This is a genomic window from Agromyces selenitireducens (assembly GCF_052748465.2).
In genome coordinates, this window is the sequence record NZ_CM188259.1 from 506,900 (window position 1) to 621,150 (window position 114,251).

At 70.9% G+C, this 114,251-nt stretch carries 99 protein-coding genes (2 of these 99 running past the window's edge); 58 read left to right on the top strand and 41 right to left on the bottom strand.

Annotation, left to right across the window (positions count from 1 at the left end; genetic code table 11):
* A protein-coding gene (locus tag ACULK4_RS02410; protein WP_445964865.1) for an aspartate aminotransferase family protein crosses the window boundary here: on the bottom strand, window positions 1-1,241 show its 5' portion. It extends 211 nt beyond the left edge of the window; the window shows 1,241 of its 1,452 coding nt (coding positions 1-1,241); the start codon lies at window positions 1,239-1,241; its stop codon lies beyond the left edge, outside the window.
* Window positions 1,242-1,394: 153 nt separating this feature from the next.
* Window positions 1,395-2,933, bottom strand: coding sequence for a CoA-acylating methylmalonate-semialdehyde dehydrogenase (locus ACULK4_RS02415; protein ID WP_445964866.1), 1,539 nt, complete (start codon window positions 2,931-2,933; stop codon window positions 1,395-1,397).
* A 255-nt stretch (window positions 2,934-3,188) separates the two neighbouring features.
* On the opposite strand from ACULK4_RS02415, the gene ACULK4_RS02420 reads away from it, so the two are divergent.
* The 3 genes from ACULK4_RS02420 (at window position 3,189) to ACULK4_RS02430 (ending at window position 6,115) form a co-directional block, all read left to right on the top strand.
* Entirely contained in the window at window positions 3,189-4,805 is a 1,617-nt protein-coding gene (locus tag ACULK4_RS02420) for a PucR family transcriptional regulator (RefSeq protein WP_445964867.1), read from the top strand.
* A gap of 100 nt (window positions 4,806-4,905) precedes the next feature.
* A complete protein-coding gene (locus ACULK4_RS02425) occupies window positions 4,906-5,376 on the top strand; it encodes a VOC family protein (RefSeq protein ID WP_445964868.1) in 471 nt (156 codons plus the stop codon).
* A 13-nt stretch (window positions 5,377-5,389) separates the two neighbouring features.
* Window positions 5,390-6,115 (top strand): winged helix-turn-helix transcriptional regulator, encoded by a 726-nt coding sequence (locus ACULK4_RS02430; protein WP_445964869.1) that lies wholly within the window; start codon window positions 5,390-5,392, stop codon window positions 6,113-6,115.
* Between the two features lie 163 nt (window positions 6,116-6,278).
* On the opposite strand, the gene ACULK4_RS02435 is transcribed toward ACULK4_RS02430, so the two are convergent.
* The 3 genes from ACULK4_RS02435 to ACULK4_RS02445 all read right to left on the bottom strand — a co-directional run bounded on the left by ACULK4_RS02435 (window position 6,279) and on the right by ACULK4_RS02445 (window position 8,847).
* Window positions 6,279-6,833, bottom strand: a complete 555-nt coding sequence (locus ACULK4_RS02435) for an MOSC domain-containing protein (protein WP_445964870.1) — start codon at window positions 6,831-6,833, stop codon at window positions 6,279-6,281.
* A 191-nt stretch (window positions 6,834-7,024) separates the two neighbouring features.
* Window positions 7,025-7,402, bottom strand: coding sequence for a cupin domain-containing protein (locus ACULK4_RS02440; RefSeq protein WP_445964871.1), 378 nt, complete (start codon window positions 7,400-7,402; stop codon window positions 7,025-7,027).
* Window positions 7,399-8,847 carry an NAD(P)/FAD-dependent oxidoreductase gene (locus ACULK4_RS02445; RefSeq protein WP_445964872.1) on the bottom strand — a complete coding sequence of 483 codons (1,449 nt, stop codon included), beginning with the start codon at window positions 8,845-8,847 and terminating at the stop codon, window positions 7,399-7,401. The genes ACULK4_RS02440 and ACULK4_RS02445 overlap by 4 nt, the downstream gene beginning before the upstream one ends.
* 118 nt (window positions 8,848-8,965) lie before the next feature.
* Between ACULK4_RS02445 and ACULK4_RS02450 the strand changes: the two genes are divergently transcribed.
* A complete protein-coding gene (locus ACULK4_RS02450; RefSeq protein ID WP_445964873.1) occupies window positions 8,966-9,772 on the top strand; it encodes a glycoside hydrolase family 16 protein in 807 nt (268 codons plus the stop codon).
* 46 nt (window positions 9,773-9,818) lie between these two features.
* Here ACULK4_RS02450 and ACULK4_RS02455 read toward each other — a convergent pair whose 3' ends face one another.
* Window positions 9,819-10,943, bottom strand: coding sequence for a serine hydrolase domain-containing protein (locus ACULK4_RS02455; RefSeq protein WP_445964874.1), 1,125 nt, complete (start codon window positions 10,941-10,943; stop codon window positions 9,819-9,821).
* A 121-nt stretch (window positions 10,944-11,064) separates the two neighbouring features.
* Between ACULK4_RS02455 and ACULK4_RS02460 the strand changes: the two genes are divergently transcribed.
* Complete coding sequence (locus ACULK4_RS02460) at window positions 11,065-11,604, top strand: helix-turn-helix transcriptional regulator (RefSeq protein ID WP_445964875.1); 540 nt, start codon at window positions 11,065-11,067, stop codon at window positions 11,602-11,604.
* 54 nt (window positions 11,605-11,658) lie between these two features.
* Here ACULK4_RS02460 and ACULK4_RS02465 read toward each other — a convergent pair whose 3' ends face one another.
* Together ACULK4_RS02465 and ACULK4_RS02470 are read right to left on the bottom strand one after the other, a co-directional pair.
* Window positions 11,659-13,176 carry a helix-turn-helix domain-containing protein gene (locus ACULK4_RS02465; protein WP_445964876.1) on the bottom strand — a complete coding sequence of 506 codons (1,518 nt, stop codon included), beginning with the start codon at window positions 13,174-13,176 and terminating at the stop codon, window positions 11,659-11,661.
* A 176-nt stretch (window positions 13,177-13,352) separates the two neighbouring features.
* Window positions 13,353-13,697 (bottom strand): winged helix-turn-helix transcriptional regulator, encoded by a 345-nt coding sequence (locus ACULK4_RS02470; RefSeq protein ID WP_445964877.1) that lies wholly within the window; start codon window positions 13,695-13,697, stop codon window positions 13,353-13,355.
* A 209-nt stretch (window positions 13,698-13,906) separates the two neighbouring features.
* Between ACULK4_RS02470 and ACULK4_RS02475 the strand changes: the two genes are divergently transcribed.
* Window positions 13,907-14,497, top strand: a complete 591-nt coding sequence (locus tag ACULK4_RS02475) for an NAD-dependent epimerase/dehydratase family protein (RefSeq protein WP_445964878.1) — start codon at window positions 13,907-13,909, stop codon at window positions 14,495-14,497.
* Between the two features lie 54 nt (window positions 14,498-14,551).
* Window positions 14,552-14,770 carry a Rossmann-fold NAD(P)-binding domain-containing protein gene (locus ACULK4_RS02480; protein ID WP_445964879.1) on the top strand — a complete coding sequence of 73 codons (219 nt, stop codon included), beginning with the start codon at window positions 14,552-14,554 and terminating at the stop codon, window positions 14,768-14,770.
* A 44-nt stretch (window positions 14,771-14,814) separates the two neighbouring features.
* On the opposite strand, the gene ACULK4_RS02485 is transcribed toward ACULK4_RS02480, so the two are convergent.
* Window positions 14,815-15,774 (bottom strand): TIGR03557 family F420-dependent LLM class oxidoreductase, encoded by a 960-nt coding sequence (locus ACULK4_RS02485; RefSeq protein WP_445964880.1) that lies wholly within the window; start codon window positions 15,772-15,774, stop codon window positions 14,815-14,817.
* A gap of 279 nt (window positions 15,775-16,053) precedes the next feature.
* Here ACULK4_RS02485 and ACULK4_RS02490 point away from each other — a divergent pair, with 279 nt between their 5' ends.
* The 3 genes from ACULK4_RS02490 to ACULK4_RS02500 are packed head-to-tail and all read left to right on the top strand — an operon-like array spanning window position 16,054 to window position 17,896.
* Window positions 16,054-16,794, top strand: coding sequence for a hypothetical protein (locus tag ACULK4_RS02490; protein ID WP_445964881.1), 741 nt, complete (start codon window positions 16,054-16,056; stop codon window positions 16,792-16,794).
* A complete protein-coding gene (locus ACULK4_RS02495; protein WP_445964882.1) occupies window positions 16,794-17,279 on the top strand; it encodes a phage holin family protein in 486 nt (161 codons plus the stop codon). Before ACULK4_RS02490 ends, ACULK4_RS02495 begins: the two co-directional genes overlap by 1 nt.
* Window positions 17,276-17,896 (top strand): DUF3618 domain-containing protein, encoded by a 621-nt coding sequence (locus ACULK4_RS02500; RefSeq protein WP_445964883.1) that lies wholly within the window; start codon window positions 17,276-17,278, stop codon window positions 17,894-17,896. Before ACULK4_RS02495 ends, ACULK4_RS02500 begins: the two co-directional genes overlap by 4 nt.
* 91 nt (window positions 17,897-17,987) lie before the next feature.
* On the opposite strand, the gene ACULK4_RS02505 is transcribed toward ACULK4_RS02500, so the two are convergent.
* From ACULK4_RS02505 to ACULK4_RS02525, 5 genes are all read right to left on the bottom strand, one after another.
* Window positions 17,988-19,646 carry an amidohydrolase gene (locus ACULK4_RS02505; protein WP_445964884.1) on the bottom strand — a complete coding sequence of 553 codons (1,659 nt, stop codon included), beginning with the start codon at window positions 19,644-19,646 and terminating at the stop codon, window positions 17,988-17,990.
* Between the two features lie 114 nt (window positions 19,647-19,760).
* Window positions 19,761-20,696 (bottom strand): ABC transporter permease, encoded by a 936-nt coding sequence (locus ACULK4_RS02510; RefSeq protein ID WP_445964885.1) that lies wholly within the window; start codon window positions 20,694-20,696, stop codon window positions 19,761-19,763.
* The gene (locus ACULK4_RS02515; RefSeq protein WP_445964886.1) at window positions 20,693-21,586 is read right to left on the bottom strand and encodes an ABC transporter permease; all 894 of its coding nucleotides are present in this window, start codon (window positions 21,584-21,586) and stop codon (window positions 20,693-20,695) included. The genes ACULK4_RS02510 and ACULK4_RS02515 overlap by 4 nt, the downstream gene beginning before the upstream one ends.
* Window positions 21,579-22,766: a polyamine ABC transporter substrate-binding protein gene (locus ACULK4_RS02520; RefSeq protein ID WP_445964887.1), complete on the bottom strand. Its 1,188-nt coding sequence runs from the start codon at window positions 22,764-22,766 to the stop codon at window positions 21,579-21,581. Before ACULK4_RS02520 ends, ACULK4_RS02515 begins: the two co-directional genes overlap by 8 nt.
* An 82-nt stretch (window positions 22,767-22,848) precedes the next feature.
* Window positions 22,849-24,030 carry an ABC transporter ATP-binding protein gene (locus tag ACULK4_RS02525; RefSeq protein ID WP_445964888.1) on the bottom strand — a complete coding sequence of 394 codons (1,182 nt, stop codon included), beginning with the start codon at window positions 24,028-24,030 and terminating at the stop codon, window positions 22,849-22,851.
* 362 nt (window positions 24,031-24,392) lie between these two features.
* Here ACULK4_RS02525 and aceA point away from each other — a divergent pair, with 362 nt between their 5' ends.
* The 3 genes from aceA to ACULK4_RS02540 all read left to right on the top strand — a co-directional run bounded on the left by aceA (window position 24,393) and on the right by ACULK4_RS02540 (window position 28,112).
* On the top strand, window positions 24,393-25,715 hold the full coding sequence (aceA, locus tag ACULK4_RS02530; RefSeq protein WP_445964889.1) for an isocitrate lyase: 1,323 nt from the start codon (window positions 24,393-24,395) through the stop codon (window positions 25,713-25,715).
* Between the two features lie 35 nt (window positions 25,716-25,750).
* Entirely contained in the window at window positions 25,751-27,418 is a 1,668-nt protein-coding gene (gene aceB, locus ACULK4_RS02535) for a malate synthase A (RefSeq protein ID WP_445964890.1), read from the top strand.
* A 181-nt stretch (window positions 27,419-27,599) separates the two neighbouring features.
* The gene (locus ACULK4_RS02540; RefSeq protein WP_445964891.1) at window positions 27,600-28,112 is read left to right on the top strand and encodes a DUF421 domain-containing protein; all 513 of its coding nucleotides are present in this window, start codon (window positions 27,600-27,602) and stop codon (window positions 28,110-28,112) included.
* A 20-nt stretch (window positions 28,113-28,132) separates the two neighbouring features.
* Here the strand turns inward: ACULK4_RS02540 and ACULK4_RS02545 are convergent, their stop codons facing one another.
* The gene (locus ACULK4_RS02545; protein WP_445964892.1) at window positions 28,133-29,503 is read right to left on the bottom strand and encodes an ATP-binding protein; all 1,371 of its coding nucleotides are present in this window, start codon (window positions 29,501-29,503) and stop codon (window positions 28,133-28,135) included.
* Between the two features lie 47 nt (window positions 29,504-29,550).
* Between ACULK4_RS02545 and ACULK4_RS02550 the strand changes: the two genes are divergently transcribed.
* Window positions 29,551-30,186, top strand: a complete 636-nt coding sequence (locus ACULK4_RS02550; RefSeq protein ID WP_445964893.1) for a GNAT family N-acetyltransferase — start codon at window positions 29,551-29,553, stop codon at window positions 30,184-30,186.
* Here ACULK4_RS02550 and ACULK4_RS02555 read toward each other — a convergent pair.
* Window positions 30,170-31,555, bottom strand: coding sequence for a cryptochrome/photolyase family protein (locus tag ACULK4_RS02555; protein WP_445964894.1), 1,386 nt, complete (start codon window positions 31,553-31,555; stop codon window positions 30,170-30,172). The genes ACULK4_RS02550 and ACULK4_RS02555 overlap by 17 nt on opposite strands.
* Before the next feature lie 144 nt (window positions 31,556-31,699).
* Entirely contained in the window at window positions 31,700-32,674 is a 975-nt protein-coding gene (locus ACULK4_RS02560; protein WP_445964895.1) for an NADP-dependent oxidoreductase, read from the bottom strand.
* Window positions 32,675-32,756: 82 nt separating this feature from the next.
* Between ACULK4_RS02560 and ACULK4_RS02565 the strand changes: the two genes are divergently transcribed.
* Window positions 32,757-33,494 carry a Pr6Pr family membrane protein gene (locus ACULK4_RS02565; RefSeq protein WP_445964896.1) on the top strand — a complete coding sequence of 246 codons (738 nt, stop codon included), beginning with the start codon at window positions 32,757-32,759 and terminating at the stop codon, window positions 33,492-33,494.
* Here ACULK4_RS02565 and ACULK4_RS02570 read toward each other — a convergent pair.
* From ACULK4_RS02570 to ACULK4_RS02590, 5 genes are all read right to left on the bottom strand, one after another.
* Window positions 33,481-34,263, bottom strand: coding sequence for an alpha/beta fold hydrolase (locus ACULK4_RS02570; protein WP_445964897.1), 783 nt, complete (start codon window positions 34,261-34,263; stop codon window positions 33,481-33,483). The genes ACULK4_RS02565 and ACULK4_RS02570 overlap by 14 nt on opposite strands.
* Window positions 34,260-34,937, bottom strand: a complete 678-nt coding sequence (locus ACULK4_RS02575; RefSeq protein ID WP_445965189.1) for a YqaJ viral recombinase family protein — start codon at window positions 34,935-34,937, stop codon at window positions 34,260-34,262. Before ACULK4_RS02575 ends, ACULK4_RS02570 begins: the two co-directional genes overlap by 4 nt.
* Window positions 34,938-35,028: 91 nt before the next feature.
* A complete protein-coding gene (locus tag ACULK4_RS02580; protein WP_445964898.1) occupies window positions 35,029-36,264 on the bottom strand; it encodes an ROK family transcriptional regulator in 1,236 nt (411 codons plus the stop codon).
* 78 nt (window positions 36,265-36,342) lie between these two features.
* Window positions 36,343-37,395, bottom strand: a complete 1,053-nt coding sequence (locus ACULK4_RS02585) for an ABC transporter permease (protein ID WP_445964899.1) — start codon at window positions 37,393-37,395, stop codon at window positions 36,343-36,345.
* Entirely contained in the window at window positions 37,392-38,876 is a 1,485-nt protein-coding gene (locus ACULK4_RS02590) for a sugar ABC transporter ATP-binding protein (RefSeq protein ID WP_445964900.1), read from the bottom strand. Before ACULK4_RS02590 ends, ACULK4_RS02585 begins: the two co-directional genes overlap by 4 nt.
* 296 nt (window positions 38,877-39,172) lie before the next feature.
* On the opposite strand from ACULK4_RS02590, the gene ACULK4_RS02595 reads away from it, so the two are divergent.
* From ACULK4_RS02595 to ACULK4_RS02605, 3 genes are all read left to right on the top strand, one after another.
* Window positions 39,173-40,219 (top strand): substrate-binding domain-containing protein, encoded by a 1,047-nt coding sequence (locus ACULK4_RS02595; protein ID WP_445964901.1) that lies wholly within the window; start codon window positions 39,173-39,175, stop codon window positions 40,217-40,219.
* Window positions 40,220-40,294: 75 nt separating this feature from the next.
* The gene (locus ACULK4_RS02600; RefSeq protein WP_445964902.1) at window positions 40,295-41,488 is read left to right on the top strand and encodes a Gfo/Idh/MocA family protein; all 1,194 of its coding nucleotides are present in this window, start codon (window positions 40,295-40,297) and stop codon (window positions 41,486-41,488) included.
* A 62-nt stretch (window positions 41,489-41,550) separates the two neighbouring features.
* The gene (locus ACULK4_RS02605) at window positions 41,551-42,573 is read left to right on the top strand and encodes a sugar phosphate isomerase/epimerase family protein (protein WP_445964903.1); all 1,023 of its coding nucleotides are present in this window, start codon (window positions 41,551-41,553) and stop codon (window positions 42,571-42,573) included.
* A gap of 51 nt (window positions 42,574-42,624) precedes the next feature.
* Here ACULK4_RS02605 and ACULK4_RS02610 read toward each other — a convergent pair whose 3' ends face one another.
* The 3 genes from ACULK4_RS02610 to ACULK4_RS02620 all read right to left on the bottom strand — a co-directional run bounded on the left by ACULK4_RS02610 (window position 42,625) and on the right by ACULK4_RS02620 (window position 47,019).
* Complete coding sequence (locus tag ACULK4_RS02610) at window positions 42,625-44,682, bottom strand: cell wall-binding repeat-containing protein (RefSeq protein WP_445964904.1); 2,058 nt, start codon at window positions 44,680-44,682, stop codon at window positions 42,625-42,627.
* 123 nt (window positions 44,683-44,805) lie between these two features.
* Window positions 44,806-45,477 (bottom strand): ABC transporter ATP-binding protein, encoded by a 672-nt coding sequence (locus ACULK4_RS02615; RefSeq protein ID WP_445964905.1) that lies wholly within the window; start codon window positions 45,475-45,477, stop codon window positions 44,806-44,808.
* Window positions 45,478-45,534: 57 nt separating this feature from the next.
* Window positions 45,535-47,019: an ABC transporter permease gene (locus ACULK4_RS02620; RefSeq protein WP_445964906.1), complete on the bottom strand. Its 1,485-nt coding sequence runs from the start codon at window positions 47,017-47,019 to the stop codon at window positions 45,535-45,537.
* A 211-nt stretch (window positions 47,020-47,230) separates the two neighbouring features.
* Here ACULK4_RS02620 and ACULK4_RS02625 point away from each other — a divergent pair, with 211 nt between their 5' ends.
* Both ACULK4_RS02625 and ACULK4_RS02630 read left to right on the top strand, forming a co-directional pair.
* Window positions 47,231-47,983 carry a response regulator transcription factor gene (locus ACULK4_RS02625; protein WP_445964907.1) on the top strand — a complete coding sequence of 251 codons (753 nt, stop codon included), beginning with the start codon at window positions 47,231-47,233 and terminating at the stop codon, window positions 47,981-47,983.
* Complete coding sequence (locus ACULK4_RS02630) at window positions 47,980-49,572, top strand: sensor histidine kinase (protein WP_445964908.1); 1,593 nt, start codon at window positions 47,980-47,982, stop codon at window positions 49,570-49,572. Before ACULK4_RS02625 ends, ACULK4_RS02630 begins: the two co-directional genes overlap by 4 nt.
* Before the next feature lie 40 nt (window positions 49,573-49,612).
* Here ACULK4_RS02630 and ACULK4_RS02635 read toward each other — a convergent pair whose 3' ends face one another.
* Both ACULK4_RS02635 and ACULK4_RS02640 read right to left on the bottom strand, forming a co-directional pair.
* Window positions 49,613-50,104 (bottom strand): MarR family winged helix-turn-helix transcriptional regulator, encoded by a 492-nt coding sequence (locus ACULK4_RS02635; protein ID WP_445964909.1) that lies wholly within the window; start codon window positions 50,102-50,104, stop codon window positions 49,613-49,615.
* Between the two features lie 10 nt (window positions 50,105-50,114).
* The gene (locus ACULK4_RS02640; RefSeq protein WP_445965190.1) at window positions 50,115-51,812 is read right to left on the bottom strand and encodes an MDR family MFS transporter; all 1,698 of its coding nucleotides are present in this window, start codon (window positions 51,810-51,812) and stop codon (window positions 50,115-50,117) included.
* Window positions 51,813-52,209: 397 nt separating this feature from the next.
* Here ACULK4_RS02640 and rplJ point away from each other — a divergent pair, with 397 nt between their 5' ends.
* Window positions 52,210-52,725, top strand: coding sequence for a 50S ribosomal protein L10 (rplJ, locus tag ACULK4_RS02645; RefSeq protein ID WP_155842151.1), 516 nt, complete (start codon window positions 52,210-52,212; stop codon window positions 52,723-52,725).
* 50 nt (window positions 52,726-52,775) lie between these two features.
* Entirely contained in the window at window positions 52,776-53,165 is a 390-nt protein-coding gene (rplL, locus tag ACULK4_RS02650; protein ID WP_127792363.1) for a 50S ribosomal protein L7/L12, read from the top strand.
* 197 nt (window positions 53,166-53,362) lie between these two features.
* Here the strand turns inward: rplL and ACULK4_RS02655 are convergent, their stop codons facing one another.
* On the bottom strand, window positions 53,363-54,391 hold the full coding sequence (locus tag ACULK4_RS02655; RefSeq protein WP_445964910.1) for a LacI family DNA-binding transcriptional regulator: 1,029 nt from the start codon (window positions 54,389-54,391) through the stop codon (window positions 53,363-53,365).
* Window positions 54,392-54,595: 204 nt separating this feature from the next.
* Between ACULK4_RS02655 and ACULK4_RS02660 the strand changes: the two genes are divergently transcribed.
* From ACULK4_RS02660 to ACULK4_RS02675, 4 genes are all read left to right on the top strand, one after another.
* Window positions 54,596-55,933 carry an ABC transporter substrate-binding protein gene (locus tag ACULK4_RS02660; RefSeq protein ID WP_445964911.1) on the top strand — a complete coding sequence of 446 codons (1,338 nt, stop codon included), beginning with the start codon at window positions 54,596-54,598 and terminating at the stop codon, window positions 55,931-55,933.
* 93 nt (window positions 55,934-56,026) lie between these two features.
* Window positions 56,027-56,998 carry a carbohydrate ABC transporter permease gene (locus ACULK4_RS02665; RefSeq protein WP_445964912.1) on the top strand — a complete coding sequence of 324 codons (972 nt, stop codon included), beginning with the start codon at window positions 56,027-56,029 and terminating at the stop codon, window positions 56,996-56,998.
* Window positions 56,995-57,978, top strand: a complete 984-nt coding sequence (locus ACULK4_RS02670; protein WP_445964913.1) for a carbohydrate ABC transporter permease — start codon at window positions 56,995-56,997, stop codon at window positions 57,976-57,978. The genes ACULK4_RS02665 and ACULK4_RS02670 overlap by 4 nt, the downstream gene beginning before the upstream one ends.
* Window positions 57,979-58,133: 155 nt before the next feature.
* A complete protein-coding gene (locus tag ACULK4_RS02675; protein WP_445964914.1) occupies window positions 58,134-59,855 on the top strand; it encodes an alkaline phosphatase D family protein in 1,722 nt (573 codons plus the stop codon).
* On the opposite strand, the gene ACULK4_RS02680 is transcribed toward ACULK4_RS02675, so the two are convergent.
* Window positions 59,833-60,093, bottom strand: a complete 261-nt coding sequence (locus ACULK4_RS02680; RefSeq protein ID WP_445964915.1) for a hypothetical protein — start codon at window positions 60,091-60,093, stop codon at window positions 59,833-59,835. The genes ACULK4_RS02675 and ACULK4_RS02680 overlap by 23 nt on opposite strands.
* A 134-nt stretch (window positions 60,094-60,227) precedes the next feature.
* Here ACULK4_RS02680 and ACULK4_RS02685 point away from each other — a divergent pair, with 134 nt between their 5' ends.
* Window positions 60,228-62,165 (top strand): ABC transporter ATP-binding protein, encoded by a 1,938-nt coding sequence (locus ACULK4_RS02685; protein ID WP_445965191.1) that lies wholly within the window; start codon window positions 60,228-60,230, stop codon window positions 62,163-62,165.
* Window positions 62,166-62,273: 108 nt separating this feature from the next.
* Here ACULK4_RS02685 and ACULK4_RS02690 read toward each other — a convergent pair whose 3' ends face one another.
* Both ACULK4_RS02690 and ACULK4_RS02695 read right to left on the bottom strand, forming a co-directional pair.
* On the bottom strand, window positions 62,274-62,957 hold the full coding sequence (locus tag ACULK4_RS02690; protein WP_445964916.1) for a DUF305 domain-containing protein: 684 nt from the start codon (window positions 62,955-62,957) through the stop codon (window positions 62,274-62,276).
* On the bottom strand, window positions 62,954-63,625 hold the full coding sequence (locus ACULK4_RS02695) for a thioredoxin-like domain-containing protein (protein WP_445964917.1): 672 nt from the start codon (window positions 63,623-63,625) through the stop codon (window positions 62,954-62,956). Before ACULK4_RS02695 ends, ACULK4_RS02690 begins: the two co-directional genes overlap by 4 nt.
* Before the next feature lie 247 nt (window positions 63,626-63,872).
* Here ACULK4_RS02695 and ACULK4_RS02700 point away from each other — a divergent pair, with 247 nt between their 5' ends.
* The 13 genes from ACULK4_RS02700 (at window position 63,873) to ACULK4_RS02760 (ending at window position 80,971) form a co-directional block, all read left to right on the top strand.
* Entirely contained in the window at window positions 63,873-65,246 is a 1,374-nt protein-coding gene (locus ACULK4_RS02700) for a cystathionine beta-synthase (protein ID WP_445964918.1), read from the top strand.
* Between the two features lie 114 nt (window positions 65,247-65,360).
* Complete coding sequence (locus tag ACULK4_RS02705; protein ID WP_445964919.1) at window positions 65,361-66,557, top strand: cystathionine gamma-synthase; 1,197 nt, start codon at window positions 65,361-65,363, stop codon at window positions 66,555-66,557.
* A 152-nt stretch (window positions 66,558-66,709) separates the two neighbouring features.
* A complete protein-coding gene (locus ACULK4_RS02710) occupies window positions 66,710-68,026 on the top strand; it encodes an APC family permease (RefSeq protein ID WP_445964920.1) in 1,317 nt (438 codons plus the stop codon).
* An 85-nt stretch (window positions 68,027-68,111) separates the two neighbouring features.
* Window positions 68,112-68,942 carry an aldo/keto reductase gene (locus ACULK4_RS02715; protein ID WP_445964921.1) on the top strand — a complete coding sequence of 277 codons (831 nt, stop codon included), beginning with the start codon at window positions 68,112-68,114 and terminating at the stop codon, window positions 68,940-68,942.
* Between the two features lie 76 nt (window positions 68,943-69,018).
* Window positions 69,019-70,404: an MFS transporter gene (locus ACULK4_RS02720; RefSeq protein WP_445964922.1), complete on the top strand. Its 1,386-nt coding sequence runs from the start codon at window positions 69,019-69,021 to the stop codon at window positions 70,402-70,404.
* Between the two features lie 101 nt (window positions 70,405-70,505).
* Window positions 70,506-71,534: a LacI family DNA-binding transcriptional regulator gene (locus tag ACULK4_RS02725; RefSeq protein ID WP_445964923.1), complete on the top strand. Its 1,029-nt coding sequence runs from the start codon at window positions 70,506-70,508 to the stop codon at window positions 71,532-71,534.
* Window positions 71,535-71,707: 173 nt separating this feature from the next.
* Complete coding sequence (locus ACULK4_RS02730) at window positions 71,708-72,427, top strand: L-ribulose-5-phosphate 4-epimerase (RefSeq protein WP_445964924.1); 720 nt, start codon at window positions 71,708-71,710, stop codon at window positions 72,425-72,427.
* Between the two features lie 172 nt (window positions 72,428-72,599).
* Window positions 72,600-73,676, top strand: coding sequence for a multiple monosaccharide ABC transporter substrate-binding protein (chvE, locus tag ACULK4_RS02735; protein ID WP_445965192.1), 1,077 nt, complete (start codon window positions 72,600-72,602; stop codon window positions 73,674-73,676).
* A gap of 130 nt (window positions 73,677-73,806) precedes the next feature.
* Window positions 73,807-75,336, top strand: a complete 1,530-nt coding sequence (gene mmsA / locus ACULK4_RS02740; protein WP_445964925.1) for a multiple monosaccharide ABC transporter ATP-binding protein — start codon at window positions 73,807-73,809, stop codon at window positions 75,334-75,336.
* Window positions 75,337-75,369: 33 nt separating this feature from the next.
* On the top strand, window positions 75,370-76,614 hold the full coding sequence (gene mmsB / locus ACULK4_RS02745; protein WP_445964926.1) for a multiple monosaccharide ABC transporter permease: 1,245 nt from the start codon (window positions 75,370-75,372) through the stop codon (window positions 76,612-76,614).
* A gap of 118 nt (window positions 76,615-76,732) precedes the next feature.
* A complete protein-coding gene (locus ACULK4_RS02750) occupies window positions 76,733-78,331 on the top strand; it encodes a xylulokinase (protein ID WP_445964927.1) in 1,599 nt (532 codons plus the stop codon).
* 46 nt (window positions 78,332-78,377) lie between these two features.
* On the top strand, window positions 78,378-79,901 hold the full coding sequence (araA, locus tag ACULK4_RS02755; protein ID WP_445964928.1) for an L-arabinose isomerase: 1,524 nt from the start codon (window positions 78,378-78,380) through the stop codon (window positions 79,899-79,901).
* 11 nt (window positions 79,902-79,912) lie between these two features.
* The gene (locus tag ACULK4_RS02760) at window positions 79,913-80,971 is read left to right on the top strand and encodes a LacI family DNA-binding transcriptional regulator (RefSeq protein WP_445964929.1); all 1,059 of its coding nucleotides are present in this window, start codon (window positions 79,913-79,915) and stop codon (window positions 80,969-80,971) included.
* Window positions 80,972-81,453: 482 nt separating this feature from the next.
* Here the strand turns inward: ACULK4_RS02760 and ACULK4_RS02765 are convergent, their stop codons facing one another.
* The gene (locus tag ACULK4_RS02765) at window positions 81,454-81,834 is read right to left on the bottom strand and encodes a glyoxalase superfamily protein (RefSeq protein WP_445964930.1); all 381 of its coding nucleotides are present in this window, start codon (window positions 81,832-81,834) and stop codon (window positions 81,454-81,456) included.
* A gap of 486 nt (window positions 81,835-82,320) precedes the next feature.
* Between ACULK4_RS02765 and ACULK4_RS02770 the strand changes: the two genes are divergently transcribed.
* Window positions 82,321-82,911 (top strand): HhH-GPD-type base excision DNA repair protein, encoded by a 591-nt coding sequence (locus ACULK4_RS02770; RefSeq protein ID WP_445964931.1) that lies wholly within the window; start codon window positions 82,321-82,323, stop codon window positions 82,909-82,911.
* A 163-nt stretch (window positions 82,912-83,074) separates the two neighbouring features.
* Here ACULK4_RS02770 and ACULK4_RS02775 read toward each other — a convergent pair whose 3' ends face one another.
* Window positions 83,075-84,034 (bottom strand): NAD-dependent epimerase/dehydratase family protein, encoded by a 960-nt coding sequence (locus ACULK4_RS02775; protein ID WP_445964932.1) that lies wholly within the window; start codon window positions 84,032-84,034, stop codon window positions 83,075-83,077.
* 331 nt (window positions 84,035-84,365) lie between these two features.
* Between ACULK4_RS02775 and ACULK4_RS02780 the strand changes: the two genes are divergently transcribed.
* The 5 genes from ACULK4_RS02780 to ACULK4_RS02800 all read left to right on the top strand — a co-directional run bounded on the left by ACULK4_RS02780 (window position 84,366) and on the right by ACULK4_RS02800 (window position 90,480).
* Complete coding sequence (locus tag ACULK4_RS02780; protein WP_445964933.1) at window positions 84,366-85,346, top strand: ABC transporter substrate-binding protein; 981 nt, start codon at window positions 84,366-84,368, stop codon at window positions 85,344-85,346.
* 143 nt (window positions 85,347-85,489) lie between these two features.
* Complete coding sequence (locus ACULK4_RS02785) at window positions 85,490-87,187, top strand: sugar ABC transporter ATP-binding protein (RefSeq protein WP_445965193.1); 1,698 nt, start codon at window positions 85,490-85,492, stop codon at window positions 87,185-87,187.
* Window positions 87,184-88,227 (top strand): ABC transporter permease, encoded by a 1,044-nt coding sequence (locus ACULK4_RS02790; RefSeq protein ID WP_445964934.1) that lies wholly within the window; start codon window positions 87,184-87,186, stop codon window positions 88,225-88,227. The genes ACULK4_RS02785 and ACULK4_RS02790 overlap by 4 nt, the downstream gene beginning before the upstream one ends.
* On the top strand, window positions 88,224-89,309 hold the full coding sequence (gene yjfF, locus ACULK4_RS02795) for a galactofuranose ABC transporter, permease protein YjfF (RefSeq protein WP_445964935.1): 1,086 nt from the start codon (window positions 88,224-88,226) through the stop codon (window positions 89,307-89,309). Before ACULK4_RS02790 ends, yjfF begins: the two co-directional genes overlap by 4 nt.
* 121 nt (window positions 89,310-89,430) lie before the next feature.
* Entirely contained in the window at window positions 89,431-90,480 is a 1,050-nt protein-coding gene (locus ACULK4_RS02800; RefSeq protein ID WP_445964936.1) for a LacI family DNA-binding transcriptional regulator, read from the top strand.
* Window positions 90,481-90,508: 28 nt separating this feature from the next.
* On the opposite strand, the gene ACULK4_RS02805 is transcribed toward ACULK4_RS02800, so the two are convergent.
* Window positions 90,509-90,766, bottom strand: coding sequence for a dihydrofolate reductase family protein (locus tag ACULK4_RS02805; RefSeq protein ID WP_445965194.1), 258 nt, complete (start codon window positions 90,764-90,766; stop codon window positions 90,509-90,511).
* Between the two features lie 145 nt (window positions 90,767-90,911).
* Window positions 90,912-91,259, bottom strand: a complete 348-nt coding sequence (locus ACULK4_RS02810; RefSeq protein ID WP_445964937.1) for an ArsR/SmtB family transcription factor — start codon at window positions 91,257-91,259, stop codon at window positions 90,912-90,914.
* 159 nt (window positions 91,260-91,418) lie between these two features.
* Here ACULK4_RS02810 and ACULK4_RS02815 point away from each other — a divergent pair, with 159 nt between their 5' ends.
* Window positions 91,419-96,866, top strand: a complete 5,448-nt coding sequence (locus ACULK4_RS02815) for an alpha-L-arabinofuranosidase family protein (protein WP_445964938.1) — start codon at window positions 91,419-91,421, stop codon at window positions 96,864-96,866.
* A gap of 174 nt (window positions 96,867-97,040) precedes the next feature.
* On the opposite strand, the gene ACULK4_RS02820 is transcribed toward ACULK4_RS02815, so the two are convergent.
* The gene (locus ACULK4_RS02820) at window positions 97,041-97,862 is read right to left on the bottom strand and encodes an alpha/beta fold hydrolase (protein ID WP_445964939.1); all 822 of its coding nucleotides are present in this window, start codon (window positions 97,860-97,862) and stop codon (window positions 97,041-97,043) included.
* Between the two features lie 94 nt (window positions 97,863-97,956).
* Window positions 97,957-98,832, bottom strand: a complete 876-nt coding sequence (locus ACULK4_RS02825) for a hypothetical protein (protein WP_445964940.1) — start codon at window positions 98,830-98,832, stop codon at window positions 97,957-97,959.
* A gap of 471 nt (window positions 98,833-99,303) precedes the next feature.
* Here ACULK4_RS02825 and nrdH point away from each other — a divergent pair, with 471 nt between their 5' ends.
* Genes nrdH through nrdF form a run of 4 tightly spaced genes read left to right on the top strand, consistent with a single transcriptional unit; the run spans window position 99,304 to window position 103,225 of the window.
* A complete protein-coding gene (nrdH, locus tag ACULK4_RS02830) occupies window positions 99,304-99,537 on the top strand; it encodes a glutaredoxin-like protein NrdH (protein ID WP_445964941.1) in 234 nt (77 codons plus the stop codon).
* 52 nt (window positions 99,538-99,589) lie between these two features.
* Window positions 99,590-100,015, top strand: coding sequence for a class Ib ribonucleoside-diphosphate reductase assembly flavoprotein NrdI (gene nrdI / locus ACULK4_RS02835; protein WP_445964942.1), 426 nt, complete (start codon window positions 99,590-99,592; stop codon window positions 100,013-100,015).
* Window positions 100,016-100,050: 35 nt separating this feature from the next.
* Entirely contained in the window at window positions 100,051-102,156 is a 2,106-nt protein-coding gene (gene nrdE, locus ACULK4_RS02840) for a class 1b ribonucleoside-diphosphate reductase subunit alpha (RefSeq protein WP_445964943.1), read from the top strand.
* Window positions 102,157-102,205: 49 nt separating this feature from the next.
* Complete coding sequence (gene nrdF, locus ACULK4_RS02845) at window positions 102,206-103,225, top strand: class 1b ribonucleoside-diphosphate reductase subunit beta (protein ID WP_445964944.1); 1,020 nt, start codon at window positions 102,206-102,208, stop codon at window positions 103,223-103,225.
* Between the two features lie 544 nt (window positions 103,226-103,769).
* Here nrdF and ACULK4_RS02850 read toward each other — a convergent pair.
* Entirely contained in the window at window positions 103,770-104,360 is a 591-nt protein-coding gene (locus tag ACULK4_RS02850) for a hypothetical protein (RefSeq protein WP_445964945.1), read from the bottom strand.
* A gap of 548 nt (window positions 104,361-104,908) precedes the next feature.
* Here ACULK4_RS02850 and ACULK4_RS02855 point away from each other — a divergent pair.
* The 3 genes from ACULK4_RS02855 (at window position 104,909) to ACULK4_RS02865 (ending at window position 107,160) form a co-directional block, all read left to right on the top strand.
* The gene (locus tag ACULK4_RS02855; protein WP_445964946.1) at window positions 104,909-105,265 is read left to right on the top strand and encodes a YciI family protein; all 357 of its coding nucleotides are present in this window, start codon (window positions 104,909-104,911) and stop codon (window positions 105,263-105,265) included.
* 282 nt (window positions 105,266-105,547) lie between these two features.
* On the top strand, window positions 105,548-105,898 hold the full coding sequence (locus tag ACULK4_RS02860; RefSeq protein ID WP_445964947.1) for a YciI family protein: 351 nt from the start codon (window positions 105,548-105,550) through the stop codon (window positions 105,896-105,898).
* 14 nt (window positions 105,899-105,912) lie between these two features.
* A complete protein-coding gene (locus tag ACULK4_RS02865; RefSeq protein WP_445964948.1) occupies window positions 105,913-107,160 on the top strand; it encodes an RNA polymerase sigma factor in 1,248 nt (415 codons plus the stop codon).
* Window positions 107,161-107,335: 175 nt separating this feature from the next.
* Here the strand turns inward: ACULK4_RS02865 and ACULK4_RS02870 are convergent, their stop codons facing one another.
* The gene (locus ACULK4_RS02870) at window positions 107,336-107,749 is read right to left on the bottom strand and encodes a VOC family protein (protein ID WP_445964949.1); all 414 of its coding nucleotides are present in this window, start codon (window positions 107,747-107,749) and stop codon (window positions 107,336-107,338) included.
* Between the two features lie 57 nt (window positions 107,750-107,806).
* On the opposite strand from ACULK4_RS02870, the gene ACULK4_RS02875 reads away from it, so the two are divergent.
* Window positions 107,807-108,301, top strand: a complete 495-nt coding sequence (locus ACULK4_RS02875; protein WP_445964950.1) for a nucleoside deaminase — start codon at window positions 107,807-107,809, stop codon at window positions 108,299-108,301.
* On the opposite strand, the gene ACULK4_RS02880 is transcribed toward ACULK4_RS02875, so the two are convergent.
* Complete coding sequence (locus ACULK4_RS02880; protein WP_445964951.1) at window positions 108,298-109,659, bottom strand: helix-turn-helix domain-containing protein; 1,362 nt, start codon at window positions 109,657-109,659, stop codon at window positions 108,298-108,300. The genes ACULK4_RS02875 and ACULK4_RS02880 overlap by 4 nt on opposite strands.
* 91 nt (window positions 109,660-109,750) lie before the next feature.
* On the opposite strand from ACULK4_RS02880, the gene ACULK4_RS02885 reads away from it, so the two are divergent.
* Complete coding sequence (locus ACULK4_RS02885) at window positions 109,751-110,083, top strand: hypothetical protein (protein ID WP_445964952.1); 333 nt, start codon at window positions 109,751-109,753, stop codon at window positions 110,081-110,083.
* Window positions 110,084-110,137: 54 nt separating this feature from the next.
* Here the strand turns inward: ACULK4_RS02885 and ACULK4_RS02890 are convergent, their stop codons facing one another.
* Window positions 110,138-111,052: an Lrp/AsnC family transcriptional regulator gene (locus tag ACULK4_RS02890; protein ID WP_445964953.1), complete on the bottom strand. Its 915-nt coding sequence runs from the start codon at window positions 111,050-111,052 to the stop codon at window positions 110,138-110,140.
* A gap of 270 nt (window positions 111,053-111,322) precedes the next feature.
* Here ACULK4_RS02890 and ACULK4_RS02895 point away from each other — a divergent pair, with 270 nt between their 5' ends.
* Window positions 111,323-112,645: an MFS transporter gene (locus ACULK4_RS02895; protein WP_445964954.1), complete on the top strand. Its 1,323-nt coding sequence runs from the start codon at window positions 111,323-111,325 to the stop codon at window positions 112,643-112,645.
* Window positions 112,642-114,251, top strand: partial view of an amidohydrolase gene (locus tag ACULK4_RS02900; protein ID WP_445964955.1) — the 5' portion only. 61 nt of this gene lie beyond the right edge of the window; only the first 1,610 of its 1,671 coding nucleotides appear in the window; it begins with the start codon at window positions 112,642-112,644; the stop codon falls past the right edge of the window. The genes ACULK4_RS02895 and ACULK4_RS02900 overlap by 4 nt, the downstream gene beginning before the upstream one ends.

Below are 114,251 nucleotides of genomic sequence, written 5' to 3' on the forward strand. Positions count from 1 at the left end.
CGCGTCCCGCGGTCGCGGACGAGCTCGATCGCCCAGAACAGGCCGAGACCGCGCACCTCGCCGACCGACGGATGCCGCTCCGCCATCTCGCGCAGCCGCGGCTCGACGATGCGCGAGCCGAGGTCGCGTACGCGCTCGAGGATCCCGTCGCGCTCGAACACCTCGAACGTCGCCACGCCCGCTGCGCACGCGAGCGGGTGGCCCGAGTACGTCAGGCCGCCCGCGAACGCGACGGTGTCGAAGTGCGACGCGATCCGCTGCGAGATCACGACGCCGCCGAGCGGCACGTAGCCCGAGTTCACGCCCTTCGCGAACGTGATGAGGTCGGGCGTCACGCCGAAGTGGTTCACCGCGAACCACTCGCCGACGCGCCCGAAGCCGACCATGACCTCGTCGGCGATGTACACGATGCCGTGGCGGTCGCAGATCTCACGCACGCCCTGCAGGTAGCCGGGCGGCGGCACGAGCACGCCGTTGGTGCCGACGACGGTCTCGATGATGATCGCCGCGACCGTGTTCGCGCCCTCGAGCGTGATGACCTGCTCGAGGTGCGCGAGCGCGCGCTCGGTCTCCTGCTCGGGGCTGTCGGCGTGGAACGACGAGCGGTACGGGTACGGCCCGAGGAAGTGCACGACGCTGCCGTCGCTCGGCTCGTTCGCCCAGCGGCGGGGGTCGCCCGTGAGCGAGATCGCCGTCGCGGTGCCGCCGTGGTAGCTGCGGTACATCGACAGCACCTTGCGGCGGCCGGTGACGGCGCGCGCCATCCGCACCGCGTGCTCGTTGGCGTCGGCGCCGCCGTTCGTGAAGAACACCTTGTCGAGGTCGCCTGGCGCGACCTCGGCGATGCGCCGGGCGAGCTCGCCGCGCACGTCGTTCGCGAGTGCCGGCTGGATGGTCGCGAGGCGACCCGCCTGCTCCTGGATCGCTGCGACGAGGTCGGGGTGCTGGTGCCCGAGGTTGAGGTTCACGAGCTGGCTCGAGAAGTCGAGATAGGCGTTTCCGGCGTAGTCCCAGAAGGTCGAGCCCTCGCCCGCGGCGACGGGCAGCGGGTCGATGAGGGCCTGCGCGCTCCACGAGTGGAACACGTGGGCGCGGTCGTCGGCGCGCACCTGCGCCTCGGCGGCGACGTCGGGCAGCGGATGCCGCGTGCCGCGCCGGTCGACGTACGACGCGGTGCTCGCGGCATCCGTCGCCTCGGTCGCCGTCGCAGTGGCGGGTTCAGAATTCAGGAGGTCGGTCATCTCATCGGCTCCGTTCGGTCTCGGAATCCAGGAACGGCGGCGTTCATGCGCCCGGAGCGGCGACGGAAACGGCGCGCGACCAGGCTGGCCACCGAGCGTGTTCCTGAATTCCGCAGGGGGTTGCCGGGGTCCGCTCCTGAATTGTGGATGGGGTCAGTGGTTGCTCGGGAAGCCCAGGTTGATCTGCGACTCGCTCGGCTCGGGCCAGCGCGTCGTGACGACCTTGGAGCGGGTGTAGAAGTGCACCGACTCGGGGCCGTAGATGTGCGAGTCGCCGAACAGCGAGTCCTTCCAGCCGCCGAACGAGTAGGCGCCGATCGGCACGGGGATCGGCACGTTCACGCCGACCATGCCGACCTCGATGTCGAACTCGAACCGGCGTGCCGTGCTGCCGTCCCGCGTGAAGAGCGCCACGCCGTTCGCGAACCGGTTCGCGTTGATGAGCTCGACGGCCTCGTCGTACGTCTCGACGCGGACGACCGAGAGCACGGGTCCGAAGATCTCGTCCTCGTAGACCTTCATGCCGGGCTTCACGTGGTCGACGAGCGAGACGCCGACGAAGAAGCCGTCGTTGTCGAATGCCTGCTGCGTGCCGTCGACGACGACCGTCGCGCCCTCGGCCGCGGCGCCCGTGACGTACGAGGCGACCTTGTCGCGGTGCTCGCGCGTGATGAGCGGGCCCATCTCGCTGGCGGGGTCGGTGCCGTCGCCGATCTTCAGCGCGGCCATGCGCGAGCGCACCGCCTCGACGAGGTCGTCGGCGACGTCGCCCACGGCGACCAGCACGGAGACGGCCATGCAGCGCTCGCCGGCCGAGCCGTACGCGGCCGACACCGCGGCATCCGCTGCGCCCTCGAGGTCGGCGTCGGGCATGACGACCATGTGGTTCTTGGCCCCGCCGAGCGCCTGGACGCGCTTGCCGTTCGCGGACGCGCGCTGGTAGATCGAGCGGGCGATCGGCGTCGAGCCGACGAACGAGACGGCCTTCACGTCGGGGGAGTCGAGGATCGCGTCGACTGCGACCTTGTCGCCGTGCACGACGTTGAGCACGCCGTCGGGCAGGCCGGCCTCGCGGAAGAGCTTCGCGAGGAAGACCGACGCGCTCGGGTCCTTCTCGGAGGGCTTCAGCACGACCGTGTTGCCGAACGCGATGGCCGAGGCGACCATCCACAGCGGCACCATGACGGGGAAGTTGAACGGCGTGATCGCGCCCACGACGCCGACCGGCTGCTTGACCTGGTGCACGTCGACGCCGCGCGCGACCTGCTCGGAGCGCTCGCCCTTGAGGAGGTGCACGAGGCCCGCAGCGAACTCGATGTTCTCGATGCCCCGGCTGATCTCGCCCTTCGCGTCGGAGAGGACCTTGCCGTGCTCGTTCGTGAGGATCGCGGCCAGTTCGTCCTGCCGTTCGACGAGGAGGTGGCGGAGCTTGAAGAACACGTCGGCCCGCTTGATGAGGCCCGTCGCGCGCCAGCCCGGGAGGGCGGCCTTCGCGGCGGCGATCGCCTGCTCGACCTCGGCCGTCGAGGCGAACGCGACGCGGCGCGCGACCTCGCCCGTGGCCGGGTTGTAGATGGGGCCGGTGCGGTCGGCGCCGCCGACCTCCTGCCCGGCGATGAGGTGGCGGACGAGGGCGGTCGCGGGGGCGTCGACGGCCTCCGGGCCGGCGACGGTGTCCTGGACGAGGCTCATGGTGCTCCTTCTGGGTGGGTCGTGGTGCGGGTCGTGTCGACGGATGCCGCGGCATCCGTCACGGTCTGATCACTGTCGGCGCCGGGATCGGACAGATCGACCGGGCGCTGGTTAGGCTGGTGTCTCCCAGTTTTGCAGAGCAGGAGAGAGAAGCCGGTGCCAGAGCGTCGCGAACCCCGCCTGAATCGTACGGATCGTCCGGCTCGGCCGGAGGGGGCGTCGGCGAGCGCGGCGGGCGACGATGCCCTCCCCACTGTGGGCGAGATCCTCGCGCTCGACGCCGTCGCCGCGGGCGTGCCCGAGGTGCTCGTGGACGACGGGGCGCTCGACGCGCGTGTGCGCTGGGTGCACGTCTCCGACAGCGCCGGCGTCGCCCGGCTGCTGAACGGCGGCGAGCTGCTGCTGTCGACCGGGTCGGGCTGGCCCGCCGAGCCCGACGAGCTGCGCGCGTTCATCGCCGGACTCGTCGAGGTGGGCATCGCGGGACTCGTGCTCGAGCTCGGCGTGCACTACCGGTACGTGCCCGCGGTGATCGTCCGGGCTGCCGCCGACCACGGGCTCGCGCTCGCCGCCCTGCACCGCGAGGTCAAGTTCGTCGCCCTCACCGAAGCGGTGCACCGGCGCATCATCTCCGAGCAGACCACGGCGCTGCACGCACGCGACGAGGTGCGCGAGCGATTCACGGCGCTCGCGCTGCGCGGTGCGCCCGCCGACTACATCGTGCAGCAGCTCGCGCAGACCCTGGGCGCGCCGGTCGTGCTCGAGAACCTCGCGCACGAGGTCGTCGCGGCCGACCTCCCGCCCGACGCCGAGGAGGCGATGCTCGGCGGATGGCAGCTGCGCTCGCGCGACGCGCACCGTCGCGCCGGCTCCGCGGCCCGGTCGGCAGGCTCATCGGACGAATGGCTGATCGTGCCGGTGGAGGCGCGCGGCATCCGATGGGGGCACCTCGTCGCGCTGCCGGGCCCCGCGCATCCGGCCGGCCGCACGAGCGTGCTCGAGCAGGGCGCCATCGCGCTCGCGCTCGGCCGCCTCGCCGACGGCGACGACGACACCTGGGGGCGCATCGGGCGGCAGCGGCTGGTCGAGCACCTGCTCTCGGGGCGGTTCGCCGCGTCGGGCGGCGCGACGGCGCGGCTCGAGGCGGCCGGCCTGCCGGTCGCGGGCGCCGACCTGTACGGTCTCGTGCTGACCGGTCGCGTGGGCGGCGGCGGTGACGCGGATGCCGCGGCGCGGGCGCTCGTCGGGCGCGCACTCGAGGGTCGGCCGGAGGGCGGGGGCGCACCGGCATCCGCTCGGGTCGTGCTGCTGTCGCTGCCGGCCGGCACGCGGTTCGACGACGCGGCGGCGCGCGGGTTCGCGGCGGCGCTCGTCGGGTCCGGCGCAGGGTCGGGTCCGGCGTCCGGGGTGACGGATGCCGCGCCGACGTCGCTCGCGATCGGCTCGCGCGCCGGCGACCTCGACGGCCTCCTCGTGTCGGTGCAGGAGGCGATCGACCTCGCCGCCACGCCCCTGCCTCGGCAGGCGCGCGGGATCGTGGTGCGCCGCTCGGAGGACCGCCCGCTCGTGCGCCTCGTGACCGCGCTGCGCGACGACCACCGGCTGCAGGAGCTCGGCGAGCGCATGCTGGCGCCGCTCATCGAGTACGACCTCGCGCGCGGCGGCGACCTGCTGGACGTGCTCGGCGCGATGCTCGCGCACCCGGGCAACCGCACGGCCGCAGCGCAGGCCAGCCACCTGTCGCGGTCGGTGTTCTACCAACGGCTGGCGCTCATCGGCGACCTGCTCGACGCCGACCTCGACGACGGCGAGACGCTCACGGCGCTGCACCTCGCGCTGCTCGTCCGACGGGGCGGCGGCGGCGCGCGCTGAGGTTCGCCGCGGCATCCGTTACTTGCTATTGACAAGTGCACTTGCAAAGAGCAAGCTGGGCGCATCACACAACCACCCGCATCCGTCACTGGAGGACACCATGGCTGCGACCAACATCTTCGTGAACATCCCGACCACCGACCTCGACCGCTCCAAGGCGTTCTACGAGGCGCTCGGCTACCGCATCAACCCGAACTTCACCGACGAGAACGCCGCGTGCGTCGTGCTCGACGACAACGTGTACTTCATGGTGCTCACGCGTGAGTTCCTCGGCACGTTCACCGACAAGCAGATCATCGACCCGAAGACCCAGGCCCAGGTGGCCATCTCGCTCACCTGCGAGTCCCGTGAGGCGGTCGACGAGATGATGTCGACGGCGCTGGCGGCCGGCGGCAGCGAGCCGCGCGAGGCGCAGGACTACGGGTTCATGTACTCGCGCGACCTCGAGGACCCGGACGGCAACATCCTCGGCTACCTCTACATGGAGCCCGCCGCGGCCGAGATGGGCCCCGAGGCCTACATGGCCGAGCACGGGGCCGGGGCCGGCGCGTCCGGCGCCGCCTCGTCCTGACCGGGCCGAGCGCATGGCGACCCGCGCCGCCCGAGGCTTCGGCCAGTACGGCGGCGTCGCGCGGGCCCTCGAGCGGGTCGGGGAACGGTGGGCGCTGCTCATCGTCCGCGACCTGCTCGTCGGCCCGCGCCGCTACGGCGACCTGAAGGCCGGGCTCCCGCGCATCCCGACGAACATCCTGGCCGACCGGCTCAAGGAACTGCAGGAGGCCGGCGTCGTCCGTCGCGTCCCCACGGTGCGCGGCGGCTACGAGCTCACGGCGCTCGGGCGCGAGCTCGAGCCCGTCGTCGCCGCCCTCGAACGGTGGGGGTGGTCGCTGCTGGGCGAGCCGGCCGAGGGAGAGCAGTTGACGCGCGAGGCACTCGCCACCGCGTTGCGGGCGGCGTTCCGAGCGGATGCCGCGGCGGGGGCGCCGCCGACCGAGTACGTGCTCCACGTCGCCGAGGCATCCGTCGCGGCGGTCGTCGTCGGCGGCACGCTCGACGTCGTGCCGATCGGCCCGGGTGCGCTGCCGCAGCCGGCCCGTTCGGCGCCCGAGGCCGCCTTCGAGGCGAGCCTCGAGGTGGCGCTGGAGCCGGCGGAGTTCGCCGACCTGCTGGCCGGCCACCTGGAGGCCGCATCCGTACGGATCCTCGCGGGCGACCTGGAGTCGGTGGAGCGGTTCCGGCGGACGTTCCGCATCGAGCCCGTCGGGCCTCCGGATGCCGCGGACGCCGGCGCCGCGGTATCCGTCGCCTGATCGCGCCTCGGCCCGGCCGGCGCTGCGCGCGCCGGACCGGCTCAGCCCCGGCGGTTCACAGGAGATCCCTCGACCTGCAGGACGGATTCGCGGAATGCGCCTGCAGATCGCGGATCCTCCTGTCATCGGGACAGCGGGAGGCGGCGGCGGTGCCGGTGGCGGATCAGACGCGGGGCAGCGCCTCGTGCGGCTCGGCCGGGAGCTCGACGACGACCGCGTCGCCCGGGCGGATGACGCCGCCCTCGACGACCACCGCCATGACTCCGGCGCGGAGGCGCGTACCGCCGCGCTCGCGACGGATGAGCCGTCGCATGAGCCCCGGCTGGAAGCGGTCGAGCTGCACGCAGGGCGTGCGGAGGCCCGTGAGCTCGATCTCGGCCGAGTCGCCGAGTCGCAGGCGAGTGCCGCGAGGGAGCACGAGCAGGTCGATCCCCGTCGTCGTGACGTTCTCGCCGAGCTCGCCGGGTGCGACCTCGTGCCCCTCGACCGCGAGCTCGTCGAAGAGCTCGCGCTGGATGAGGTGCACCTGCCGCAGGTTCGGCTCGGTCCGCGTTCCGCGGAAACGGGAACGTCGCCGCACCGTCTCGCCCGCATGCGCGTCGCCCTCGATCCCGTGACCGGTCACCAGCACGATCTCGTCGCGGAGCGGCTTGGTGAACCGGTGGCGGTCGTCGCGCGCGACCGCGAACACCGCGGGGACCGGCCGCTCGGATCTCATCGATCCAGTATGCGGCCGCATGTGCGTCGTCCACCGCCTCGCGGGGCGGCTCCCGGTCGGCACCCCGTGTGCAGGAGAATCCGCGATCCACAGGACCGTTCCGCGGGGAGCGTCCTGTAGATCGTTCATTCTCCTGTGAACGGCAGATGGGCGTTCGGGCGTGTACGGCGTGCGGCGCGGAGCGCCGCGGCTCAGCCGGCGATGAAGAGCTTGCGCAGCGTCTCGGCGACCTTCCAGACCGTCTGCATGCCGGCGTCGAGCCGCACGATCGAGCCGGGGCGCAGCTCGATGGGCGGCAGCGCCGGGTCGACGAACTCGACGGTCGCGCGACCCGCGATCACGAGGAACACCTCGTCGACCTCGGTGTCGCGCATCGCGCCCGGTGTCATCTCCCAGACGCCGAGTTCGCCGGCCGCGTCCGCGCCCCCCGGTTCGTCGAGCGGCGCGTACCCCGTGGTCGGCGTGCCCGCGACGACCTGGTCGGCCGGCACCGGCTCGTGGTCGAGCGGCAGCGCCGCGGCATCCGTCACCGCACCCGCGACGAGCCGGGTGAGCGCGTCGCCGCTCACGAGTCGAACCCCAGCCCGAGCGCGTCGAGCGTCTTGAGCAGCAGGTTGCGCCGGCCGAGGTCGTGGTCGGCGCGGTCGAGCGACCAGCGCGTGAGGTTGATGCCGACGGATGCCGCGGGCTCTGGCGGGAACGGCAGCGGGCGGGTGCCCACCATCTTCAGGCGCGTGCGCTCGGTGTCGCGGCCGGCGAGCAGGTCGAGCATGGTCTCGGCCATGAAGCGCGTCGAGGCGACGCCGAGTCCCGTGAACCCCGACGCGTAGGCGACCCGGCCGTCGCGCGCGAGTCCGGTGAACGCCGTGAACTGCGTCGACGTGTCGATCGCGCCCGCCCACTTGTGGCTGAAGCGCAGGCCCTCGAGCTGCGGGTAGGTGGTGAAGAAGTGGCTCGCGAGGCGCTCGAAGCTCTCGGGTCGGTCCTCGTAGCGGTCGCGGATGCGGCCGCCCGCGTAGTAGATCGCGTCGTAGCCGCCGTACAGGATGCGGCCGTCGCGCGTCATCCGCGAGTAGTGGAACTGGTTGGCCATGTCGCCGACGCCCTGCCGGTTCGCCCAGCCGATCGCCGCCTGCTGCGCGGCCGTGAGCGGCTCGGTCATCAGCACGTAGTCGTACACGGGCACCGTCATGAGCCGGTTGCGCTTGAGGAGCGACGGGAAGACGTTGGTCGCGAGCACCGCGCGGGTCGCGTCGATGCGTCCGTGCTCGGTCACGAGCTGCACGGCGCCCGTCGACCCCGGGGTGTCGAGTCGCCTCACGGGGGAGTGCTCGAAGATCTCGACGCCCGCCTCCTCGGCGACGCGTGCGAGCTCGACGGCGAGCTTCGCCGGGTGCAGGATGGCGCTCGTGCGCGTGTTCCACACCGCGCCGAGGTAGGTGGGCGAGTCGACCTCGGCGCGCACCTGGTGCTCGTCGAGCAGCTTCACGGAGTCGTCGCCCCGGCTCGCGGCATCCGCTGCGGCCTCGTGCAGCCACTCGACCTGGTGCGGCTCGACCGCGACGTCGAGCGAGCCGTTGCGCTCGAACTCGAAGTCCATGCCGAACTCGGCCTCGGACGCCTCGATCGCGTCGAGGTTCGCGAGCCCGAGCCGGTCGAGCTCGTCGAGCTCGTCGGGCCAGCGGTTCAGGCCGTTCTCGCGGCCGTGGGTGAGGCTCGCCTCGCAGAACCCGCCGTTGCGCCCGGATGCCGCCCAGCCGATGCGCTTGGCCTCGACGAGCACGACGTGCAGGTCGGGGTTCGCGCGCTTGGCGAGCACGGCCGTCCACAGGCCCGTGTAGCCGCCGCCGACGATGGCGAGGTCGGCGGCGCGCACGCCCTCGAGGCGCGACCGGGCGGGCTTCGCCGCGTCGGGCAGGTCGTCGATCCAGAACACGGACTGCCTGGTGTCGGCGAGGCTGCGGTCGATGACGGATGCCGCGGGCCTGCGGCGTTCGAAGACGGTCGTTCCCATGGCGGGATCACTCCAAGTCGGTACGGATGCCACCATGATGCCTCATATTGGACGCGTGGACAACAGCGCCTGTGGATGATGCGTGCGAGTGTCGGAGGATTAAGCGAGGATCGACCGCATGCCCGCAGTGCCGCCCGCCCCGCCAGTGCCGCCGCCCGCTCCCGACCTGCTCGAATTCGACGCCGACCTCTCGGGGCCCGAGCTCGATCTCACCCAGTGGATCCCGCACTACCTGCCCCAGTGGTCCAGCCGAGAACGCACCCGCGCCCGCTACGACGTGGCCGACGGCGTGCTCCGCCTCCGGGTCGACGCCGACCAGCCGTCGTGGTCGGCCGAGTACGACGGCACCACGCAGGTCTCCAACCTGCAGACCGCCGTCCGCTCGGGCCCGGTCGGCTCGGAGGCCGGTCAGCACCCGTTCCGCGACGGCCTCGTGGTGCGCGAGGCGCAGGGCGACCGGCGCCTGTTCACGCCGCAGTTCGGCCGCGTCGAGATCGTCGCCGCGATCGACGGCATCGACGAGCACGCCATGGCCGCGCTGTGGATGATCGGCCTCGAGGAGGAGCCCGAGCAGTCCGCCGAGATCTGCGTGTTCGAGGTCTTCGGCCGCGACATCGCCGACGACGGCAGCGCGCTCGTCGGCATGGGCGTGCACCCGTTCCGCGACCCGACGATCACCGACGACTTCGAGCAGGTCCGGGTGCACGACGACGTGCGCGAACCCCACACCTACACCGTCGACTGGCGCCCCGACGAGGTCGTGTTCTCGATCGACGGGCTCGTGCGCAAGCGCGTCGCGCAGTCGCCGCAGTACCCCATGCAGCTCATGCTCGACGTGTTCGCGTTCCCGCCCGAGCCGCCCGCGACCGCGTCGTACCCGCAGTCGTTCGCCGTGCACGCGGTGCGGGGGTACCGCGCCGCGTGAGCGCGCGGGGCCGCGGCGGTCGCGGGACCGGCCGCCGCGGCATCCGTCACCGGCTCGCGCGATGCAGGGCGCACTCGATCTCGACGAGCGTGCGGAAGCTGCGGACCATCTCTCGCGTCGAGCCGAAGTTCATCGCGATCTCCGCGTCGTGCACCGGGTCGTGGAAGACGTGCGTGGCGAGGATGCCGATGTGACCGACCGGTCGCGGCATCCCGCGGAGGAACGGCGACAGCCCCTCGAACCGCACCTGCATCATGCCCGCGCCATAGCGGATGCCGGGGCGGAACCGGTTGCGCGGCTCGGCCAGGTACGCGAGGTGCTCCGGGCTGATGAGCCGGCCGTGGTGGAGCGCGTCGCTGAAGGCGAGGAGGTCCGGCGGGGTGCCCACCACCCCGCCGCCCGCCCAGTCGCAGCTCAGGCTGAGGTGGTCGCCGACCTCACGGCGACCGAGGCGGACGGGCGCGATGACGGTGCCGGATCGCCCGGCCGCGCCGGCCGCGCCGGCCGATTCCAGCGCCGGTCCGCCGTCGCGCGCGCACCGCGAGTGGAACATGAGCGAGCTGTCCTCCATGCCGACCGGGCCGAAGACGCGCTCGTGCAGCAGGTCGTGGAACGCGCGACCGGTCGCCTCCTCGAGCACGCGCCCGAGCAGGATGTACCCGGTATCGGAGTAGGCGAAGCGGGCGCCCGGCCGGCCGACGGGGCGCTGGCGCTCGCGGCTGAAGTCGAGCAGTTCGCGGGGAGTCCAGAACCGGTCGGGCTCGTCGAGGACGAGTTCGAGCATCGTCGGACCGCTCGTGACGGCGCCTTCGAAGTAGTCGGCGACGCCCGCGGTGTGGGTGAGCAGGTGGTGCACGGTGGCGCCGCCTGCGGCATCCGTCGACCCGGTCGTGTCGAACAGCCCGTCGAGCTCGTCGCGGGGGAGCAGCCGGCTGACCGGCGTCTCGGTCGAGAACGCGCCGGATGCCACGGCCTGCATGACGAGCGTGGCGGTGAACAGCTTGCCGACGCTCGCGGTGTGGAACCGGGTCTCGGGATCGCCGAAGCGGTAGTCGATTCCGAGACGAGGTGCCCTCACGGCGACCTGGGGAGGCCCGAGTTCGCGACGTCGCGAGGCGACCCGGTCGAGATGGCGATCGAGGCGCGTGGCGAAGTCGGTGGCGGCGGTCATCTGCGAGAATCCTCTCGTCCCGGATCGTGATATCACGAAGCGGGATATCACGAACAGGAATATAGTCGGTGGCGAGGCGAGCGGCAAGGGTCGCCCGCGCGACCTCGGAAGGGCGGATCGGATGGGTCACGTGATCCTCGGGCTGTTGATGCTGCTGGGGCCGCAGACCCTGTACTCGCTCAACAAGCAGTTCGAACGGGGACCGTCGCTGTTCTACCGGGCGAGCTTCGGCAGCCTGCAGTCGGCCCTCCGCGGACTGCTCGCGGCCGGCCACGTCACGGTGCATGAGACCACCGAGGGCGGGCGCAACAAGAAGAACTACTCGGTGACGGATGCCGGCGAGCGCGCGTTCCACGCCTGGATCCGATCGCCGCTGACGGGCGGCGACCTCGAGGTCGCCGCGCTCTCGCGGCTGTTCCTGCTCGGGCTGGTGGAGGACCCCGCCGAGCGCCGCGACATCCTGGACCGCATCGTGGGCGAGGTGGAACGCGAGCTCGCGAGCCTCGACGAGTTCGCCGGGGTGCTCGACGCGCAGGCGGACGACGTGCCGGAGCAGTACCGCGCGGTGTTCCGCTACCAGCGGGCGACGCTCGACTACGGGCTCATGGCGCACCGCGCCGCGCTCGCGTGGTTCCGCGAGCTCGCCGAGCGCGAGGGCTGATCCGCGCCGACCCCTCGGAGGGGAGGGGGAGCGCGGCCGAGAGGAGGGCAGGCGTCACGCGCGGGGCGCGTGCGCCTCGAGGAACTGGTACACCTCGGTCTGGTCGACGCCCGGGAACGTGCCAGTCGGCAGCGCCGCGAGCAGCGAGGTCGGCGTGCGGGCCGCGGGCCACGAGGCATCCGCCCACTTGCCGGCGAGCTCGTCGGGGGCCCGGCGGCAGCACGACTCGTCGGGGCAGCGCGACACGGAGCGGCGCGGCGTCTCGCGTCCGCGGAACCACTTCACGTGCTCGAAGGGCACGCCGACGGAGACCGAGTACTCGCCCTCCTTGGCCTTCTCGATGCGCGAGGTGCACCAGAACGTGCCCGTCGACGTGTCGGTGTACTGCGAGTAGGGCGTGAAGCGGTCCTCGACGTCGAACACCGTGCGCGCCGTCCATTGCCGGCAGACCGTGGTTCCCTCGACCGCGCCGAGCGCGTCGGACGGGAAGCGCACCGCGTCGTTCTCGTACGCCTTGATGATGGTGCCCGACTCGTGCACCTTCATGAAGTGCACCGGGATGTCGAGGCGCGCCGTCGCGAGGTTCGTGAACCGGTGCGCGGCGGTCTCGTACGAGACCGCGAAGTGGTCGCGGAGCTCCTCCATCGAGATGCGGCGGAGGTTCTTCGCCTCGGTGAGGTAGCGCACCGCGGCCTGCTCGGGCAGCAGGATGGCGGCGGTGAGGTAGTTGGTCTCGATCCGCTGGCGGAGGAAGTCGCCGTAGTTGCCGGGCTCCTCGTGGCCGAGCAGGTGACTCGCGAGCGCCTGCAGGATGGGGGAGCGGGAGTCGCGCGACGGCGACTGCTGGGTGGGCAGGTAGATGCGGCCGTTGCGCTTGTCGGTCACCGACCGAGTCGAGTGCGGCAGGTCGCCGACGTAGTGCAGCGAGTAGCCGAGGTGGCTCGCCATGTCGGCGACCAGCTGGTGGGAGACGGGGCCGCCGCTGTGGCCGACCGCCTCGAGCAGCTCCGCGGCCTTCGCCTCGAGCTCGGGGTAGAAGTTGTCGCGGGCGCGCATCTCGGCTCGCAGCTGCGCATTGGCGCGGCGCGCCTCCTCGGGCGTCGCGGCGCGCTCGCGGTGCAGGCGGTCGATCTCGTTGTGCAGCGCGAGGATCGTCTGCAGGGTCTGGTCGTTCATCGTCTTCGCGACGCGGAACGGCTCGAGCCCGAGCGCCGAGAACACCGGGCCGCGCTGGGCGCGCTCGACGGCGATCTCGAGGGCCGCGCGCTCCGACGGCGCGTCGGGTCGCAGCAGCTCGTCGGCCGTCGTGCCGAGCGCGAGCGCGATCGTGCGGAGCATCGACAGGCGCGGTTCGCGCTTGCCGTTCTCGATCGCGGAGACCTGGCTCGGCGCACGCTCGATCGCGGCGGCGAGCTCGCCGAGGGTGAGGCCGGCGGCGAGGCGGCGGTCGCGGATGCGGCGCCCGAGCGTGAGCGCGTCGACCTCATCGGGTGCGGGCTCGGGCGGCGCGCCCACGAGGCGGGCGGGGGCCGCGGCGAGTGCTGCGGGGCGGACGCGATCGGCGGTGACCATGCCTCATGCTCACATGAGCACGCGGAAGTCGCAAACCGAACTCTCCGCGAACTTCCGCGTTATGGGCGGTCGGCAACCCACCGGGCGCTGTTCGCCACTGACGGACGGGAGAAAAACCGTCGGATTTCCGCCGTGGTTGCCGAGGCCTGGGCGAGGTGTGCTCCTGATCCGACGACTCAGCCCCCGAGGCGGCCGAGGAGGGCGTCCTCCTCGGCCATGAGGCGGCGCTCGCGCGAGGCGAGCACCTCGGGCACATTCGCCTCGGCCCACCGGCGTATCGCCTCGATCGGCTCGAGCAGCGATCGACCGAGGGGACTCAGCGAGTACTCGACGCGCGGCGGTGAGCCGCCCCACGCGCGGCGTTTCACCAGGCCGTCGGACTCCAGCGCGCGCAGGGACTCGGTCAGCACCTTCCGGCTGACGTCCCCGACCTTCGCCCGCAGCTCGGTGAACCGCAGGGTGCCGCCCGCGAGAGCGAGGATGACGAACATCGACCAGCGCTCGCCGATGCGGCCGAGCACGACGCGGCTCGGGCACTAGGGGTCCAGGACGTCGCGCGCGCCCACGTCGCAGGGGGCGCTCGACGTGAGGTCGGTGCGGGGCATCGGGGCGACGGTCGCCATGGCTCCTCCATTCGGCGCGGGATCCCGGACGACGGCGGCGTCGGCGGACGGGTCCAGTGACGGGAACGTTGAAGTAACCGAGGGGCATTCCCGTAGCGTCCCGGTCCATGAGAACTCTGCTCACCGGGGGAACCGGATTCATCGGATCAGCCGTGCTCGACGCGCTCGTCGGCGCGGGACATGACGTTCGGGCGGCCGTCCGCACGAACCGCGCCGCGACTGCCGTCGCCGCGCGGGGCGCGACGCCCGTGGAGGCCGACCTGTTCGACATCGACGCGACCGCAGCCGCGCTCGCCGACGTCGACGCGCTCGTGCACGCCGCCGCGCCCGAGCAGGGCGCCGACGAACTCAACGCGGCGGTGATCGAGGCCGCCATCCGCGCCTTCGGCGGCGGCCGCGGTCGCGTCGTGCTGACGAGCGGCATCTGGATCCGCGGCTCGGGCGACGACCTCCGGGAGGAGGGCGCGCTCAATGCGGCGCCCGACCTCGTCGCCTGGCGGGTGCCGCTCGAGGAGCGGCTGCTCGCGTCATCCGTCGACGCTCGGATCGTCGAACCGGGCGTGGTCTACGGTCACGGCCGCGGGCTCGTCGGTCTCATCGCCGACGGACCGCGTACCCCCGAGGGCGCACTGCGGCTCATCGGCGACGGCTCGCAGCACTGGACGTGGGTGCACGTGGACGACCTGGCCCGGCTCTAGGTGACGGCGCTCGAGCACGACGGGCCGTTGAGGCGGGTCATCGCCTCCGATGGCGTGCCGACGACCGTGCGCCGGATCGCCGAGGAGCTCGCCGGTCCTGCCGGCGTCTCGCCCGAGTCGGCGGATGCCACTCGCGAGCGACTCGGCGCCGCCTTCGCCGACGCGCTCCTCCTCGACCAGGCGGCCGTTGGAGCATTCGCCCGAACGCTCGGCTGGGAGCCGCAGCACCGGGGAATCATCGACGACCTCGTTCGCGCCGACCGGGCGGCCTGAGCGCCCGACGGAACACCCCGGCTCCGGTCCGCGCTCCGACCGGCTCAGGCCGTGAGTGCGGGCCGCAGCTCGTTCGCGAAGAAGTCGATGAAGCCGTCGGGGTCGGGACCCAGATTCATGATCGCGATCCGGTCGTAGCCGGCCCGCTCGTACGCGCGGACGGCCGCGACGTGCGCGTCGAGGTCGGGCCCGCACGGCACGTGCTCGCGCACGTCGTCGAGCCGGACGAACTCGGATGCCTCCTCGAAGTTCGCCGGGTTCGGCAGTTCGCTCATGACCTTCCAGCCGAGCAGCGACCACCGCGAGGTCTCGTGCGCGGCCTGCGCCGCGGTCTCCGCATCGGGCGCCCACGCGACGCCGACCTCGCCGTAGCGCGGGCCGCTGCCGCCGGACGCCCGGTACGCCTCGATGAGCGAGGCGTCGGGGTCGGTCCCGAACATGGCGTCGCCGTCCTCGGCGGCGAGCTCGGCGGCCTGCGGACCGCCAGCGGCGACCGCGATGAGGGGCAGCTCGTCGGGCAGGTCGAAGATCCGGGCGTCCTCGAGCGCGAGGTACTCGCCGTCGTACGACTGGTAGCCGCCGGACCACAACAGGCGGATGATCTCGATCGCCTCGCGGAGCATCGCCTGCCGGTCGCTCACCGACGGGAAGCCGTGCCCGACGACGTGCTCGTTCAGCCGCTCACCCGAGCCCAGTCCGAGCGTGAATCGGCCGTCGCTCAGCACGGCGAGCGTCGCCGCAGCCTGCGCGATGATCGCCGGGTGGTACCGCACGGTCGGGCAGGTGACGCCCGTGGCGAGCCCGATGCGCTCGGTGGATGCCGCGATCGAGCCGAGCACCGACCAGGCGAACGGCGAATGACCCTGCACGTCGAGCCACGGGTGGAAGTGGTCGCTGATCTCGACGAAGTCGAAGCCGGCCTCCTCGGCGAGCCGCGCCTGCCGGACGAGCTCCTTCGGTCCGAACGCCTCCGCCGCGAGCTTGTAGCCGAACTGCACCGTCATCCGGGCTCCCTCCCGCGCGGGCACGGCATGCGCCCGCGACGACCTCGGTGAACCCGTGACGCTACCCCGACGGCGGATCGCACGGGACCCGGTTGCGTCGCCGCGCCCGGGGGTGTACTCCCCATCCGTCGACGCGTCGGCGACTCGCGCGCGCCACGCGGTTATACGCTCCGTCGCTCGCCGGCGCAAGACCCTTGGGACCCGAGAACCGCCCTCCTAGCGTGGTCGAGCACATCCTGACGAGGAGCCGCGCGCTCCTCGCCGTCGGAAGGAGCAGACATGGTCAACACCGCAGGAACCGGGAATCCGGACCTCAAGCACGAGGCGGGTGCGGCCGGCCATCGGGTCGCCGACACCGCGAAGCAGGAGGCGCGCGACGTCGCGTCGGAGACGAAGTACCAGGTCCGCAACCTCGCGGACCGCGTCGGCAGCGAGGTCCGCTCGCAGGCGTCGACGCAGCAGCACCGCGCCGCGGGCGGCATCCGCGACGTCGGCTCGCAGTTCTCGGAGATGGCCGCGAACTCGACGCAGTCCGGGCTCGCCCGCGACGTCGTGGAGAACGTCGGTGCTCGCGCCGACTCGGTCGCGAATTGGCTCGACCAGCGCGAGCCGCAGGATCTCCTCGACGAGGTGAAGCGATTCGCCCGGCGACGGCCCGGCGTCTTCCTCGCGATCGCCGCGGGCGCCGGCGTCGTGATCGGTCGCCTCACCCGTTCCCTCGCGTCGTCGGATGACGACGACACGACGAGCACGCGGCCGACCGGCGACGCCTACGGCACGGGAGCGTACGGGGCCGGCGCCGCGGGCGCGGGCGGCTACCGAGCGGGCGCGTACGGCGACGGCACCGGCGCGTACGGCGACGGCACGGGCTCGTACGGCAACGGCACCCGCGCGCATGTCGCCGAGCCCGGCACCGCCGGCGGCGCTGCGCCGCGCACGGGAGTGACCGGGACCGAGCCGTACGTCGAGCCGATCCCGAGCGGCGACACCCGCCGGGGCGACGTGACGGGAGCGCCGTGATGAGCGGCGCACACGTGGGCGGCTACGAATCGCCGCCGGTCGGAGCCCGGGCGGCCGACGTGCGGCCGACGGACGCGCCGACGCCGTCCGAGCAGAAGGCCGCGAACACCTCGCTCGGCGACCTCGTCGCCGAGGTCACCCGCGACTTCTCGACGCTCATGCGGCAGGAGGTCGAGTTGGCGAAGGCCGAGGCGACCCAGTCCGCGAAGCGGGCGGGCAAGGGCGCGGGCATGTACGGCGGCGCCGGCGTCGCCGGATGGTTCACGCTGTTCTTCCTGTCGGTCGCGCTGTGGTGGGGTCTCGGCGACCTGATCGACAGCCTGGGCTGGTCCGCGGTCATCGTGGCGGTGCTCTGGGGCATCGTGGCCGCCGTGCTCTGGTTCACGGGCAAGAAGGAGTTCGACCGGGTCCAGGGCCTGCCCCGCACCGCGGACAGCCTGAAGAGGATCCCCGACACGCTGAAGAGGAATGAGGAGAACCGATGAGCACCGATCCGAACGCCATCCGTTCCGACATCGAGCGGACCCGCCTCGAGCTGGGCCAGGACGTCGACGCCCTCGCCGACAAGGTGAACCCCGGCAAGGCGGTGCATCGCCAGGCCGGCAAGGTGAGGAACGCCTTCCGTCGTGCCAAGGACGCGGTCATGGGCAGCGCCCACGACGCCGCGGACTCGACCTCGGGTGCGATGCACTCGGCGGGCGAGGCGGTCGGCGAAGCGCCGCACCGCGTGGCCTCGGCGACCCGGGGCAACCCGGTCGCCGCGGGGCTGATCGTCTTCGGGGCGGCCTGGCTGGTCTCGTCGCTCATCCCGGCGTCGCGCCACGAGCGCGAGGCTGCGGAGAAGGCGAAGGAGGCGGCGCAGCCGCTGGTCGACGAGGTGAAGCACGTGGCGCAGGATGCCGCGGAGCACCTCAAGCCCGAGGCGAAGGCCGCCGCCGAGTCCGTCAAGGAGCGTGCGGGCGAGGCGGCCGAGCACGTGAAGGCCGAGGGCCAGGGTGCCGCGACCGACGTGAAGGACGCTGCGCAGCACCAGCAGTCCGGCGCCGGCCAGCAGCCCGACAGCGTCCAGCCGTCCGGCACCGGCCAGACCTACCCGTACTAGCCGGTACGGCGAGGACCCGCCGGTCCCTTCGAGCAGGGGCCGGCGGGTCTCCCCGTGTCGCGGATGACCTGCACCGCGGCATCCGCTCGAATCAGGCGTCGGATGCCGCGTGGACGCGCTCGCCCTCGACGAACGTCTGCTCGACTCGCGTCGCGCCGATCTCGTCGGCCGGTCCCGCGAACGGGTCGCGGTCGAGCACCACGAGGTCGGCGTACTTGCCCGTCTCGATCGTGCCGGTGACCCGGTCGAGGTGGTTCACCCACGCCGAGCCGGCGGTGTACGCGGTGAGCGACGTGGCGAGGTCGATGGCCTGCTCGGGCAGGAACGCCTCGTACTCGCCCTCCGCATAGGCCGGTGCCGCCGTCCGGTTCACGGCGGTGTGGATGGCCGCGAGCGGATCGGGGGTCGACACCGACCAGTCGCTGCCCGCGGCCAGCACCGCGCCGGCGCGCAGGAGGTCGCCGAACGGGTACTGCCAGGCGTCGCGCGGCGAGCCGAGGAACGGCAGCGTGAGCTCGACCATCTGCGGCTCGAGCGCCGCCCACAGCGACTGCATGTTCGCCGCGACGCCGAGCTCGCGGAAGCGCGGCACGTCCTCGGGGTGCACGACCTGGATGTGCGCGATGTGGTGCCGGTGGTCGTTCCGCCCGTTCGCGGCGATCGCGTGCTCCACGGCGTCGAGGCACTCGCGCACCGCGCGGTCGCCGATCGCGTGGAAGTGCAACTGGAACCCGAGCCCGTCGAGCTCGGCCGCGGCCGCGTTCAGCAGTGCCGGGTCGACGAACGAGATGCCGGAGTTGTCGGTGAAGTGCCCTTGGCCGTCGCAGTACGGCTCGAGCATCGACGCGGTGAAGTTCTCGGCGACGCCGTCCTGCATGATCTTGATGCTCGTGGCCGCGAACCGGCCGCCGCGGTACCGCTCGCGCTTGTCGAGCAGGTCGGGGATCTGCTCGAGCCCGCGGTTCCGGTCCCACCAGATCGCGCCCACGACACGCGCCGTGAGGCGACCCGATGCCGCGGCCGCGAGGTACGCCGGGCCCGGATCGCCGGCGTCGCCGTAGCTGCCGACGATCGCGTCCTGCCAGCCGGTGACGCCGAACGAGTGCAGGTATCGCTGGCCGAGCAGCAGCGCCTCGGTGAGCGTCTCGAGACTCGTCTCCGGGAGCAGCCGGTTCACGAGCGCCATCGCGCCCTCGTGCAAGGTGCCGGTCGGGTCGCCGTCGGCGTCGCGCTCGATGCGGCCGTCCGCAGGGTCCGGGGTGCCGCGGTCGATCCCCGCGAGTCGCAGCGCGGCCGAGTTCACCCAGGCGCCGTGCCCGTCCCGGTTCGGCAGAAACGCCGGCCGGTCGGGCACGACGCGGTCGAGTGCGGCGGCAGTCGGGGTGCCGCCCGGGAACGCCGACATCGACCATCCGCCGCCGAGCACCCACTCGTCATCGGCGTGCTCGGCCGAGTACGCGGCGATGCGCTCGAGGTAGTCTGCCTCGGTCGCGAGCTCCGACAGGTCGCAGCGCATGAGATCGAGCCCGCCCCAGACCGGGTGCACGTGCGCGTCCTGGAAGCCCGGCACCAGCAGTCGGCCGCGCAGGTCGACGACCTCGGTCGACGCGCCGACGAGGTCGCGCACGTCGTGCTCGGACCCGACCGCGAGGATGCGGCCACCGCGGACGGCGACGGCGCTCGCACGCGAGCGCACGGTGTCGGCGGTGAAGACGGGCCCGCCGGTGAAGACGAGGTCGGCGTCGGTCATGTGTGAAGGGTCCTTTCGTCTGCGGGCCGAGGAGCAGCCGAAGGCCGCGTCTCGAGATCCGGGCTGGGTCTCGAGACGGCCTGCGGCCTCCTCGACCCGCACGGGCGGTGGGGTTCAGTTGCCGGTCATCGTGCGGGCGATCTGCGTCGCCGAGTCGCCCGCGCGCTTCAGCACGACCGCCACGAGCGCGAGCGCGAACAGCGTCAGCAGCAGCATCACGGTCGACACGGCCGCGATCTCGGGCCGCAGTCCGCCGCGCAGCGCGCTCAGCACGTAGACCGGCCACGGCGTCGAGCCCGACACCTGCACGAACGCCGAGATGACGGTGTTGTCGAGGCTGAGCGTGAACGAGAGCAGCAGGCCCGCGAGCACGGCCGGCATCGCGAGCGGCAGCGTGACACGGCGGAACGTGGTGAGCGGGCCGGCGTACAGGTCCGCCGACGCCTCCTCGAGCTGCTGGTCGAGGCCCACGAGCCTGGCGCGCACGATGTACGTGACCACCGCCGTCGAGAACAGCGAGTGGCCGATCACCAGTCGGGTCGTGCCGTCGTTGAACATCGACAGGCCCGCGTCCTGGCCGAGGAACACCAGCCACGGCAGCAGCGCGACCGCGTCGACGATCTCGGGCGTGACCGACACGAGCAGCAGCAGGCCGATGAACCACAGCGCCCATCTCCCGGGCTTCCGGGCGAGGGCGATGCCGGCGAGCGTGCCGAGCAACGTCGCGAGGACCGCGGCGATCGCGCCCGTGCGCAGCGACACGGCGACCGCGTCGCGCACGGCCGGCTTCTCCCACAGCGCGCGGTACGGCTCGAGGCCGAACTCGTTCCACGCGATCAGCAGTCGTCCGTTGTTGAACGAGTACACGATGATCACGATGATCGGCGCGAACAGGAACAGGAAGACGAGCACGCTCCAGACGGTGAGCGCGAGGTCGACGCCCGAGCGCCTCGGGCGGCGCACCGGCGGGCGGGCGACCTGCGGGGCAGCGGATGCCGCGGGCCGGCCGGACGCGGCATCCGTCACGGTCTCGGGAGCGGTCGCGGTCATTCGGTCACCTCCAGGACGACGCGGTTGCGGGCGCGGAACGGCAGCGACACGAGCCAGATGGCGAGGCCGATGGCGGCGGCCGACACCATGATCACGACGATGAGCAGGACGGCCATCGCCGAGCCGAGCGCCCAGTTCTGCGCCGCCTGGAACTGGCTCGCGACGAGCTGGCCCACCATGTTGCCCTGCGCGCCGCCGAGCACCGTGGCCGTGATGTAGTCGCCCATGAGGGGGATGTACACGAGCAGCAGTCCCACGATGATGCCCGGGCGCGCCAGGGGAAGCGTGACCCGCAGGAAGGTGCGCACGCGGTCGGCGCCGAGGTCCTTCGACGCCTCGCGCAGCGCCGGTCCGACGCGGTCGAACGCGACGAACAGCGGCAGGATCATGAGCGGCAGGTAGTTGTAGACGACGCCGATGAGCACTGCGGTCCGCGTGTAGAGGATCGCGAGCGGGCCGTCGGTGATGCCGACGGTCTGCAGCAGCTCCGACATCCATCCCTCGGGGGCGAGGATGATCTGCCAGCCGATCGTGCGCACCAGGAAGTTCGTCCAGTAGGGCACCATGACGAGGGCGATCAGGAGCCCGCGACGGCTCGGCGGGGTCTTCACCGCCATCCAGTACGCCACGGGCAACCCGATCACGAGGCACAGGAGCGTTCCGGCGATGCCCACCCACAGCGTGTTGAGGAACACGTCGAAGAACGTCGGCGACAGCGCCTCGGCGTACCGGTCGAACGACAGCACGTCGGTCGCGTGCGTGCCGAAGATGCCCGGCTTGTAGCCGAAGCTGAAGTACAGCACCGCGCCGACCGGCACGACGAAGAACGTGACGAGCCACGCCCACGCGGGGATCGCGAGGGCGAAGCCCGGCAGGCGGAGGCTACGCACCCGCAGCGGCCTTCGCCTTGTTCCAGATGTCGACGGTGCGCTGCTGCGCCTCGTTCACCTCGCCGTCGTTCATGGTCGCGATCTGCTCCTCGGTGAAGAACACCAGGTCGAGCATCTCGAGACCGGCCTCGGTCGCGGCCTCCTCGATGCCCGCCGCACCCGTGTGGTAGCCGATGTAGTCGACCTGCAGGAGCTGGTTCTCCGGGACCATCGTGAAGTCGATGAACGCGTGCGCGGCCTCCGGGTTGGGTGCGCCGACCGGGATCGCCCAGTTGTCCATCCACAGCTCGGTCTGCGGCGCGCCGAGCACCCATTGCCAGCGGTCGGGGTCCGGGCTCTCCATGATGCCGATGCGGGCGTCGCCGTTCCACGACTGCATGAGCGCCTGCGTGGCCTGCGGGATGGCCTGCCCGCCGGGGTACGAGTCGAACGCCGAGATGTGCGGGGCCAGCGTGTTCACGATGAAGTCCTCGCACGCGTCGATCTGGGCCTCGTCGGTGGTGTTCCAGTCGATGCCGTTCGCCCAGTAGTACAGGCCCGTGACCTCGGCGGGATCGTCGAGCACGCTCGTGCGACCGCTCGCCTCGTTCTGCGCGGCGTCGAGGAAGTCGTTCCAGTCCTTCAGTTCTCGCGTGATGACGGTCTTGTCGTAGACGAAGCCCGTCGTGCCCCAGGCCTTGCAGACCGAGTACTCGTTCTCGGGGTCCCAGCTGCGGCCGAGGAACGCCGGGTCCATGTACTCGAGGTTCGGCAGCAGGTCCTTGTTGAGCTTCTGGATGATGCCGTTCTCGATCATCTGCGGGATGAACGCGCCCGTCGGGACGATGAGGTCGTAGCCCGACGTGCCCTTGGCCGCGACGAGCTTGGAGATGAGCTCCTCGTTGGAGCCGTAGGAGTCGAACGTGACCTGCGGGCCGAGCTCGTCGGTGAACGCTGCGACGACGTCGGGGGAGTCGTAGTCGCCCCACGTGTAGATGCTCAGCGAGTCCTCGAGCTCGCCGCCGGTCGCGACGGGGGCGGACGACGTCTGGCCGCCGCCGGTCGAGCATGCGGCGAGGAAGGCGGTGCCGCCCATGGCGGCGGCGAGGCCGAGGAACCTGCGGCGGTCGAGCTGGCGCTTGATGATCGGCACCTGCTCGGCGCTCGCGAGGATCCGGATGGGGGTGGGCTTCTCGGCCATGTCGCTCCTTGGGTGATCGAGGTGTCGGGGTGCGTCGGGGGTGGGGTGTCTGCGGGTCGGCGTCCGGCAGGACCGGTTGCGGTCAGTGGGTGGGCGGGGGCACGTAGCCGCCCGCGACGGCGGCGTCGTCGGCGGGGAAGATCTGGACGCTCCCGGGGGTCCACGAGCAGCGGACGCGCGCGCCGGCCGCGAGGTCGGGGGCCTCGGGCGTCGGGCGGCGCACGATCAGGCTCTGGTCGTCGCCGAGGCGGACGAGGTACTGCATGGTCTCGCCGAGGTGCGAGACGCCGAGCAGTTCGCCGTGCACCGAGTTCGGCGCGGCGGGCGCGCCGCCCGCGGCATCCGCTTCGATCGAGACGAACTCGGGGCGCACGGCCGCCTGCGCCGGCGCACCGTCGACGAGCGCGGCGGCAGCCTCCGAGCGGATGCCGCGGATGAGCCCGTGCGCCGAGTCCACCGCGCCGCCGCGATCGGCCGCCACGCCGCGGAAGAAGTTCTGCTGACCCACGAACGCAGCCACGTACGCGGATGCGGGCTGCGCGTAGATCGTGTCGGCGTCGGCGAGCTGCTCGATGCGCCCGTCGCGCATGATCGCGATGCGGTCGCTCATCGACAGCGCCTCGCCCTGGTCGTGCGTGACGAACACGAACGTGATGCCGAGCCGCGACTGCAGCAGCTTGAGCTCGAGTTGCATCTCCTCGCGCAGCTGCCGGTCGAGCGCACCCAGCGGCTCGTCGAGCAGGAGCACGGCGGGGCGGTTGACGAGGGCCCTGGCGAGCGCGACGCGCTGCTGCTGGCCGCCGGACAGCTGGGTCGGCTTGCGGTCGGCGAAGCGGCGCATCTGCACGAGGTCGAGCGCGTCCGAGGCCCGCTGGCGCACCTCGGACTTCGGGGTGCGGCGCTGCTGCAGGCCGTACGCGACGTTCTCCGCGACCGACATGTGCGGGAAGAGCGCGTACGCCTGGAACACGGTGTTGACGTCGCGGCGGTACGGGGGAGCGCCCAGGACGGATCGTCCGGAGATGCGGATGTCTCCCTCGTCGGGCTGCTCGAAGCCGGCGATCATGCGCAGCGTGGTGGTCTTCCCGCAGCCCGACGGCCCGAGCAGCGAGATGAACTCGCCCGGCTCGATCGTGAGGGACATCCCGTCGACGGCGATCGCCTCGCCGTATCGCTTCGTCACCCGGTCGAGCTCGACCGAGCCCGCCCGCGCGTCGCGCTCGCCTGTCGCAGAGGAGGTCGTCTCCTCGGTCGCCGCTGTCACCTGTGGGCACCTCCCGGTTCGCCTTCGCGTCGTCGCGTCCGGCCATTCAACCCCCTTGTTGCACAGTTGTGCAATGGCCGGGTGGACAACCGGACGAACCATCGCCCGGTTCGTCGCGGTGCGACACTCCGTCCGGCGAACCGTCACGCGGCCGAAACCCGCCGCCGCGCCGCGACGTGTACGCCGCCGGAGCCGGGATGTTCCGCGGCGCGGAAGAACCCGGAAAGTTCACCCCCCGGATCGTCGGTCGGGGTGGGTGCGGCGCCCGCAGAGTGGATGACACAGACCCCCGGACGACGTCGGAGGAGACGCCGGACGGACACACCGAGACATCCGCACCGCTGCACCGAAGGAGCACCACGATGAGCACCAACCGCCCCGGAGACCAGACCCAGACCGCGGCCGAGCTCCAGCTCGAGTGGGACGCCGACCCCCGCTGGGAGGGCGTCAAGCGCGACTACACCGCCGAGGACGTCATCGCCCTCCGCGGCCCCGTCCGCGAGGAGCGCACGCTCGCCCGCCGCGGAGCCGAGAAGCTCTGGGAGAACATCCAGAAGAACACCGGCACCGCCTTCGAGCGCATGGAGGACCCCGAGTGGTCGGCCGCGCTCGGCGCCCTCACCGGCAACCAGGCCGTGCAGCAGGTCCGCGCGGGCCTCAAGGCCATCTACCTGTCGGGCTGGCAGGTCGCGGCCGACGCGAACCTCTCGGGCCAGACCTACCCCGACCAGTCGCTCTACCCGGCCAACTCGGTGCCGGCCGTCGTGCGCCGCATCAACAACGCGCTGCTGCGCGCCGGCCAGGTCGAGCAGGGCGCCGACGACCGCGACTGGATGGCGCCGATCGTCGCCGACGCCGAGGCCGGCTTCGGCGGCCCGCTCAACGCCTACGAGCTCATGCACCAGATGATCGAAGCGGGCGCGGCCGGCGTGCACTGGGAGGACCAGCTCGCGAGCGAGAAGAAGTGCGGCCACATGGGCGGCAAGGTGCTCGTGCCCACCGGCCAGCACATCCGCACCATCAACGCGGCCCGCATGGCGGCGGATGTCGCGGGCGTGCCGTCGATCATCATCGCCCGCACCGACGCGCTCGCCGCGACCCTGCTGACCAGCGACCACGACGAGCGCGACCAGCCGTTCGTCACGGGCGAGCGCACCGCCGAGGGCTTCTACCACGTGCAGAACGGCATCGAGCCGGTCATCGCGCGCGGCCTCGCGTACGCGGAGTACGCCGACCTGCTGTGGGTCGAGTCGGCCGAGCCCGACCTCGAGCTCGCCCGCCGCTTCGCCGAGGCCGTGCACGCGAAGTTCCCCGGCAAGCGCCTCAGCTACAACTGCTCGCCGTCGTTCAACTGGAAGCGCCACCTCGACGACGACCAGATCGCGAAGTTCCAGCGCGAGCTCGCAGCCATGGGGTACGCGTTCCAGTTCATCACCCTGGCGGGCTTCCACTCCCTGAACCACGGCATGTTCACGCTCGCGAAGGACTACAACGAGCGCGCCATGTCCGCGTACGTCGAGCTGCAGGAGGCCGAATTCGCCTCCGAGGCCGACGGCTACACCGCCACGCGCCACCAGCGCGAGGTCGGCACCGGCTACTTCGACCAGATCGCCACGGCGCTGAACCCGAACAGCGCGACCCTCGCCCTCGTCGGATCGACCGAGGAAGAGCAGTTCCAGCACTGATCGACAGGCGTCACGCCCGCGAAGGAGACGAGACCATGACCATCACGATCGACCGACCGACCACGCACGAGCCGAAGCCGGCGCGCACGGCACCCGCCTTCCAGACGGTGCAGCCGCACCTCGAGGTCACCGCGCCCTACGGCGAGCGGTACGACGAGATCCTCACGCCCGAGGCGCTCGCGTTCCTGGCGAAGCTGCACGACCGGTTCGCCGGCACCCGGCACGAGCTGCTGGCCGAGCGCCTGCAGACCCGCGTCGACGCCGCCAACGGCCGCGACCCGAAGTTCCTCCCGGAGACCGAGTGGATCCGCAACGACGCGACCTGGCGTGTCGCGGGCGCCGGCCCAGGCCTCGAGGACCGCCGCGTCGAGATCACCGGCCCGACCGACCGGAAGATGGCGATCAACGCGCTGAACTCCGGTGCGAAGGTGTGGCTCGCCGACCACGAGGACGCCACGAGCCCGACCTGGGCGAACGTCGTCGAAGGCCAGCTGTCGCTGTTCGATTTCCTCCGCGGCGACCTCGAGTACACCAGCCCCGAGGGCAAGGAGTACCGCGTCACCGCGACGGAGACGCCGACGATCGTGTTCCGCCCCCGCGGGTGGCACCTCGTCGAGAAGCACCTGCGGTTCCACGACCGCGCCGGTCGCGCCATGCACGCGTCGGGCTCGCTGGTGGACTTCGGGCTGTACTTCTTCCACAACGCCCGCAGGCTCATCGAGCAGGGCCGCGGCCCGTACTTCTACCTGCCGAAGCTCGAGTCGCACCGCGAGGCCAAGCTCTGGAACGACATCTTCGTCTTCGCGCAGCACGAGCTCGGCATCCCGCAGGGCACCATCCGCGCGACCGTGCTCATCGAGACGATCCAGGCCGCGTTCCAGATGGACGAGATCCTGTACGAGCTGCGCGATCACTGCGCCGGCCTCAACGCCGGCCGCTGGGACTACATCTTCTCGATCGTGAAGACGTTCCGCTCGCGTGGCCGTCGGTGGGTCATGCCCGACCGCAAGTCGATCACCATGACGGTGCCGTTCATGCGGGCGTACACCGAGCTGCTCGTGCAGACCTGCCACAAGCGGGGCGCGCACGCGATCGGCGGCATGAGCGCGTTCATCCCGAACCGTCGCGACCCCGAGGTCACCGAGCGCGCGCTCGCCGCGGTGTCGGCCGACAAGCGCCGCGAGGCGACCGACGGCTTCGACGGCACCTGGGTCGCGCACCCCGACCTGATCCCGACGGCGCGCGCCGAGTTCGACGCGGTCCTCGGCGAGCGGCCCAACCAGGTCGACCGGCTCCGCGACGACGTGCAGGTGACGGCGGCGCAGCTGCTCGACATCCCGTCGGTCGGCGGCGAGGTCACCGAGGCCGGCGTGTACGACAACATCTCGATCTGCATCCGGTACATCGAGTCGTGGCTCCGCGGGACCGGCGCCGCGGCGATCGACAACCTGATGGAGGACGCCGCGACCGCGGAGATCTCGCGATCGCAGGTGTGGCAGTGGCTGCACGACAACACGGTCGCCGCCGAGGGCACGCGCATCGACCAGACGTCGATCGTGCGGATCATGGCGGCCGCCGTGGCCGACCTGCCCCGGTTCGAGGGCGACCGGTTCGACGACGCGATCTCGGTGTTCCGGTCGGTCGCGCTCGAGCCCGAGTTCCCCACGTTCCTGACGGTGGGGGCGTACGCCCGGTTCCTCTGAACCGGCGCCGGCCGCACCGGCACGACACGGCGAGCGGATGCCGCGGGGCCCTGCCCCCGCGGCATCCGCTTCGTCGTGCCGGTGCGGAGGATACGGACCCGGGGGTGGATCGACCACCCCATGCCGCCCGCCGTCCGACCGCGTAGCGTGCCGGGTACGAAGGCGGCGGAGGGAGCAGGTCGTGTGGTTCGATTCGTGGGCGGAGACCGCCCGGGTGGTGCTGGTGGGAACCGCGGCATACGCGACGCTCGTGGTCGTGCTCCGGCTGTCGGGCAAGCGCACCCTCAGCCAGCTGAACGCGTTCGACTTCATCGTGACCGTCGCGCTGGGGTCGACGCTCGCGACGATCCTGCTGTCGTCCGACGTGTCGTTCGTCGAGGGGATCGTCGCACTGGCCCTGCTCGCCGCCCTCCAGTTCGTCATCGCCTTCGCATCGTCGCGCTCGGAACGGCTGCGCAGCGCCGTCGCCGCTGAGCCCACGCTGGTCGTGTGGAACGGCGAGATCGATCGGGACGCGCTGGAGCGCAACCGGCTCGCCGAGTCGGAGGTCCTGCAGGCGATCCGCTGCAGCGGCAGCGGCGGGCTCACTGAGGTCGCCGCGGTCGTGCTCGAGACGAACGGCACGGTCAGCGTGATCGCTCGGTCCCGAATCGGTGACGGATCCGCGCTCGGCGACCTGCGCCCGACGACCTGAGCGGCTCCGGATTCGTCGCGTCAGCGCATCGGGACCGACACGTCGACGCCGCCCTCGGGCGTGAGCCGCTGGTTCATCTTCACGAGCATCGGCGCAGGGACGAAGCCGCCGGCGAAGAGCGCCTCGCCCTGCCGAAACCACGGGGAGCGGGCGATGAGCCCCGTCGGCGCGTACCCGAAGTACGTGGCGAGGCCCTCGAGGTCGACCGGCGAGCTCATCTTCATGAGCGCGAGGTTGTCGCACTGCGAGATGATCCCCGGGTGCACCTTCGACGGTCGCTGCGTCGAGAGCAGCAGCCACAGGCCGAACTTGCGGCCCTCGGCGGCGATCTGCACGAGCCGCTCACGGACCGCAACGGCCACGGGCGCCTCGAGTTGCGGCGAGCAGAGGTTGTGGGCCTCGTCGATCACGAGCAGTACGGGCCGGCGCTCCTCGCGACGCTCCCACAGCTCGTCGAGCACCGCGAGCGCGACCACGAGCTGCTGCTCGGGGGTCGAGAATCCGCCGAGGTCGAGCACCGTGGCATCCGGTCGCTCGTCGATGACCTCGGTCGCGGCCTGCTTCGCACCCGCCCAGACCTCCCAGCCGAGCACGCCGAGGTTCTCCAGCCGGAGCAGCAGGCGCTGGTGCGCGGGCTCGGGCGAGGCGGAGAGCGTCGAGACGATCTGGTGCAGGTCGGTGGTCTGCAGCACGTCGCGCAGGTGCACGAGCGCGTTGTACTCGTCGCGGTCGGCGACGGGGTCGAGCTGCAGCACGGCGGCCTTCGAGGCCATCGGCATGGTCAGGAACCGGGCGCGCAGCGGGGCGCCATCGTCGTTCGGGCGGAGCACGCGGATGTCGCGCTCCCGCAGTGCGTCGACCGTTGGTCCGGAGACGCCGTCGCGCAGGTCACCCAGACGCACGAAGTCCGAGTTCGGGTCGAACACGACGAGCGGCAGCGCGGTGTGCGCGACGAGCTGCTCGAGCACCACGCCGAGCGCGTACGTCTTGCCCGAGCCGGACTGCCCGCACCAGAACGTGTGCCGGTTGAACCGGTGCGGCAGGAGCTTCGCGGCGCGTCCGGGGGGCGTGAGGTCGGTGCCGATCTCGAGGGCGGCGCCGGTCGCCGCGTGCAGCAGGTCGACGGATGCCGCATCGACGGCGGTCAGGGACGCCGTGGCGAACGCGGCACTCGAACGGGTGTCGAGCCCGCCGTCGTCGATCACGCCGATGAGGCGGCCGCGGAGCTGGCCGCGGTCGTCGTCGCGGTGCTCGATGAGGCCGAGCTGGCGTGCCGAGCCGTCGTCGGCGACGACGAGCGCGCCGACGGCGAAGGGCAGGTCGGTGCCGGACACCGTGAACGAGCGGCCGTCGTCGGAACGGGCCGTGACGCGAGACGCTTCTGACTCCATGGGGCCGATCCTGCCATTCGCGCGCGCGTGCCGGTAGCGTCGCAACCGTGAACGTCGTCACCCGCCTCGCAACGCCCGCCGACGCCGAGTCGCTCGCGCGGCTCGCGGCCGTGACGTTCCCGCTCGCCTGCCCGCCGTCGACCACGGCCGAGTCCATCGCGGACTTCATCGCCACGCACCTCACCGAGCTCCGGTTCGCGGACCACCTCGCCGGCGCCGACCGCACGCTGTTCGTCGCCCTTCCCGACGACTCGCCCGCGGGCGTCGCGCTCGCCGCATCGGAGGAGATCGCCGCGACCGGGCGCCTGATCGGGTGGTCGATGCTGGTGTCGACCGAGGGCGGCGTGCCGGCCGATGCGGATGCCGCGGCGTCGGTGACGGCCCGGCCGGCGATCGAGCTCAGCAAGATGTACGTGCACCCGGCGGTGCACGGCGCCGGAGTCGCCGGTGCGCTCATGGAGGCCACGCTCGACGCCGCGGCCCGCGCCGGGGCATCCGTCGTCTGGCTCGGCGTGAACCAGGAGAACCGGCGGGCCATCCGCTTCTACGAGAAGCACGGCTTCGAGGTCGTCGGCACCAAGCGGTTCCGGGTGGGCGACCGGCTCGAGCACGACTACGTGCTCGAGCGCCCATTGGCGGAGGACGCGTCGTCGGCGACGGGCCCGCTCAACGTGCTGCCTTGACCTTCTCGTAGGCGCCCAGGGCCGCGTCGCGCGTCGCCTTGAGGTCGACGATCGGCTCGGGGTAATCGTCGGTGCCGTACTCGGGCACCCAGCGGCCGACGTACCGCCCGTCGGGGTCGAACTTCTCGCGCTGCAGCTCGGGGTTGAAGACGCGGAAGTAGGGCGCGGCGTCCGCCCCGGACCCGGCGACCCACTGCCATCCGAACGGGTTCGAGGCGTGGTCGGCGTCGACCAGCGTGTCCCAGAACCACTGCTCGCCGCGGCGCCAGTCGATGAGCAGGTTCTTGGTGAGGAACGACGCGGTGATCATGCGGGCGCGGTTGTGCATGACGCCCGTGTGCCAGAGCTCGCGCATCGCGGCATCCACGACGGGCACGCCCGTGCGGCCGCGCTCCCACGCGGTGAGCGCCGACGGGCGCAGGCGCGGCCACGGGAACGCGTCGAACTCGCTGCGCCAGCTCCTGGTCGCGAGCTCCGGGAAGTGGAAGAGCACGTGCCACGCGAACTCGCGCCAGCCGACCTCGGAGAGGAACTTGCGCGCGCCCTCCGTGCCGGCGGCGCGCTCGCGGGTCGCGTGCCACACCTGGTGCGGGCTGAGCTCTCCCCAGCGCAGCCGCGGCGAGAGGCGGCTCGTGACCTGGCGGTCGAGGCGGTCGCGGCCGGTCGCGTAGTCGCCGAGGTCGTCGGCGAGGAATGCGCGGAGCCGCGCGTGCGCGGCGGTCTCGCCGGGCTGCCATGTCTCGCGCAGGCCGCCGGCCCAGTCGGGGGCGGTCGGCAGCAGCGCCCAGTCGCCGAGGTCGTCGCTCGCCGGCCCGCCGCGCCCGTCCGGCCCGCCGTACCCGTCGAGGTCGCCGGTCGATGGAGCGGGCAGCGGATGCCGCGGCTCGGGCGCCGCGAGGCACGCCTTCCAGAACGGCGTGAACACCGAGAACGGCGTGCCGGAACCGGTGCGGATCGTCCACGGTTCGAACAGCAGCGACCCGTCGAAGCTTCGGACCTCGAGCCCCGCGTCGGTCAACGACGACTTCAGGTCGGTGTCGACCTCGCGCTCGACGCCGCCGTAGCGGCGGTTCCAGAACACGGCGCCCGCGCCGGTCTCGTCGACGAGCGAGCGGATGACGCGGCCGGCCGCTCCGCGCCGCAGGACGAGCTTCACGCCGAGCCCGCGCAGGTCGGCGGCGAGCGAGTCGAGCGAGTGGTGGAGCCACCACCTCGCGGCGCCCCCGAGCGGGCGGATGCCGGGCGACTCCTCGTCGAGCACGTACACGGCCACGATCGGCTCGCCGCGCTCGACGGCCGCGTGCAGGGCGGGGTGGTCGGCCAGCCTGAGGTCGTCGCGGAACCAGACGATCGACGGCGCGGCGCTCATGGCTCGACGCTAGCCGAGGCGTCCGTCGGCACGTCGCGCTCTCCGCCGGTTCACAGGAGATCCCACGATCTGCCGGACCGGAGGTGCGGAGCGGTCCTGCGCATCGTGGGATCTCCTGTGAACCGGACGCGTGATGGGGTCGGGTCAGGCCGGGTCGGGGGCGACGCGCAGCACGAGCTTGCCCCGCACGTGCCCCTCGCCGAGCCGGCGGTGCGCCTCCTCGCCCTCGGCGAGCGGGAACTCGCCGTCGACGTGCACGCGCAGCGCGCCGTCGTCGATCAGCCGCGAGAGCACCGTCAGGGTGCGCGCGTCGGGCGAGACGACGTAGCCGGTGGCGCGGATGCCGCGGGCCTCCGCCTCCTCGGCCATCGTCGGCCACGACTTCGTGGGCACGTTGACGATGAGTCCGCCGCGTCGCAGCACGTCGAGCGAACGCGAGCCCGTGTCATCCGCGACGTTGCCGATCAGGTCGATCACGACGTCCTGCTCGCCGACGACCTCCTCGAAGCGCTCCGACGTGTAGTCGACGACCCGGGCCGCACCGAGCGATGCGAGGAACTCGGCGTTGCGGGGCGAACCGGTCGCCGTGACGTGGGCGCCGAAGTAGCTCGCGAGCTGCACCGCGACGTGGCCGACGCCGCCAGATCCGGCGTGGATGAGCATCCGCTGGCCGTCGTGCGCGCGGGCCACGTCGACCACGGCGCCCCACGCGGTGAGTGCCGCGCACGGCACTGCGGCGGCCTCGACGAAGCTCGCGGCGAGCGGCATCGGCGCGACGCTCAGCGACGAGACGCTGACGTACTCGGCGTAGCTGCCGGGCAGTCGCGGCACGCGAGCCATGCCGTACACGCGGTCGCCGGGCCGCAGCGGGTGCGCCGCGTAGGGCACCTCCTCGACGATGCCCGCGAAGTCGAAGCCGAGCACCGCGGGGAAGGACGCGATGGCCGCCGCGACGCCCTTCCCCAGCTTGGTCTTGCGGTCGATGGGGTTCACGCCGGCGGCGATCACCCGGACGATCACCTCGTCGAGCACGCGGTCCGGCCGCGGCACCTCGCCCAGCCGGAGGGTCGAGCCCTCGCCGGCCTCGTCGATGACCAGCGCCCGCATCGTCTCCGCCATCCGCCCGCCTTCCCCGTGCCGTGCCCGGATCCCTCTCGGGCAGATTAGGCTGCGACCACGTGACCCGTCGAGAGGGGATCGCATGCGCGCACTGTTCGGTGTGCTGAGGCTGGTGGCGGCGACGGCCGTGATCGTGGCGATCGCCGGCCAGTTCGTCGTCAGCTGGAGCATGGTGCCGGACCGCGCGGCGTTCGTCGTGAACTTCTTCAGCTTCTTCACCATCCTCTCGAACGCCCTGACCGCGCTGCTCATGCTCGTCGGCGCATGGATCGCGTTCACGCGCCGTGACGACCCCGGCTGGTTCAACCTCGTCCGCGCGTGCGCGGTCACCTACATGGCCACCACGTTCGTCGTCTACAACCTGCTGCTGCGCGAGATCTCGCTCGACCAGGCCACGACCGTGCCGTGGTCGAACGAGATCCTGCACGTGTGGGCACCGCTGTACGTCGTGCTCGACTGGGTGCTCGCACCCGGGCGACACCCCATCCCATGGCCGCGCCTCTGGGCCATCGTGCTGTTCCCGCTCGCCTGGGTCGCGTACACGCTGATCCGCGGGCCGATCGTCGGCTGGTACCCGTACCCGTTCCTGGACCCCGCGCAGGAGGCGGGCTACGGCGGCGTCGCCGTGTACGTCATCGCGATCGCCTCGTTCATCCTGCTGGTCGGTGCAGGGATCCTCGCACTGAGCCGCACGCCGTGGCCGCACGAGATCGCACCGCTGCCCGAGCGGGGGCGCGACCGGGCCGAACGGGCCGAACCCGCCGAGCCGCTCGACCGGGCCGATCCCTCCGACCCCGCCGACCGGGTCACGACCCGCTGAGCCACCGCCCGACGACGTCGCGCATCGCGGCCGTCTGCGCCGGCTGGCCGTCGTCGCGCGCCGGCACCCGCTCGAGCGGCGACCCGAGTGCGCCGGCCCAGCGCTCGGCGAGGGCGAACGGATGCACCGGGTCGCGGGGGGCGCCGACGACGAGCGAACGGATGCCGCGGGGCGCGAGTTCGGCGAGCTCGGCCTCGGCCGCGAACGCGCGGTTGCGCGGGATCTCGACAAGGCGGACCGCGCGCGCCGCGGCATCCGTCGCCGTGAACTGCGCGAGCAGCCCCCGCCCGCCCATCGGTGACTCGCGCGCCACGCGGAGGTACGGCTCGGTGCGACGGAACCGCTCGGCGCCGTCGACCGGCCCGGACTCGTGGAGCAGCTCGCCGATCACCGGGAACGGGCGCAGGTTCGGCGGAAGCGACCGGTCGTCGAACGCGGGTCGCACGAACACGGCGCGGTCGACCGGGAGCAGTCCGCGCAGGCAGATCCGCAGCGCGAGGGCCGCACCCATCGAGATGCCGACGAGCGTGAGCCGGCGCGCGGTGCGACCCGTCGCAAGCGTCGCTCGCGCTTCGGACGCGACCTCGTCGGCGAGCCGGTCGAGGGCGAAGTCCGCCGGCTCGCCGACGACGGTCGACGCGCCATGCGCCCGGACGTCGGGTGCCGCCACCGCCGCGATCGCGAGCCCGGGCGAGTCGAGCACCGGACCGAACAGTCCGAGGGGCTGGCTGCGGTCGGCGCCGAGCCCGTGCAGGAGCACGAAGCTCACGCCAGCGGCCCCGGGCGGTAGAAGGCCCGGTCGGGCGACTCGCGGTAGCCACCCGGCTCCGGCGCACCGGGCTGCGGCCGGATCGCCTCGAGCAGCAGGTTCGCGAGGCGCACGAGCATCGCGACCTGGCTCTCGTCGCGGTCGACCCACCGGCACTGCGGCTCGCCGACCGGAACGAACCCGTCGTGCTGCTCCCAGACCACGAGCGTGCGCTCGGCGCCGAGCACGTACTGCTGCCACCACACCTGCCGCAGGTAGCTTCGCGGGATGCCGCGCCAGGCCTTCGACGTCGTCTTGATCTCGCACAGCTCGAGCGCGCCGTTCGACCCGACCCCCAGGCCGTCCGGCGTCGCCAGGTGCCGTCGCTCGGCCTCGGCGTGGAACAGCAGCCGCGACGGCGCGAGCCCATGCTCGCGCCGCGCCCACTCGGCGATCACCGGCTCGCGCTCACGGCCGTGGTCGGTGTACCGGCTGCCGCCGAATCCGCGGCCGCGCGTGCCGTACAGCTTCTCGTTCGCCGCCGCCGTCACGGATGCCGCGGACGCGAGCTTCGCGGCATCCGTCGCCGTCACGCCGCGCGAGCGGGCCCGCAGCCACGCCACCCGGTCGCTCGAATCGGCGACCACGCGCTGCTCGTGCGGATGCCGCTGCGGCACGAGGGACGCTGCGCGCATCTCACCGCCCTCGAGGTCGAAGAGGGCGAACGGCTGGGTCACTCCACCACGGTACCCCCGGCCGCCGTCGTCGGCGGGCGCGCGCGCCGGACTACTTGACCGCGCGCAACGCTCCGGCGGAGGACTGCGCGATCATCGCCTCGATGTTCGCGGGCGAGAGGGAGTGGTGGATGGCGAGCATCGTCGCGCCGAGCACCGCGGCATCGGCGCCGGTCTGGGAGAGCGTGATGTGCAGCGCCTCGGTCGCGAGCGGCATCGACCGCCGGTAGACGACCTCGCGCACGCCGGCGATGAGGTGCTCGCCGGCCTCGGCCATCGCCCCGCCGAGCACGATCACCGACGGATTCATCAGGCTCACGCAGGTCGTGAGGACCTCGCCGACGTCGCGGCCGGCCTGGCGGACCGCCTGGATGGCGTTGACGTTGCCGTTCTTCACGAGGTCGACGACGTCGCGCGAGTTCTTGGCGGGGATGCCGGCAGCGGTGAGTGCGCGGGCGATCGCGCTGCCCGAGGCGAGCGCCTCGAGGCAGCCGAAGTTGCCGCAGCTGCACGCGATCTCGGCGCCGCGCGAGACGTAGACGTGGCCGATGTCGCCCGCGGTGCCCTGGGCCCCGCGCTGCAGGAAGCCGCCCGAGATGACGCCCGCGCCGATGCCCGTCGCGATCTTGACGAACAGCAGGTGGTCGACGTCGGGCCAGGCGCGCTCGCGCTCGCCGAGGGCCATGATGTTCACGTCGTTGTCGACGAGCACGGGGACGTCGATCTCCTGACGGATCCAGCCGGCGATGTCGAAGCGGTCCCATCCCGGCATGATCGGGGGATTGATCGGACGACCGGTGCTGAACTCGACCGGGCCCGGCACGCCGACGCCGATCGCGAGCAGGTCCTCGACGCGTCGGCCGGCCCGCTCGATCAGCTCGCGTGCGGCGGCGATCGCGGCGTCGAGCACGATGCGCGGACCCTCGGCGACCGCGATCGTCGAGTTGGTCTCCTCGAGGACGCGGCCCGTGATGTCGCTCAGGGCGGCTCGGACGTGCGAGGCGCCGATGTCGACGCCGATCACGAAGCGGTCGCTCGCGGTGATGGCGAAGAGCGAGGAGGGGCGACCGCCGGTCGAGGCGGCTTCGCCCACGGGCCCGACCAGGCCGAGGTCGGTGAGCGCGTCGATGCGCATGGCGACGGTCGTGCGGGCGAGACCGGTGATCGCGGCCAGCTCGCTGCGCGTGCGCGGCTGGCCGTCGCGGAGGATCTGGAACAGATCGCTCATCGCGGTCGAACCCAGCGCGTTCACGTGGGGTCGCGACTCGCCCGCACTTCTGTCACTCATATGCCAATTCTCCCATATGCGGCGGCGGAACTCTCATGGGAATGCATGTGAACTCCGCGGCGGCTCCGTCCGGCACGGTCAGTGCGATCGCGTGTTCTGGCCCGAGAAGCGCTGCTGGAGCAGCACCGCGACCACGATGATCACGCCCTTCGCCACGGCCTGCACCGAGGTCGAGAGGTTGTTCTGCGTGAACACGTTCGTGAGCGTCGCGAAGATCAGGACGCCGAACACGGTGCCGGTGATCGTGCCGCGACCGCCCGCGAGGAGGGTGCCGCCGACGACGACCGCCGCGATCGCGTCGAGCTCGTACAGCGTGCCGTGGGTCGAGGTGCCCGCCGTGGTGCGGCCGAGGATCATGATCGCGGCGATGCCCGCTGTGAGGCCGGCGAGGGCGTAGAGGTACATGGTGTGCCGGCGGACCGCGACGCCCGCGAGGCGAGCGGCCTCGCGGTTGCCGCCCACGGCGATCGTGCGGCGGCCGAACGTGGTGCGGTTGAGCAGGATCCACCCGGCGCCGGCGACCAGGACGAAGATCCAGATGAGCATGTCGACGCCGAGCAGGTCGAGGTTCATGAACTGCTGGAACTCCGGCACGCGGACGACCTGCGTCTGCCGGTTCGCCAGGATCTCCGCGAGGCCTCGCGCCGCCACGAGCATCGCGAGGGTCGCCATGAACGCCACCACCTTGCCGTAGGCGATCACGAAGCCGTTGATGAAGCCTGCGGCGAGGCCGACGGCGAGCGCGGCGAACACCATGACCACCCAGGTCGAGCTCTCCGCGGCGGCCTGCACCGCCGAGAGGGTCGCGACCACGGATGCCAGGCCCATGACCGAGCCGACCGAGAGGTCGATGCCGCCGCCGATGATCACGAAGGTCATGCCGATCGAGATGACGCCGATGATCGAGGCGAGGCGCAGGATGACGAAGATGTTGTCGATGTTGGTGAACCGGTCGCCCGCGGTGATGGCGCCGACCGCGAACAGCGCTCCGAGCGCGAGGATGAGGCCGAGGTTCCGGCCCACCGAGCCGCTGAGCAGCGAACGCGCGTCGAAGCGTCGTGCGGCGGGAGCCGGGGCCTCGCCCGCCGGGGCGGGCTCGGCGGGGGTGATGGTCTGCTGCTGCTCGCTCACGCGGCGGTTCCTTCCATGATGAGGTCGAGCACGCGGTGCTCGTCGATCTGATCTGCCTGCACGGTGCTGAGCACGCGGCCGTCCGCGACGACGAGGACGGTGTCGGCGAGGCCGAGGACCTCCTCGATCTCGCTGGAGACGATGACGACGGCGTCGCCGTTGGCGGCGAGCCGGCGGATGAGCGCGTAGATCTCGGCCCGGGCTCCGACGTCGACGCCGCGCGTGGGCTCGTCGAGCAGGAGCACCGATGTCCGGTTGACGAGCCACCGGGCGAGCAGGATCTTCTGCTGGTTGCCGCCCGAGAGCGTGCGCGCCGGACGGTCGGGATCGGCGGGCCGCAGCTGCAGCGCGGTGATCTGCTCGGCGGCGACGCGGCGTTCCGCCTTCTCGTTGACGAACCCCGCGCGTGCGTAGCGGGCGAACGAGGAGAGGGTGACGTTCTGGTAGATGGGCTCGTCGAGCAGGAGGCCCTGGCTCTTGCGCTCCTCCGGGGAGAGGCCGACGCCGGAGCGCACCGCGTCGCGGACCGAGCCGCGCTTGAGGGCTCGCCCCTTCACGCGGACCGAGCCGGAACTGGCGCGCCGGGCGCCGTACACGGTCTCCAGGATCTCCGAGCGCCCGGAGCCGACGAGTCCGGCGAGGCCGACGATCTCGCCGGCGCGCACCGTGAAGCTGACGTCCTCGAAGACGCCGTCCAGCGAGAGGTCGCGCACGTCGAGCAGGACCTCCGCCTCGTCGGGGACCGGCTCCGCCGGGGGGAAGACGTTCGCGACGGAGCGGCCGGTCATGAGGCGGATGAGCTCGGGGGTCGGGGTGTCCCCGACGGGCAGCCCGTTGGCGGTGCTGCGTCCGTCCTTCAGCACCGAGATGCGGTCACCGATCTCGCGGATCTCCTCGAGCCGGTGCGTGATGTAGACGACGGCGATGCCCGCCGCAGTGAGCTCTCGCACCACGCGGAAGAGGTTCTTGACCTCCTCGCTGTCGAGCACGGCGGAGGGCTCGTCCATGATGATGAGCTTCGTGTCGTGCGAGAGCGCCCGCGCCATGCTGACGATCTGCTTGTTCGCCGCGCTGAGCGATCCGACCTCGCGCGTGGGGGAGAGGTCGCCGTGCCCGAGCCGGTCCAGGAGCGCCCGGGCCCGTGCGTTGGCTTCGCCCGAACGGAGGAACCCGCCGACGGCGAGTTCGTGCCCGAGGAAGATGTTCTCGGTCACCGTGAGGCCGTCGACGACGTCGAGTTCCTGGTACATCGTCGCGATGCCGATGTCGATGGCGTCCTGGGGCGTCGAGAGGGTCACCTCCTCGCCGTTCCAGCGGATGGTGCCGGCGTCGGGAGTGTGCACGCCCGCGAGCGTCTTGATCAGGGTGGACTTGCCCGCACCGTTCTGACCGAGGATGCAGTGCACCTCGCCCGCGACGATCTCGAGGTCGACGGCCTTGAGCGCCTGGACGCCCGAGAAGGCCTTGGAGATGCCGCTCATTCGGAGTAATGCCGGAGAATGGTCGTCTTTGATCACTTGCACATCATAACTGCAACTTGCAGTGACGCAAAGGTCTTGGTGCGATTCTGCCGCCGGCGCGCCCGAGAGGTGCGCATGTGGCCCGCGTTCTGGGGCCATGCACTTTTGCCAGATGCTAAACATAAGTTGCGCACGCGCCGCGATCTTCTGTTACGCTCGCCGCACGTCAACGTGGACTCGTCGCGGGTGTGAGGCACCCGGGTGGTCGAAGTCCACCTGGTGGCGCTGCGTCACATCCGATGAGAGGACAAACACAAATGAGTGTCACGCGCACTTCCCGCGCCCGCCGCCTGGTCATGGCGGGGGCATCCCTCGCGGTCGCCGGCCTGCTGGCCGGCTGCACCGCCGGCGGCTCCGAATCGACCGTCACCCAGAACCAGAACTCCGCCGAGGAGAACGCCGAATCGGGCGAGACGGTCGTCATCGGCTTCTCCGGCCCGGCGGCCGACCACGGCTGGCTCGGCGCGATCAACTCGGCCGCGATCGCCGCGGCCGATTCCTACGACGACGTCGAGCTGCGCGTCGCCGAGGGCACGAACGACGCCAACCTGCAGATCAGCCAGGTCGAGACCTTCGTCAACGACGGCGTCGACGCCATCGTGCTGCTGCCCACCGACGGTGCGGCACTGACCGAGGCGGCGACCAAGGCGATGGAGGCGGGGATCCCGGTGATCAACGTCGACCGCGAGTTCTCGACCCCGGCCGCGGCCCGCGCGACGATCCTCGGCGACAACTACGGCATGGGCGTCTCGGCCGGAAGCTACATCTGCGAGCGCCTGGGCGACCAGGACGACGCCGTGGTCGCCGAGATCGCGGGCATCGACTCGCTGCCGCTCACGCAGGACCGTTCGCGCGGCTTCGCCGACGCGCTGTCCGAGTGCGGCCTCGAGGTCGCCAACCGCGTCGCGGCGGACTTCACCATCCAGGGCGGCGAGGCCGTCACGTCGCAGCTGCTCTCGGCCGCGCCCGAGATCGACGCGATCTGGAACCACGACGACGACCAGGGTGTCGGCGTGATGGCGGCCATCGACGCCGCGGGTCGCGACGAGTTCTTCATGGTCGGCGGCGCTGGCAGCGCCAACGCGATGCGCGCGATCGAGTCCGGTGACACGGTCCTCGAGGCGACGGTCATCTACCCCTCGACCCAGGCGGCCGACGGCATCGCGCTGGCCCGCCTGATCGCGCAGGGCAAGACCATGAGCGACCTGTACACGCCGGGCGTTCCCTACCGGATCGTCCTCGACGCTCCGGTCGTGACGGCCGAGAACGTCGACGAGTACATCGACTTCGCGTTCGAGTCCTGATCTGATCCACCGGCTGGGCGCCCGAGAGGGCGCCCAGCCGTCATTCCCTACACCTGAAAGGCGGAATCGATCCGCATGCGTGAACGTCTTCGCGTCGCGATGGTGGGCAACGGCTTCATGGGAGCCGCCCACTCGCAGGGATGGCGCGTCGCCCCGAGGTTCTTCGACCTCCCGCTCCTGCCCTCGATGGACGTCCTCGTCGGCCGCAACCCCGCGGGCGTCGCGGCCTCGGCCGAGAAGTGGGGATGGCGCGAGTCGTCGGTCGACTGGCGGGAGGTCGTCGAGCGAGACGACATCGACGTCGTCGACATCGTGACTCCCGGCGACACCCATGCCGAGATCGCGATCGCCGCCCTCGAGGCGGGCAAGCACGTGCTCTGCGAGAAGCCGTTGGCCAACTCGTCGGCAGAGGCCGAGACCATGACGCGCGTCGCCGAGGCGGCCGCCGCCCGCGGCATCCGCTCGATGCTCGGGTTCACGTATCGGCGGGTGCCGGCGACGGCCTTCGCGCGGCAGCTCATCGCCGAGGGGCGGATCGGGGACGTGCGCCAGGTGCGCGCGTCGTACCTGCAGGACTGGCTCGTCGATCCGGCGAGCCCCATGACCTGGCGGCTGCAGAAGGACCGCGCGGGATCCGGCGCGCTCGGCGACATCGGCGCGCATGCGGTCGACCTGGCGGAGTACATGACCGGGCTCCGGCTCGGCAGGGTGTCCGGCGTGCTCGCGACCTTCGTGCGGCAGCGGCCGATCGCCGGATCGTCGTCGGGAGGCATCGCGGCGGCCGCGTCGGATGCGCCTCCGGCGGAATACGGGGAGGTGACGGTCGACGACGTGGCCCTGTTCCGAGGGCGGTTCGAATCCGGTGCGCTCGGCACGTTCGAGGCCTCGCGCATGGCCACGGGCCGCAAGAACGCGCTCCGCGTCGAGGTGTCGGGATCGCTCGGCGCGATCGCGTTCGACCTCGAGGACCTCAACTCCCTCGAGCTGTACGACGCGACCGAGCCGGCCGGCGAGCAGGGCTTCAAGAAGATCATCGTCACCGAGCCCGAGCACCCGTGGGTCTCGGCCTGGTGGCCCGCCGGGCACATGCTCGGCTACGAGCACGGCTTCGCCCACCAGGCGAGGGACTTCGTCGAGGCCATCGCCACCGGCGAGGCGCCCCGACCGTCGTTCGCCGACGGGCTGCACGTGCAGCGCGTCCTGGACGCGGTCGAGCACAGCTCCGAGGGCGACGGCGCCTGGGTGGAGGTCGCCGGCGGGGCCGACTGAGCCGTCCCACCGTTCGCCCAGCGACCTCCCACGATGTCCGACCCCCACGAAAGGATCCGAGCATGACCGACACGCCCGCCACGACGCACCCCGTCACCCTCTTCACCGGCCAGTGGGCCGACCTGCCGTTCGAGGAGGTCGCGCGACTGGCATCCGAATGGGGCTACGACGGCCTCGAGATCGGCGTCGGCGGCGACCACCTCGACACGAAGCTCGCCGACGAGGAGCCGGGCTACCTGAAGGAGAAGCTGGAGCTCCTGAAGCGCTACGACCTGAAGGTGTACGCGATCTCGAACCATCTCACCGGCCAGGCCGTGTGCGACGACCCGATCGACTTCCGCCACCAGGCGATCGTGCGCCCCTACACGTGGGGCGACGGCGACGCCGAGGGCGTTCGGCGGCGCGCCGCGGAGGACCTCGAGCGCACCGCGCGGGTGGCCCGCAAGCTCGGCGTGGACACGGTCGTCGGCTTCACGGGCTCGAAGATCTGGCAGTACGTCGCGATGTTCCCGCCGGTGCCGGCATCCGTCATCGACGCCGGGTACGAGGACTTCGCGAACCGCTGGAACCCGATCCTCGACGTCTTCGACGACGAGGGCGTGCGGTTCGCGCACGAGGTGCACCCGTCCGAGATCGCGTACGACCACTGGACCAGCGTGCGCACGCTCGAGGCGATCGGCCGCCGCGAGGCGTTCGGCTTCAACTGGGACCCGAGCCACATGATGTGGCAGGGCGTCGACCCGGTCGGCTTCATCTGGGACTTCCAGGACCGGATCTACCACGTCGACTGCAAGGACACGCGCATCCGGACCGCGAACAGCCGGAGCGGCATCCTCGGCTCGCACCTGCCATGGGGCGACCCGCGCCGCGGCTGGGACTTCGTCTCGACCGGGCACGGCGACGTGCCGTGGGAGGACGCGTTCCGCGCGCTCGACGCGATCGGCTACACCGGCCCGATCTCGGTCGAGTGGGAGGACGCCGGCATGGACCGGCTGCACGGCGGCCCGCAGGCGCTCGAGTTCGTGCGCTCGCTCATCTGGCCGCGCCCGACCGCGTCGTTCGACGCCGCGTTCTCGAACCAGTAGGGCGGCGGATGCGCACGGCGCCGGTCGTGCGCATCCGATCCCGCGCGGGGATCAGTACCACTTCGCGAACGACTGGTAGCGCGAGAATCCCGCGTGCGCGTCGACCGCGCCGGGCACCCAGTACCCGCTGGCGAGCCATCCGAACGACCACTGGAAGTGGCCCATGCCGCCCTGGAACGGACGGAACGCCGCGGGGTGGCACATGAGACCGCAGTAGTCCGGGACCGTCGCGCCGAACGCCCTCGCCGATTGGCTGTGGCCGACCGCGGAATACTGGCTGCCGGGCAGGCCGAGGTCGTTCCCGCCGAGTGTCTGGTACATCGCGACGTGGTCGGGCTGCAGGTTGGGGTAGCCCTCGTCGGTGTCGTTGTAGAACCCGGCGCCGATGATGTCGCCCTCGAGCTGCGTCGGGAAGCGGTCGACGAGTCCCCGGGTGGTCTGGATCGCCCAGAGCACCTCGTCGGGCACGAGCGGGCCCATGTCGAACGACACGAACGCCCGGTCCTTGCCGACGCTGAGGTCGAAGTAGTCGGCCGGCTCCACCTCGCCCGTGGGCGAGCGGCGCTGCGGGATCGGGACCTCGCGTCCGTCGAACTGGGCCGGTCCGCTCGTGAGCCGCTCCCATTGCCCGACCGGGCCGAGCTCGGTGCCGTCCATGAAGACCCGCCAGCTGTCCATCCGGTGCTTGGTGCACCGCTCGGAGTACTGCACGCCCGTCGGTTGGGGCTGGGGCAGGTACTGCTGCGACGCCCACTCGTTCGTGATGTAGCGGCCGTTGCAGTAGCTGCTCGACTCGCCCGTCGTGAGCACGATGATCACGTCGTAGCGACGCGGGTCGGGCTCGCCGATGAGCGACCAGACCGAGAGGTCGTCGTCCGGATGCACGACCACGGTGTAGCGCAGGACCCGCCCCTCGTCGGGCAGCCACCAGGACACGCGGCGCGCTGCGTCGAGCGTCGCGCGGGGCGGCGTGCTGCCGGAGTCCACCAGGAGGAGCGGGCTGTCGGACGCCCCGGCCACGGCGCCCGCGCTCAGCCCGTCGGGGAAGGCCAGGCCGGATGCGAGGACCACGCTCGGCGTGGTGGGCGTGAAGAAGCGGTCGGCGACGGCGGCGGCGGTGGCGTACCGATCCGGACCCGAGACGCGGACGACCGAGCCGCCCGTGATCGAGCGGATGCGCGAGGCCACCGTGTCGCTCACGACGCCCGTTCCGCCGACGATGTAGACGACCGGCGGTCGGAGGCGCGCGAGTTCGTTCGCCGTCGCGGAGGGCACGGCGGTGGCGGACACCAGCAGGGACGGTGCGTCCTCCATGGCGGCAGCGGGACCGGCGCCCAGGGCGTCGGGGAAGTTCAGCCCGTTGACGACGAACGCGGCGGGCGCCGAGTCGAAGAACTCGGCGGACAGGTTCGCCGCCGTGCCGTAGCGGTCGGGGCCGGCGATGCGTTCCACGACTGCCGAGGGGACCGCCGCCGCGACGTCCGCGGCGACCTGCTCGGAGACCACGCCGGTCCCGCCGGCGATCCAGACGTTCGCGGGCGCGAGCCTGGCGAGCTCCGCCGCGACCGCCTCGGGCAGCGCCGCCCCGCGGGTGAGGAGGACGGGGCCGCCCCGGTCGCCGGCGATCGCCGACGCGGCGAGGCCGTCCGGGAAGTTCTCGCCGCTGGCGAGCCAAACGTCGGTGGTTCCGGGCGCGAAGTGCGCGGCGCTGAGCGCGACCGCGGTGAGGTACCGGTCCGCGCCGCCGCCGCGCTCGGCCGCGCGGTCGGTGACCGACCCGACCGTCGTCAGCGTCGATGCGCCGACCACGTCGGCACCCCCGGCCGCGAGGACCGTGCCGACGACCCGGTTCTCGATCGGGGCGGCCTGGATGCCGGCCTCGAGGGAGCGGTCGCGAGTGGTCGGGGCATCCTGTCCTTCGAGCACGTCGCTCGGGTTCTTCGGCGGCGACTTGTCGACGGGAGGGTCGTCGGGCCGGCCGGGAGGCTCGGCGCGCGACGAGGCCGGAGGCTCGGGTGCGGGCGTCGGGGCCGCGGCGGCGGGCTGGCCCGCGAACCCTGCGAGCACCACGGCGAGTGCCGCGACGCCTGCGAACCAGCGCTTCGTCATAGGGTGCACCTCCACGCACTAGAACGCTACGGTGCGGGCGCGAGGAGGGGCAGTCCCCAGAGGTGGGGCAAGTCGGGTCGCATCCGGCACCGATGCGAGCCACGCGCCCCCCTCCGACCGGGGTCAGCCCCGTTCGGTCACGGCCCCGTGCGTCAGGTGCAGCCGCCGCTCGGCGCGCCTCGCGACGGCGGAATCGTGCGTCACGATCACGAGCGTGAGCCCGCGGTCGCGCCAGAGGCCCTCGAGCAGGTCCATGATCTCCTCGCGGGTCTGCTCGTCCAGGTTGCCCGTCGGCTCGTCGGCGAGAAGCACGTCGGGCTCCTTCACGAGCGCGCGGGCGATGGCGACGCGCTGCTGCTGCCCGCCGGAAAGCTCGCTCGGCACGTGGTTCGCCCGGTCGCCGAGCCCGACCGACTCGAGTGCTGCGGTCGCGCGTGTGCGACGTTCGTCGGCCGCCGCACCGAGCGGTTCGAGTGCGGTCTCGACGTTCTCCTGCGCGGTGAGCGTCGGGATGAGGTTGAAGCCCTGGAAGACGAATCCGATCTCGCGGGCGCGGATGCCGCCGAGCTTCGCGTCGGGCATGCCCGACAGTTCGGCCTCGTCGAGCGAGATGAGGCCCGAGGTGGGACGGTCGAGTGCGCCGAGCAGCTGCAGCAGCGTCGACTTGCCGCCGCCGGTCGGGCCCTGGATCGCGACGAGCTGCCCGGTCGGGATGGTGAGGCTGACGTCCTGCAGCGCCGTGATCGTGCGTTCCTTCTGCCGGTAGGTCTTCGAGACGTTCTCGAGGGTGTACATGAGGCGGTTCCTTCCGTGGTGCGGGGGTCTGGGGGCGAGCGGATGCCGCGGCATCCGTCATGCGACGCTGCGGAGCGCCTCGGCGGGGCGGAGCAGGCTCGCGCGCCATCCGCCGATCGCACCGGCGAGGAGGCCGCCGAGCACGGCGAGGCCGACCGCGAGGGCGACCACGGTCGGGGTCACGGGCGCCGTGAGCACGACCTCGGCCGTGGCCTGCGCGGCGTCGAACGGGGTGCCGCCGCCCGCGAAGCCGCCGCCCATCGCGCCCGCGGCGGCGCTGTCGGGCGCGGTCGTCGTGGCGAGCGTCGGCGCGATCGCATTGACCACGCCGATGCCCGCGAAGCCGAGCGCGAGCCCGGCGGCACCGCCGATGAGGCCCTGCACGAGCGACTCGCCCGCGACCTGACCGGTGATGCGGCGGTTCGACCAGCCGATGGCCTTGAGCGTGCCGAACTCGCGCGTGCGCCGCGTGACCCCCTGGATGGTGAAGAGGATCGCGATGAGGAAGGCGGCCGCGAGCACCGCGACCGACAGCCACAGGCCGAGGCTCGAGACCAGCTGCGACGCACTGCCGAGCGACCCCGAGACGGATGCCGCGAGGTCCTCCTGCGTGCTCACCTCCTGCTCCGGCAGGGCGCCCTCGAGGTCGGCCTTCACCGTCGGGATCGTCGACGCCGACTCGGCCTGCACGGCGATGTCGGAGACCTGGCCCTCGAGGCCGGAGAGCTCCTGGGCCACGTCGAGCGGGATGTACGCGTTCGACGCGGTCGCCGCATCCGCCGAGGTCGAGGCGACCGTGCCCACCACCTCGAACCCGGTGCCGCCGAGGTCGATCGTGTCGCCGACCGCGAGGCCCTCGCTCATGGCGTGGTCGGCGTCGAGCACGACGACGGCCTGCCCGGCGTCGGCGGCGTCGAGGCCGCGACCGTCGACGAGCTCGACCGCGCTGAGCGGACCGACCGCGTCGGCCGTCGGGTCGACGCCCGTCACGCTCGTGCTCGCCACGTCGAACGCGCCGCCGCCGAAGCTGCGAGCGCCGCCATCGCCGGGCGCGGGCCTCGCGGCGTCGCCGCCGCTCGTGCCGGTGCCGCCGGTGTCGCTCGGCGGCGCGGGGAGCTCGCCGTCGAACGTGACGTTGGTGAGGCTCAGGGTGGCGGATGCCGCGGCGACGCCGTCGACGGACTGCACCGTCTCGAGCGTCGACGCGTCGAACGTCGAGGCGCCGGGGCCGGCCGTCAGGCGCGAGTTGCTGAGCTCGGTCGTGGTTCCGTCGTCGGCGGTCGCGCCGTCGTCCTGGCCGAACTCGAAGCGCACGCCGGGACCGCCCTCGCCCTCGCCCGGCGCCGTGGGCGCCTGCGACACGGTCAGGTCGGTGCCGACGCCGTAGACGGATTCCAGCACGGCGGCCTGCGCGTCGCGCACGCCCGTCGAGACGGCGTTCACCATCATGACGAGCGCGATCGCGAGCGCCATGCCGACCGCGATGATCGCGGTCTGCCTGCGCCGCCCGGCGAGCTCGCGCCGGAGGTAGGTGAAGAACATGGTGGGGTCCTCGTGGGTCGGCCTCCGCCCACCGGACGGCGGGCTGCCTCGGACGCTAGGGATGCCCGCTGTGGCCGCGCGATGGGCTGCCCCTGCGCCGGCCATGAGCGCGCGCCGGCCTCGGCATGCGAGCAAGGTCGCACGGCAGGGTCACAGGCGGCATCCGCTCGCGTCATAGGAACCGCACAGGAACGCGCGCATACTCGAAGGCATGAGCCATCCGACCACCGCATCCGGCGCCGCCCAGCGGCCGCAGATCGCCAAGGCCGACGGCAGCGCCGTGCGCGTGCTGGTCGTCGACGACGAGAACTCCCTCACCGACCTGCTGAAGATGGCCCTGCGCTACGAGGGGTGGGAGGTGCGCACCGCGTCCGACGGCCTCGGCGCCGTGCGCGCTGCCCGCGAGTTCCGGCCCGACGCGATCGTGCTCGACATCATGCTCCCCGACATCGACGGGCTCGAGGTGCTGCAGCGCGTGCGCGCCGACGGCACTGAGACGCCCGTGCTCTTCCTCACCGCGAAGGACTCGCTCGACGACCGCATCGCCGGGCTCACCGCGGGCGGCGACGACTACGTCACCAAGCCGTTCAGCCTCGAGGAGGTCGTCGCGCGTCTCCGCGGCCTGATCCGGCGCTCGACGCTCACGCTCGCCCAGGCGAAGGACCCCGTGCTGCGCGTCGGCGACCTGAGCCTCGACGAGGACTCCTACGAGGTCGAGCGCGACGGCACCCCGATCGAGCTCACCGCGACCGAGTTCGAGCTGCTCCGCTTCCTCATGCGCAACCCGCGGCGAGTGCTGTCGAAGGCGCAGATCCTCGACCGCGTGTGGAGCTACGACTTCGGCGGCCGGGAGACGGTGGTCGAGCTCTACATCTCCTACCTGCGGAAGAAGATCGACGCCGGACGGGACCCCATGATCCACACCGTGCGCGGAGCCGGGTACATGCTGAAGGCCACGACGTGACGCATCCCGGCGACCCGGGCCACGCGGCCGCCGCGCGACGCGCCGCGGCCGTGGAGGCGGTCGCCGAGCCGTCGGCCGGGCGGGCGGGCGCAGCGGGTGGCGGGCGACCCGGCTCCGACGGGGCGACGGATGCCGCGGCCCGGCGCCCGCCGCCGAAGACGCTCCGCCGGCGCCTGCTCCTCGTCGTCGCGGCGCTCGTCGTGCTCGTCAGCGCGATCGTCGGGCTCGTGAGCGTGGCGGTGCTGCACGCGCAGCTCGTCGCGCGCCTGGACGCATCGCTCGAGCAGGCGACCGACCGTGCCGGCCGGGCGCTCGACGACCCCGGCGGTCCGCTGCCCATCCCGCCCGAGGGCGCCGACGTGCTGCTCCGCATCCCGGGCCAGCCGGTGGGCACCGTCGCGGTGCTCGTGGTCGACAACGCGATCTTCGCCTCCAGCACGATCGACGAGCAGGGTGAGCTCGTCGAGCCGTCGCCCGATGCGTTGCGCGCGCTCGCCGCGGTGCCGGTCGACCGCCAGCCGCGGACGGTCGAGCTCGCCGAGCTGGGGGAGTACCGCGCGATCGCCGCCCCCACCAACGGCGGGTACTCCTACGCCGTCGCACTCCCGCTCGACGACGTGAACGCCACGAGCCGCCAGCTCGCGGTCACGATCGCCTTCGTCGCGCTCGCCGGGCTCGCGGGCGCGCTGGCGCTCGGCGCCGTGACCGTGCGGCGGGCGCTGCAGCCGCTGGACCGCGTGACCGAGACGGCGACCGCCGTGTCCGAGCTGCCCCTCGCTCGCGGCGACGTCGAGCTTCCGGCCAGGGTGCCGGTCGACGACGAGCGCACCGAGGTGGGGCGCCTCGCGACGGCGTTCAACCGGATGCTCGGCCACGTGGCATCCGCCCTCTCGGCCCGCGAGCAGTCGGAGCGCAAGGTGCGCCGCTTCGTCGCCGACGCCAGCCACGAGCTGCGCACGCCGCTCGCCTCGATCCGCGGCTACGCCGAGCTCACGCGGATGCACGCCGGCGAGCTGCCGCCCGACATCGTGCACGCGATCGGCCGCATCGAGTCGGAGTCGCTGCGGATGACCGACCTGGTCGAGGACCTCCTCCTCCTCGCCCGGCTCGACGAGGGCCGCGAGCTGCGCCGCGACGAGGTCGACCTCCGGCAGCTCGTGGTCGACGCGGTCGGCGACGCGCAGGTCGCGGGGCCCGACCACGACTGGCGCGTGGCCGTGCCCGACGAGCCGGTCGAGATCGCGGCGGACGTGTCGCGCCTGCACCAGGTGCTCGCGAACCTGCTCGCGAACGCGCGCATGCACACGCCGGAGGGCACGAAGGTCGTCGTTCGCCTGAAGCGCGTGACGGATGCCGCGGGCGACCGCGTCCGCCTCACCGTGACCGACGACGGCCCGGGCATCGACCCCGACGTGCGCGCGACGCTCTTCGAGCGGTTCGCACGTGGCGACGCGTCGCGCTCGCGCCGGGCCGGCAGCACGGGGCTCGGCCTCGCGATCGTGCGCGCCGTCGTCGAGGCCCATCAGGGCACTGTCGCGGTCGAGAGCGAGCCCGGCCGCACCGAGTTCACGGTCGACCTGCCGGCCTGACCCGCCCATGCCCCGCGCCGCGGTCCGGGTCGGGCGCGGGTCAGGCGTCGGCCGGCGGGGCGTCTTCGTCGAGCACGCCGCTGCTCAGCCGGGCGAGGAGACGTGCGAGCTCGCCGACGTCGGCGGCCGGCCAGGTGCGCAGTTGGGCGTAGAGCTGCTGCTGCATCCGCGAGCTCCTCCGCCCGACGCGCTCGATCGCGACGGGCGTCGGCTCGATGATGCGCACGCGGCCGTCGTTCGGGTCGGGCAGGCTCGTCGCGAGGCCGAGCCCCTCGAGTTGCTTGAGCTGGCGGCTCACGACGCTCTTGTCGATCTCGAGCGTCTCGGCGATGGCGCCGGCGTGCATGGGGCCTCTCCGGACGACGGCCGACAGGATCTTGTACCCGACCGGCTGCAGCTCGGGGTGCACGGCTGCAGCGGCCTCCTTCCAGACGGCGCGCACGCGGACGAAGAGCGACCGCAGCTGCTCCTCGACCGCGGCGATCTCGTCGTCGCCGGCCGTGCGCGTCGCTGATGCGGCGGGGGCGGTCATGCGGCCGATCCTATTGCCCGTCTCGCCGCGGACGCGGGCCGACGGTGCCGACCGGCCCGGTGGCCGGGTCGTGGGCGAGTCCGACGGGGGTGAGGGCGACGGATGCCGCGGCCGCGTCGATCGCGGCGTCCTCCGCGTCCTCGAGCTCTCGCTCGCGCTCGTGGGCGGCTGCGGCATCCGCCCCGCTCTCGGACCTCGCCCGCTGGATCGCGTTCTGCGTACCCAGGTCGACGTTCGGGAGGAACGCCACCGCGATGAGCGTGACGACCGCGAGCGGGACCGCCGCGAGGAAGACCGCGGCCACCCCGGTGCCGTACGCCGACTCGACGACCACGCGCAGGAACCCCGGCAACTCGCCGACCTGCGGGATGGCCCCGCCGCCGAGGGTCCGGCCGGCCTCGAGCTGCTGCTCGGGGTCGAGCCCGCCGACGCCGTCGGCGATGCGCTCGGCGACGACGGTGCCGAGGATCGATCCCATGACGGCGACGCCCACGGTGCCGCCGAGGCTGCGGAAGAAGGTGACGGCGCTCGTGGCGACGCCGAGGTTCCGCACCTCGGTCGTGTTCTGCACGACGAGCACGAGGTTCTGCATGAGCATGCCGACGCCGGCCCCGAGCACGAACATCGACACGCCGACGTACCAGAACGCCGTGTCGTACTCGAGGCGCGAGAGCAGGATGCTGCCCGCGATCATGAGCACGCCGCCCGCGACCATGAAGCCCTTCCACCTTCCGCGACGGCTGACGAGTGCGCCGATCACCGTGGAGGCGATGAGCACGCCGGCCATCATCGGGATGGTGAGCAGGCCGGACTCGGTGGGCGTGGCGCCGCGCGCCAGCTGCATGTACTGGCTGAGGAAGACCGCGGTGCCGAACATGGCGACGCCGACGGAGATCGACGCGACCACCGAGAGCGTGAACGTGCGGTTGCGGAAGAGCCCGAGCGGGATCATCGGCTCGGTCGCGCGCAGCTCGACGACGATCGCGAGGGCGAGCAGCACCGCGGCGCTGCCGACCATGAGGAGCGACGGCCACGAGATCCAGTCGAACTCGCCGCCGGCGAAGGTGACCCAGAGCAGCAGGAGCGAGACGCCCGCGGAGATGAGCACGATGCCGGCGTAGTCGATGGAGACCTTCCGCTTCGGGTGCCTCGGCAGGTGGAGCGTGCGCTGCAGCAGGATGAGCGCGGCGACCGCGAACGGGAGGCCGACGAAGAAGTTCCAGCGCCAGCCGAGCCCGTCGGTGATGATGCCGCCGAGGAGTGGTCCTCCGACCGTGGCGACGGCCATCACGGCGCCGAACAGCCCGGCGTACCGGCCGCGCTCGCGCGGGCTGATGATGTCGGCCATCACGATCTGGCTGAGGGCGGCGAGGCCGCCGGCGCCGACGCCCTGGAGGACGCGCATGGCGATGAGCGTGCCGGTGTCCTGCGAGAACCCCGCGGCCGCCGACGCGAGGACGAACACCACGAGCGCCAGCTGCAGGAGCAGCTTGCGGTCGAACAGGTCGGCGAGCTTGCCCCAGACGGGCGTCGAGACGGTCGTGGCGAGCAGCGTCGCCGTGACGACCCAGGTGAACGCCGACTGGTCGCCGTCGAGGTCGGCGATGATGACCGGCAGCGAGCTGCCGACCACGGTGGTGGCCAGCATCGACACGAACATGCCGAGCAGGAGGCCCGACAGGGCGGTGAGCACCTCGCGGTGGGTCATGCCGGTGTCGGAGAGCGCGGCGGGATCCGCCTGCGGCTTCGGCGCGCGCGTGCGCGGGAGGGTGGCCATATGACTCCAGAAATCGTTGACTATTGTCAACCATAGTAAACCAGTGGACTTCGGTCAACTATTCCCACCGGCCCGATTTGGCGGCGCCCGCGGCATCCGTTACCCTTGTCGGAGCCGAAGACCGCTGGTCGTCGCGCCCGTCGCAAGACAGGTCGACCGAAGCTCTGCGAATGCAGGGGCCCGCGCAGGTGTGACGAAGACTTTCCGGGTTTCCCGAATCGAGCTCCGCGCGCTTGCGCCGGAGCTCTTCTCATTCTCCCGAACGTTTCCAGCGCTCCGAGGCCGTGCATCGCCACCGCGATGCACGTTGAAGACACAAGGAGTGGCCATGGCGAACAAGGAAGCCTCGGTTGCCGAACTCACGAACCTGTTCGAGAGCTCGACCGCCGTTCTGCTGACCGAATACCGCGGCCTCACTGTTGCCCAGCTCAAGACGCTGCGCAAGTCCATCAGTGGGGACGCGAGCTACGCCGTGGTGAAGAACACGCTGACGAAGATCGCCGCCAACAAGGCCGGCATCTCCGCGTTCGACGACGACCTCAAGGGCCCGTCGGCGATCGCGTTCGTGCACGGTGACCCGGTCGCCGTCGCGAAGTCGCTGCGTGACTTCGCCAAGGCGAACCCCCTCCTCGTGGTCAAGGGCGGCTATTTCGATGGCAAGCCCCTGACCGCCGAAGAGGTAGGCAAGCTCGCCGACCTCGAGTCCCGCGAAGTGCTCCTGGCGAAGCTCGCCGGCGCCTTCAAGGCCTCGCTGTTCGGAGCCGCATATCTGTTCAACGCACCGCTCTCGAAGGCCGTCCGCACGGTCGACGCGCTGCGTGAGAAGCAGGAGTCCGCTGCGTAGGCGAGAGCCTGCCAAGCGGTGAGTACCCAGGAAATCTAAGGAGAAGAATCATGGCGAAGCTGTCCACTGAGGAGCTGCTCGAGCAGTTCAAGGGCCTGACCCTCATCGAGCTCTCGGAGTTCGTCAAGGCGTTCGAGGAGACCTTCGAGGTCACCGCGGCCGCCCCGGTCGCCGTTGCCGGCCCCGCTGCCGCAGGCGGCGGCGCCGCTGCCGAAGAGGTCGAGGAGAAGGACTCCTTCGACGTCGTCCTCGAGGCTGCCGGCGACAAGAAGATCCAGGTCATCAAGGTCGTCCGCGAGCTCACCTCGCTCGGCCTCGGCGAGGCCAAGGCCGTCGTCGACGGTGCTCCCAAGGCCGTGCTCGAGGGCGCGAACAAGGAGACCGCCGACAAGGCGAAGGCCGCCCTCGAGGAGGCCGGCGCGACCGTCACCCTCAAGTAGTGGCCGCCCTCGAGGAGGGCAGCGACACCTGAGCGCGACCGTCACCCTCAAGTAGTGGCCGCCCGCGCGAGCGGGTTCGCAGCTTGAGGTGACCTGCGTCACCTGAACACACGGATGCCCCGTGCCGATTCGTTTCGGCCCGGGGCATCCGTCGTCTGCGCGGCGGCGGTGCGGGCCGGCGGATGCCGCGGCATCCGTCAACGCGACGGCGCGGTCGTGCTGCTGCGCACGACGAGTCGCGTGGCGAGCGGTCGGTCGGCCCAGCCCCGGTCGTCGTCGGACGGAGCCTCGCCGAGCGCGCGCATGACCTCCTCGACCGCGATGCGGCCCTGGTCCTCGGGGTACTGCTCGACCGTCGTCAGGCCGAACAGCTCGGCGTACTCGTGGCCGTCGAAGCCGGTGATCGACAGCGCCGACGGCACCGCGATGCCGAGCCGCTCGGCGGCCCGCATCACCCCGAACGCGATCTCGTCCGATGCCGCGAACACCGCCGTCGGCCGCGCGGTCGGATGTCCGAGCAACTGCAGCCCTGCCGTGTAGCCGCCGGGCAGGGTCATCTCGGCCTCGATCACGCCGCCGTCGACTCCCGCGGGCTCGAGGCCCGCGGCGTGCATCGCATGGCGGAAGCCGTCGCTGCGCAGCTGCTGCACGCTGCGCGCGGCCGACCCGGGCGCGGCGCCGGCGAGGTGGGCGATCCGAGTGTGCCCGAGCTGGATGAGGTGCTCGGTCGCGAGCCTCCCCGCCGCGAAGTCGTCGACCGCGAGCCGTGGGGCGCCGGGCGCCGAGCCTCCGAGCACCACGATGGGCTTGTCGCGTCGCCCGATCACCTCGACCTCGCGCTCGTCGAGATCGACGCCGACCGCGATGACCGCGTCCACGCGCTTGCGCGCCAGGAAGAAGTCGAAGACGCGGTCGCGCTCCGGACCCTCGAGGGCGAGGTTGTAGAGCGTCAGGTCGTAGCCCGCCGACAGCAGCGCGCGCTCGGCGCCCTCGAGCACCTCGCCGAAGAACCACCGGTTCACGAAAGGGATGACCATGCCGACGTTCTTCGTGCGGCCCGTGACGAGGCTCGCCGCGTTGGGCGACGCGATGTAGCCGATCTCGGCAGCGGCATCCGTCACACGACGGCGCGTCGACTCGGAGACGTACCCGTGGCCCGAGAGCGCGCGGGACGCCGTCGACTTCGAGACCCCGGCGAGGCGGGCCACGTCGGTGATCGCGGCCATGCGCGCCTCCCTCCGTCGGGCCTGCGAAACGGAGTGTACGCCGAAACCGGGCCGATATGGAACCGGTCCCAGATTTCGCGGTCGTCATCCGATCGTGACCCGGATCGCCCTTGCTCGCATCCGGATCGTCGCCTAGCGTTGTCGCTGGAACCGGTTCCCGGTTCCGCCCTGCACCGACTCGCACACTCGATGAGGAGATGAGAGATGAGTTCCATTCGGCATCGTCGCTGGATCGTTCCGATCGCAGCGGCGGCGACCCTCGGCCTCACATTGACGGCCTGTACGGGAGACATCGCGGCAGAGGACGCCGCCGACACCGACTGCGGCGACTACGAGGAGTTCGGCAGCTTCGACGGCGAGGAGGTGAGCATCTACGGCACGATCGTCGAGGTCGAGGCGGAGCGGCTCGAGGCCTCCTGGGCCGACTTCGAGACCTGCACGGGCATCGACGTCGTCTACCAGGGCACGCAGGAGTTCGAGACTCAGGTGCGCGTGCTCGTCGACGGCGACAACGCACCCGACCTCGGCATCTTCCCGCAGCCCGGACTGTTCTCGACCTTCGCAGAAGACCTCGTCGCTCCTCCCGCCGAGGTCGAGGCGAACGTCGACGAGTACTGGTCCGAGGACTGGAAGGGCTTCGGCACGGTCGACGGCACCTTCCTCGGCGCCCCGCTCATGGCGAGCGTCAAGGGCTTCATCTGGTACTCGCCGGCGATGTTCGAGGAGAACGGCTGGGAGCAGCCCGAGACCCTCGACGACATGATGGCGCTCACCGAGGAGATCGCGGCGTCCGGCGTGGTCGACAAGCCCTGGTGCGCCGGCTTCAGCTCCGGTGAGGCCACGGGCTGGCCCGGCACCGACTGGGTGGAGGACATGGTCCTCCGGCTGCACGGTCCCGACGTCTACGACCAGTGGGTGAACCACGAGATCCCGTTCAACGACCCGCAGATCGTCGAGGCGTTCGACGCGGCCGGCGCCATCCTGAAGAACGAGGAATACGTCAACGGCGGGTACGGCGACGTCAGGTCGATCAACGACATCACGTTCAACGAGGGCGGCTGGACCATCCTCGACGGCCAGTGCGCGATGCACCACCAGGCGACGTTCTACGAGGGTCTCTGGCCCGAGGGCACGACGATCGCCGAGGACGGCGACATCTGGGCGTTCATCACGCCGGGCACCGAGGCCGGTGCATCCGACGTGACCGGTGGCGGCGAGATCGTCGGCGCATTCACCGACAGCGAGGCCACCGCGGCGTTCCAGACGTACCTGTCGACCCCGCTGTGGGCCAACAACCGCGTCTCGGAGGGCGGCGTGATCAGCGCCAACAGCGGTGTCGACCCCGAGAACCTCTCGAGCGACCTGCTCCGCGAGGCGTACGCCATCCTGCAGGACGAGAACACCACGTTCCGCTTCGACGGCTCCGACCTCATGCCGGGCGCGGTCGGCTCGGCCTCGTTCTGGGCGGGCATCGTCGACTGGATCAGCGGCAACGACACCCAGACGGTGGTGGATCAGATCGAGGCGAGCTGGCCGCAGTAGCCAGCGACCCGTTCCAGGTCCTACCATCAACCGAAAGGGGGGTCGCGCGACTCATCGCGCGGCCCCCCGATTCCTCAACGGGGAGGGAGTGCAATGACGACATCCGACCTCATCAGCAAGATCTTCGTCGTGGTCGCGGGCATCGCGATCTTCGTGGCGGTCATCGGGCTGATCCTCTTCCTCGTGGACCGCGCCCCCAAGCGCGGCCGCGACTACTGGCAACTCGCGGGGTTCCTGCTTCCCGCGGTGCTGCTGCTCGCGTTCGGGTTGATCTACCCGGCCATCAACACCTCGATCCTCGCCTTCGCCAACGACGCGGGCGAGTTCGTCGGGTTCGACAACTTCATCTGGGCGTTCACCCAGCCGGCGGGCATCGTCTCGATCCGCAACACGCTGATCTGGGTGATCCTCGTGCCGACGCTGGCGACCGCGATCGGCCTCGCCTACGCCGTGTTCATCGACAAGGCGCGCGGCGAGCGCGTGTACAAGTCGCTCGTGTTCATGCCGATGGCGATCTCGTTCGTGGGCGCCGGCGTGATCTGGCGCTTCGTGTACGAGTACCGCGGCCCCAACCAGGATCAGATCGGCCTGCTCAACGCGATCGTCACGGGCCTCGGAGGCGAACCCGTGCGATGGCTGCAGGAGGCGCCGATGAACACGTTCTTCCTGATCGTGGTCATGATCTGGGTGCAGACCGGTTTCGCGATGGTCGTGCTCTCCGCGGCGATCAAGGGCGTGCCGACCGAGCAGATCGAAGCGGCCGAGCTCGACGGCACCAACGCGTGGCAGCGGTTCACCAACGTCACCATCCCGTCGATCCGCGGCTCGCTCGTCGTGGTCGTCACGACCATCTCGATCGCCACGCTCAAGGTCTTCGACATCGTCCGCACGATGACCGCGGGCAACTTCGAGACCTCGGTCGTGGCCAATGAGATGTACACGCAGGCGTTCCGTGCGAACGAGGCGGGGCGCGGCGCCGCGCTCGCGCTGATCCTGTTCCTCATGGTGCTGCCGATCGTCATCTACAACGTCAACATCCTGAGGAAGCAGAGGGAGATCCGATGAGCAGCGTCGCCCCAGCAGATCTCCCCGTTGCCAGGGGCAAGGGGGAGCTCGAGCTCGATGTCATCGAGGAGCCGAAGGCGGCGCGCGTCAAGCGTCGCCTGACCTCCCGAGGGGCCACGGCCGCGGCGCTCATCATCGCCGTCCTGTGGACCCTGCCGACCTTCGGCCTGTTCATCTCGTCGTTCCGTCCCGAGGAGCTCATCAAGACCACCGGATGGTGGACGATCTTCGAGAACTGGGGCTGGACGCTCGACAACTATCGCGAGGTGCTGTTCTCCTCGTCGACGTCGGCGCCGCAGCTCGGCTCCTATTTCGCGAACTCGCTCACCATCGCCATCCCGGCCACGATCTTCCCGCTCGTGCTCGCCTCGATGGCGGCGTACGCGTTCGCCTGGATCAAGTTCAAGGGCTCGTCGGCGCTGTTCGTGCTGGTGTTCGCGCTCCAGATCGTGCCGTTGCAGATGGCGCTCATCCCGCTGCTGCAGATCTTCTCGGCGACGATCCTGCCGTGGCAGCGGCAGGTCAGCGAGGTGTTCCCGATCGTCCCCGACGAGAGCTTCCTCCCGGTCTGGCTCGCGCACACGATCTTCGCGCTGCCGCTGGCGATCTTCCTGCTGCACAACTTCATCTCGGAGATCCCGGGCGAGGTCATCGAGGCGGCGCGCGTCGACGGCGCGAGCCACTCGCAGATCTTCTTCCAGGTCGTGCTGCCGCTGGCGCTCCCGGCGATCGCGTCGTTCGCGATCTTCCAGTTCCTGTGGGTGTGGAACGACCTGCTGGTCGCCCTCATCTTCACCGACGGCACCGCCGACACCGCACCGCTGACCCAGCGATTGGCGGAGCTCGTCGGCAGTCGCGGGCAGGAATGGCAACGCCTCACGGCCGCGGCGTTCGTGTCGCTGGTCGTCCCACTCATCGTGTTCTTCAGCCTGCAGCGCTACTTCGTGCGCGGCCTGCTGGCGGGCTCGACGAAGGGCTGACGGGCGGGCGGATGCCGCGGCATCCGCCCGAACGCCACGAGGGGGCGGATGCTGCGGCATCCGCCCCCTCGCTCGCGCACGAGCCCGTCTTGGGGACTCGGGCCGCTCGACGCAACCCGTGGCCGGGTCGGCCGGAAACGGGGAGAATCGACACCATGGCGACCTCACCGCTCCTCCTGGGGCCCATGCTCCGGTACGTCGACGAACGCTCGGCGAGCATCTGGGTCGAGACGCGCGCCGATTGCGTGGTGAGCGTGCACGCCGACGGCCGGTCGTGGGAGACCCGCACGTTCGCGGTGCACGGCCACCACTACGCGCTCGTCGAGGTCGACGGCCTCGATCCCGGCGCCAGCGTGCCCTACGAGGTGCGGATCGACGGCGCCGCGGTGTGGCCGGAGTCGGGCTCGGATCTCCCGGCGCCGGTGATCGCGACCGGCGAGCCCGGTCGCCCGCTGCGGATGGCGTTCGGTTCGTGCCGCACGAGTGTGCCCCACGACCGCTCCGGCAACCGCACGCACGGCGTCGACGCGCTGCGGGCGTTCGCGCTCGCCGTGGCGGCCGGCGACCAGCCCACCCCCGACCTCGTGCTGTTCCTCGGCGACCAGGTGTACGCCGACTCGACGTCCAAGGAGATGCAGGAATTCATCGAGTCGCGCCGCAGCCTCAGGGAGCCGCCCGGCAAGGAGCTCAAGGACTACGAGGAGTACGCGCACCTGTACCGGCTGGCCTGGTCCGACGACGCCAACCGCTGGCTGCTGTCGACGGTGCCGAGCGCGATGATCTTCGACGACCACGACGTCCGCGACGACTGGAACGCCTCACTCGACTGGAAGCGCAAGATGGAGGCCACCTCGTGGTGGCACGGGCGCATCGTCGCCGGGCTCGGGTCCTACTGGGTCTACCAGCACCTCGGCAACCTCTCGCCGGCCGAGCGCGCCGAGGACGAGCTCTGGCAACGGGTGGTCGCGTACGACGGTGACGGCGAGCTCGACCTGACCGAGGCCGTCGACGAGTTCGCCGCCCGGGTCGATGCGGAGCCGACGACGTACCGGTTCAGCTTCGCCCGTGACTTCGACGACATCCGGCTCATCGTGGTCGACTCGCGCGCCGCGCGCGACCTGACGCCCGACGCGCGCGGACTCGTCGATCCGCCCGAGCTCGAGTGGTTCGACGCCCGGCTGCGCGGCGGATTCCGGCACGTGCTCGTGGCGACCTCGCTGCCGTACCTGCTGCCGACGGGCCTGCACCACGTCGAGGCGTGGGACGAGGCGATCTCGCAGGGCGCGTGGGGGAGGCCGGCGGCGTGGGTGGGGGAGCGCCTGCGGCAGGCGGTCGACCTCGAGCACTGGGCGGCCTGGCAGAACAGCTTCCAGGATGTCGCGCGGATGGTGACCGACCTGGCCGATGGACGGCGCGGCGAGGCGCCGCAGTCGATCACCTTCCTGTCGGGCGACGTGCACTACTCCTACCTCGCCGAGGTCGACCGGGAGGACGGCGCGCGCATCGTGCAGGCGGTGTGCTCGCCGGTGCGGAATCCGCTGCCACGACTCCTGCGCTGGTTCACGGTCGTGATGTCGTACGGCATCGCGGCCCCGTTGGGTGCGCTCGCCGCCCGCTCGGCGAAGGTGCCGGATGCACCGTTCCGCTGGCAGACCGTGAAGGGGCCATGGTTCGACAACAACCTCGCCCTGCTCCAGGACGCGCCCGACGGGCTGGCCATGACGTGGCACACCGGCGTGGTCGACGACGGCCAGGAGCGCCGTCCGCGTCTCGAGGAGGTCGAGTCGGTCGTCGTGCCGGTCGAGCGGCGCGAGCCCATCCACGTGCGGGCCGAACCCCGACGCCGGACGCCGGTCAGTCGGCGTGCGGTCCGGTGACCCGCCGGGCGACCACGGCGACGACGCCGGCGACGACCAGGAGCAGGGCCGCGGGGACCAGGCCCGCCGTGCCGTCCGCGCTGTCCGTGGCAGGCGCCGGCTCGGCGGCGGCGGGTGAGTTCGCGAGAGCGAGGCCCGCGAGGGTGAGCAACACCGGGAGGACCGCCGCGATCGGCGAGCGCCGGCGCGGCCGACCGTCGGATTCGGAGCGGCGTACGGGCGAGGGGGCGACCTTCATCGCACGCTCCATTCTCGGCGGGGAAGACGGATCACGCTCAACGTAGCGGCGCGCACGCCCTCCGCGAACACCCCCCTTCGGGGCGACGAACCGGCCGCCGCGACTGGGGCGCCGCTTAGGGTGAATCCATGAGCATGCACGGGGGCGGGGGCATGGGCGCTCCCGGCGGGCGGACCGGCAGGGGGCCCGGTCCGCGAGGGCGCATCTCGAGCGCCGACGAGCGGGCGCAGCGCGCCGAGAACGCGGCGGCGCCGAAGATCCCGCACCTGTTCCGTCGCATCGTCGAGCTCTTCGCCCCGCACAAGGCGGCGCTCACCGTCACGGTCGTGCTCGTGCTCGTCGGCGCCGCACTCAGCGTCATCCCGCCCCTGCTCACGCAGCGGGCGTTCGACGACGCGCTGTTCCCCACCGACGGCACCGGCGGCGTCACCGCACCCAACCTCGACGCGCTCGCATGGATCGTCGGCGCGATGATCGCCGTGTTCCTGGTCTCGGCCCTGCTCGGCGTGTGGCAGACGTTCCTCACGGCGACGATCGGCAACAAGGTCATGGGTGCGCTGCGGGTGCGGCTGTTCAGCCACCTGCAGTCGATGGAGCTCAGCTTCTTCACGCGCACCAAGACGGGCGTGATCCAGTCGCGCCTGCAGAACGACGTGGGTGGCGTGGCATCCGTGCTCACCAACACGGTGTCGAGCGTGCTCGGCAACACGGTCACCGTGATCTCGGCGTTCGTGGCGATGCTGCTGCTCAACTGGCAGCTCACGCTCATCGCGCTCGTGCTGATGCCGTTCATGGTGATCGCGCAGCGACGCGTCGGCCAGGTGCGGGCGCGCATCGCCGCGAAGACGCAGGAATCGCTGTCGGAGATGACGGCCATCACGCAGGAGACGCTGTCGGTCAGCGGCATCCTGCTCTCGAAGAGCTTCACCCGCCAGGCGAGCGAGACCGACCGGTACGCCGGCGAGAACCGCAACCAGATCGAGCTGCAGGTGCGGCAGCAGATGTCGGGCCAGTGGTTCTTCGCGATGGTGTCGATCTTCATGTCGTCGATCCCGGCGATCGTGTACCTCGTCTCAGGCTGGCTCATCGCGGGTGGGGCCGACATCACCGCCGGCACGATCGTCGCCTTCACGACGGTGCAGGCGCGCCTGCTGTTCCCGTTGATGGGCCTGATGCGCGTCGCGCTCGACCTGCAGACCTCGAGCGCGCTGTTCGCGCGCATCTTCGAGTACCTCGACCTGACACCCGCGATCACCGACCCGCCCGACGCGCGCGCGGTGCCGACGGGCACGGATGCCGAGGGCGCATCGCTCCTCGGCCGCATCGAGTTCGACCACGTCTCGTTCCGCTACCCCGATGCCGACGACGACCAGCGGCCCACGCTCGACGACGTGTCGTTCGCGATCGAGCCCGGCCAATTCGCCGCGTTCGTCGGGCCGAGCGGGGCGGGCAAGACGACCGTGTCGTACCTCGTGCCGCGGCTGTACGAGGCGTCGAGCGGGTCGGTGCGGTTCGCCGGCGTCGACGTGCGCGAGCTGTCGCAGGTCTCGCTCATGTCGCACATCGGCATCGTCAGCCAGGAGACCTACCTCTTCCACGCGACGATCGCCGAGAACCTCAGGTACGCGAAGCCGGATGCCACCGACGCCGAGCTCGAGGCCGCGGCCCGCGCCGCGAACATCCACGAGACGATCGCGTCGTTCCCCGAGGCGTACGACACGGTCGTGGGCGAGCGCGGCTACCGGCTCTCGGGCGGCGAGAAGCAGCGCATCGCGATCGCGCGCGTGCTGCTGAAGGACCCGGCGGTGCTCGTGCTCGACGAGGCGACGAGCGCGCTCGACACGATCAGCGAGCGCGTCGTGCAGCAGGCGCTCGACGACGCGTCGCGCGGCCGCACGACGATCGCGATCGCGCACCGCCTGTCGACCGTGGTCGCCGCCGACGTGATCTTCGTGATCGTCGCGGGTCGCATCGCCGAGCGCGGCACGCACGCCGAGCTCATCGACGCCGGCGGGGTCTACGCCTCGCTCTACCGCCAGCAGGCCGAGCGGCCGGAGGTGCCGGCGCCCTAGGCCCGGGCGGTCACCCGGTCGCCCGGTCGCCCGGTCGCCCGTTCGCCCGTTCGCCCGTTCGCCCGTTCGCCCGTTCGGTCGGTCGCCCCGGCGCTCGACGCGCGAGCGCTACGATCGGGCGGCGAGCATGTCCTGCATGAGCCGGATCTCGGACTCCTGGCTGCGGACGATCGCATCGGCGAGCGACACCACGACCGGGTACGACGAGCGCGCGAGGACGGCCTCGGCCATCTCGACCGCGCCGCGGTGGTGCTCGATCATCAGCTCGAGGAACTCCCGCTCGGCCTCGACGCCCTCGAGCGAGCGCAGCTCGGCGATCTGCTCCGAGGTCGCGAGCCCGGGCATGGGCTCGCCCGGCTCGTGTGTCCCGCCTTCGCCGTCGCCGTGGTCGTCGTGCGACGCCCCGTCGTCGGCGGGCCGCGTCATCCAGGTCATGGACGGCTCGGGACCGGCCTGCGGCAGCCCCCACTCGGCGAGCCAGCCGTACATCTGGCCGGACTGCTGCGCCTGCGCAGTGGCGATGTCGTAGGCGAGCAACCGGGTCGCCTCGTCGTCGGTGAGGTCGCGCACGATCATCGCGAGCTCGACGCCCTGCTGGTGGTGCACCTGCATGTCGCGCGCGAACCCGGCTTCGGCGCTCGCGTTCGCGGGGGTCGGGTCGCCGAGGGTCGAGAGTCGGCCGATGGCGAAGGCGACCACCGCGACGACGACGAGCGCGACGGATGCCGCGAGCACGATCACCCAGCGGCCGACCCCGTCACGCGACCGCTCGCTGGTGGTCGAATCGCTCACGAGACCTTGCCGGGACCGTCGATCGCGCCCGTGCACAGGGCGCCGGGCTCGGGCACGCTCTGGCTCTGCCAGTACTCCTCGAGGTACTCGGCGATGCGCGGGTCGTCGGCCTCCTCGACCTGCAGCTGGGTGTTCCATCCGCTCAGCACGATGGGCGACGGCAGGCCATCGAACGGCGAGAGGATCACGTAGGTGCCGGGCAGCTGCGAGCGGAGCGTCTCGAGCTCGTCGTCGGAGAGCGCGTCGGCGTCGTAGGTCACCCAGATCGCCCCGTGCTCGAGCGAGTGCACGGCGTTCTCGGCGGGAACGGGCTCCTCGTAGATGCCGCAGTTCAGCCACGCCGGGTTGTGCGGGCCGCCCGCGGGCGGGGTCTGGTCGTAGTCGACGACGCCCTCGACGTGGTCGGAGGCGTTCTCGAACGTCTCGACCCCCTCGATCTCGGCGCCCTCGCCGCCCGCGGTGTAGCTCGGCCGCTGCGGCGTGAGCACGATCGTCGTGACGATGAGCGCGATGATCGCCACGCCCGCGGCGACCGATCCCCAGATCGCGATGCGGCGGTTGCGCTTCATGCGCGCTTCGCGCTTCTTGTACTCCTCGAGCTTGCGCTCGCGCTCGGCGGCGCGCTGCTGCTTGACGGTGAGCTTCTTTCCGGGCGGGGGCGTGGTCACGTGCGGCCTTTCCTGACGGGGATCCTCCCCATCCAAACGCATGGGACTGGGAGAACACCAGAGATCCGGTCGCCGGATGCCGCGTCGCGGGCCTGCCACGCGGCATCCGTCACCCGCTAGGCTGACCGGGTGAGCTTCTCGCCTCGGTGTTGTTGTCGTCGCTGATCACGCGACCCCCGACCTCGCGTCGCGCGCCCGATCGACGGCGCCGCTCGACGCATCTCCACACCAAGGACAGAACACCGGCATGAAGTACGCACAGCACATCACCGACCTCGTCGGCGACACGCCCCTCGTGAAGCTCAACCACGTGACCGAGGGGGTGACGGATGCCACGGTGCTCGTGAAGCTCGAGTACCTGAACCCGGGCGGCTCATCGAAGGACCGCATCGCGGCGCGCATCATCGACGCCGCCGAGCGCGAGGGAAAGCTGAAGCCGGGCGGCACGATCGTCGAGCCCACGTCGGGCAACACGGGCGTGGGGCTCGCGCTCGTCGCGCAGGAGCGCGGCTACAAGTGCATCTTCGTGTGCCCCGACAAGGTGTCGGAGGACAAGCGGAACGTCCTCACCGCGTACGGCGCCGAGGTCGTCGTGACGCCCACCGCCGTCGCGCCCGACAGCCCCGAGTCGTACTACGGCGTCTCCGACCGGCTCGCGCGCGAGATCCCCGGCGCGTTCAAGCCCGACCAGTACTCCAACCCGAACGGACCCCTCTCTCACTACGAGACGACCGGCCCCGAGATCTGGCGCGACACCGACGGCAAGGTCACCCACTTCGTCGCCGGCGTCGGCACCGGCGGCACGATCACGGGCACGGGGCGCTACCTGCGCGAGGTCTCGGGTGATCGGGTGCGCATCGTCGGCGCCGACCCCGAGGGTTCGGTGTACTCGGGCGGAACGGGCCGGCCGTACTTCGTCGAGGGCGTCGGCGAGGACTTCTGGCCGAGCGCGTACGACCCGGCCGTCCCGCACGAGATCGTCGCCGTGTCCGACGCCGAGTCGTTCGAGATGACCCGCCGCCTGGCGCGCGAGGAGGGCATCCTCGTCGGCGGGTCGAGCGGCATGGCCGTGGTCGCGGCGCTGAAGGCCGCCGCCCGGCCCGAGGTCACGGCCGACGACGTGTTCGTGGTGCTGCTGCCCGACTCCGGCCGCGGCTACCTGGGCAAGATCTTCAACGACAAGTGGATGCGCGCCTACGGGTTCGGCGATGCGCCCGCCGGGCACACGATCCGCGACATCCTCGCCGCGAAGGCCGACCGCACGGCGCCGCTGGTCTTCGTGCACCCGAACGACACCGTGCGCGAGGCGATCGACCGGATGACGCAGTCCGGGGTCTCGCAGCTCGTGGTGCTCTCGGCTGAGCCGCCTGTCGTGCTCGGCGAGGTCGTGGGCGCGCTGCACGAGGAGGAGCTGCTGGAGCAGGTGTTCTCCGGTCGGGCGAAGCTCACCGACGAGGTCGCGGCCGTGGTCGGCGCGCCGCTGCCGCTCATCGGCGTCAACGAGCCCGTCGCGACCGCCCGCCAGGCCTTCGGTGCGGCGCCCGCGATGCTCGTCACCGACGGCGGCAAGGCGCTCGGCGTCATCTCGCGCACCGACCTGCTCTCGTACCTCTCCTCCTGAGCGCCGTCCGCGATCGAGTGGTCGGAATTCAGGAACGGCGAGTGGCGGCGCCATCCGCTCGCTCAGTATTCAAGCTCTCAGACTTCAATCTCACTCGGAAAGGCGATGATCGACATGAACGCTCCTGAATTCGGGCACCCCAACGGCACGGGCGGGCAGGGGCAGGGGTTCGACACCCGAGCGATCCACGCCGGGCAGGAGTTCGACCCCACGACCGGCGCGGTGATCCCGCCGATCCACGTGACCTCGACGTACGCGCAGGACGGCATCGGCGGCCTCCGCGGCGGGTACGAGTACTCGCGCGGGGGCAACCCGACCCGCACGGCGCTCGAGACGCAGCTCGCGGCGGTCGAGGGCGGCATCCGCGGGCTCTCGTTCGCATCGGGCCTCGCCGCGGAGGACGCGCTGCTGCGCACCGCAGTGAAGCCCGGCGACCACGTCGTCATCGGCAACGACGTGTACGGCGGCACGCACCGGCTCATCCGCCGGATCTTCGGCGACTGGGGCGTGCGGCACACCACCGTCGACACGAGCGACCTCGACGCGGTGCGCGAGGCGATCGAGCTCGGCACCACCAAGGTGCTCTGGGTCGAGACGCCGTCGAACCCGCTCATGAAGATCAGCGACATCGCCGCGCTCGCCGAGCTCGGCGACGAGGCCGGCGTGCTCGTCGTCGTCGACAACACGTTCGCGAGCCCGGCGCTGCAGCAGCCGCTGGCGCTCGGCGCGGGCGTCGTGATCCACTCGACGACGAAGTACCTCGGCGGCCACTCCGACGTGGTCGGCGGCGGCCTCGTGTTCGCGGCCGGTCAGGAGGAGCTCGCCGAGCGCGTCGGGTTCACGCAGTTCGCCGCCGGCGCGGTGTCGAGCCCGTTCGACGCGTTCCTCACCTCCCGCGGCATCAAGACCCTGGGCATCCGGATGCAGCGGCACAGCCAGAACGCGCTCGCGATCGCCCGGCGCCTGTCGGAGCACCCCGGCATCGCGCGCGTGCTGTACCCCGGCCTCGAGTCGCACCCCGGGCACGCGCTCGCCGGCCGTCAGATGTCGGGCTTCGGCGGCATGGTGTCGATCGACCTCGCGGGCGGCGGCGAGGCGGCGCGCCGGTTCGCGGAGTCGACCGAGCTGTTCACGCTCGCCGAGTCGCTCGGCGGCGTCGAGTCGCTCGTGAACTACCCGTCGGAGATGACGCACGCCTCGGTGAAGGGCACCGAGGCCGAGGTGCCGGAGTCGATCGTGCGCCTCTCGGTCGGCATCGAGGACGTGGACGACCTGCTCGCCGACATCGACCAGTCGCTCGCCCGGCTCTAGCGGGGCAGCACGGGGCCGGTCACCCGTTCGGTTCACAGGAGATCCGTCTGCAGCCAAGCGGAGGGACGTCGGCAGCGGAGCTGGCAGGATGTTGCGCAACGGTGTCTGCTCTGCCAGCGCGCGCGGCGCGCGGCAACCGGCACGATGAACGGGTGAGTTCGAGAACCCTGGATGCCGCGGCATCCGTCGCCGCCGTCGGAACCGTGCATCGGGGGCGCCTCGGCCTCGGGCAGGGCACCGCACTGTACGTCGCGAGCGTGCTCGGCACCGGGATCCTTGTGCTGCCCGGCCTCGCCGCGGAGGCGGCCGGGCCTGCGTCGATCGTGGCGGTCGCGGCCGTGCTGCTGCTGTCGATCCCGCTCGCGGGCACCTTCGCCGCGCTCGCCTCGCGGTTCCCCGACGCCGGCGGCGTCGCCAGCTACGTGCGCCGCGCGCTCGGCGCCACCGCCGCCCGCATGACCGGGTACTGGTTCTTCTTCGGCGTGTGCGTGGGCGCGCCCGTCGTCGCCATCCTCGGCGGCGAGTACGTCGTCGCCGTGCTCGGCGTCGACCGTGCGGCCGTGCCGATCATCGCGCTCGCGGTGTACGTGCCGCCCTTCCTCGCCAACTGGTTCGGCGTGCGCGTCGCCGGGTGGGTCCAGTTCGCGCTCACCGGCCTCCTCCTCGCGGTCGTCATCGGCGTCGTCGCGGCGACGTTCCCGGCGGTCGAACCGGGCAACTTCACGCCGTTCCTGCCGAACGGGTGGACGGGCGTCGGCACCGCGATCAGCCTCTTCGTGTGGGCCTTCGCGGGCTGGGAGGTCGGCACCCACATCGCGGGCGAGTTCCGCGACCCGCGCCGCACCATCCCGCTCGCCACCGGCATCGCGATCGTCATCGTCGGGGTCGGGTACCTCGCGCTCCAGGTCGTCACGGTCGGCGTGCTCGGCGACCGCGCCGGCGACGGCCAGGTGCCGCTCGTCGACCTCGTCGCCGTCACGGTTCCCGGCATCGGGCCGGTGCTCGTCGCGATCGTCGCGGCGATCGTCACCGTGGGCGTCCTGAACGCCTACCTGCCCGCATTCGGCAAGCTCGGCGCCGCGCTCGGGCGCGACGGCGACCTGCCCCGGTTCTTCGCGAAGGGCGCCGAGGACGGGGCGGTGCCGCGCCGCGCACTCGTGCTCACCGGCGCCCTCATGGCCGTCTACTTCGGCTTCGCGCTCGTGCTCGAGCTCGACCTGGCGCCGTTCATCCTCATCCACACGAGCAACATGGTCGCGATCTACGCCGCGGGCATGCTCGCAGCGACGCTCCTGCTCCGGCGCTGGTCGTTCGGCTGGTGGCTCGCGGTGGTCGCGACGGTGCTCTCGGCCGGGCTGCTCGTGCTCGCGTGGCAGAACCTGTTCGTGCCGCTCGCGCTCGCCGCGGCATCCGTCGTCGTCACGGTCGTGCGCCGCGTGCGGGCGCGCCCACGCGTCCACGGCACCTGATCGGCACCGGTCCTCGCTGCCGAACCACTGGGGATCGGGCGCGGCGGGTGGCATCCGCGGTGCCATCCGGGCGAGGATGGGTGGCATGACCGCCCACGCGTACGCGCTCGCCGACGGCAACACGATCCCGGCGATCGGCCTCGGAACGTACGGGCTGAACGACCAGTCCGGCGTCGAGGCGATCGTCTCCGCCATCCACGACGGCTACCGGCTCATCGACACCGCGTACAACTACGGCAACGAAGAGGTGGTCGCCGAGGCGATCCGACGCTCGGAGGTCGACCGCAGCGACCTGTTCGTCACGACCAAGCTGCCCGGCCGCCACCACGGCACCGAGGAGACGCTCGCGAGCTTCGAGCAGTCGCGCAGGCGCCTCGACCTCGACTGGGTCGACCTGTACCTCATCCACTGGCCGAACCCGAAGCGCGACCGGTACGTCGAGAGCTGGCGCTCGATGATCAAGCTCAAGGAGCGCGGCGTGGTGCGCTCGATCGGGGTGTCGAACTTCACGCCCGCCATGCTCGACCGGCTCGCGGAGGAGACGAAGCTCGTGCCGGTCGTCAACCAGGTCGAGCTGCACCCCTACTTCCCGCAGGCCGAGCTTCGTGCCTACCACGCGGAGCACTCGATCCGCACCGAGAGCTGGAGCCCGCTCGCCAAGCGCACCGAGCTGCTGTCGGAGCCCGTCATCACCGAGATCGCCGCCGCGCACGAGTCGACCCCCGCGCAGGTCGTGCTCGCGTGGCACCTCGCGCTCGGCGCGGTGCCGATCCCGAAGTCGTCGGATGCCGCGCGCCGGCGCGAGAACCTCGACGTGTTCGACCTCGATCTCGACGACGCGGAGGTCGAGGCGATCTCGGGCCTCGAGCGAGGGCGCCTCTGGGGCGCCGACCCTGACGAGCACGAGGAGCTGTAGCCCTCGGCAGCTTCTCGACGGTGCGCGACCGATTCGACGGCGACGGATGCCGCGTGGCGGACGTAGGCTCGGTCAGGTGACCGAACGCTCCACCGCCACGCCGATCGAGGCCCCTCCCGGCGGACCGCTCGCACGCCCGTGGCGGTGGCTGTCGCTCGGCATGTTCGCGCTGATCTTCCTCGCGGCCTTCGAGGTGCTGGCGGTCACCACGGTCATGCCGCTCGTCGCGGCCGACCTCGACGGCGAGGGACTGTACGCGCTCGCGTTCTCGGTGCCGCTCGCCGCGGGCGTGGTCGGGATGGTCGTGGCGGGCAACTGGGCCGATCGGGCGGGGCCGCTCGCGCCGCTCCTCGCGTCCGGCGGCCTGTTCGTCGTCGGCCTCGTGATCGCGGGACTGGCGCCGAGCATGCCCGTGCTGGTCCTCGGGCGCCTGGTGCACGGCGTCGGGGGAGCGGCGGTGATCGTGCCGCTGTACGTGATCGTCGCGCGCGTGTACCCGGAGTCGGTGCGCGCGCGGGTCTTCGCCGGTTTCGCGGCGGCGTGGGTGATCCCGTCGATCATCGGGCCGGCCGTGGCCGGGTTCATCGCGGAGCAGGTCGACTGGCGTTGGGTGTTCCTCGGGGTCATCGCGCTCGTGCTGCCGGCGGGCGCGATGATGCTCGTCCCGCTGCTGCGCGTGCGCGAGCTCGTGGCGGGCGACCCGAGCGTTCGCTGGAGCCGGACCCGGCTCGCCTGGGCGATCCTCGCGGCGACCGCGGCGCTCGGCGTGAGCCTGTCGGCCGAGCTGGCCGATCCGTGGCGATGGATCGTCGCGGTGGGCTCGATCGCGCTCACGGTGGTCGCCGTGCGTCCGCTCCTGCCAGCCGGCACGCTCCGGGCGGTGCACGGCATGCCGGCGACCGTCCTCATGCGCGCGGTCGTCGCCGGAGCGTTCTTCGGCACCGAGATCTACCTGCCGTACCTGCTCATCGCCCGATACGAGTTGGCGCCGAGCCTCGCCGGGGCGGTCCTCACGGGGGCCGGGATCTCGTGGGCGGCGGCGTCGTGGCTGCAGGGTCGCCTCGGCGACCGCGTCTCGAACGTGGACTCGGTGCGGATCGGCACCGGGGTGCTCGCCGGCGCTCTCGTCGTCGTGCTGCTCATCGCCCTGCTCGGGCTGTCGCCCGTGATCGCGTTCGTCGCCTGGACGCTTGCCGGTGCCGGCATGGGCTTCATGTACCCGCGTTTCTCCGTGGCGGTGCTGGAGCTCTCGCCGAAGGAGGCGCAGGGGTTCAACAGCGCCGCGCTCGGGATCGGCGAGGCGCTCGGGGCCGCGGTCGCGCTCGCCGTGACGGCGCTCGTCGCGAGCGCCGCCGTCGGCGGCGGGTTCACCGCCGAGTTCGTGGTCACGGTGGTGATCGCGCTCGCCGCCGTGGCGCTCGCGCCGCGCGTGCGGCCGCCGGGTAGCGCGAAGTTCATGTGACCGTCACATTGTGACGGTCACATTCCGCGCGGTGCTGTGCATAATGGTCTCGCCGGCATGTGTGACCGTGAACATGCCGAGATCCGATCCCGAGGTCCCCCGTGCCAGAGACGCCGCAGGAGCCGACTCGCGTCCGCCCGCCCAGCATCCGCGATGTCGCCCGCCTCGCGGGCGTCTCGCACCAGACGGTGTCGCGCGTGCTGAACGCGCACCCCAGCATCCGGCCGGAGACGAAGCAGCGCGTGCTCGAGGTCATGGCCGAGCTGCAGTACAAGCCCAATCGCGCAGCGCGAGCGCTGGTGACGAGCCGGTCGCGCACGATCGGGATCCTGTCGGCGTCGAGCACGCACTACGGCCCGGCGTCGAGCATCGCCGCGATCGAGGCGGCCGCCCGCGAGTCCGGCTACTGGGTCAGCACGGCGAACATCGAGTCGTCCGATGCCGGCTCGATCGCCGACGGACTCGCGCACCTGCGCGCCCAGGGCATCGAGGGGCTCGTGGTGATCGCACCCCAGGTCCGGGTGTTCGACACGCTCGCCCAGCTCTCGATCGACGTGCCGTACGTGACGCTGCAGTCCACGGGTCGCGACCCCGCGCACACGATGTCGGTCGACCAGATCGCCGGCGCCCGCAAGGCGACGCGCCACCTCATCGAACGCGGACATCGCATGATCTACCACCTCGCGGGCCCGCAGGACTGGATCGAGGCGGAGGCGCGCATGCGCGGGTTCCTCGACGAGATGGGCGCGCAGGACGTGCCGACGACCGCGCCGATCCTCGGCGACTGGACCGCGGACTTCGGGTTCCACGCCGGGCGCGAGCTGCTCACCGTGCGCGACTTCACCGCGATCTTCGCGTCGAACGACCAGATGGCGCTCGGCGTCATGCACGCGGTCCGCGACGCAGGGCTCGAGATCCCGCGCGACGTGTCGATCATCGGCTTCGACGACATCCCCGAGGCGGCGCACTTCTGGCCGCCGCTCACGACGGTCCGGCAGGACTTCGCCGAGCTCGGCCGGCGGTGCGTCGCGCTCCTGCTCGGCGACATCGACCCCGCGGCCCCGGAGTACCGCGGCACGATCGAGCCCGAGCTGATCGTGCGGGACTCGGTCGGCGCGCCCTCGTTCTGACCGCCGTTCCGGGCTTCACAACGGGCGTTATCGTTCCGTGACCTTCGTTCAGTTGACAGGCTCGGCGATGGTGTGGCTACCATGTGACGCGCCATGTGAACGGTCACATCAGCCGTCGCGTGGTCCGACCATCGCCGCACCGACGGCCGTACCATCCGACGAGGGAGTCCCGCGTGACCAGCTTCGGCCCGCAGATCGAGGTCGCCATCGCGCGAGTGCGCGCCGATGTCGCCCGCCTGCACGGCGAGCTGACGCGCTACGGCCTGGTGGTGTGGACCGGCGGCAACGTGTCGGGCCGGGTACCGGGTGCGGACCTGTTCGTGATCAAGCCGTCGGGCGTGTCGTACGACGACCTGGCGCCCGAGAACATGATCCTCTGCGACCTCGACGGCAACGTGATCCCCGGCACGCCCGGCGCCGACCGGAGCCCGTCGAGCGACACCGCGGCGCACGCGTACGTGTACCGCAACATGCCCGAGGTCGGCGGGGTCGTGCACACGCACTCCACGTACGCGACCGCCTGGGCGGCGCGCGGCGAGGAGATCCCGTGCGTGATCACGGCGATGGCCGACGAGTTCGGCGGGCCGATCCCGATCGGCCCGTTCGCGATCATCGGCGACGACTCGATCGGCCGCGGCATCGTCGAGACCCTCACCGGTCACCGCTCCCGCGCGGTGCTGATGCAGAACCATGGCCCGTTCACCATCGGGCCGAACGCGAAGGACGCGGTCAAGGCCGCCGTCATGGTCGAGGACGTCGCCCGCACGGTCCACCTCGCCCGCGAGGCCGGCGAGCTGATCCCGATCCCCACCGAAGCCATCGACCGGTTGTACGACCGGTACCAGAACGTGTACGGCCAGTCATCCGACATCCGCCGTACCGCCCACAACTGAAGAGCTTGCGGCACCCGTCGTCCCGAACGGATGCCGCAGGGAAGCCGGTCGTCATGGACGAGGCCGACTTCCACAACGTCACCAAGACGACGACGTCCATGACCACACAGTGAAAGGACACACCGTGAACAGCACGAAGAAGGTGCTCCTCGCCACGCTGGCGGCCGGTTCGATGCTCGCGCTCGCCGCGTGCTCGGGCGGCGCGGGCGGCGGCGGCGAGGGAGAGGGCGACGGCGGCCTCATCGGCGTCGCGATGCCCACCAAGAGCTCCGAGCGCTGGATCCAGGACGGCGACTCCGTCAAGGAGCAGCTCGAGGAGCAGGGCTTCAGCGTCGACCTCCAGTACGCCGAGGACGACATCCCCACGCAGGTCTCGCAGGTCGAGAACATGATCACCAAGGGCGCAGAGGCCCTGATCATCGCCGCGATCGACGGCACCACGCTCTCCGAGGTGCTCCAGACCGCGGCCGACGCCGAGATCCCCGTCATCTCCTACGACCGCCTCATCCGCGACTCGGAGAACGTCGACTACTACGCGTCCTTCGACAACTTCGTGGTCGGCCAGCAGCAGGCGTGGTCGGTGCTCAACGGCCTCGGCCTCACCGAGCTCGACGGCACCCCGATCGAGGGCGCACCCGAGGGCCCGTTCAACATCGAGCTGTTCGCCGGCTCGCTCGACGACAACAACGCCTTCTTCTTCTTCGACGGCGCCATGAACGAGCTGCAGCCGCTGATCGACGACGGCACGCTCGTCGTGAAGTCGGGCCAGACCGACATCGAGCAGGTCGCCACGCTCCGCTGGGACGGCGAGACCGCCCAGAGCCGCATGGAGGACATCCTCACGGCGAACTACTCCGACGGCTCGCAGGTCGACGCGGTGCTCTCGCCGTACGACGGCATCTCGCGCGGCATCATCTCGGCGCTCGAGGGCGCCGGGTACTCGGTCGGCGACGAGTGGCCGATCATCTCCGGCCAGGACGCCGAGCTCGACTCGGTGAAGGCCATCATCGCCGGCGAGCAGTACGCGACCATCTTCAAGGACACGCGCGAGCTCGCGACCGTGGCCGTCGACATGGCGACCGCCATCCTGAACGGCGAGGAGCCCGAGGTGAACAACACCGAGGACTACGACAACGGCGTGAAGGTCGTGCCGTCGTACCTCCTCGACCCGGTGATCGTCGTCGAGGAGAACATCACGGAGGTCCTGGTCGACAGCGGCTACTGGACCGAAGAGGAAATCAACGGCTGATTCGCCGCTGAGCCGAATCGGATGACATGAACCGCGTGTCGGGACCTGAGGCGGGAGTACTCTCGCCTCAGGTCCCGGCCGCGGCATCCGTCGCACCGGACGGCGCACCGGCAATGGAGCAGGAGCAAGGATGACCAACCACATTCTCGAGATGCGCGGCATCACGAAGACGTTCCCCGGCGTGAAGGCCCTCGCGAACGTCAACCTCGGCGTCGAGCGAGGCGAGGTGCACGCCATCTGCGGCGAGAACGGCGCCGGCAAGTCGACGCTGATGAAGGTGCTGTCGGGCGTGTACCCGCACGGCACCTACGACGGCGAGATCGTCTTCGAAGGCGAGACGGTCGAGTTCAAGGACCTCACCGACTCCGAGGCCAAGGGCATCGTGATCATCCACCAGGAGCTCGCGCTCAGCCCCTACCTGTCGATCGCCGAGAACATCTTCCTCAACAACGAGCAGAAGGGCACCGCCGGTCTCATCGACTGGAACAAGACCAACTTCGAGGCGTCGAAGCTGCTCGCCCGGGTCGGGCTGAGGGAGAACCCCACGACGAAGATCCGCGAGATCGGCGTCGGCAAGCAGCAGCTGGTCGAGATCGCCAAGGCCCTGTCGAAGCGCGTGAAGCTGCTGATCCTCGACGAGCCGACCGCCGCCCTCAACGACGAGGACTCCGACCACCTGCTCGACCTGATCCTGCACCTGAAGGGGCAGGGCATCACGTCGATCATCATCAGCCACAAGCTCAACGAGATCAAGAAGGTCGCCGACACCGTCACGGTCATCCGCGACGGCAAGACGATCGAGACGATCGCGAAGCAGGATGTCACCGAGGACCGCATCATCAAGGACATGGTGGGTCGCGACCTCGAGCACCGCTACCCCGACCACACGCCGCACGTCGGCGAGGAGCTGCTGCGCGTGGAGGACTGGACGGCGCACCATCCGCAGGACGCGACGCGGGTGATGGTCGACAAGGTGAACCTCAACGTGCGCGCGGGCGAGATCGTCGGCATCGCCGGGTTGATGGGAGCCGGCCGCACCGAGTTCGCGATGAGCCTGTTCGGCCACTCGTACGGGTCGAAGATCTCGGGGAAGGTCTTCCTCCGCGGCAAGGAGATCAAGACGCGCACGGTCGCCGAGGCGATCGACAACGGCATCGCGTACGCGACCGAGGACCGCAAGACCTACGGCCTCAACCTCATCGAGGACATCAAGCGGAACATCTCGATGGCGTCGCTGCGGAAGCTCGAGAAGTACGGCCTCGTGCACGACAACGAGGAGTACGCCGTCGCCAACGAGTACCGGAAGTCCATGAACATCAAGGCGCCGAACGTCCTGGTCAAGACCGGAAAGCTCTCCGGCGGCAACCAGCAGAAGGTCGTGCTGTCGAAGTGGATCTACTCCGACCCGGAGGTCCTGATCCTCGACGAGCCGACTCGAGGCATCGACGTCGGGGCCAAGTACGAGATCTACACGATCATCAACAAGCTCGCCGCCGCCGGCAAGGGCATCATCGTCATCTCGTCGGAGCTGCCCGAGCTCCTCGGCATCTGCGACCGGCTCTATGCGATCTCGGAGGGACGCATCACCGGTGAGCTCCCGGTCGACGAGGCGACGCCCGAGTCGATGCTCAAGCTCATGACCATGGAAAAGCCCCGCTAGCCCGGCGCTCACGGAACACCACCAGGAGACACCATGTCGAATCCCAATCAGACTCCGACGCAGGAGTCCCAGGCCGTCGGGGCGAACATCAACCCCACCGAGAACAAGTTCACCGACCGGCTGAGTCACGTGCTCGCCGACCTCGGCAAGAACGGCATCTTCATCGCACTGATCGCGGTGGTCGTGCTGTTCGCCGTCCTCACCGACGGCATCCTGCTGCGACCGCAGAACATCTCCAACCTCGTCGTGCAGAACGGGTACATCCTCGTCCTCGCGATCGGAATGGTGATGGTCATCATCGCCGGGCACATCGACCTGTCGGTCGGGTCGGTCGCCGCGTTCGTCGGCGCGTGCTCGGGCGTGTTCGCGGTCCAATGGGGCCTGCCGTGGTGGCTCGCCATCATCCTGTCGCTCGGCATCGGCGCGCTGGTCGGCGTCTGGCAGGGCTTCTGGATCGCGTACGTCGGGATCCCGGCGTTCATCGTGACGCTGGCGGGCATGCTCATCTTCCGCGGCCTCGCCCTCGTCGTGCTCGGCAACTCGAACATCGGCTCGTTCCCGGCCGAGTACCGGGCGCTCGGCAACGGCTTCGTCACCGACGTCTTCGGCGAGTTCGACATCGACCCCCTCACCCTCGGCGTCGGCGTCCTCGCGATCGTGATCCTGGTCGTGCAGCAGGTGCGCACCCGCCGCGGCCGCGTCAAGTACGGCCAGGACGTCGAGCCCATCGCGTGGTTCATCACGAAGCTCGTGCTGGTCTCCGCGGCGATCGGGTTCTTCGCCTACGCGCTCGCGTCGTACAAGGGCATCCCGATCACGCTGATCATCCTCGGCGTGCTGGTGCTCATCTACAGCGTGATCATGGACCGCACGGTCTTCGGTCGCCACATCTACGCGATCGGCGGCAACCGCCACGCAGCCGAGCTCTCGGGCATCAAGACCCGCCGGGTCGACTTCCTGCTGTTCGTCAACATGGGTCTCCTGGCCGCGCTCGCGGGGCTCATCTTCACGGCCCGGCTGAACCTCGCCGGTCCGAAGGCGGGCGACGGGTTCGAGCTCGAGGCGATCTCGGCCGCATTCATCGGCGGCGCGGCGGTGCAGGGCGGCGTCGGCACCATCGGCGGCGCCATCATCGGTGGTCTGATCATCGGTGTCCTGAACAACGGCATGTCGATCATGGGCATCGGCATCGAGTGGCAGCAGGCCGTGAAGGGCCTGGTGCTCCTGCTCGCCGTCGCGTTCGACGTCTACAACAAGCGGCGGTCCGGCGGGCGCTGACCCGCACGATCCCCGCGACGAGGGGCGGATGCCACGTGGCATCCGCCCCTCGTCGTGTGCGCCGAGTCGCGCGATCACCGGTTGAGGTCGAGCGCCGTTAGCGCTAACATCGGCGATTGTGAGCGCTAACGAAGACGCACGATCCGCCATCGCCGAGGGGCGCACGTCGCTCGGCATCGAGTTCGGTTCGACGAACATCAAGGCGTGCCTCGTCGGGGAGGACCCCAACGAGGTGCTCGCCGTCGGCAGCCACGAGTGGGAGAACCGGTTCGTCGACCGCGTGTGGACCTACACGCTCGACGACGTCTGGAACGGCGTGCAGGCCGCGTACGCCGCTCTCGTCGCCGACGTGCGACGCCGCCACGACATGGTGCCCACGACGTTCGGCGCCATCGGCGTCTCGGCGATGATGCACGGCTACCTCGCGTTCGGCGCCGACGACGGGCTGCTCGTGCCCTTCCGCACCTGGCGGAACACCTCGACCGGGCCGGCCTCCGCCGAGCTCAGCGAGCAGTTCGGCCTCAACATCCCGTTGCGGTGGTCGATCGCGCACCTGCACCAGGCGGTGCTCGACGACGAGGCCCACGTCCCCGACCTCCGCTTCGCGACGACGCTCGCCGGGTACGTGCACTGGCGACTCACGGGCCGCCGGGTGCTCGGCGTCGGCGACGCGTCGGGCATGTTCCCGATCGACCCCGCGACCGGCGGATACGACGCGCGGCTCCTCGACGCGTTCGACGGGCTCGTCGCCGAGCGCGCCCCCGGCCTGAGCGTGGCCGGCCTGCTGCCCGAGGTGCTGCCCGCCGGCCGGGAGGCCGGGCGCCTCACCGCCGAGGGCGCCGCGCTGCTCGACCCGACCGGCACCCTGCAGCCCGGCGCGCCGTTCTGCCCTCCCGAGGGCGACGCGGGCACCGGCATGGTCGCGACGAACTCGGTCGCCCCGCGCACGGGCAACGTCAGCGCCGGCACGAGCATCTTCGCGATGGTCGTGCTCGAGCGCCCGCTCGCGAGCGCGCATCACGAGCTCGACGTCGTCACGACGCCCGCGGGCGACCCCGTCGCGATGGTGCACTGCAACAACGGCGCGAGCGAGCTCGCGGCGTGGGCGAGCGTGTTCGCCCGGTTCGCGGCCGCCGCCGGCGCCGAGCTCGACACCGACGCGGTCTTCGCGACGCTGTTCCGCGAGGCGCTCGAGGGCGAAGCGGATGCCGGCGGCCTCCTCGCCTACAACCACCTCGCCGGCGAGCCCATCGCCGGACTCGCCGAGGGGCGGCCGATGGTGGTCCGCACCCCCGACAGCCGGCTCACGCTCGCGAACCTCATGCGCGCGCAGCTCTACGGCGTGTACGGCACGCTCGCGCTGGGCATGCGCGTGCTCGACGGCGAGGGCGTCGAGATCGACCGGATGTTCGCGCACGGCGGCATCTTCCGCACCGCCGGCGTCGCCCAGCGACTGCTCGCCGGAGCCCTCGACGCACCCGTCGCCGTCGGCGAGACCGCCTCGCACGGCGGCGCCTGGGGCATCGCCGTGCTCGCCTCGTACCTGTCGGCCGCCGACGAGGTCGACCTCGGCACGTACCTCGACGAGCGCGTCTTCGCCGACGCCCCGATCGACGTCGTCCACCCCGACCCGGCGGATGTCGCCGGCTTCGCCGCCTACCTCGACCGCTACCGGGCCGGCCTCGCCGCCGAGGCCGCCGCGGTCGACGCGCTCTGAGCGCGGCATCCGTCACCACCCGACCCCGCACCAAGGAGAACACCGCATGACCCGCACCGCGCTCACCACCTCGCTCGACGGCTACGAGGTCTGGTTCCTCACCGGCAGCCAGCACCTCTACGGCCCCGAGACCCTGCAGCAGGTCGCCGAGCAGTCGCGGCAGGTCGCCGAGACGCTCGACGCGGCATCCGCCGTGCCGGTGAAGGTCGTGTGGAAGTCGGTGCTGACCGACTCCGACGCGATCCGCCGCATCGCGCTCGAGGCGAACGCCGACGACCGCGTCATCGGCCTCGTCGCGTGGATGCACACCTTCAGCCCCGCGAAGATGTGGATCGCCGGCCTCGACGCGCTCCAGAAGCCCCTCGCGCACCTGCACACCCAGGCGAACGTCGAGCTGCCGTGGGGCGAGATCGACTTCGACTTCATGAACCTCAACCAGGCCGCGCACGGCGACCGCGAGTTCGGGTACATCCAGACGCGCCTGGGCGTGCCGCGCAAGACGATCGTCGGTCACGCCTCCGACCCGCGCGTGCAGGGCGAGTTCGGCACGTGGCAGCGCGCGGCGGCCGGCCTCGCGGCATCCCGTTCGATGAAGCTCGCGCGCTTCGGCGACAACATGCGCTACGTCGCCGTGACCGAGGGCGACAAGACCGAAGCCGAGCTGCGGCTCGGCGTGCAGGTCAACACGTGGGGCGTCAACGAGCTCGCCGAGGCGGTCGCCGCGGCATCCGACGCCGACGTCGACGCGCTCGTCGCCGAGTACGAGGAGCTCTACGAGGTCGTGCCGGCGCTGCGTGCGGGCGGCGAGCGCCACCAGTCGCTGCGCGACGGCGCCGCGATCGAGCTCGGCCTGCGCTCGTTCCTCGAGGAGGGCGGCTTCGGCGCGTTCACCACGTCGTTCGAAGACCTGGGCGCGCTCAAGCAGCTGCCCGGCCTCGCGGTGCAGCGCCTCATGGCCGAGGGCTACGGCTTCGGCGCCGAGGGCGACTGGAAGACCGCCGTGCTCGTGCGCATCGCGAACGTCATGGGCGCGGGCCTGCCGGGTGGCGCGTCGCTCATGGAGGACTACACCTACGACCTCACGCCCGGCGACGAGCTCATCCTCGGCGCGCACATGCTCGAGGTGTCGCCGTCGCTCACGACGGCTCGCCCGTCGCTGGAGGTCCACCCGCTCGGCATCGGCGGCAAGGAGGACCCGGTGCGCCTGGTCTTCACCGCCGACCCCGGCCCCGCGGTCGTCGTCGCGATGAGCGACATGCGCGACCGGTTCCGACTCACGGCCAACGTCGTCGAGAACGTCGAGCTGCGGCATCCGCTGCCCAAGCTGCCCGTCGGACGCGCCGTCTGGAAGCCCGCCCCCGACTTCGCGACCTCGGCCGCAGCGTGGCTCACCGCGGGCGCCGCGCACCACACCGTCATGTCCACCGCGGTCGGCGTCGAGGTGTTCCGCGACTTCGCCGAGATGGCCAAGCTCGAGCTGCTCGTCATCGACGAGTCGACCGACCTGCGCGACTTCCAGCGCGAAGTACGGTGGAACCAGGCCTACTACCGACTCGCGCAGGGCCTCTGAGGGAGGACCGGGTGAGCGGCGAGCCGGGGGTGACGGATGCCGCCGGCGTGCCGGGGGTGGCGGATGCCGCCGGCGTGCCGACCATGTTCGACGTCGCGCGGCGGGCCGGGGTCTCGCACCAGACCGTGTCGCGCGTGCTCAACGACCTGCCGGGTGTCGCGGCGTCGACGCGCGAGCGCGTGCGCGCCGCGATCGCCGAGCTGAACTACACGCCCTCGCCGACCGCCCGCGCCATGGCCGGTCGCCGGTCGGGGTCGATCGGGCTCATCCAGGCCGGGCGACCCGACTACGGCCCGTCGAGCGCGGCGCTCGGGTTCAACGAGGCCGCGCGGGCGGCCGGCTACGCCGTCAGCCAGGCGAGCATGCGCGCGCTCGACGCCGACGCCCTCACGCAGGCGGTGCACCGGCTCGTGCTGCAGCGCGTCGAGGCGATCGTGCTCATCTCGGGCGAGCGCGAGGGCGTCGGGGTGCTGCGCGGCATCGACGCGGGCGTGCCGCTCGTGGTCGTGGCATCCGAGTCGTCGCCCGGGCTGCACCGTGTCTCGTTCGACCAGTTCGCCGGAGCGCGGCTCGCGACCGAGCACCTCGTCTCGCTCGGGCACCGGCGCATCGTGCACGTTTCCGGTCCTGCCGATTCGATGGATGCCGCGGAGCGCGCGCGCGGCTTCGCCGCCGTGCTCGCCGAGCACGGACTCGAGCAGCGTTCGCCGATCGCGGGGGACTGGCTCCCGGCATCCGGTCACGCCGCCGGCCGCCGCATCATCGACGACGGATGGGCCACCGCTGCGTTCGTCGGGAACGACCATATGTCGCTCGGGGTGCTGCGCGCCTGCGCCGAGGCGGGAGTCTCGGTGCCCGACGCGCTCAGCGTCGTCGGCTTCGACGACCTGCCCGAGTCGGCCTACTTCACCCCGCCGCTCACGACCATGCGGCAGGACTTCGACTCGCTCGGCCGCGACATCATGGCGACGGTTCTCGACGTGCTGCGCGACGAGGCGTCGGCGCCCGACCGCGCTGCGCGCGTGCCCGAGCTCGTCGTGCGCGCGAGCACGGCGGCGCCGGCGCCTTGATCGCGCGGCGGCGGCCGCGCGCTGGTCGCGCTGCGGCGCGGGCGCGCTGATCCGGAGCCGACGCCGGCGTCGTCGCCATCCTTACCGAGAAGACCGCAGGATGAGACGCGCTATGGGCCCGTATAGGCGGGTCTGACGCGTGTCATCCTGCGCTAGGCGGCTTCTGGACCGCCCCGTCGGCGCGCCGCCGGCGTCGCCGCTATGGAGACTGCAGGATCAGGCGCGTCATGGGCCTGTATGGACGGCTCTGACGCATGTCGTCCTGCGGTCGGCGGGTTGCGGGCCGCAGCTGCCGGCACGACGCTGGCGTCGACGCTCCGGAGACTGCAGGATCAGACGCGTGGGCCCGGATGGACACGTCTGACGCGTGTCATCCTGCGGTTGGACCGGCGGGACGATGGGCCGGGCGGATACCGCGGCATCGGGTCGGCTCACGCAGCCGCGGCATCCGCTCGACTCACGCGGCGCGGCATCCGCTCGGCTCAGGCGGCCGAGTAGTCGGGCAGCTGCTGCAGCGTCCAGCGGTTGCCGTCGGGATCGGCGAGCGTGATGAAGCGGCCCCACGCCTGCTCGTCGACGCCGTCGGCCTCGACGCCCTTCGCGCGCAGCTCGGCGAGTACGGCGTCGGCGTCCGGGATCACGACCTGGATCGTGTCCTGCCGCCCGGGCTCGAGGGTCATGCCGAGGCCCTCGCCGATCGCGATCGAGCACGCCGAGCCGGGCGGCGTGAGCTGCACGAAGCGGAGCGACTCCGAGACGCGCTGGTCGTGGTCGGCGACGAAGCCGAGCTTGTCGACGTAGAACTCCTTCGCGCGATCGACGTCGGTGACGGGCACGAAGATGAGCTCGATCTTCCAGTCCATGGTGTCCTCCTCGTTCGGGCCGGGCGGGGCGTCCCGGGGTTCGCGCCCAGTCTCGCGAGTCATCCGGTCAGTTCCCGTCCGCATTCGAGAACGGATGCCGCGGCAATCCGCCGTCCCGGCTCGACGCCCACGCCCCTGCCGCGCCCGAGCACAATTCAGGAAGGGTCGGCCGACACGCCGGCCGACGGCCGACTCGGCGCGGCGTGTCGCGCAGTTCCTCCTGAATTGTGCCGCCCGGACTGCCGCGTCCTCCCGAAATCGTGCCGCGCGGAGTGCGGCATCCTCCCGAAATCGTGCCGCCCGGACTGCGGCATCCTCCCGAAATCGTGCCGCCCGGACTGCGGCGTCCTCCCGAAATCGTGCCGCCCGGACTGCGGCGTCCTCCCGAAATCGTGCCGCGCGGAGTGCGGCATCCTCGCGAAATTGCGCCGCCCGGAGTGCGGCATCCGTCGAACTCGCCCGGCGCATGCGAGACCCGGTGGGAGGATGGACCGCATGACGACGACGCTGAACATCACGGGCGATGCCGAGGCCGACCGGCTGCTGAGCGAGGACGCGTTCGCGCTGCTCGTGGGCATGCTGCTCGACCAGCAGGTCGCGATGGAGACCGCCTTCGCGGGCCCCGCGAAGATCCGCGACCGCGTGGGGTCGATCAAGCCCGAGACCATCCTCGCGGTCGACCCCGACCACCTCGTCGACGTGTTCAAGGAGCCGCCGGCGGTGCACCGCTACCCGGGCTCGATGGCCGGCCGGGTGCAGGCCCTCGCCGCGGCCGTGCGCGACGACTGGGACGGCGACGCCTCCGCCATCTGGACCCGCGGCGAGCCCGACGGCCCCGAAGTGCTGCGGCGGCTGAAGGCCCTGCCGGGGTTCGGCGAGCAGAAGGCGAAGATCTTCCTCGCCCTGCTCGGCAAGCAGTGCGGCCTGCAGGCGAGCGGATGGCGCGAGGCCGCCGGCCACTACGGCGACGAGGGCTCGTACGCGTCGGTCGCCGACATCGTCGACCCGGAGTCGCTGCAGCGGGTGCGCGCGACCAAGCAGGCCGCGAAGGCCGCGGCCAAGGCCGCGAAGGCATAGCGCACACCCGCCGGCCGCGCCGAGTGTTACCGTTCGCGGCGAGTGATGCCGCGGCAGCAGTCACACTCGGCGCGAGCGGTAACACTCGACGGTCACGACGGGCGGGGCGGGCGGGACGGGCGGGGCAGTCAGGACGGGCGGGGCGGGCGGAGGCGGCGCGCCGCTACGCGGCCGCCCCGCGCAACGCGCGCTCGCGCCACGCGGGCGCGGTCGCGTCGAGCAGGGCGTCCCAGTCGGTCGGGACGATGCCGAACACCTCGGTGGTCTCGGACGCGTCGACGACGAACGGCCGATCGAACTGGTACTGCACGCCCCTGACTTCGCGCAGGAGCGGCACGAACGCGCCGCCGACGGCGAGGGCCCACCGCGGCATCCGTCTCAGCTGGGGCTCGCCCGTGCCGGCGCGCTCGCCGAGGGCGCGCAGCAGCTCGCGCACGCTCACGGGCGGGTTGGACGGTACGAGCCAGGCGGAGCCCCAGGCGCGCTCGACCCGCCCGAGCACCTCGAGGGTCGCCGCGATGTCGTCGACGGCGGTCCAGCTGTGCGGCGCGTCGGGGTCGCCGAACACCAGCGCCGGGCGTCCGGCGAGCGTCGCGTCGGCGTACAGCGGCAGGAGGCCGTTCGACGGGGGTGCAGTCGGTCCGAGGTAGTCGGAGGCGCGGGCCTCGGTCACGCGGACGCGACCGGCTTCGTGCGCGGCAAGGGCCTCCTGCCACATCGCGACCCGCAGGGCGCCCTTGTGGTCGGAGGGCCGGAGCGGAGTGTCGCGGCGCATCGGACCGTCGACGGGACCGTAGCCGTAGAGGTTGCCCATGCTCGCCAGCACGGCACCCGAGCTTTCGGCGGCGTGCAGGATCGACGCGGCGAGCGGCGGCCAGATCCGCTCCCAGAGCGGGTACCAGCCGGGATTCGCGCAGTTGTAGACGACCGACGCTCCGTGTGCCGCCGCGGCGAGGCGGTCGGGATCGTTCGCGTCGAGCGCGACGCGTTCGACGAGCGGATGGCTCGGCCCGCCGCCCGAGCGCGTGACGACGCGCACGCGCTCGCCGCGGTCGGCCAGCCGGAGCGCGAGCGCGGAGCCGACGGGCCCGGCGCCGACGATGAGGTGCAACGGTTGCGTCATGGGCGGCATCCTGCCGCATCCGGATGTCGCTGACGTGAACCACCGCCGGGCGGATCGGCGTGAGTTGAGCGCTCACATGCGGTCCTCGACGTGGGTGCCCTCGCTCGGCCAAGCCGGGTGCGGCCGCGCGCCGGCCGCCCGGACGGGCGGATCTCCGCGCATCTGGAGCTGTGATCCATCCGATCTCGAATTGCCTCTTGTGAGCGCTCACTTGTGAGCGCTAACATCTCGACTGCGGTCAGAACGGTCTGGCCGTCCGGCGCACCGAGACTCGCAGCACCCCCAGCCCCGCAGCCCAGCCGCCGGCACGTGAACAAGGAGGTTCCAGCTGATGAAGAAGCTCATCGGCATCGCCGCCGCAGGCGCGATGCTCGTCGCCCTGGCCGGTTGTGCAAGCGGCGGCGACGCTGCCGCGGAAGGCCCCAAGCCCCTCGACGAACTCGTGGTCGGGTTCGCGCAGGTGGGCGCCGAGTCGGGTTGGCGCACCGCCAACACGAAGGACATCCAGGCCGCCTTCGAGGAGGCCGGGATCGAACTGAAGTTCTCCGACGCCCAGCAGAAGCAGGAGAACCAGATCAAGGCGATCCGCTCGTACATCCAGCAGCAGGTCGACGTGATCGCGTTCTCGCCGGTCGTCGAGACCGGTTGGGACGCGGTGCTCAACGAGGCGAAGGCCGCCGGCATCCCCGTGGTGCTCACCGACCGCGCCGTCGACTCGCAGGACGACTCCCTCTACGTCAGCTTCCTCGGGTCCGACTTCGTGAAGGAGGGTGAGAAGGCCGGCGCGTGGGTCCTCGAGGAGTACGCCGACACGACCGAGCCCGTGCAGATCATCCAGCTCGAGGGCACGACCGGCGCCGCTCCGGCGATCGACCGCGCCGAGGGCTTCGCCGAGGTCATCGCCGAGAACCCGAACCTCGAGGTGGTCGCCAGCCAGACCGGCGACTTCACCCGAGCCGGTGGCAAGCAGGTGACCGAGGCGCTGCTCAAGTCGAACCCCGACGTCGACCTGATCTACGCGCACAACGACGACATGGGCCTGGGCGCGATCGAGGCCATCGAGGCGGCGGGCCTCGTGCCGGGCGAGGACATCAAGATCGTCACGGTCGACGCGGTCAAGGACGGCATGCAGGCGCTCGCCGACGGCAAGATCAACTTCATCGTCGAGTGCTCGCCGCTGCTCGGCAAGCAGCTGATCGAGATCATCGAGCAGATCAACGAGGGCGAGACTCCGGAGAAGCGCATCGTCACCGAGGAGACGACCTTCACGCAGGAGCAGGCGATCGAGGCGCTGCCCACCCGCCAGTACTGACCCGGGAGGGGCGGGTCGCGCGGAGCGGCCCGCCTCGACCGGCGGGTGCGCGGTCGTCCATGCCGCGCACCCGCAACCCCTCCCACCCCGCGCCGACGGTTCCGGCGCACAGCGAGCGGATGCCGCATCCGCTCGCCGACTCGATGGAGAGCACCGTGACCCCAGAGCAGCCACCCGCCGCACCCGCCGCGCCGGTCGTCGAGATGCGCGGCATCTCGATCACGTTCCCGGGCGTGAAGGCGCTCGACGGCGTCGACTTCCGCATGTTCCCCGGCGAGGTCCACTCGCTCATGGGCGAGAACGGCGCCGGCAAGTCCACGCTGATCAAGGCCCTGACCGGCGTGTACGGCATCGACGCCGGCACGATCACGCTCGCGGGCGAGCAGGTGTCGTTCTCGGGGCCCGCGCGGGCGCAGGCCGCGGGCATCTCGACCGTCTACCAGGAGGTCAACCTCCTGCCGAACCTGTCGGTCGCCGAGAACATCATGCTCGGGCGCGAGCCGCGCCGCTTCGGCGCGATCGACTGGCGCGCCATGCGCCGCCGGTCCGCCGAACTGCTCGCCGGCCTCCACCTCGACATCGACCCCGGCTCGCTGCTCGGCGACCACTCGCTCGCGGTGCAGCAGCTCGTCGCGATCGCCCGCGCCATCGACGTGAACGCCAAGGTGCTGATCCTCGACGAGCCGACCTCGTCGCTCGACGCCGACGAGGTGGCCGAGCTCTTCCGCGTCATCCGCTCGCTCAAGGCGCAGGGCGTCGCCATCCTGTTCGTGTCGCACTTCCTCGACCAGGTGTACGAGATCTGCGACCGGCTCACCGTGCTCCGCAACGGCACGCTCGTGGGGGAGTACCTCGTCGAGGAGCTGCTGCGCATCGACCTCGTGCAGAAGATGATCGGCAAGGAGCTCACCGCGCTCGACGACCTCGAGCAGCGGGCCCGCTCCGCGACGGTCGACGAGACGGATGCCGCGACCTTCGTCTCGGCGTCGCAGCTCGGCCGTCGCGGAGCGATCAACCCGGCCGACCTCCCGATCGCGGCGGGCGAGGTCGTCGGCCTCGCGGGCCTGCTCGGCTCGGGCCGGACGGAGTTCGCGCGCCTGCTCGGCGGCATCGACCGCGCCGACACGGGCGAGCTGACGATCCGCGGCGAGACCGTGAAGCTCCGCACCCCGCGGCAGGCGATCTCGAAGCGCATCGCGTTCTCATCGGAGAACCGCCGCGACGAGGGCGTCGTCGGCGACCTGACCGTGCGCGACAACATCGTCCTCGCCCTCCAGGCCGACCGCGGCTGGTTCCGCCCCATCCCGAAGAAGAAGCAGGATGAGCTCGCGCAGTCCTACATCCAGGCCCTCAACATCCGACCCGGCAACCCCGACGCGCTCGTGCGCAACCTCTCCGGCGGCAACCAGCAGAAGGTGCTGCTCGCACGCTGGCTCGCGATCGCACCCCGCCTGCTGATCCTCGACGAGCCGACCCGCGGCATCGACATCGGGGCGAAGGCCGAGATCCAGAAGCTCGTCTTCAACCTCGCCGAGAACGGCATGAGCGTGCTGTTCATCTCGGCCGAGCTCGAGGAGGTGCTGCGGCTCAGCCACCGCGTCGTGGTGCTCCGCGACCGGCACGTGGTCGCCGACCTCGAGAACGACGGGCTGACCGTCGACTCCCTGCTCGGCCTGATCGCCGACGGCCGGGTCGCCTCGGACGACGAGGCGCTGGAGGAGCTCCGTGAGCTCGGCGAGCTCGCGCCCGCGGCATCCGTCGCCCTCACCGACCCGGCAGACCCGGCCGACCCCACCGACCCCACCGACCCCACCGACCCCACCGAAGGAGGCCGCCGATGAGCGCGCTCGCCAGGCTCGTGTCGAGCCGGCTGTTCTGGCCGGTCGTCATGCTCCTCGTCCTGTTCACGATCAACCTGGTCGCGTTCCCCGGCTTCTTCACGATCACGGTGCGCGACGGGCAGCTGTTCGGCAGCCTCATCGACATCCTCCGCAACGGCGCGCCGACGCTGATCATCGCGGTCGGGATGACGCTCGTGATCGCCACGCGCGGCATCGACCTGTCGGTCGGCGCGGTCGCGGCGATCTCGGGGGCGGTCGCGTGCTCGATCATCCTCGGCTCGCCCGAGCCGGGCAGCCTCGCGACGGTGGCGGTGGCCGTGAGCGTCGCGCTGCTCATCTCGCTCGTGCTCGGCGTGTGGAACGGGTTCCTCGTCGCGGTGCTCGGCATCCAGCCGATCATCGCCACGCTCATCCTCATGACCGCGGGCCGGGGTGTGGCGATGCTCATCACCGAGGGGCAGATCCTCACGGTGAACAGCCCGCCGTTCAAGTTCCTCGGCTCGGGGTTCTGGATGGGCGTGCCGATCGCAGTGATCATCGCTGCCGTCGTGTTCGGCTTGGCCGCGCTCATCACCCGGCGCACTGCGCTCGGCATGTTCATCGAGTCGGTCGGCATCAACCCCGAGGCGAGCCGGCAGGCGGGCGTCCGCGCTCGCGGGCTGCTCTTCGCGGTCTACACGTTCTGCGCGCTGTGCGCGGCGATCGCCGGGCTCATCCTCACGGCGAACACCGCGGCGGCGGATGCCAACAACACGGGCCTGTTCATCGAGCTCGACGCGATCCTCGCGGTCGTGATCGGCGGCACCTCGCTCGCCGGCGGCCGCTACTCGCTGGTCGGCACGCTCGTGGGCGCGCTCGTCATCCAGACCCTCGTCACCACGGTCTACACGGTCGGCATCCCGCCGATCGCGACCATGGTGTTCAAGGCCGCGGTCGTCACGGTCGTGTGCCTGCTGCAGTCGCCGACCACGGCCGAGGCGTTCAGCGGATTCCGCAGGCGACTCGCCGTCCGAGCCGGGAAGGGGCTCGCCGCATCATGACCAAGCTGCTCGACGCCCCAAGCCGTTCCGACCGGCGCGCGCCGCGTCCGCCCGGCGGTCCCGCGGGCACCGGCCCGTCGGATTCCGATGGTAACCCTCTCGTCCGGTTCGGCCGTGCGGCCCTGGCCGTGCTCACGAGCCCCAAGTACGGACCCGTGACCGTCACCGCCATCCTGTTCGTCGCGGTGTTCGTCATCGGCGGCGTGCGGTACCGCGGGTTCTTCTCGGGGCAGGTGTTCCTGAACCTGCTCGTCGACAACTCGTACCTCATCGTGCTCGCCGTGGGCATGACGTTCGTCATCCTGACCGGCGGCATCGACCTGTCGGTCGGGGCGGTGGTCGCCCTGTCGGGGATGATCGCCGCGAGCCTGCTGCAGACCGGCTGGTCGCCTGGCGTCGTGATCCCGCTGATCCTCGTGCTCACGAGCGTGCTGGGCCTGCTCGTCGGGCTCATGATCCACGTCTTCAAGGTGCAGCCGTTCATCGCGACGCTCGCAGCGATGTTCCTCGCCCGCGGCCTCTGCTACGTGATCAGCCAGAGCTCCATCTCGATCACCGAGCCGACGTTCGTGCAACTCGCGGTCTCCCGCATCCCGCTCGGCGCCGGCATGTCGATCACGCCGAGCGTGATCATCGCGCTCGTGGTCGTGGCCATCGCAGTGTGGGTGCTGCACGGCACCCGGTTCGGCCGCACGGTCTACGCGATCGGCGGCGGCGAGCAGTCGGGCCTCCTCATGGGCCTGCCGGTTGCACGCACCAAGGTGCTCGTCTACACGATCAGCGGCTTCTGCTCGGGCCTCGCGGGCGTGCTGTTCACCTTCTACACGCTCTCGGGGTACCCGCTCACGGCGATCGGCACCGAGCTCGACGCGATCGCCGCGGTCGTCATCGGCGGCACGCTGCTGACCGGCGGCTACGGGTTCGTGCTCGGCTCGGTGCTCGGTGTGCTGGTGCTCGGGGTGATCCAGACGATCATCACGTTCGAGGGCACGCTGTCGTCGTGGTGGACGAAGATCTTCATCGGCGCCCTGCTGCTGGTGTTCATCATCCTGCAGAAGGTGCTCACGGCCAGGCGGCGATGAGCAGGCAGAGAGGGGCCCGCAGCTGAAGGCGGGCCCTTCGCCTCCCGCTCCGGACGCTCCCGGGCGGGATAATCGATGTGACGAGCGCGCCGGGGGCGCGGGGCAGGGAGCCGGACGGCGAGTGAGCGATCAGGACGACAGGGCGCGGGCGGCGACGATCTTCGACGTGGCCCGGCTCGCCGGCGTCTCGCACCAGACGGTGTCGCGCGTGCTCAACGACCTGCCGAACGTGCGGCCGGCCACTCGGGCACGCGTCGAGCAGGCCATCAAGCAGTTGCGCTACGTGCCGTCGCCGGCCGCGCGGGCGCTCGTCACCCGACGCACGCGCACGCTCGGGCTGATCGTCACCGGTGCCCCCGACTACGGCCCGTCGTCGACGGCGCTCCACTTCAACGAGGCGGCCCGCGACGCCCGGTACGCGGTGATCACGGCGAGCATGCTCGAGACGGATGCCGCGAGCATGCGCTCCACGGCCGAACTGCTGGTGCGCCAGAACGTCGAGGCGATCGTGCTCATCGCCGCGCAGCGCGCCGCACTCGACGCGCTCGACGGCATCGAGCTCGGCGTGCCCGTCGTCGCCGTGGCATCCGAGGACCGCGGGGCGATGCACCGCGTCTGGCTCGACCAGTACGCGGGAGCCCGCCTCGCGGTCGAGCACCTCATCGGCCTCGGCCATCGCCAGATCCGGCACGTCGCCGGGCCGACCAACGCGATGGACGGCGAGGAACGCGTGCGCGGTTGGCGCGACGCGCTGGGCGCGCACGGGCTGCCCGCCCGGGAACCGCTGGTCGGGGACTGGTCGCCGGGCAGCGGATACGTGCACGGCCGCACCCTGGCGGCCGACGCCGAGATGACCGCGGTGTTCGTCTCGAACGACCAGATGTCGCTCGGGGTCATGCACGCGCTCGCCGAGGCCGGGCTCTCGGTGCCGGGCGACGTCAGCATCGTCGGCTTCGACGACATCCCCGAGGCGGCCTTCTTCGCCCCGCCGCTCACGACGGTGCGTCAGGACTTCGACGCGCTCGGTCGCGACGCGATGGCCGGCGTGCTCGCCGTGCTGAGCGACGACGACCGGATGCCGGCGCCGCGCGTGCCCGATCTCGTCGTGCGGGTGAGCACGGCGGCGCCGAGCCGCGATCGGGATCGGGACCGGGCCGCCGTCACCTCCTGAGCCGACGTGTGGGCGGTGCTGCGTGCGCCTATCGCTGCCGGACGGCGTAGGTCAGGTGGGTCACCCTCGGGGACGGTTCCGCGCGGACCGGGTCCAAGGCCGCGCGGGCTGCGTCCACGCCCTCGAAGAGGCGGATACCGGAGCCGAACAGCACGGGCGACAGCGCGATCGAGAACTCGTCGATCAGGCCGGCGTTCACGTACTCCACGATCGTCGCGCCGCCGCCCGCGATGCGGACGTCGCGGTCGCCGGCGGCCTGGCGCGCCCGGTCGAGCGCCGACTCGATGCCGTCGTTGACGAAGTGGAAGGTGGTGCCACCCGGTCGGTGAACGCCTCGAACACCAGCTCCGGTGGAGCGTCGATGACGCGAGAGATCGCGATCTCGCGGTCGGCCGTCGCGGACTGCGCCGGCGCTCCTCGTCCCGTCGTACTCATGACTCGTCCTCCTGCCGTTCCTGCGTAAGTTCCTGCACGTACACGTCCAGCCGGTCGAAGCTCTCGTTCCAGAACCGCTCGAAGCCGCCGGCCCATTCGTGGACGGGCCGCAGCCCGCGGGCGTCGAGGCCGTACAGCCGTTGCTTGCCCGCCTTGCGGTCCCGCACCAGCCCGACCTCCCGAAGCACCCGCAGGTGCTTGGACGCCCCCGGCTGGGGTATCCCGAGCTCCCGGGCCAACTCGGTCACCGGCCGCTCACCCGCCTGCAGCAGCACCAGGATCTCGCGACGCCGAGGCTCCGCGATCGCGTTGAAGACGTCCGAGGTGGTCGCTGCTCGTGCCATGGCAGCGATCATATACCCATATGGGCAACTGTAAAGGTGGCAGGAATTGCCTCTACCGCTCAACCACGGCGAACTGTTAGCGTTCACAATTGTGAGCGCTAACACGCTCGCATTCCGTGCTCCACCACCCACTCCCGATGAAGAGAGCGAGGACGGTCGATGACGACCAGAGCCATCCGGCACGCGCAACCGCAACGCCATGACGCGGCGCCCGAGGGGCGCCGCACCCCCGCCCGAACCAGGAGGGTGTCGATCGCCGGCGCCCTGACGTTCGCGCTGGTCACGCCCTTCGGCGCGGCGACCATGGCGAGCGCGACCGAGACCCCGGCCGCGGAGGCCGTGGCGGGCGTCGCGATCCCGAACCTGGACGATGTGCGCGGCAACCTGACGCTGCCCGGCACCGGCGCCGGCGGCGCGACCCTCAGCTGGCAATCCAGTGATCCTGCTGTGATCACACCCGATGGGGTCGTCTCGCGCCCGGAGACCGGCGCCGAACCCGTGTCGGTGACGCTCACGGCGACCGCGACGCTCGACGGCGAGACGGCCACGCACGACTACGCCGCGACGGTCGAGCCGCTTCCGGAGACCGAGCCCTACACGGCCTACTTTTTCCCTCACTTCGTCGGCGAGTCGACGGCCGACGGCGAGGAGATCTACTTCGCCGCCAGCGTCGGCAACGACCCCGAGGAGTGGATGAGCCTCAACGACGGCGAGTCGGTGCTCGCGTCGACGCTCGGCGAGCAGGGCCTGCGCGACCCGTTCCTCATCCGCTCGCCCGAGGGCGACCGCTTCTTCCTCATCGCCACCGACCTCAAGATCCACGGCGGCGGCGACTTCGGCACGGCGCAGGAGACCGGCAGCCGCTCGATCATGGTCTGGGAGTCCACGGATCTCGTGGACTGGTCCGACCAGCGCGAGGTGGTCGTCTCCCCCGAGAACGCCGGCAACACCTGGGCGCCCGAGGCGTACTGGGACGACGTGGCGGGGGAGTACGTCGTGTACTGGGCATCCGCGCTCTACCCGGCCGACCTGCCGCCCGAGCAGCGCGACATCACCACGAGCTATCAGCGCATGATGTACGCCACGACTCGCGACTTCGTGACCTTCTCCGAGGCGCAGGTCTGGATCGACGAGCCGCAGGGCGCCGGCCGGGGCATGATCGACTCCACCGTGGCGCGCGACGGCGGCACCTACTACCGCCTCACCAAGGACGAGTCCTACATGGGCATGCGGCAGGAGCGCTCGACCGACCTGCGCCGCACGCAGGGCGTCACCGAGGGCGACGGTTGGGAGCTGATGGCCGAGCGCGTCGGCTTCGGCCAGCCCAACCCGTGGGGCGGCACGTTCACCGGCGGCGAGGGCCCGTCGATCTTCCAGAGCAACACGGATGACACGTGGTACCTGCTGCAGGACCAGCCGTCGTACCACGGCGGCGAGGGCTACATGCTCTTCGAGAGCGCCGACCTCGCGACCGCCGAGTGGACCGCCGTGCCGAGCGCGAAGCTCCCCGAGAGCCCGCGGCACGGCACCGTCATCCCCGTCACGGCGAGCGAGTACCAGCGCCTGCTCGAGACGTACCAGCCCGACGCGCTCGAGGAGGCCGTGGCGGTCACGCCGGCCGAGGTCTCGCTCGCGCCGGGCGCGACGCGGCAGCTCGCGGCATCCGTCACGCCCGTCACCGCCGAGGACCGCAGCGTCACCTGGTCGTCGAGCGACGAGACCGTCGCGACCGTCGACGCGAACGGCCTCGTGACGGCCGTCGCCGACGGCACCGCGATCGTCACGGCGAGCTCCACCCGCGGCACGAGCGGGCAGGCGGCGATCACGGTCGCGAGCCCGATCGAGCCCGAGCTGCCCGCCGACGCGTGGATCGACGAGTTCGACGTCGACACCCTCGACGACCGGTGGAGCATCGTCTCCGAGGTGCCGAGCGCCTGGTCGCTCACCGAGAACCCGGGGTCGCTCACGCTGCACTCGCAGAACGGCGACACCTACCAGGGCGACAACTCGGCCGACAACGTGTTCCTCGTCGACGTGCCCGCCGGCGACTTCACCGCGTACACGTCGCTGACCGGGACGGTGTCGCGCGATTTCCAGGGCGCCGGCCTCATCGCGATGACCGACCTCGACAACTACGTGCGCGCCGGACTCACCAACGTGAGCTTCGCGCCCGGCGGCCCGACGGTCATCGAGAACGGGGTGGAGGAGAACGCGGTCTACCGCTCGACCTTCACGGCACGACCCGGCTCGACACACGAGCACCTGCGCCTCGAGCGCACCGGCGACGAGATCGTCACGAGCTACTGGACCGGGTTCGAATGGGCGGAGGCCGCACGCGCGAGCGTCGGCTTCGACGTGACGAGGATCGGCCTGTACGCGCTCGCCGCGGCCGGCGCGCCGAGCCACGAGGTCACGTTCGACCACATCGCGATCGTCGAGCCCGAGGGCGCGGACGTCGTCCCTGAGGGCGCGTTCACGCTCGAGCAGGACGGCGACGCCTCGCGGCTCGCCGAGGCCGACGGCGGCATCCGCTTCGTCGACGAGCGCCCGTTCGCGCAGCTCGCCTTCACCGCCGAGGAGCTCGCCGGCGAGGCATCCGCTCGCCCGATGGCACTTCGCGAGCAGGGCGGCGACCGGCCGGTGGTCGTGCGCGACGGCCGGGTGGCGTTGGGCGGCGAGGGCGACGAGCCCACCGCGTTCCGCCTCACCGACGTGGGCGGCGGCAAGGTCGCGCTGCGCACCGCCGACCGTGGCTACGTCGGCGTCGACAACGAGGGCCGGCTGGTGGTCGGCGACGAGGCGGATGCCACGCGGCTGACGGTCGTCCCGGTCGAGATCTCCGAGCACGCGATCGCGATCGACACCGCGGCGGAGCGCACCGACATGAGCGACGACCTCTACGGCATCTTCTACGAGGACATCAACTACGCCGCGGACGGAGGGATCTACGCGGAGCTCGTGCGGAACCGCTCATTCGAGTTCTCGACCGCCGACAACGCCTCGTTCGACGCCCTGACCGCGTGGCAGAAGGTCGAGCGAGACGGCACCGGCACGATCGCGGTCGGCAGCGACCGCGCGCGCTGGCTGAACGACTCGAACCGGGCCTCGCTCACGATCACGGCGGATGCCGCGGGCGTCGGCGTGCGCAACATCGGCTTCAACCGGGGCGTGCACGTCGAGGAGGGCGAGAGCTACGACTTCTCGGTGTGGGCGCGCTCGGCGACCGCACAGGACCTCGAGGTCGCGGTCGAGAGCGTCGACGGCACGGAGCAGTTCGCGCTCGGCACCGTCGCGGTCGCGGGCGACGACACCTGGCGAAAGCTCGAGGTGCGGCTGACCGCGAATGCGACGACGGATGCCGGCCGGCTGGTGGTGCTCACGGGTGCCGCGGGTTCGGTGCAGCTCGACATGGTCTCGCTGTTCCCGGTCGACACGTGGGTCGGCCCGGTGAACGGTCCGAGCGTGCTGCGCAAGGACCTCGCCGAGAAGGTCGCGGAGCTCGACCCGAGCTTCCTGCGCTTCCCCGGCGGCTGCGTGACCAACGTCGGCACGTTCGACACCTATCTCGAGTCCGACGGCCAGGACCGCCAGCGGACCTACCAGTGGAAGGAGACCATCGGGCCGGTCGAGGAGCGGCCGACAAACTGGAACTTCTGGGGCTACAACCAGTCGTACGGCATCGGGTACCTCGAGTACCTGATGTGGGCCGAGGACCTCGACGCGACGCCGCTCCCGGTGGTGTCGGTCGGCGCGAACGGCTGCGGCAGCCGCATCCCGGAGATGACGGACGACGCCCGCATCGCGCGCTGGGTGCAGGACACGGTCGACCTCATCGAGTTCGCGACGGGCGACGCCGAGACGACCGAGTGGGGCGCGAAGCGCGCCGAACTCGGACACCCGGAGCCGTTCGACCTGCGCTACATCGGCCTCGGCAACGAGGAGAACACGCGCACGTTCGAGGCGAACTTCCCGGCGTTCCGCGACGCGATCGAGGCGGCGTACCCCGAGATCACGATCATCTCGAACTCGGGGCCGGATGACGCCGGCGCTCGCTTCGACGAGCTCTGGGAGTTCAACCGGGCGCAGGGCGTCGACATGGTCGACGAGCACTACTACAACGACCCGGCCTGGTTCCTTCAGAACACGGAGCGGTACGACGCGTACGAGCGCGAGGGCCCGCACGTGTTCCTGGGCGAGTACGCCTCGCGCGGCAATACGTTCGGCAACGCGCTCGCCGAGGCGGCGTACATGACGGGCCTGGAGCGCAACTCCGACCTCGTCGAGCTCGCCTCGTACGCGCCGATGTTCGCCAACGAGGACCACGTGCAGTGGGCGCCCGACATGATGTGGTTCGACAACGACGAGTCGTGGGGGTCGGTGAACTACTACACGCAGCAGATGTTCATGACGAACGTCGGCGACGAGGTGGTCCCGTCGACCCACAGCGAGGCGGATGCCGCGAGCGACCTCGACGGCGGGGTGTTCCTCTCCACGTGGTCGACGAGCGCGGCGTACGACGACGTCCGGGTGACCTCCAACGCGACCGGTGACGAGCTGTACTCGCAGTCGTTCGACGCCGGGTCCGACTGGTCGCCGGTGGCGGGCACGTGGGCGGCGCAGAGCGGCGAGTACGTGCAGTCGTCCACCTCGGTGAACGATGCCCGGGCGCTCATGCCCGACGCGTATGCGCAGGACTGGTCGAACTACACGCTCGAGCTCGACGCCCGCAAGGTCGCCGGGTCCGAGGGCTTCCTCATCGGCTTCGCGGCTGGCGGCGCGAACGACTACTACTGGTGGAACCTCGGCGGTTGGAACAACACCCGCTCGGTGCTCCAGAACGCGTCGGGCGGTTCGGCCAACGAGGTCGCCGCGGTCGAGGGTCACTCGATCGAGACCGGGCGCGACTACACGGTCAAGGTCGTCGTGGATGGCTCGACCATCTCGCTGTACCTGGATGGCGAGCTGCAGCTCAGCTACACCGAGCCGAGCGCGAAGGGCCTCTACCAGGTCGTCACGCACGACGAGGAGACCGGCGCCACCGTGCTGAAGGTCGTGAACCCGACGGGCGCGACCGCGCGCACGGCGGTGTCGGTGACCGGCGGCATGCAGGTGGCCGACGAGGTCGCGGTAACCGAGATGGTCGGCGCGCCGGGTGACGTGAACAGCAAGGCCGAGCCGGAGCACCTCGTGCCGGTCGAGCGGTCATGGGACGGCGGCGCGAACGAGTTCACGTACGACTTCCCGGCGTACTCGATCACCTTCCTCACCCTCAGCGAGTACGTCCCGACGTGCGAGGTGGACTACGTGATCGAGGGCAGCTCGAAGAAGGCGTTCGACGCGACGCTCACCATCTCGAACATCGGCGACGAGCCGATCGACGGGTGGGAGCTCGGGTTCGACTTCGACGGTTCGCAGACGGTGAAGAACGGCCGTGACGCGTTCTGGTCGCAAGACGGCGCCTCGGTGACGGCGTCGAACCTGCCGTGGAACGGCCGCATCGAGCCGGGCTCGAGCATCGAGGTCGGGTTCAACGGACGCGTGAACGGGGGTGGCAACGAGGAGCCCGACGCGTTCACGCTGAACGGCGGGCCCTGCGCGATCGGCTGAGCCGCGTCATCCGCTCTCCCGGTGGGGCGTCGTCCGCTTCGGCGGGCGGCGCCCCTCGCGGCGTTCGCGCCGCGCCGCGCCGAGTGTTGCCGTTCGCGGCGAGTGATACCGCTGCAACGGCCACACTCGGCGCGAACGGTAACACTCGGCGAGAGAAGGGCCGAGGGGCCCGCGTCAGCGGGGAACGTGCGCGTCGAGGAAGTCCGCGATGGTCGCGGCCATGTCGTCGGGCTGCCAGGAGTGCTGCACCGCGGGGATGGCGCGACGCTCGGCGTTCGGCAGCGCCGCCGTGATCGCGTCGGCCGCCGGGGTCATCTCGTCGAGCGTCTCCTCGCCGACGAGCACGAGCGTCGGCGCCTCGACGGCACCGAACAGCTCGGCGTGCGGCGCCGACTGCGCCCAGGCGAGGGACTCGGCATCCGCTTCGAGGCTCGGGCCGATGCGCACCATGAGCGGCCAGGACGGGGTCGACTTGGCCTGCTCCATCCACTCGGGCGGCATGTCCTTCATGAAGTACTCGACGACCGCGTCGGGGTCGTCGCCGGCGATGCGTTCGCGGATGCCCGCGAGGAACTCGGCCCCCTCGGAGCCCTCCTCGGCGCCGATCGGCACCTCGAAGACGACGATCGCGGTGACGGGCAGTCCGGATGCCGCGGCCGCGAGCGCGATCGCCCCACCCGACGAGTTGCCGAAGAGGGCGACGCCCTCGCCGAGTTCGTGGGTGCGCTGCAGCTCCGACACGATGGCGCGCAGGTCGGCGAGGTTGTGGTGCAGGTCCATCGGCGCGTCGTGGGCGCTCTCACCGCGGCCGCGCCGGTCGTAGTTGACCACGGTGTACCCGCGTTCGGCGAGCAGCGTCGCCATCCGCTTCGTCGTCGGGTCGAAGGCGCGGAACTGGAACGCGCCGCCGACGAGCACCACGGGCGGGCCGCTGCCCTCGCGGTCGTAGGCGATCGCGGCGCCGTCGTGCGAGATCACGGTGTGGCTGTGCGACATTGGTCCTCTTTCGCAGGCTCGGGTCTGCGGGCATCGGGCTCGTCGTCAGGCTAGCCGCCGTGCGACCGCGCGCGATAGGGGGCGGAGGAGACGCTCAGCCGATCTTGGTGAGCGCCGTGATCGACATCGACGACGACTGCCCGTTCTGGCACGTCTGGTAGATGAGGTCGTATCCGCGGGGCAGGTCGTTCGACGTCGCCGTGTCCTGGTCGAGCATCTTCACGATGCCCTCGACCCGGTAGACGCCCTCGTGCACCCCGGTGAGGCGGATGACGGTGCCCGGGTCGTCGGGGAAGTCCTTGCCGCCGCACGACCAGTGCTCGGCGATGGTCGGCACGTCGTCGTAGCGCGCGGTGAGGTCGACGGACCCCTTGCACGCGTCGAGCTCGGGGTACCAGCCGCTCGCCCAGACGTGGTTGGCGTAGCTCGCGCTCGCGATGAGCGCCTGGCGCTCGTCCCACGCGGCGACCGCGGCGGCCAGTTCCTCGACGGGCGCGTCGAGGGCGGCGACGCTCTCCTCGAACCGGTCGAGGTCGTCGAACTCGAGCGCCTCGACATCGGCGGCGGCGTCGCGCTGCGGCGCACCGAACGCGAAGATCGACGGGTCGACGCCCTCGCCCTGCTCGAGCACGGTCTCGGCGGCTTCGATCTCGGCGCGCGCGGCGACGCTGCGCTGCTCGGTCTCGTCGAGCGCCGCGGCGAGCGTGTCGCGGCTCGACTGGTCGAGCACGGTCGTCTCGGTCGTCTCGAGTCGTTCGTTCGCTGCCTCCTGCTCGGCGATGAGCGCGTCGTAGCGGTCGCGCGCGTCGGCGACCGTCGTGGCGGCCGTCGACAGCGCCGCGTCGAGGTCGGTGGATGCCGCGGCCGTTGCAGCCTGCGCGCCGATGGCGAGCCCGCCCACGAGCACGGTGACGGCGGCGCCGCCGGCGATGAGCCGGGCGCGACGGGTTCGCGGCAGTGGAAGGGGCATCGCCTCCAGTCTCACCCGCGGGCGCAGAGAACGGTAGGGCGGCGGCGGCCCGCGAAGTGGGGGGCGGATGCCACGGGCTGGGCGCGACGCGCCGTGGCATCCGTCACCGGAATGTCGGTGGGTGGTGGAAGCATTGCTGCCACAACACCACATGTTGGGGTCGGCGGGGCGAGGGGGCCCAGATGTCGGGGGAGCTCGACACGCCGACGACACGCCCGGAATCCCTCCACAGGCGGAATCCGCTCGAACGAGCGGGCCTGTGGAGAACGTGTCGGGCACCCGCGAGAATCCGCAGGTCAGGGGCCGTGCGGGTTGTGCACAGGCTGGGGAGAACCCGGTGGAAAACTACACGAATGTAACTACATCATCTTGTGGTCGTGCATTTGCTCAGCCACTAGATGTAGTATCGAAGGACCGAAGCAACACGGGGGAATCGGCTCCTCGGGAGCCATGGAAAGAGGGGTCACAGAGATGACGGTCACGGTCTACACGAAGCCTTCGTGCGTGCAGTGCAACGCCACGTACCGCGCCCTCGACAGCAAGGGCATCGAGTACGAGGTGCTCGACCTGTCGCAGGACGAGACCGCGCTCGCCGCGGTCAAGGAGCTCGGCTACCTGCAGGCCCCGGTCGTCATCACCGACGAAGACCACTGGTCGGGCTTCCGCCCCGACAAGATCGACGAGCTGGCCACGCGGCTGGCGTAACGCTCCCGGCAGCTGACGACCGGGGGGTCGTGATGCAGCACCAGGAGCAACCATGACGAACCTGATCTACTTCTCGAGCGTGTCGGGCAACACCGCCCGCTTCATCGAGAAGCTCGGGCGACCGGCGGCGCGCATCCCGCTCCACGCGAGCGATGCCCCGCTCGTCGCCGACGAGCCGTACGTGCTCGTCGTCCCGACCTACGGCGGAGGCGACGGCAAGGGCGCCGTGCCGAAACAGGTCATCAGGTTCTTGAACGATCCGCGCAACCGCGCGCTCATCCGCGGCGTCATCGCCGCCGGCAACACCAACTTCGGTACGGCCTACGGCCTCGCCGGCGACATCATCGCCGGGAAGACCGGCGTGCCGCACCTGTATCGCTTCGAAGTATTCGGAACACCCGACGACGTTCGCGCCGTCGACGAGGGATTGGACGCATTTTGGTCAACGCAGCAGCATCCGGAAGCGACAGTGGCGTGAGCGTCATCGACGCACCGCGCAGCAGCAACGCGGGCATGGATTACCACGCCCTCAACGCGATGCTGAACCTGTACGGGCCGGACGGGAAGATCCAGTTCGAGAAGGACCGGGAGGCGGCGCGGGAGTACTTCCTGCAGCACGTCAACCAGAACACGGTCTTCTTCCACTCGCTGAAGGAGCGCCTCGACTACCTCGTCGAGAAGGAGTACTACGAGCCCGAGGTGCTCGAGATGTACTCGTTCGAGTTCATCCAGAAGCTCAACGACCTGGCGTACTCGAAGAAGTTCCGCTTCGAGACGTTCCTCGGCGCGTTCAAGTACTACACGAGCTACACGCTGAAGACCTTCGACGGCAAGCGGTACCTCGAGCGCTTCGAAGACCGCGTCGTGATGACCGCGCTCGGCCTCGCGCAGGGCGACGAGCAGCTCGCGATCGACCTCGTCGAGGAGATCATCGGCGGCCGCTTCCAGCCGGCGACGCCCACGTTCCTCAACACGGGCAAGGCGCAGCGCGGCGAGCTCGTCTCGTGCTTCCTGCTCCGCATCGAAGACAACATGGAGTCGATCTCGCGCGGCATCAACTCGTCGCTGCAGCTGTCGAAGCGCGGCGGCGGCGTGGCGCTGCTGCTCTCGAACATCCGCGAGTCGGGTGCGCCGATCAAGCAGATCGAGAACCAGTCCAGCGGCATCATCCCGGTCATGAAGCTGCTCGAGGACTCGTTCAGCTACGCCAACCAGCTCGGCGCGCGCCAGGGCGCCGGCGCGGTGTACCTCTCGGCGCACCACCCCGACATCATGCGGTTCCTCGACACCAAGCGCGAGAACGCCGACGAGAAGATCCGCATCAAGACGCTGTCGCTCGGTGTCGTCATCCCCGACATCACGTTCGAGCTCGCGAAGAACAACGAGGACATGTACCTGTTCTCGCCGTACGACGTCGAGCGCGTGTACGGCAAGCCGTTCGGCGACGTGCCGCTCACCGAGAACTACCGCGCCATGGTCGACGACCCGCGCATCAAGAAGACGAAGATCAACGCGCGCGACTTCTTCCAGACGATCGCCGAGATCCAGTTCGAGTCGGGCTACCCGTACATCGTGTTCGAAGACACGGTGAACAAGGCCAACCCGATCAAGGGCCGCATCAACATGTCGAACCTGTGCTCGGAGATCCTGCAGGTCAACACCCCGACGACCTACAACGAAGACCTCAGCTACAACCAGATCGGCAAGGACATCTCCTGCAACCTGGGATCGCTGAACATCGCGCACACCATGGACTCGCCGGACTTCGGCAAGACGGTCGAGACCGCCATCCGTGGCCTCACCGCCGTGTCGAACATGTCGCACATCGCGTCGGTGCGTTCCATCGAAGACGGCAACGACAAGTCGCACGCCATCGGCCTCGGCCAGATGAACCTGCACGGCTACCTCGCCCGCGAGCGCATCTTCTACGGCAGCGACGAGGGCGTCGACTTCACGAACATCTACTTCTACACGGTGCTGTTCCACGCGCTGAAGGCGTCGAACAACATCGCGATCGAGCGCGGCGAGGTGTTCGACGGCTTCTGGGATTCGAAGTACGCGTCGGGCGAGTTCTTCGACAAGTACACGGATGCCGCGTGGGTGCCCTCGACCCCGAAGGTGATCGAGCTCTTCGCCGACGCCGGCGTGCACATCCCGACGCAGCACGACTGGCAGGAGCTGAAGGAGTCGATCCAGAAGCACGGCATCTACAACCAGAACCTGCAGGCAGTGCCGCCGACCGGCTCGATCTCGTACATCAACAACTCGACGGCGTCGATCCACCCGATCGCGTCGAAGATCGAGATCCGCAAGGAAGGCAAGCTCGGTCGCGTCTACTACCCGGCGGCGTTCATGACGAACGACAACCTCGAGTACTACCAGGACGCGTACGAGATCGGCTACGAGAAGGTCATCGACACGTACGCTGCGGCGACGCAGCACGTCGACCAGGGCCTCTCGCTCACCCTCTTCTTCAAGGACACCGCGACGACCCGCGACATCAACCGCGCGCAGATCTACGCGTGGAAGAAGGGCATCAAGACCATCTACTACATCCGGCTTCGCCAGATGGCCCTCGAGGGCACGGAGCTCGAGATGTGCGTCAGCTGCGCGCTCTGATCCCCGGCATCCACATCCGTTCGCGACATCCGCTTCAGAAGGAACTGACATGACCCTCACCGACCCGGTCAACTCGGCGACGAACGACCCCGCCCACCAGGGCAAGGTCAAGCTGGTCGACCACGTCAACGCGATCAACTGGAACCGCATCCAGGACGACAAGGACCTCGAGGTCTGGAACCGCCTGGTGAACAACTTCTGGCTGCCGGAGAAGGTGCCGCTGTCGAACGACATCCAGTCGTGGAACACGCTCACGCCCGAGGAGCAGCAGCTCACGATGCGGGTGTTCACGGGCCTGACGCTGCTCGACACGATCCAGGGCACAGTCGGTGCGGTGTCGCTCATCCCCGACGCGATCACCCCGCACGAGGAGGCGGTGTACACGAACATCGCGTTCATGGAGTCGGTGCACGCGAAGAGCTACTCGTCGATCTTCTCGACGCTGTGCTCGACGAAGGACATCGACGACGCCTTCCGCTGGTCGGTCGAGAACCCGAACCTGCAGAAGAAGGCCGCAATCGTCATGGAGTACTACCAGGGCGACTCGCCGCTGAAGCGCAAGGTCGCTTCGACGCTGCTCGAATCGTTCCTGTTCTACTCCGGCTTCTACCTGCCCATGCACTGGTCGTCGCGGGCGAAGCTCACGAACACGGCCGACCTGATCCGCCTCATCATCCGCGACGAGGCCGTGCACGGGTACTACATCGGCTACAAGTTCCAGAAGGGCCTCGAGCGGATCTCCCAGGCCGAGCGCGACGAGCTGAAGGACTACACGTTCTCGCTGCTCTACGAGCTCTACGACAACGAGGTGCAGTACACCCAGGACCTCTACGACGGCGTCGGCCTCACCGAAGACGTCAAGAAGTTCCTGCATTACAACGCCAACAAGGCCCTCATGAACCTCGGCTACGAGCCGATGTTCCCGAAGACCGTCACCGACGTGAACCCCGCGATCCTCGCGGCCCTCTCGCCGAACGCCGACGAGAACCACGACTTCTTCTCGGGATCGGGCTCGTCGTACGTGATCGGCAAAGCGGTCGTGACGGAAGACGAGGACTGGGACTTCTGAGCATTGGTGTGAGACGTCACGGTAGCTGACCCACGGATACATCGAAGTTGACCCGATTCAGAGTTCCTGACCCTGATCGAGGTACTTGAGCCATGGGAATGCTGGGATTCACGCAGGCTCGCTGTGAGGCGGTCTGAGACGGCGCGGACCTCGGGAGAAGCCGAATCTCCTGACAGCGTCCGGATCGGTCGCTCGGGACGTGGGCGTGGACGAGGGCACCCTTCGGCACGTTCTCGCGGGCGATTCCTGGCCGGATCTGCGGACCATCGCCCGCATCGAGGCGTGCCTTCCGGCGCGCCTTTACCCAGGCTGATCGTCGACGGGTCGCTCCCGGCCGGCCTCAGGATGCGTTCCAGGTGAGGCCCCGCAGTGCGAGATTGACGCGGGCGGGTCATTCTGCGAGACGTGCCCGCATGGTGCTGACGCACCGGCCCTGGCGCATAGGCGGTCCGTTGGCGCGTATCAGGCGCGGACCGTTCACGGGCCGCCGTACACCTGGGGGGCATTCGTGCAACTGTTCGGTGGCTCTGCAGCCACCGAAGTGTCAACGTTCCGGAGCTTGGTCGGGATCCTCAGCGCGCACCGGGGGGCGTGCCGAACTTCGCCACTCGATCAGGCTCAGGGCCTCAACCCACGAGGGCATCCCGCCTGAGAGCTCGATTCCCACCGTCGCGAGGATGTTCGCGGCCTCGACATTGGGGCGCACGCGCATGTCTTCGATAGCCCGGCCGACAGAAGCAAGCGCAGCCTGCTCGTTAGCGCCGAACTCTCGTCGAGCCTTGGCGAGAGTGGCGAGCACTCTTTCGGCTGACCAGCTCACGAACTGAAGTCGCGCCGCGGCCGTTTCAATTTCGACCCCGACTGCGAGCCCCGACCGATACTTCGCTGCGGCGGTGATCGCGGGAATTGGAACCGACAAGACACCCTTAAGGCGGTTGAGGGCATGCGCCTCGAACGCCAAGCGCATGTTGGTGACGTGCAGGTGACCGCCGATCGACTCACGATTCGCCATGCCGACAACGCCGAGGAGTTGATCTGTCGCGAATCGCGACAATCCGTACTCGCTCGGCACGACAATCGCATTTGCCTTGGTCGTGAGACCGATTGACTCCCCAGGCAGGAGCGTGAGTGTCATCAGGATCCACCCGTCGACGTCCCGATCGCGCAAGCCCCGGCCGGGGTCGGCAGGGAAGCACGCAATACCTGGCCCCATCGCATGGTCATGGCCGCAAGCTATCGCTTCCAGTTCGTGGATGCCAGCGCTGATCGACCGACCGCCACGTGGATGCATAGATCCCGCAAGCCGGACCCCGACAAGGTGATTGCACGCGCCAGGGCGTTGTAGACGCGCGGCGTGATCGCATCCCTGAGATCAACACTTCACTCTTCGCGCACGGCAGCCGACCGGCTTGCGGGCGGCTGTGTCGAAGATGTGAGTTTGTCGGTTTCCGCACCCGAGACTCCTGCCGCACGGGAGTGCACCGTTTTCCGCAGTCTCGGCTCGCGCGTCCACCACTCGACGGCGTTCAGGAACTTGCTGCCCCCGACTGTGCCCCGACAGCCCGGGGTGGGATTCGCCCGAAACGAGTTACGGCCTGATTGTCGATTTGGCGGCCGGGTGTTCGCTGTCACTTTGACGGAGCCGGACAGGCCGGCCCGCGACCCAGTGCAGGAGGCACTTCCATGTCACAGTATGCGATCCTCATCTTCGAAGACCCGGCCTTCTACGAGACCATGCCGCTCGAGGGGTGGGCCGCGGTGGTCGACGCGCACAACACGTTCACCAAGCAGGTCTCCGAGCTGGGTGGGTCCCTGACTGGCGGGGGAGCTCTCGCGCCCGTGACGACGGCGACCACGATCACGGGCGGCGGCACGGTGACGGACGGGCCGTTCGTCCAGAGCAAGGAGGCCCTCCTCGGCTACTACGTCGTCGAGGCGCGCGACCTCGACCACGCCGTCGAGATCGGCAAGCTGTGCCCGGCCTCCGGCGGCGGCGTCGAGGTTCGCCCGATCGTGGACCCGTCGACGAACCCGTTCTGATCGCTCCCCGCGACGAGCCGACCGCGTCCGCCATGCAGGCGGACGCGGTCGCTGCCGCGCTGGTGCAGGCCCACCGCCCCGAGCGGGCCCGCGTGCTTCCGCCACGGTGCGCGTCGCGGTAGACCTCGACGTCGCAGCCCAGGCCTTTCTGATGTCCCCGCCTTCGATGCCGGCACGGTTCACCCGGGCCAAGGAGAATCTCTCCGAAGCGGTTCGTGTCGAATTCGGGCTTGCCCGTTCGCTGTAGGGGTGAAACCGTTCCCATGACGGAAGGACACGACCGTGAAGTACGTCATCATGTTCACAACCACGCCCGAACTCGACGCAGCGGCGTCGCCTGAGCACGTCGAGCAGGCCTATCGCCGCACCTACGACTGGTTCGGCATGCACAGCGAGGTGATGACCGAGTCCGGCGCCCAACTGCAGCCGGTCACCACCGCGACCACGGTCAGGTACGGCGGCGAAGAGCCGGTCGTGGCCGACGGGCCGTTCTCGGAGGCGAGGGAGGTCATCGGCGGATTCCAGGTGATCGACGTGCCCGACCTCGACGCGGCGATCGCCATCGTCAAGACATGGCCGCTGCTCGCGCTGCCCGGCGTTGCGGTCGAGATCCACCCGATCGTCGTCTACTAGAGCCGCATCGAGCCGTGAACGAAACGGATCCCGCGGCAGCGGAGTCAGGCCAGGCCCACGCCGCGGCATCCGATCAACTCCTCGCGAGGGTGATCCGCGAGGAGTCCGCGCGGATCGTCGCGGCGCTCACGGGATGGCTCGGGAGCCTCGACCTTGCAGAGGAGTCGGTCGCCGAGGCGATCGAGGAGGCCGTGCGCCAGTGGCGAACGCGCGGGGTGCCCCCCAATCCCGGGGGTTGGCTGACGCAGGCGGCCCGCCACAACGCCCTCGACCGCTTGCGGCGCGAGAAGCGGTACCGCGAGAAGTTGGCCCTGCTCGCCGATCCAGCCGAGGCTGCACCGCTCACCGGCGAGCCCGACGAGCGACTGCCGCTCCTGTTCGGCTGCTGTCACCCCGCTATCTCCCCGGACGCGCAGCTCGCTCTGACGCTCCGTGCGATCTGCGGCCTCACGACCGCGCAGATCGCGCGAGCCACCCTGGCCCCGGAATCGACAGTCGCGCAGCGGATCGTGCGGGCCAAGCGGAAGATCGGTGCCACCGGCATCCCCCTGCGGATCCCCGAGGGATCCGAGCGGGCCGCGCGCCTGGATATCGTCCTGACCGTCGTCTCCGTGATGTACAGCGAGGCCCACCTGGTCGCAGGCGGAGACGCGGCCGCGGACCGCGACCTCGCCGACGACGCCCTGTGGCTCGCGCGCGTCGTCGCACACCAACTGCCGCGCGAGGCGGAGGCGCAGGGACTGCTCGCACTGCTGCTGTTCCATCGAGCACGCGAAGGGGCACGCGCCGTCGATGGAGAGCTCGTCCTGCTCGCCGATCAGGACCGGGCGCGGTGGGATCGCCGACTGATCGCCGAGGCACAGGCAGTGCTCGAGAAGGCGGCGATGCTACGACGCCCGGGGCGATGGCAGTTGCACGCGGCGATCGCCGCATGCCACTCCGATACGCGCGACGGCGGCGACACCGACTGGCTCCAGGTGCTCACGCTCTACGACATGCTGCTGGCGTACGACCGCTCGCCGGTCGTACGGCTGAACCGCGCGGTGGCGCTCGCTGAGGTCGACGGACCGCAGGCGGCACTGGACGAGGTTGATGCGCTCGGACGCGCCCTCACGGGATATCACCTCTGGCACGCCGTGCGCGCGCGGATGCTTCGGCACCTGGGCCGTCGGGACGAGGCGATGGCCGAGGACCTGTGCGCCCTGCAACTCACGGCGAACGACGCCGAGCGGCGCCTGCTGGAGGCGCGGGTCGATCGCTGAGGCGGGCTCGCCTCGGCACCCGTGCTCAGCAGCGGCGGTTCGGACGACGGCATCACCACGTTGACTTCGCGCGCCATGCCGCCACTGATCGAGGCGCGTCGAACGCTTCGCGTACGCGCCAACTTCTCCTGCGGCATCGCCCGCCTGGGGCGATATCGAGGTCGTGCACGTCTGATCATCCCGCGGCAAGTGGCTGCTGCCGCGGCGGGTTGTACATGAACTCGAGGCGGATGCCGTTCTCGTCCTCGACGAAGGATGCGTAGTAGCGGTCGTTGAAGCGCGGGAACGGCTTCGGCCCGCTCACGGCCGTCCACCCGGCATCCATCGCGATCGCATGAAGGCGATCGACCTCGGCGCGCGAGTCGACGGGGAAGGCGAGGTGCTGCCATCCGACCTGGCCGTGGCGGTGCGGGCCGGTGCCCGGCTCGCGGGCGGGGAAGAGGATCAGCTCCTCCTCGCCGAGGTACCAGGACACGCCGTTGTCGGCGTCCTGCCGGGTGCAGCCGAGTGCCTGCATCACCGGGTCGAACTGGGCGATCGAGCGGGGGAGGTCGTCGACGGTGATGCCGATGTGGTCGAAGAGAGGCACCGGGACATCCTATGGACGGGGGTGCCATCTGCGCGGGCACGCGCCTAGCTTGGACGCATGACGATCTCCGAGGCCGACCTCGTCCACCTGCGCCGGGCCGTCGAGCTCGCGCGCGAAGCACTCGATGCCGGCGACGGTCCGTTCGGGTCGGTGCTCGTCGACGCGTCCGGCACGGTGCGGTTCGAGGACCGCAACCGCGAGGTGACGACGGGGGATGCCACGCGGCATCCGGAGTTCGAGATCGCGCGCTGGGCGGCGGCGAACCTGACCGCCGACGAGCGGGCGGCGGCGACGGTGTACACGTCGGGGGAGCACTGCCCGATGTGCTCGGCGGCGCACGCGTGGGTCGGGCTCGGGCGGATCGTGTACGTGGCGTCGGCGGAGCAGATCAGCGGATGGCGCGCAGAGCTCGGCGCCGCGGCATCCGCTGTCGCCGCTTTGCCGATCAACGTCGTTGCGCCGGGGCTGCCCGTCGAGGGGCCGGTCGACGAGCTCGTTCCCGAGGTGCGGTCGCTCATCGAGCAGGCGATTCGCTCCGACGAGGTCCGCTAGTTCGGCGAGTCTTGGGCCAGGAGGCTCCGGACCCGTCCTTCATGGTCGTCGAGGTCGGACTGAGCGAGTGTCAGACTCTCGTCGATCCACTCTTCTGACACGGTCGCGGTCTTCTCCTGGGAAGCCGTGAGGTCGGGCTCACTGACGCTCGTCACACCCAGCCAGACCGGCAGCGCCTGGGTGTCGAGAATGATGCCGACCAGCTTGAGCTCGATCTCGAGTGCCTGCTGAGCCTCGGGGGAAAGCGCGTCCCACTCGATCCGACGGCTCGCGTCATGCCCGGCTGCTGGGACGAACGGAGGTGCCTCCGCGTAGCGGGATCGGATGGTGCGTCCGAGCAGCTCAGCGCGCTGGATGATGGCTTGCTGGGCTTCGTTCCACCTCTCCGCGCGCGGGAGGGCGTCCTGCATGTCCTCCAGCGCCTGCTGCGCGGCATCGAGCTTCTCGGCTTCTGCTTCGGCTTCCTTGCGGAGCTTCCGGCCCTTCCAGACGAGCACTCCACCGATGGCCAGAAGCGCGGGCAAGGCGACGATGCCGCTCAGGACCGCCGCGCCGCCCGCTACGCCCATGCGACCGGCTGCGAGCGAACCACTTCCCAGCCAAGCGAGCGTCGTGCTGGAGGCAGCCGCGCCGGAGAGCGAGGCGATCGCAGTCCCGGTCGATGCGGTCCCGGCAGCTGAGAGGGCGGCGAACACACCGGCCGCGGTTCCTGGACCCGGCCCGCCCCCGGCGCCCGCGACGTTCGCGCGCTCGGCCATCGCCTTCAGGATGCTGACCTCCGTCTGCGCCCTGTGCTCCCTGATCTCGCCCTCGAGGGATCCAGCCGTCTCGTCGGTCGCCCCGGCATCCTGGGTATCGAGCCGCAGTCGCCAATCGATTCTCGCGGCGGTCTCGAGGAACGGGAGCACAAATCCATCGCGCGCTCGCTCCAGCGTGCGCTCGGAGTTGCGGATCTGGAACGTGACACGTTCGGTGAGCAGGTTCGACGAGGCGATGATCTGTGCTCGCCTCGCCTCGTTCTCGATGTAGATCGGCCCGGCCATGGCACGGGCGAGGACGCCGGGGCGCGAGAGCGCCGCGAGCGCTCGCTCCGTCTCCTCCTCGAGTTCGGCCTCCGTGTGCCCGAGCGCGTCCAAGAGACGTTGGCGGTACCGACCGGTCGGGTTCGTCTTTCCGGACTCGATGCGGGAGATCGCGACGGCGGCGCTCTTCGGGCTCTCGTCGCTTCCGTATCCGGCGATTCGCCCCAGCTCCTGCTGGCCCTTGCCGTTGGCGCGTCGCCACTCCCGCCCCCACGCCTTCAGGACCGATGCCTGAGCGGTCAGACGGGGTTCCGGAACTGCGCGCTCGGTCGCCACTCTTGACACCTACCCTAACTTCGTGCCTATACTCAGGCTAATGTGGGGCTAACTTAGCATCCGCACGAGCCCACTCTATAGGGAGATCATCATGACGATGAGTGCACTGCCGACGTGGTCGGAGCGGTCCGAGCAGGAGACGCCTTCGTCCGGGGCGAATTCGAGCGAGCCGCAGTTCGACGCCCGCACTCGCAACGGCAGCAACCCCTGGCTGATGCTGTTCCCCCTCGGGGCTGCAGCGGCGGTCTCGGCCGCTGTCCTGCTCCGACGACCGGCCGTGCGCAAGGCGTGCGGCGAGGTCGTGCGGGATCCCGAGGTGCGTGATGTGTGCAGGGATGCCGGCGAGCGTGCCTACCGCGTGATCGCTGCATCTTGGCGCCGGCATGGTGGTCCGGAAGGATTGGCCGAGACCTTCCTGCGCTGACTTCGCGAACGACGACGAACACGGCGCGCGCTGTGGGTGGCGCGGTGATGCAGCTCACGCCTGCCCCGCGGTGATCACCTCGGCCGCGCGCAGCGTCCGGGTGTAGTCCTCCTTCAGCACCGCGAGATGGAACCACGACTCGGTGTGGCTCACGCCCGGCAGGGCGCGGATCCGCTCGAGCGCCTCGTAGAGGGCTCCGGGGGAGGGCTCGACGAGCGTCATCACGAGGTCGAACCGCCCGAGCGTGCGGGCCGCGAAGTCGATGCCGCGCCATCCGCGGATCGCCTCGATGACCGCGTCGTCGTTGCCGGAGAGGTTCAGCCCGACGCCGAGCGAGAGCTGCCGTTGCGCGAGCCCACGGGCCTCGACGGCGCTGATCTTGATGACGCCGCCCGAGATGAGCCGCTCGACGCGCGTCGCGACCGCGGACGGCGAGAGCCGCACGGCTTCGCCGAGTGCTCGGAAGCTCGCGCGACCGTCGCGCTGCAGGTGCTCGATGAGCTCGGCGTCGATCCCGTCGATCCTGACGCCGCCGCGGTACTCGGACACGAAGAAGCCCTTGATCACCTTCGAGTAGATCAGGGTGTTGATGTCGACGACGCCCGGCAGCGCGCGGATCTCGGCGAGCAGGGCGTGGAGCGCCGGCATGGTGCCCAGCCGGATCTCGGTGACGAGGTCGTGGACGCCGCCCACCGCCGAGACGAGCACGGTCTCGGTGACTCCGCGGAGGTGCTCGGCGACCGGCTCGGTCGTGCCATCCGTTCGGATGGACACATGGGCGAGCACGTTCTGGCCCAGGAACGCGGGATCGACCGCCGCGAGAACGCGAACCGTCCCATCCCTCACCATCGCCCGGAGGCGCGACGAGACGGCGGCCCGCGAGTGGCCGAGCCGGAGTGCGAGGTCGTGGATGCTCGCGCGGCCGTCATCCTGCAGCGCGCGGATGAGATCGGCGTCGAAGCTCACCACCTTCGGGCCGATCCGCCGAGTTTCCTTCGAACGCGCAACCCCGTGGACATATCACCAGCGTAAGCGCCTTCCGGGTCCGCACCAAGTGTCGAAATGTGCCGTGCGCGATGCAGAACACCAGCGGATGACGCGCTCCGCTGGAGTTCCGCAGTTGCCGCCCATCCGTCGGAGTCATAGCCTTCACGCGTCGCCGGCTCGTCGGCGGCCCATCCCCGAACGGCGTCCACGATTCGCTTGGACCCGGGAGCATCCACCCGCAAAGGAGCGGTCATGACCACATCGCACAGATCGGCCAGGCGTGCCGGGTTCGCGGCCTTCGTCGGCACCACCATCGAGTGGTACGACTTCTACGTCTACGCCACCGCGGCGGCCCTCGTCTTCGGCCCCCTGTTCTTCCCGAGCGGCGACCCGCTCGCCGAGACGGCGGCCGCGTTCGCGACCTTCGCCGTGGCGTTCGTGGTGCGGCCCTTCGGTGGCATCCTCTTCGGCCACATCGGCGACAAGCTCGGCCGAAAGCTCTCGCTCGTGCTCACCCTGCTGCTCATGGGCATCGCCACGGTCCTGGTCGGCCTGCTTCCGACGTACGAGACGATCGGCCTCGCGGCACCCATCCTCCTGATCCTGCTTCGCGCGCTTCAGGGCCTCGCGGTCGGCGGCGAGTGGGGCGGCGCGGTGCTCATGAGCGTCGAGCACGCGCCCGAGAAGTCCAAGACCTTCTACGGCGGCTTCACCCAGCTGGGCAACCCGGCCGGCGCGCTGCTCGCCACGGGCGTGTTCGCGATCATGACGCGCTTCGGCGACGACTTCATCATCAACGGCGGATGGCGCATCCCGTTCCTGCTCTCGATCGTGCTGATCGGCGTCGGCCTCTGGGTCCGCTACCGCGTCGAGGAGACGCCGGTCTTCGAGCAGAAGGTCGAGGGCCGCAAGCAGTCGATGCCGCTCGCCTTCGCGCTCCGGAACAACTGGAAGCCGATCCTGCTCGGCATCGGCCTGCTCCCGATCTCGACCGGCGGCTACTACCTCGCCACCACGTTCGCCACCGCCTACGCCACCGGCGAGCCCATCTCGCTCAGCGCGCAGGTCATCCTCGACGCGATGACGATCGCCTCGTTCGTCGAGTTCGTGGTGACGCTGCCGATCGCCTGGCTCGGCGACAAGTGGGGCCGCAAGAACATCATGTACCTCGGACTCGTCACCTCGGTCCTCACCTTCATCCCGTTCATGCTGGTGCTGCCGGGCCGGATCGAGCCGCTGATCTTCCTGCTCGCCTCGCTCGTGCGCATCGCGATGAGTGCGACCTACGCGCCGATCGCCGCGCTCCTCGCCCAGATGTTCCGGCCGCAGGCGCGCTACACGTCCATCGCGCTGTCGTACGGCGTCGGCGCCGCGATCTGGGCCGGCTTCTCGCCGTGGTTCGCCACGATGCTCATCGCCTGGACGGGCAGCATCTGGTCGGTCATCGCCATGTTCACGGGCATGGCCGTCCTCGCCGGCATCTGCACGAAGCTCGCCCCGCAGCACTCCGACGAGGCGCCGGTCACGGCATCGTTCGACGCCCGCACCGACACGACGGCGACCCGCACGGCATGAGGAAGCTCACCGCCTTCGACCGGCCGGCGCAGGTCACGCCGCGAATCGTGATCGCCCGCGCCATCCACACCGTCGACCAAGCGTCCACCACGGCGACCGCGATGCTCCTCGACCGCGGACGCATCCTCGCGATCGGCTCCATGGCCGACTGCGAGACCGCGGCCCAAGCCGCCGGGCTGGTGCCCGAGCGCACCGACCTCGGCGACGCGGTCGTCGTGCCCGGATTCATCGACCCGCACGCGCATCCGCTGATGTACGGGCAGATGATGACGTGGGTCGACTGCGGGCCGGCGAAGGCGGGGAGCATCCCCGAGATCATCGCGCTGCTGAAGGCCGCGGCGGCCGAGCTGCCCGACGGGCGCCCGGTGCGCGGCTACGGCTACGAGCACCGCAATCTCGTCGAGCAGCGGCATCCGACCCGCTTCGAGCTCGATGAGGTGGCGACCGACCGCCAGGTCTACCTCATGAACGCGTCGGGGCACGGCGGCGTGGTGAACTCGTACACGCTCGAGATCAACGGCGTCGACCGCGACACCCCGAACCCGGAGGGCGGCGAGTTCTTCCGTGACGCCGACGGCGAGCTCACGGGTGAGCTGTCGGATGCCGCGTGCAACATCCTGACCGGGGTGCACGGCGTGAAGATCGGCCACCACGGGCCGAACTTCCACCTCGCCGACGAGCCCGACGAGCACCTGCGGCAGCTGGATGTCGCGACCCAGCGGTTCCTCGCGGGCGGGGTCACGACGATCGGCGATGCCCAGGTGTCGCGGCGCGAGTTCGACATGTACCTGCGGCTCGCGGAGGCCGGACGGCTCGAGCTGCGCGTGTCGATGTACCTGCTCTCGCACCTGCTGGACGACGCGCTCGACATGGGGCTCGTCGGGCAGTTCGGCAACGCGCACCTGAGCTTCGCGGGCATCAAGCTCTACGCCGACGGCACACTCGGCGGCTGGACCGCGTACTTCCCGGACGGATACGTCGGGGACCCGTGCCGCACCGGGCAGCTCTACCACGAGCCCGCCGAGTACGCCGAGCTGATCCGCAAGGCGCACGGCGCCGGCCTGCAGACCGCGACGCACGCCCAGTCGCCGACCGCGATCGAGATGGTCGTCTCGGCGGTCGAGGCGGCACTCGCGGAGCGGCCCGACGACGACGCGCGGCACCGGATCGAGCACTGCGGGCTGCCGACCCCCGAGCAGATCGGGAGGATGGCGGTGGCCGGCATCCGCCCGGTGAACCAGCCGCAGCACTACTACAACTGGGGCGAGGGCGTCGAGGACGCCATCGGCACCCCGGGCGAGCGGTTCAATCCGCTCGGCGAGTTCGCCGCGGCCGGCGTACCGATCACCATCTCGTCGGATGCCCCGGTCGCCGACCCGATCCCGCTCGAGGCGATCCAGACCGCCGTGACCCGGGTCACGCGGCGCGGGCGCCAGTTGGGATCCGACGACCTGCGGATCTCGGCACTGGCGGCGCTGCGCGCGCACACCTACGAGGGTGCGGTCTCGCTCGGGCGCGAGGACGACCTCGGCTCGCTCGAGGTCGGCAAGTACGCGGACTTCGCGGTGCTCGCCGACGATCCGCTCGCCGTCGAGCCCGAGCGGAT

Excerpts from the sequence above, each read along its gene's own strand:
- ACULK4_RS02520 (WP_445964887.1), bottom strand. The coding sequence starts at position 22,766 with ATGGCCGAGAAGCCCACCCCCATCCGGATCCTCGCGAGCGCCGAGCAG.
- ACULK4_RS02595 (WP_445964901.1), top strand. The coding sequence starts at position 39,173 with ATGAGTGTCACGCGCACTTCCCGCGCCCGCCGCCTGGTCATGGCGGGG.
- ACULK4_RS02615 (WP_445964905.1), bottom strand. The coding sequence starts at position 45,477 with ATGTACACCCTCGAGAACGTCTCGAAGACCTACCGGCAGAAGGAACGC.
- ACULK4_RS02825 (WP_445964940.1), bottom strand. The coding sequence starts at position 98,832 with ATGCCCCTTCCACTGCCGCGAACCCGTCGCGCCCGGCTCATCGCCGGC.
- ACULK4_RS02885 (WP_445964952.1), top strand. The coding sequence starts at position 109,751 with ATGACGATGAGTGCACTGCCGACGTGGTCGGAGCGGTCCGAGCAGGAG.
- ACULK4_RS02625 (WP_445964907.1), top strand. The coding sequence starts at position 47,231 with ATGAGCCATCCGACCACCGCATCCGGCGCCGCCCAGCGGCCGCAGATC.
- chvE (WP_445965192.1), top strand. The coding sequence starts at position 72,600 with ATGCTCGCGCTCGCCGCGTGCTCGGGCGGCGCGGGCGGCGGCGGCGAG.
- mmsB (WP_445964926.1), top strand. The coding sequence starts at position 75,370 with ATGTCGAATCCCAATCAGACTCCGACGCAGGAGTCCCAGGCCGTCGGG.
- ACULK4_RS02780 (WP_445964933.1), top strand. The coding sequence starts at position 84,366 with ATGAAGAAGCTCATCGGCATCGCCGCCGCAGGCGCGATGCTCGTCGCC.
- ACULK4_RS02675 (WP_445964914.1), top strand. The coding sequence starts at position 58,134 with ATGGCGACCTCACCGCTCCTCCTGGGGCCCATGCTCCGGTACGTCGAC.
- ACULK4_RS02665 (WP_445964912.1), top strand. The coding sequence starts at position 56,027 with ATGACGACATCCGACCTCATCAGCAAGATCTTCGTCGTGGTCGCGGGC.
- ACULK4_RS02555 (WP_445964894.1), bottom strand. The coding sequence starts at position 31,555 with ATGAGCGCCGCGCCGTCGATCGTCTGGTTCCGCGACGACCTCAGGCTG.
- aceB (WP_445964890.1), top strand. The coding sequence starts at position 25,751 with ATGACCATCACGATCGACCGACCGACCACGCACGAGCCGAAGCCGGCG.
- ACULK4_RS02475 (WP_445964878.1), top strand. The coding sequence starts at position 13,907 with ATGAGAACTCTGCTCACCGGGGGAACCGGATTCATCGGATCAGCCGTG.
- ACULK4_RS02590 (WP_445964900.1), bottom strand. The coding sequence starts at position 38,876 with ATGAGCGGCATCTCCAAGGCCTTCTCGGGCGTCCAGGCGCTCAAGGCC.
- ACULK4_RS02505 (WP_445964884.1), bottom strand. The coding sequence starts at position 19,646 with ATGACCGACGCCGACCTCGTCTTCACCGGCGGGCCCGTCTTCACCGCC.
- yjfF (WP_445964935.1), top strand. The coding sequence starts at position 88,224 with ATGACCAAGCTGCTCGACGCCCCAAGCCGTTCCGACCGGCGCGCGCCG.
- ACULK4_RS02705 (WP_445964919.1), top strand. The coding sequence starts at position 65,361 with ATGAACGCTCCTGAATTCGGGCACCCCAACGGCACGGGCGGGCAGGGG.
- ACULK4_RS02810 (WP_445964937.1), bottom strand. The coding sequence starts at position 91,259 with ATGGCACGAGCAGCGACCACCTCGGACGTCTTCAACGCGATCGCGGAG.
- ACULK4_RS02620 (WP_445964906.1), bottom strand. The coding sequence starts at position 47,019 with ATGTTCTTCACCTACCTCCGGCGCGAGCTCGCCGGGCGGCGCAGGCAG.
- ACULK4_RS02510 (WP_445964885.1), bottom strand. The coding sequence starts at position 20,696 with ATGACCGCGACCGCTCCCGAGACCGTGACGGATGCCGCGTCCGGCCGG.
- ACULK4_RS02815 (WP_445964938.1), top strand. The coding sequence starts at position 91,419 with ATGACGACCAGAGCCATCCGGCACGCGCAACCGCAACGCCATGACGCG.
- ACULK4_RS02430 (WP_445964869.1), top strand. The coding sequence starts at position 5,390 with ATGGCGACCCGCGCCGCCCGAGGCTTCGGCCAGTACGGCGGCGTCGCG.
- ACULK4_RS02435 (WP_445964870.1), bottom strand. The coding sequence starts at position 6,833 with ATGAGATCCGAGCGGCCGGTCCCCGCGGTGTTCGCGGTCGCGCGCGAC.
- ACULK4_RS02490 (WP_445964881.1), top strand. The coding sequence starts at position 16,054 with ATGGTCAACACCGCAGGAACCGGGAATCCGGACCTCAAGCACGAGGCG.
- nrdE (WP_445964943.1), top strand. The coding sequence starts at position 100,051 with ATGGATTACCACGCCCTCAACGCGATGCTGAACCTGTACGGGCCGGAC.
- ACULK4_RS02855 (WP_445964946.1), top strand. The coding sequence starts at position 104,909 with ATGTCACAGTATGCGATCCTCATCTTCGAAGACCCGGCCTTCTACGAG.
- ACULK4_RS02660 (WP_445964911.1), top strand. The coding sequence starts at position 54,596 with ATGAGTTCCATTCGGCATCGTCGCTGGATCGTTCCGATCGCAGCGGCG.
- ACULK4_RS02605 (WP_445964903.1), top strand. The coding sequence starts at position 41,551 with ATGACCGACACGCCCGCCACGACGCACCCCGTCACCCTCTTCACCGGC.
- ACULK4_RS02770 (WP_445964931.1), top strand. The coding sequence starts at position 82,321 with ATGGACCGCATGACGACGACGCTGAACATCACGGGCGATGCCGAGGCC.
- araA (WP_445964928.1), top strand. The coding sequence starts at position 78,378 with ATGACCCGCACCGCGCTCACCACCTCGCTCGACGGCTACGAGGTCTGG.
- ACULK4_RS02445 (WP_445964872.1), bottom strand. The coding sequence starts at position 8,847 with ATGGGAACGACCGTCTTCGAACGCCGCAGGCCCGCGGCATCCGTCATC.
- ACULK4_RS02485 (WP_445964880.1), bottom strand. The coding sequence starts at position 15,774 with ATGACGGTGCAGTTCGGCTACAAGCTCGCGGCGGAGGCGTTCGGACCG.
- aceA (WP_445964889.1), top strand. The coding sequence starts at position 24,393 with ATGAGCACCAACCGCCCCGGAGACCAGACCCAGACCGCGGCCGAGCTC.
- ACULK4_RS02790 (WP_445964934.1), top strand. The coding sequence starts at position 87,184 with ATGAGCGCGCTCGCCAGGCTCGTGTCGAGCCGGCTGTTCTGGCCGGTC.
- ACULK4_RS02450 (WP_445964873.1), top strand. The coding sequence starts at position 8,966 with ATGCCCGCAGTGCCGCCCGCCCCGCCAGTGCCGCCGCCCGCTCCCGAC.
- rplL (WP_127792363.1), top strand. The coding sequence starts at position 52,776 with ATGGCGAAGCTGTCCACTGAGGAGCTGCTCGAGCAGTTCAAGGGCCTG.
- nrdF (WP_445964944.1), top strand. The coding sequence starts at position 102,206 with ATGACCCTCACCGACCCGGTCAACTCGGCGACGAACGACCCCGCCCAC.
- ACULK4_RS02455 (WP_445964874.1), bottom strand. The coding sequence starts at position 10,943 with ATGACCGCCGCCACCGACTTCGCCACGCGCCTCGATCGCCATCTCGAC.
- rplJ (WP_155842151.1), top strand. The coding sequence starts at position 52,210 with ATGGCGAACAAGGAAGCCTCGGTTGCCGAACTCACGAACCTGTTCGAG.
- ACULK4_RS02875 (WP_445964950.1), top strand. The coding sequence starts at position 107,807 with ATGACGATCTCCGAGGCCGACCTCGTCCACCTGCGCCGGGCCGTCGAG.
- ACULK4_RS02560 (WP_445964895.1), bottom strand. The coding sequence starts at position 32,674 with ATGGCGGAGACGATGCGGGCGCTGGTCATCGACGAGGCCGGCGAGGGC.
- ACULK4_RS02680 (WP_445964915.1), bottom strand. The coding sequence starts at position 60,093 with ATGAAGGTCGCCCCCTCGCCCGTACGCCGCTCCGAATCCGACGGTCGG.
- ACULK4_RS02895 (WP_445964954.1), top strand. The coding sequence starts at position 111,323 with ATGACCACATCGCACAGATCGGCCAGGCGTGCCGGGTTCGCGGCCTTC.
- ACULK4_RS02610 (WP_445964904.1), bottom strand. The coding sequence starts at position 44,682 with ATGACGAAGCGCTGGTTCGCAGGCGTCGCGGCACTCGCCGTGGTGCTC.
- nrdI (WP_445964942.1), top strand. The coding sequence starts at position 99,590 with ATGACGAACCTGATCTACTTCTCGAGCGTGTCGGGCAACACCGCCCGC.
- ACULK4_RS02670 (WP_445964913.1), top strand. The coding sequence starts at position 56,995 with ATGAGCAGCGTCGCCCCAGCAGATCTCCCCGTTGCCAGGGGCAAGGGG.
- ACULK4_RS02765 (WP_445964930.1), bottom strand. The coding sequence starts at position 81,834 with ATGGACTGGAAGATCGAGCTCATCTTCGTGCCCGTCACCGACGTCGAT.
- ACULK4_RS02565 (WP_445964896.1), top strand. The coding sequence starts at position 32,757 with ATGCGCGCACTGTTCGGTGTGCTGAGGCTGGTGGCGGCGACGGCCGTG.
- ACULK4_RS02575 (WP_445965189.1), bottom strand. The coding sequence starts at position 34,937 with ATGCGCGCAGCGTCCCTCGTGCCGCAGCGGCATCCGCACGAGCAGCGC.
- ACULK4_RS02655 (WP_445964910.1), bottom strand. The coding sequence starts at position 54,391 with ATGGCCGCGATCACCGACGTGGCCCGCCTCGCCGGGGTCTCGAAGTCG.
- ACULK4_RS02685 (WP_445965191.1), top strand. The coding sequence starts at position 60,228 with ATGCACGGGGGCGGGGGCATGGGCGCTCCCGGCGGGCGGACCGGCAGG.
- ACULK4_RS02715 (WP_445964921.1), top strand. The coding sequence starts at position 68,112 with ATGACCGCCCACGCGTACGCGCTCGCCGACGGCAACACGATCCCGGCG.
- ACULK4_RS02700 (WP_445964918.1), top strand. The coding sequence starts at position 63,873 with ATGAAGTACGCACAGCACATCACCGACCTCGTCGGCGACACGCCCCTC.
- ACULK4_RS02850 (WP_445964945.1), bottom strand. The coding sequence starts at position 104,360 with ATGACACTCACGCTCCTGCCTGGGGAGTCAATCGGTCTCACGACCAAG.
- ACULK4_RS02460 (WP_445964875.1), top strand. The coding sequence starts at position 11,065 with ATGGGTCACGTGATCCTCGGGCTGTTGATGCTGCTGGGGCCGCAGACC.
- ACULK4_RS02415 (WP_445964866.1), bottom strand. The coding sequence starts at position 2,933 with ATGAGCCTCGTCCAGGACACCGTCGCCGGCCCGGAGGCCGTCGACGCC.
- mmsA (WP_445964925.1), top strand. The coding sequence starts at position 73,807 with ATGACCAACCACATTCTCGAGATGCGCGGCATCACGAAGACGTTCCCC.
- ACULK4_RS02640 (WP_445965190.1), bottom strand. The coding sequence starts at position 51,812 with ATGACCCACCGCGAGGTGCTCACCGCCCTGTCGGGCCTCCTGCTCGGC.
- ACULK4_RS02465 (WP_445964876.1), bottom strand. The coding sequence starts at position 13,176 with ATGGTCACCGCCGATCGCGTCCGCCCCGCAGCACTCGCCGCGGCCCCC.
- ACULK4_RS02545 (WP_445964892.1), bottom strand. The coding sequence starts at position 29,503 with ATGGAGTCAGAAGCGTCTCGCGTCACGGCCCGTTCCGACGACGGCCGC.
- ACULK4_RS02600 (WP_445964902.1), top strand. The coding sequence starts at position 40,295 with ATGCGTGAACGTCTTCGCGTCGCGATGGTGGGCAACGGCTTCATGGGA.
- ACULK4_RS02785 (WP_445965193.1), top strand. The coding sequence starts at position 85,490 with ATGGAGAGCACCGTGACCCCAGAGCAGCCACCCGCCGCACCCGCCGCG.
- ACULK4_RS02500 (WP_445964883.1), top strand. The coding sequence starts at position 17,276 with ATGAGCACCGATCCGAACGCCATCCGTTCCGACATCGAGCGGACCCGC.
- ACULK4_RS02580 (WP_445964898.1), bottom strand. The coding sequence starts at position 36,264 with ATGAGTGACAGAAGTGCGGGCGAGTCGCGACCCCACGTGAACGCGCTG.
- nrdH (WP_445964941.1), top strand. The coding sequence starts at position 99,304 with ATGACGGTCACGGTCTACACGAAGCCTTCGTGCGTGCAGTGCAACGCC.
- ACULK4_RS02425 (WP_445964868.1), top strand. The coding sequence starts at position 4,906 with ATGGCTGCGACCAACATCTTCGTGAACATCCCGACCACCGACCTCGAC.
- ACULK4_RS02635 (WP_445964909.1), bottom strand. The coding sequence starts at position 50,104 with ATGACCGCCCCCGCCGCATCAGCGACGCGCACGGCCGGCGACGACGAG.
- ACULK4_RS02820 (WP_445964939.1), bottom strand. The coding sequence starts at position 97,862 with ATGTCGCACAGCCACACCGTGATCTCGCACGACGGCGCCGCGATCGCC.
- ACULK4_RS02495 (WP_445964882.1), top strand. The coding sequence starts at position 16,794 with ATGAGCGGCGCACACGTGGGCGGCTACGAATCGCCGCCGGTCGGAGCC.
- ACULK4_RS02775 (WP_445964932.1), bottom strand. The coding sequence starts at position 84,034 with ATGACGCAACCGTTGCACCTCATCGTCGGCGCCGGGCCCGTCGGCTCC.